General features: G+C 68.2%; 106 protein-coding genes and 1 pseudogene (2 of these 107 cut by a window edge). 54 read left to right on the top strand and 53 right to left on the bottom strand.

Translation table 11 applies throughout. From position 1 onward, the window contains the following. Positions 1-887: the 5' portion of an acyltransferase family protein gene (locus AC4HOU_RS08960; protein ID WP_195020257.1), read on the bottom strand. Its footprint begins 298 nt before the window's first position; only the first 887 of its 1,185 coding nucleotides appear in the window; its start codon is at positions 885-887; the stop codon falls past the left edge of the window. Positions 888-1,088: 201 nt separating this feature from the next. Between AC4HOU_RS08960 and pgfA the strand changes: the two genes are divergently transcribed. The 3 genes from pgfA (at position 1,089) to AC4HOU_RS08945 (ending at position 5,729) form a co-directional block, all read left to right on the top strand. After that, positions 1,089-2,243 (top strand): cell envelope lipid trafficking protein PgfA, encoded by a 1,155-nt coding sequence (pgfA, locus tag AC4HOU_RS08955; protein WP_163814491.1) that lies wholly within the window; start codon positions 1,089-1,091, stop codon positions 2,241-2,243. 205 nt (positions 2,244-2,448) lie between these two features. After that, positions 2,449-3,732, top strand: coding sequence for a polysaccharide biosynthesis protein (locus AC4HOU_RS08950; RefSeq protein WP_195020258.1), 1,284 nt, complete (start codon positions 2,449-2,451; stop codon positions 3,730-3,732). Next, entirely contained in the window at positions 3,729-5,729 is a 2,001-nt protein-coding gene (locus tag AC4HOU_RS08945) for a hypothetical protein (RefSeq protein ID WP_195020259.1), read from the top strand. The genes AC4HOU_RS08950 and AC4HOU_RS08945 overlap by 4 nt, the downstream gene beginning before the upstream one ends. A 130-nt stretch (positions 5,730-5,859) precedes the next feature. Here the strand turns inward: AC4HOU_RS08945 and AC4HOU_RS08940 are convergent, their stop codons facing one another. Further along, positions 5,860-7,023, bottom strand: a complete 1,164-nt coding sequence (locus AC4HOU_RS08940; RefSeq protein ID WP_163814489.1) for a glycosyltransferase family 4 protein — start codon at positions 7,021-7,023, stop codon at positions 5,860-5,862. A 202-nt stretch (positions 7,024-7,225) separates the two neighbouring features. Between AC4HOU_RS08940 and AC4HOU_RS08935 the strand changes: the two genes are divergently transcribed. Then, positions 7,226-8,029 (top strand): class I SAM-dependent methyltransferase, encoded by an 804-nt coding sequence (locus tag AC4HOU_RS08935; protein WP_195020260.1) that lies wholly within the window; start codon positions 7,226-7,228, stop codon positions 8,027-8,029. Positions 8,030-8,065: 36 nt separating this feature from the next. Here AC4HOU_RS08935 and AC4HOU_RS08930 read toward each other — a convergent pair whose 3' ends face one another. After that, entirely contained in the window at positions 8,066-8,359 is a 294-nt protein-coding gene (locus AC4HOU_RS08930; protein ID WP_163814488.1) for a hypothetical protein, read from the bottom strand. Between the two features lie 210 nt (positions 8,360-8,569). Here AC4HOU_RS08930 and AC4HOU_RS08925 point away from each other — a divergent pair, with 210 nt between their 5' ends. After that, positions 8,570-10,015 carry an aldehyde dehydrogenase gene (locus AC4HOU_RS08925; protein WP_163814487.1) on the top strand — a complete coding sequence of 482 codons (1,446 nt, stop codon included), beginning with the start codon at positions 8,570-8,572 and terminating at the stop codon, positions 10,013-10,015. Positions 10,016-10,679: 664 nt separating this feature from the next. Here AC4HOU_RS08925 and AC4HOU_RS08920 read toward each other — a convergent pair. The 4 genes from AC4HOU_RS08920 to AC4HOU_RS08905 form a co-directional block, all read right to left on the bottom strand. Next, positions 10,680-12,512: a phosphoenolpyruvate carboxykinase (GTP) gene (locus AC4HOU_RS08920; RefSeq protein ID WP_163814486.1), complete on the bottom strand. Its 1,833-nt coding sequence runs from the start codon at positions 12,510-12,512 to the stop codon at positions 10,680-10,682. A gap of 234 nt (positions 12,513-12,746) precedes the next feature. Further along, complete coding sequence (locus tag AC4HOU_RS08915) at positions 12,747-14,303, bottom strand: hypothetical protein (protein ID WP_195020261.1); 1,557 nt, start codon at positions 14,301-14,303, stop codon at positions 12,747-12,749. Continuing rightward, a complete protein-coding gene (locus tag AC4HOU_RS08910) occupies positions 14,290-15,399 on the bottom strand; it encodes a hypothetical protein (protein WP_195020262.1) in 1,110 nt (369 codons plus the stop codon). Before AC4HOU_RS08910 ends, AC4HOU_RS08915 begins: the two co-directional genes overlap by 14 nt. Before the next feature lie 102 nt (positions 15,400-15,501). After that, positions 15,502-16,284, bottom strand: coding sequence for an SDR family oxidoreductase (locus AC4HOU_RS08905; protein WP_195020263.1), 783 nt, complete (start codon positions 16,282-16,284; stop codon positions 15,502-15,504). A gap of 232 nt (positions 16,285-16,516) precedes the next feature. On the opposite strand from AC4HOU_RS08905, the gene AC4HOU_RS08900 reads away from it, so the two are divergent. The 4 genes from AC4HOU_RS08900 to AC4HOU_RS08885 all read left to right on the top strand — a co-directional run bounded on the left by AC4HOU_RS08900 (position 16,517) and on the right by AC4HOU_RS08885 (position 22,856). Next, the gene (locus AC4HOU_RS08900) at positions 16,517-17,872 is read left to right on the top strand and encodes a lipase family protein (protein WP_163814482.1); all 1,356 of its coding nucleotides are present in this window, start codon (positions 16,517-16,519) and stop codon (positions 17,870-17,872) included. A 132-nt stretch (positions 17,873-18,004) separates the two neighbouring features. Further along, positions 18,005-18,823: a tRNA (guanosine(46)-N7)-methyltransferase TrmB gene (gene trmB / locus AC4HOU_RS08895; protein WP_163814481.1), complete on the top strand. Its 819-nt coding sequence runs from the start codon at positions 18,005-18,007 to the stop codon at positions 18,821-18,823. Beyond that, complete coding sequence (locus AC4HOU_RS08890; RefSeq protein ID WP_036541350.1) at positions 18,823-19,530, top strand: NYN domain-containing protein; 708 nt, start codon at positions 18,823-18,825, stop codon at positions 19,528-19,530. Before trmB ends, AC4HOU_RS08890 begins: the two co-directional genes overlap by 1 nt. Beyond that, a complete protein-coding gene (locus AC4HOU_RS08885) occupies positions 19,530-22,856 on the top strand; it encodes an MMPL family transporter (RefSeq protein ID WP_195020264.1) in 3,327 nt (1,108 codons plus the stop codon). The genes AC4HOU_RS08890 and AC4HOU_RS08885 overlap by 1 nt, the downstream gene beginning before the upstream one ends. A 46-nt stretch (positions 22,857-22,902) precedes the next feature. On the opposite strand, the gene AC4HOU_RS08880 is transcribed toward AC4HOU_RS08885, so the two are convergent. The 5 genes and pseudogenes from AC4HOU_RS08880 to AC4HOU_RS08860 all read right to left on the bottom strand — a co-directional run bounded on the left by AC4HOU_RS08880 (position 22,903) and on the right by AC4HOU_RS08860 (position 29,695). After that, entirely contained in the window at positions 22,903-25,419 is a 2,517-nt protein-coding gene (locus tag AC4HOU_RS08880) for a DUF2339 domain-containing protein (protein ID WP_490724362.1), read from the bottom strand. Between the two features lie 309 nt (positions 25,420-25,728). Continuing rightward, positions 25,729-26,427 (bottom strand): DUF1707 SHOCT-like domain-containing protein, encoded by a 699-nt coding sequence (locus AC4HOU_RS08875; RefSeq protein ID WP_163814479.1) that lies wholly within the window; start codon positions 26,425-26,427, stop codon positions 25,729-25,731. Between the two features lie 215 nt (positions 26,428-26,642). Beyond that, on the bottom strand, positions 26,643-27,299 hold the full coding sequence (locus tag AC4HOU_RS08870; protein WP_163814478.1) for a response regulator: 657 nt from the start codon (positions 27,297-27,299) through the stop codon (positions 26,643-26,645). 3 nt (positions 27,300-27,302) lie between these two features. After that, positions 27,303-28,488 (bottom strand): annotated as a pseudogene (gene macS, locus AC4HOU_RS08865) (MacS family sensor histidine kinase). Beyond that, complete coding sequence (locus tag AC4HOU_RS08860) at positions 28,466-29,695, bottom strand: AI-2E family transporter (RefSeq protein WP_490724469.1); 1,230 nt, start codon at positions 29,693-29,695, stop codon at positions 28,466-28,468. Before AC4HOU_RS08860 ends, macS begins: the two are co-directional and overlap by 23 nt. Positions 29,696-29,883: 188 nt before the next feature. Here AC4HOU_RS08860 and AC4HOU_RS08855 point away from each other — a divergent pair, with 188 nt between their 5' ends. From AC4HOU_RS08855 to AC4HOU_RS08845, 3 genes are read left to right on the top strand one after another with little or no spacing between them, the layout of a single operon-like run. After that, the gene (locus AC4HOU_RS08855) at positions 29,884-31,404 is read left to right on the top strand and encodes an adenylate/guanylate cyclase domain-containing protein (protein WP_175585936.1); all 1,521 of its coding nucleotides are present in this window, start codon (positions 29,884-29,886) and stop codon (positions 31,402-31,404) included. Between the two features lie 4 nt (positions 31,405-31,408). Then, the gene (locus AC4HOU_RS08850) at positions 31,409-32,503 is read left to right on the top strand and encodes a lysylphosphatidylglycerol synthase transmembrane domain-containing protein (protein WP_163814477.1); all 1,095 of its coding nucleotides are present in this window, start codon (positions 31,409-31,411) and stop codon (positions 32,501-32,503) included. 47 nt (positions 32,504-32,550) lie between these two features. Beyond that, the gene (locus AC4HOU_RS08845; RefSeq protein ID WP_163814476.1) at positions 32,551-32,922 is read left to right on the top strand and encodes a DUF3054 domain-containing protein; all 372 of its coding nucleotides are present in this window, start codon (positions 32,551-32,553) and stop codon (positions 32,920-32,922) included. A gap of 38 nt (positions 32,923-32,960) precedes the next feature. Here the strand turns inward: AC4HOU_RS08845 and AC4HOU_RS08840 are convergent, their stop codons facing one another. Further along, positions 32,961-34,640: an NTF2-like N-terminal transpeptidase domain-containing protein gene (locus AC4HOU_RS08840; protein WP_228815189.1), complete on the bottom strand. Its 1,680-nt coding sequence runs from the start codon at positions 34,638-34,640 to the stop codon at positions 32,961-32,963. 310 nt (positions 34,641-34,950) lie between these two features. Between AC4HOU_RS08840 and aroQ the strand changes: the two genes are divergently transcribed. Then, positions 34,951-35,415, top strand: coding sequence for a type II 3-dehydroquinate dehydratase (aroQ, locus tag AC4HOU_RS08835; protein WP_163814474.1), 465 nt, complete (start codon positions 34,951-34,953; stop codon positions 35,413-35,415). Between the two features lie 28 nt (positions 35,416-35,443). Here aroQ and AC4HOU_RS08830 read toward each other — a convergent pair whose 3' ends face one another. Continuing rightward, positions 35,444-35,896, bottom strand: coding sequence for a nitroreductase family deazaflavin-dependent oxidoreductase (locus tag AC4HOU_RS08830; protein WP_163814473.1), 453 nt, complete (start codon positions 35,894-35,896; stop codon positions 35,444-35,446). Positions 35,897-36,012: 116 nt separating this feature from the next. Here AC4HOU_RS08830 and AC4HOU_RS08825 point away from each other — a divergent pair, with 116 nt between their 5' ends. Next, positions 36,013-36,663, top strand: coding sequence for a trimeric intracellular cation channel family protein (locus tag AC4HOU_RS08825; protein ID WP_178128074.1), 651 nt, complete (start codon positions 36,013-36,015; stop codon positions 36,661-36,663). 5 nt (positions 36,664-36,668) lie between these two features. On the opposite strand, the gene AC4HOU_RS08820 is transcribed toward AC4HOU_RS08825, so the two are convergent. Beyond that, the gene (locus AC4HOU_RS08820) at positions 36,669-37,142 is read right to left on the bottom strand and encodes a peroxiredoxin family protein (protein ID WP_490724361.1); all 474 of its coding nucleotides are present in this window, start codon (positions 37,140-37,142) and stop codon (positions 36,669-36,671) included. Between the two features lie 54 nt (positions 37,143-37,196). Further along, positions 37,197-37,730 carry an RNA polymerase sigma factor gene (locus tag AC4HOU_RS08815; RefSeq protein ID WP_490724360.1) on the bottom strand — a complete coding sequence of 178 codons (534 nt, stop codon included), beginning with the start codon at positions 37,728-37,730 and terminating at the stop codon, positions 37,197-37,199. A gap of 289 nt (positions 37,731-38,019) precedes the next feature. Between AC4HOU_RS08815 and AC4HOU_RS08810 the strand changes: the two genes are divergently transcribed. After that, the gene (locus AC4HOU_RS08810) at positions 38,020-39,114 is read left to right on the top strand and encodes a DUF6236 family protein (protein WP_490724359.1); all 1,095 of its coding nucleotides are present in this window, start codon (positions 38,020-38,022) and stop codon (positions 39,112-39,114) included. 49 nt (positions 39,115-39,163) lie between these two features. On the opposite strand, the gene AC4HOU_RS08805 is transcribed toward AC4HOU_RS08810, so the two are convergent. Beyond that, positions 39,164-39,961, bottom strand: coding sequence for an ArsR/SmtB family transcription factor (locus AC4HOU_RS08805; protein ID WP_195020269.1), 798 nt, complete (start codon positions 39,959-39,961; stop codon positions 39,164-39,166). A gap of 154 nt (positions 39,962-40,115) precedes the next feature. Here AC4HOU_RS08805 and AC4HOU_RS08800 point away from each other — a divergent pair, with 154 nt between their 5' ends. From AC4HOU_RS08800 to AC4HOU_RS08790, 3 genes are read left to right on the top strand one after another with little or no spacing between them, the layout of a single operon-like run. Beyond that, the gene (locus AC4HOU_RS08800; RefSeq protein WP_490724358.1) at positions 40,116-41,045 is read left to right on the top strand and encodes an ABC transporter ATP-binding protein; all 930 of its coding nucleotides are present in this window, start codon (positions 40,116-40,118) and stop codon (positions 41,043-41,045) included. Further along, positions 41,042-41,893, top strand: coding sequence for an ABC transporter permease (locus tag AC4HOU_RS08795; RefSeq protein WP_163814464.1), 852 nt, complete (start codon positions 41,042-41,044; stop codon positions 41,891-41,893). Before AC4HOU_RS08800 ends, AC4HOU_RS08795 begins: the two co-directional genes overlap by 4 nt. Beyond that, positions 41,883-42,125 carry a helix-turn-helix transcriptional regulator gene (locus tag AC4HOU_RS08790; protein ID WP_163814463.1) on the top strand — a complete coding sequence of 81 codons (243 nt, stop codon included), beginning with the start codon at positions 41,883-41,885 and terminating at the stop codon, positions 42,123-42,125. The genes AC4HOU_RS08795 and AC4HOU_RS08790 overlap by 11 nt, the downstream gene beginning before the upstream one ends. Before the next feature lie 13 nt (positions 42,126-42,138). On the opposite strand, the gene AC4HOU_RS08785 is transcribed toward AC4HOU_RS08790, so the two are convergent. From AC4HOU_RS08785 to AC4HOU_RS08775, 3 genes are read right to left on the bottom strand one after another with little or no spacing between them, the layout of a single operon-like run. After that, complete coding sequence (locus tag AC4HOU_RS08785) at positions 42,139-42,546, bottom strand: type II toxin-antitoxin system VapC family toxin (RefSeq protein WP_178128073.1); 408 nt, start codon at positions 42,544-42,546, stop codon at positions 42,139-42,141. 5 nt (positions 42,547-42,551) lie between these two features. Further along, a complete protein-coding gene (locus AC4HOU_RS08780) occupies positions 42,552-42,782 on the bottom strand; it encodes a ribbon-helix-helix domain-containing protein (protein ID WP_490724357.1) in 231 nt (76 codons plus the stop codon). A 58-nt stretch (positions 42,783-42,840) separates the two neighbouring features. After that, positions 42,841-43,779, bottom strand: coding sequence for an NAD(P)-dependent oxidoreductase (locus AC4HOU_RS08775; protein WP_194990617.1), 939 nt, complete (start codon positions 43,777-43,779; stop codon positions 42,841-42,843). A 120-nt stretch (positions 43,780-43,899) separates the two neighbouring features. On the opposite strand from AC4HOU_RS08775, the gene AC4HOU_RS08770 reads away from it, so the two are divergent. Next, positions 43,900-44,214: a winged helix-turn-helix transcriptional regulator gene (locus AC4HOU_RS08770; RefSeq protein ID WP_163814519.1), complete on the top strand. Its 315-nt coding sequence runs from the start codon at positions 43,900-43,902 to the stop codon at positions 44,212-44,214. A gap of 118 nt (positions 44,215-44,332) precedes the next feature. Continuing rightward, positions 44,333-44,689 (top strand): hypothetical protein, encoded by a 357-nt coding sequence (locus tag AC4HOU_RS08765; RefSeq protein ID WP_194990618.1) that lies wholly within the window; start codon positions 44,333-44,335, stop codon positions 44,687-44,689. 33 nt (positions 44,690-44,722) lie between these two features. Here AC4HOU_RS08765 and AC4HOU_RS08760 read toward each other — a convergent pair whose 3' ends face one another. Next, positions 44,723-45,856: a glycerate kinase gene (locus AC4HOU_RS08760; protein ID WP_490724356.1), complete on the bottom strand. Its 1,134-nt coding sequence runs from the start codon at positions 45,854-45,856 to the stop codon at positions 44,723-44,725. A 121-nt stretch (positions 45,857-45,977) separates the two neighbouring features. On the opposite strand from AC4HOU_RS08760, the gene AC4HOU_RS08755 reads away from it, so the two are divergent. Next, positions 45,978-46,289 carry a GNAT family N-acetyltransferase gene (locus tag AC4HOU_RS08755; protein ID WP_130918239.1) on the top strand — a complete coding sequence of 104 codons (312 nt, stop codon included), beginning with the start codon at positions 45,978-45,980 and terminating at the stop codon, positions 46,287-46,289. A gap of 125 nt (positions 46,290-46,414) precedes the next feature. Here AC4HOU_RS08755 and AC4HOU_RS08750 read toward each other — a convergent pair whose 3' ends face one another. Further along, positions 46,415-47,176 carry a lysophospholipid acyltransferase family protein gene (locus AC4HOU_RS08750; protein ID WP_163814458.1) on the bottom strand — a complete coding sequence of 254 codons (762 nt, stop codon included), beginning with the start codon at positions 47,174-47,176 and terminating at the stop codon, positions 46,415-46,417. 134 nt (positions 47,177-47,310) lie between these two features. Between AC4HOU_RS08750 and AC4HOU_RS08745 the strand changes: the two genes are divergently transcribed. Beyond that, positions 47,311-47,955 (top strand): YqgE/AlgH family protein, encoded by a 645-nt coding sequence (locus AC4HOU_RS08745; protein ID WP_163814457.1) that lies wholly within the window; start codon positions 47,311-47,313, stop codon positions 47,953-47,955. 52 nt (positions 47,956-48,007) lie between these two features. Here AC4HOU_RS08745 and AC4HOU_RS08740 read toward each other — a convergent pair whose 3' ends face one another. The 3 genes from AC4HOU_RS08740 to AC4HOU_RS08730 all read right to left on the bottom strand — a co-directional run bounded on the left by AC4HOU_RS08740 (position 48,008) and on the right by AC4HOU_RS08730 (position 50,432). Continuing rightward, complete coding sequence (locus tag AC4HOU_RS08740) at positions 48,008-48,802, bottom strand: ABC transporter permease (RefSeq protein ID WP_490724355.1); 795 nt, start codon at positions 48,800-48,802, stop codon at positions 48,008-48,010. After that, on the bottom strand, positions 48,799-49,764 hold the full coding sequence (locus AC4HOU_RS08735; protein WP_490724354.1) for an ATP-binding cassette domain-containing protein: 966 nt from the start codon (positions 49,762-49,764) through the stop codon (positions 48,799-48,801). Before AC4HOU_RS08735 ends, AC4HOU_RS08740 begins: the two co-directional genes overlap by 4 nt. 146 nt (positions 49,765-49,910) lie before the next feature. Continuing rightward, positions 49,911-50,432 carry an EXLDI protein gene (locus AC4HOU_RS08730; protein WP_163814454.1) on the bottom strand — a complete coding sequence of 174 codons (522 nt, stop codon included), beginning with the start codon at positions 50,430-50,432 and terminating at the stop codon, positions 49,911-49,913. A gap of 145 nt (positions 50,433-50,577) precedes the next feature. On the opposite strand from AC4HOU_RS08730, the gene AC4HOU_RS08725 reads away from it, so the two are divergent. From AC4HOU_RS08725 to AC4HOU_RS08710, 4 genes are read left to right on the top strand one after another with little or no spacing between them, the layout of a single operon-like run. Beyond that, positions 50,578-52,317: a thiamine pyrophosphate-binding protein gene (locus AC4HOU_RS08725; RefSeq protein ID WP_490724353.1), complete on the top strand. Its 1,740-nt coding sequence runs from the start codon at positions 50,578-50,580 to the stop codon at positions 52,315-52,317. Further along, positions 52,314-52,976, top strand: coding sequence for an SRPBCC family protein (locus AC4HOU_RS08720; protein WP_194990624.1), 663 nt, complete (start codon positions 52,314-52,316; stop codon positions 52,974-52,976). Before AC4HOU_RS08725 ends, AC4HOU_RS08720 begins: the two co-directional genes overlap by 4 nt. Continuing rightward, positions 52,973-54,004, top strand: a complete 1,032-nt coding sequence (locus tag AC4HOU_RS08715) for a 3-oxoacyl-ACP synthase III family protein (protein ID WP_490724352.1) — start codon at positions 52,973-52,975, stop codon at positions 54,002-54,004. Before AC4HOU_RS08720 ends, AC4HOU_RS08715 begins: the two co-directional genes overlap by 4 nt. Further along, a complete protein-coding gene (locus AC4HOU_RS08710; protein WP_490724351.1) occupies positions 54,001-55,050 on the top strand; it encodes a pyridoxal phosphate-dependent aminotransferase in 1,050 nt (349 codons plus the stop codon). The genes AC4HOU_RS08715 and AC4HOU_RS08710 overlap by 4 nt, the downstream gene beginning before the upstream one ends. Before the next feature lie 52 nt (positions 55,051-55,102). Here AC4HOU_RS08710 and AC4HOU_RS08705 read toward each other — a convergent pair whose 3' ends face one another. Then, complete coding sequence (locus AC4HOU_RS08705; RefSeq protein WP_490724350.1) at positions 55,103-55,687, bottom strand: ankyrin repeat domain-containing protein; 585 nt, start codon at positions 55,685-55,687, stop codon at positions 55,103-55,105. 200 nt (positions 55,688-55,887) lie between these two features. Here AC4HOU_RS08705 and AC4HOU_RS08700 point away from each other — a divergent pair, with 200 nt between their 5' ends. Next, on the top strand, positions 55,888-56,715 hold the full coding sequence (locus AC4HOU_RS08700; RefSeq protein WP_490724349.1) for an SDR family oxidoreductase: 828 nt from the start codon (positions 55,888-55,890) through the stop codon (positions 56,713-56,715). A gap of 55 nt (positions 56,716-56,770) precedes the next feature. Here the strand turns inward: AC4HOU_RS08700 and AC4HOU_RS08695 are convergent, their stop codons facing one another. The 6 genes from AC4HOU_RS08695 to AC4HOU_RS08670 form a co-directional block, all read right to left on the bottom strand. After that, positions 56,771-57,187 (bottom strand): SCO6045 C-terminal-like domain-containing protein, encoded by a 417-nt coding sequence (locus AC4HOU_RS08695; protein WP_175585933.1) that lies wholly within the window; start codon positions 57,185-57,187, stop codon positions 56,771-56,773. A 5-nt stretch (positions 57,188-57,192) separates the two neighbouring features. Continuing rightward, a complete protein-coding gene (locus tag AC4HOU_RS08690) occupies positions 57,193-58,056 on the bottom strand; it encodes an MbnB/TglH/ChrH family RiPP precursor modification enzyme (RefSeq protein WP_490724468.1) in 864 nt (287 codons plus the stop codon). Positions 58,057-58,060: 4 nt separating this feature from the next. After that, positions 58,061-59,035 (bottom strand): TIGR04222 domain-containing membrane protein, encoded by a 975-nt coding sequence (locus tag AC4HOU_RS08685; protein ID WP_490724348.1) that lies wholly within the window; start codon positions 59,033-59,035, stop codon positions 58,061-58,063. After that, a complete protein-coding gene (locus AC4HOU_RS08680) occupies positions 58,953-59,849 on the bottom strand; it encodes a TIGR04222 domain-containing membrane protein (RefSeq protein ID WP_490724347.1) in 897 nt (298 codons plus the stop codon). Before AC4HOU_RS08680 ends, AC4HOU_RS08685 begins: the two co-directional genes overlap by 83 nt. 111 nt (positions 59,850-59,960) lie before the next feature. Next, entirely contained in the window at positions 59,961-61,298 is a 1,338-nt protein-coding gene (gene ggh / locus AC4HOU_RS08675) for a glucosylglycerate hydrolase (RefSeq protein WP_163816379.1), read from the bottom strand. A 313-nt stretch (positions 61,299-61,611) separates the two neighbouring features. Further along, entirely contained in the window at positions 61,612-62,178 is a 567-nt protein-coding gene (locus tag AC4HOU_RS08670; protein WP_163816381.1) for a DUF6069 family protein, read from the bottom strand. 201 nt (positions 62,179-62,379) lie between these two features. On the opposite strand from AC4HOU_RS08670, the gene AC4HOU_RS08665 reads away from it, so the two are divergent. Then, entirely contained in the window at positions 62,380-63,096 is a 717-nt protein-coding gene (locus AC4HOU_RS08665; RefSeq protein ID WP_490724346.1) for an SDR family oxidoreductase, read from the top strand. 38 nt (positions 63,097-63,134) lie between these two features. Here AC4HOU_RS08665 and AC4HOU_RS08660 read toward each other — a convergent pair whose 3' ends face one another. Continuing rightward, positions 63,135-63,368: a DUF2510 domain-containing protein gene (locus tag AC4HOU_RS08660; RefSeq protein WP_218586464.1), complete on the bottom strand. Its 234-nt coding sequence runs from the start codon at positions 63,366-63,368 to the stop codon at positions 63,135-63,137. A 222-nt stretch (positions 63,369-63,590) separates the two neighbouring features. Between AC4HOU_RS08660 and AC4HOU_RS08655 the strand changes: the two genes are divergently transcribed. Beyond that, a complete protein-coding gene (locus tag AC4HOU_RS08655; RefSeq protein ID WP_228815192.1) occupies positions 63,591-64,382 on the top strand; it encodes a polysaccharide deacetylase family protein in 792 nt (263 codons plus the stop codon). Positions 64,383-64,410: 28 nt separating this feature from the next. Here the strand turns inward: AC4HOU_RS08655 and leuS are convergent, their stop codons facing one another. Continuing rightward, the gene (gene leuS / locus AC4HOU_RS08650) at positions 64,411-67,281 is read right to left on the bottom strand and encodes a leucine--tRNA ligase (protein WP_195020287.1); all 2,871 of its coding nucleotides are present in this window, start codon (positions 67,279-67,281) and stop codon (positions 64,411-64,413) included. 305 nt (positions 67,282-67,586) lie between these two features. Between leuS and AC4HOU_RS08645 the strand changes: the two genes are divergently transcribed. Next, positions 67,587-67,994, top strand: coding sequence for an SdpI family protein (locus tag AC4HOU_RS08645; RefSeq protein WP_163816386.1), 408 nt, complete (start codon positions 67,587-67,589; stop codon positions 67,992-67,994). Positions 67,995-68,188: 194 nt separating this feature from the next. Then, positions 68,189-68,932: a glycoside hydrolase family 25 protein gene (locus tag AC4HOU_RS08640; RefSeq protein ID WP_195020288.1), complete on the top strand. Its 744-nt coding sequence runs from the start codon at positions 68,189-68,191 to the stop codon at positions 68,930-68,932. On the opposite strand, the gene AC4HOU_RS08635 is transcribed toward AC4HOU_RS08640, so the two are convergent. From AC4HOU_RS08635 to AC4HOU_RS08625, 3 genes are all read right to left on the bottom strand, one after another. After that, the gene (locus AC4HOU_RS08635) at positions 68,933-70,978 is read right to left on the bottom strand and encodes a PhoX family protein (RefSeq protein WP_195020289.1); all 2,046 of its coding nucleotides are present in this window, start codon (positions 70,976-70,978) and stop codon (positions 68,933-68,935) included. A gap of 140 nt (positions 70,979-71,118) precedes the next feature. Further along, a complete protein-coding gene (locus tag AC4HOU_RS08630; protein WP_163816397.1) occupies positions 71,119-71,259 on the bottom strand; it encodes a hypothetical protein in 141 nt (46 codons plus the stop codon). After that, positions 71,256-71,528 (bottom strand): hypothetical protein, encoded by a 273-nt coding sequence (locus tag AC4HOU_RS08625; RefSeq protein WP_195020290.1) that lies wholly within the window; start codon positions 71,526-71,528, stop codon positions 71,256-71,258. The genes AC4HOU_RS08630 and AC4HOU_RS08625 overlap by 4 nt, the downstream gene beginning before the upstream one ends. Positions 71,529-71,814: 286 nt before the next feature. On the opposite strand from AC4HOU_RS08625, the gene AC4HOU_RS08620 reads away from it, so the two are divergent. Further along, positions 71,815-73,038 carry a helix-turn-helix domain-containing protein gene (locus AC4HOU_RS08620; RefSeq protein WP_195020291.1) on the top strand — a complete coding sequence of 408 codons (1,224 nt, stop codon included), beginning with the start codon at positions 71,815-71,817 and terminating at the stop codon, positions 73,036-73,038. Positions 73,039-73,423: 385 nt separating this feature from the next. Next, a complete protein-coding gene (locus tag AC4HOU_RS08615; RefSeq protein WP_490724345.1) occupies positions 73,424-74,932 on the top strand; it encodes a P-loop ATPase, Sll1717 family in 1,509 nt (502 codons plus the stop codon). A gap of 76 nt (positions 74,933-75,008) precedes the next feature. Here the strand turns inward: AC4HOU_RS08615 and AC4HOU_RS08610 are convergent, their stop codons facing one another. Next, the gene (locus AC4HOU_RS08610; RefSeq protein WP_163816399.1) at positions 75,009-75,281 is read right to left on the bottom strand and encodes a hypothetical protein; all 273 of its coding nucleotides are present in this window, start codon (positions 75,279-75,281) and stop codon (positions 75,009-75,011) included. Positions 75,282-75,469: 188 nt separating this feature from the next. Between AC4HOU_RS08610 and AC4HOU_RS08605 the strand changes: the two genes are divergently transcribed. From AC4HOU_RS08605 to AC4HOU_RS08595, 3 genes are all read left to right on the top strand, one after another. Then, positions 75,470-76,699, top strand: coding sequence for a helix-turn-helix domain-containing protein (locus AC4HOU_RS08605; protein WP_490724344.1), 1,230 nt, complete (start codon positions 75,470-75,472; stop codon positions 76,697-76,699). Positions 76,700-76,887: 188 nt separating this feature from the next. Next, a complete protein-coding gene (locus AC4HOU_RS08600) occupies positions 76,888-78,111 on the top strand; it encodes an MFS transporter (protein WP_490724343.1) in 1,224 nt (407 codons plus the stop codon). A 361-nt stretch (positions 78,112-78,472) separates the two neighbouring features. After that, positions 78,473-78,853 carry a hypothetical protein gene (locus tag AC4HOU_RS08595; protein WP_490724342.1) on the top strand — a complete coding sequence of 127 codons (381 nt, stop codon included), beginning with the start codon at positions 78,473-78,475 and terminating at the stop codon, positions 78,851-78,853. Here the strand turns inward: AC4HOU_RS08595 and AC4HOU_RS08590 are convergent. Continuing rightward, positions 78,837-79,244 carry a nitroreductase family deazaflavin-dependent oxidoreductase gene (locus AC4HOU_RS08590; RefSeq protein ID WP_490724341.1) on the bottom strand — a complete coding sequence of 136 codons (408 nt, stop codon included), beginning with the start codon at positions 79,242-79,244 and terminating at the stop codon, positions 78,837-78,839. The genes AC4HOU_RS08595 and AC4HOU_RS08590 overlap by 17 nt on opposite strands. Before the next feature lie 87 nt (positions 79,245-79,331). Here AC4HOU_RS08590 and AC4HOU_RS08585 point away from each other — a divergent pair, with 87 nt between their 5' ends. Together AC4HOU_RS08585 and AC4HOU_RS08580 are read left to right on the top strand one after the other, a co-directional pair. Next, entirely contained in the window at positions 79,332-79,676 is a 345-nt protein-coding gene (locus AC4HOU_RS08585; protein WP_490724340.1) for a type II toxin-antitoxin system RelE/ParE family toxin, read from the top strand. Positions 79,677-79,681: 5 nt separating this feature from the next. After that, on the top strand, positions 79,682-79,981 hold the full coding sequence (locus AC4HOU_RS08580) for a helix-turn-helix domain-containing protein (RefSeq protein ID WP_194992952.1): 300 nt from the start codon (positions 79,682-79,684) through the stop codon (positions 79,979-79,981). A 14-nt stretch (positions 79,982-79,995) separates the two neighbouring features. On the opposite strand, the gene AC4HOU_RS08575 is transcribed toward AC4HOU_RS08580, so the two are convergent. The 4 genes from AC4HOU_RS08575 to AC4HOU_RS08560 form a co-directional block, all read right to left on the bottom strand. Next, positions 79,996-80,292, bottom strand: coding sequence for a hypothetical protein (locus AC4HOU_RS08575; protein WP_490724339.1), 297 nt, complete (start codon positions 80,290-80,292; stop codon positions 79,996-79,998). A 171-nt stretch (positions 80,293-80,463) separates the two neighbouring features. After that, positions 80,464-81,189 carry an amino acid ABC transporter ATP-binding protein gene (locus AC4HOU_RS08570; protein ID WP_490724338.1) on the bottom strand — a complete coding sequence of 242 codons (726 nt, stop codon included), beginning with the start codon at positions 81,187-81,189 and terminating at the stop codon, positions 80,464-80,466. Then, positions 81,190-82,980: an ABC transporter substrate-binding protein/permease gene (locus AC4HOU_RS08565; RefSeq protein WP_490724337.1), complete on the bottom strand. Its 1,791-nt coding sequence runs from the start codon at positions 82,978-82,980 to the stop codon at positions 81,190-81,192. A gap of 259 nt (positions 82,981-83,239) precedes the next feature. Beyond that, positions 83,240-84,034 carry an LLM class F420-dependent oxidoreductase gene (locus tag AC4HOU_RS08560; RefSeq protein WP_195020294.1) on the bottom strand — a complete coding sequence of 265 codons (795 nt, stop codon included), beginning with the start codon at positions 84,032-84,034 and terminating at the stop codon, positions 83,240-83,242. Positions 84,035-84,206: 172 nt separating this feature from the next. Here AC4HOU_RS08560 and AC4HOU_RS08555 point away from each other — a divergent pair, with 172 nt between their 5' ends. Both AC4HOU_RS08555 and AC4HOU_RS08550 read left to right on the top strand, forming a co-directional pair. Continuing rightward, on the top strand, positions 84,207-84,950 hold the full coding sequence (locus tag AC4HOU_RS08555) for an oxygenase MpaB family protein (protein ID WP_490724336.1): 744 nt from the start codon (positions 84,207-84,209) through the stop codon (positions 84,948-84,950). Positions 84,951-85,101: 151 nt separating this feature from the next. Then, the gene (locus tag AC4HOU_RS08550) at positions 85,102-86,199 is read left to right on the top strand and encodes an ABC transporter ATP-binding protein (protein ID WP_163816417.1); all 1,098 of its coding nucleotides are present in this window, start codon (positions 85,102-85,104) and stop codon (positions 86,197-86,199) included. A gap of 57 nt (positions 86,200-86,256) precedes the next feature. Here AC4HOU_RS08550 and AC4HOU_RS08545 read toward each other — a convergent pair whose 3' ends face one another. Further along, a complete protein-coding gene (locus AC4HOU_RS08545; RefSeq protein ID WP_163816419.1) occupies positions 86,257-86,781 on the bottom strand; it encodes a winged helix-turn-helix transcriptional regulator in 525 nt (174 codons plus the stop codon). Between the two features lie 88 nt (positions 86,782-86,869). Here AC4HOU_RS08545 and AC4HOU_RS08540 point away from each other — a divergent pair, with 88 nt between their 5' ends. Further along, a complete protein-coding gene (locus tag AC4HOU_RS08540) occupies positions 86,870-88,039 on the top strand; it encodes a thiolase family protein (protein WP_490724335.1) in 1,170 nt (389 codons plus the stop codon). A 109-nt stretch (positions 88,040-88,148) separates the two neighbouring features. Here AC4HOU_RS08540 and AC4HOU_RS08535 read toward each other — a convergent pair whose 3' ends face one another. Continuing rightward, positions 88,149-88,466, bottom strand: coding sequence for a hypothetical protein (locus tag AC4HOU_RS08535; protein ID WP_163816423.1), 318 nt, complete (start codon positions 88,464-88,466; stop codon positions 88,149-88,151). A gap of 83 nt (positions 88,467-88,549) precedes the next feature. On the opposite strand from AC4HOU_RS08535, the gene AC4HOU_RS08530 reads away from it, so the two are divergent. Beyond that, on the top strand, positions 88,550-89,521 hold the full coding sequence (locus AC4HOU_RS08530; protein ID WP_490724334.1) for an o-succinylbenzoate synthase: 972 nt from the start codon (positions 88,550-88,552) through the stop codon (positions 89,519-89,521). Positions 89,522-89,823: 302 nt separating this feature from the next. Here the strand turns inward: AC4HOU_RS08530 and AC4HOU_RS08525 are convergent, their stop codons facing one another. Together AC4HOU_RS08525 and AC4HOU_RS08520 are read right to left on the bottom strand one after the other, a co-directional pair. Beyond that, positions 89,824-90,336 (bottom strand): TIGR04338 family metallohydrolase, encoded by a 513-nt coding sequence (locus AC4HOU_RS08525; protein ID WP_228806631.1) that lies wholly within the window; start codon positions 90,334-90,336, stop codon positions 89,824-89,826. A gap of 271 nt (positions 90,337-90,607) precedes the next feature. Then, positions 90,608-91,456: a DUF2786 domain-containing protein gene (locus tag AC4HOU_RS08520; RefSeq protein WP_490724333.1), complete on the bottom strand. Its 849-nt coding sequence runs from the start codon at positions 91,454-91,456 to the stop codon at positions 90,608-90,610. A gap of 120 nt (positions 91,457-91,576) precedes the next feature. On the opposite strand from AC4HOU_RS08520, the gene AC4HOU_RS08515 reads away from it, so the two are divergent. From AC4HOU_RS08515 to AC4HOU_RS08490, 6 genes are all read left to right on the top strand, one after another. Then, on the top strand, positions 91,577-92,872 hold the full coding sequence (locus AC4HOU_RS08515; RefSeq protein WP_490724332.1) for an ABC transporter substrate-binding protein: 1,296 nt from the start codon (positions 91,577-91,579) through the stop codon (positions 92,870-92,872). A 45-nt stretch (positions 92,873-92,917) separates the two neighbouring features. Then, a complete protein-coding gene (locus tag AC4HOU_RS08510; RefSeq protein ID WP_490724331.1) occupies positions 92,918-93,958 on the top strand; it encodes a carbohydrate ABC transporter permease in 1,041 nt (346 codons plus the stop codon). Beyond that, positions 93,955-94,851, top strand: a complete 897-nt coding sequence (locus AC4HOU_RS08505; protein WP_416382041.1) for a carbohydrate ABC transporter permease — start codon at positions 93,955-93,957, stop codon at positions 94,849-94,851. Before AC4HOU_RS08510 ends, AC4HOU_RS08505 begins: the two co-directional genes overlap by 4 nt. A 265-nt stretch (positions 94,852-95,116) precedes the next feature. Continuing rightward, positions 95,117-97,432, top strand: coding sequence for a transglycosylase domain-containing protein (locus tag AC4HOU_RS08500; protein WP_490724330.1), 2,316 nt, complete (start codon positions 95,117-95,119; stop codon positions 97,430-97,432). 272 nt (positions 97,433-97,704) lie between these two features. Continuing rightward, positions 97,705-98,163, top strand: coding sequence for a GyrI-like domain-containing protein (locus AC4HOU_RS08495; protein WP_036541500.1), 459 nt, complete (start codon positions 97,705-97,707; stop codon positions 98,161-98,163). A 10-nt stretch (positions 98,164-98,173) separates the two neighbouring features. Then, positions 98,174-98,599: a GyrI-like domain-containing protein gene (locus tag AC4HOU_RS08490; protein WP_195020295.1), complete on the top strand. Its 426-nt coding sequence runs from the start codon at positions 98,174-98,176 to the stop codon at positions 98,597-98,599. Between the two features lie 70 nt (positions 98,600-98,669). On the opposite strand, the gene AC4HOU_RS08485 is transcribed toward AC4HOU_RS08490, so the two are convergent. The 4 genes from AC4HOU_RS08485 to AC4HOU_RS08470 all read right to left on the bottom strand — a co-directional run bounded on the left by AC4HOU_RS08485 (position 98,670) and on the right by AC4HOU_RS08470 (position 102,621). Further along, the gene (locus AC4HOU_RS08485) at positions 98,670-99,767 is read right to left on the bottom strand and encodes an inositol-3-phosphate synthase (RefSeq protein ID WP_163816438.1); all 1,098 of its coding nucleotides are present in this window, start codon (positions 99,765-99,767) and stop codon (positions 98,670-98,672) included. Next, a complete protein-coding gene (locus AC4HOU_RS08480; protein WP_014353629.1) occupies positions 99,760-100,317 on the bottom strand; it encodes a PadR family transcriptional regulator in 558 nt (185 codons plus the stop codon). The genes AC4HOU_RS08485 and AC4HOU_RS08480 overlap by 8 nt, the downstream gene beginning before the upstream one ends. Positions 100,318-100,676: 359 nt before the next feature. Continuing rightward, on the bottom strand, positions 100,677-101,492 hold the full coding sequence (locus tag AC4HOU_RS08475) for a DUF1707 SHOCT-like domain-containing protein (protein WP_163816440.1): 816 nt from the start codon (positions 101,490-101,492) through the stop codon (positions 100,677-100,679). Between the two features lie 7 nt (positions 101,493-101,499). Beyond that, on the bottom strand, positions 101,500-102,621 hold the full coding sequence (locus AC4HOU_RS08470; RefSeq protein WP_490724329.1) for a DUF1707 SHOCT-like domain-containing protein: 1,122 nt from the start codon (positions 102,619-102,621) through the stop codon (positions 101,500-101,502). Positions 102,622-102,966: 345 nt separating this feature from the next. Between AC4HOU_RS08470 and AC4HOU_RS08465 the strand changes: the two genes are divergently transcribed. The 3 genes from AC4HOU_RS08465 (at position 102,967) to AC4HOU_RS08455 (ending at position 108,237) form a co-directional block, all read left to right on the top strand. Continuing rightward, positions 102,967-103,386, top strand: coding sequence for a DUF5318 domain-containing protein (locus AC4HOU_RS08465; protein WP_158430226.1), 420 nt, complete (start codon positions 102,967-102,969; stop codon positions 103,384-103,386). 295 nt (positions 103,387-103,681) lie between these two features. Then, a complete protein-coding gene (locus AC4HOU_RS08460; protein ID WP_163816461.1) occupies positions 103,682-106,486 on the top strand; it encodes a transglycosylase domain-containing protein in 2,805 nt (934 codons plus the stop codon). Positions 106,487-106,497: 11 nt separating this feature from the next. Next, a complete protein-coding gene (locus AC4HOU_RS08455; RefSeq protein ID WP_163816444.1) occupies positions 106,498-108,237 on the top strand; it encodes a glycosyltransferase family 87 protein in 1,740 nt (579 codons plus the stop codon). 17 nt (positions 108,238-108,254) lie between these two features. On the opposite strand, the gene AC4HOU_RS08450 is transcribed toward AC4HOU_RS08455, so the two are convergent. Together AC4HOU_RS08450 and AC4HOU_RS08445 are read right to left on the bottom strand one after the other, a co-directional pair. Next, positions 108,255-109,784, bottom strand: a complete 1,530-nt coding sequence (locus tag AC4HOU_RS08450) for a TerD family protein (protein ID WP_195020298.1) — start codon at positions 109,782-109,784, stop codon at positions 108,255-108,257. Positions 109,785-109,805: 21 nt separating this feature from the next. After that, on the bottom strand, positions 109,806-111,155 hold the full coding sequence (locus tag AC4HOU_RS08445; RefSeq protein ID WP_195006869.1) for a TerD family protein: 1,350 nt from the start codon (positions 111,153-111,155) through the stop codon (positions 109,806-109,808). 200 nt (positions 111,156-111,355) lie between these two features. On the opposite strand from AC4HOU_RS08445, the gene AC4HOU_RS08440 reads away from it, so the two are divergent. The 3 genes in view from AC4HOU_RS08440 to AC4HOU_RS08430 are tightly spaced (at most 5 nt apart) and all read left to right on the top strand, a layout consistent with a single transcriptional unit that may run on beyond the window. Further along, on the top strand, positions 111,356-111,979 hold the full coding sequence (locus AC4HOU_RS08440; protein WP_195020299.1) for an AIM24 family protein: 624 nt from the start codon (positions 111,356-111,358) through the stop codon (positions 111,977-111,979). 5 nt (positions 111,980-111,984) lie between these two features. Further along, positions 111,985-112,680 carry an AIM24 family protein gene (locus AC4HOU_RS08435; RefSeq protein ID WP_490724328.1) on the top strand — a complete coding sequence of 232 codons (696 nt, stop codon included), beginning with the start codon at positions 111,985-111,987 and terminating at the stop codon, positions 112,678-112,680. A 2-nt stretch (positions 112,681-112,682) separates the two neighbouring features. Beyond that, positions 112,683-112,847: the 5' end (the start) of an AIM24 family protein gene (locus AC4HOU_RS08430; protein WP_163813440.1), read on the top strand. 597 nt of this gene lie beyond the right edge of the window; 165 of the gene's 762 nt are visible here — the first part of the coding sequence; it begins with the start codon at positions 112,683-112,685; its stop codon lies beyond the right edge, outside the window.

Below are 112,847 nucleotides of genomic sequence, written 5' to 3'. Positions count from 1 at the left end.
AGGATCAGCGGCGCGAGCAGGGTGAATCCGATCAGCGCGCCCAGACCCATCTTCGCCGCGTACTGCCAGGGCTCGGCGCGGGTGAGCCCGGCGGGGCCGCCGAAGTTCGTCGCCGAGATCAGGAAGACGACCAGCGCCACGCTCCACATGAGGGGCTGATTTCCCGCGACCCGGCGAAAGCGCGATAGCGGCCGACTATCGAATATCACTTCGGCCAACAGCATGCCCGCGGCGAACCATGGCAGATATCCCGGCAGCCAATTGTCGGCGTGAATGGCATCCGGAGTCGGCACCGGAAGGAAATTCCAGCCGAGACTGATCAGCGCCAGCCCGAGCACCGCCGGAATGCGCGCCAGCGCCGCCGAACCGCGCAGACCCGACAGCGCGAAAGCCAGCAGCGGCAGCACCAGATAGAAGGCCACCTCCACCGACAGACTCCACATCTGGGTCAAGCCGTCGGTCAGCGTCAGGGGGATGAACACCTGCAACAGCAGCAGATTCGACAACCACACCCGGAAACCCGCGGTATCGGCCGCACTCGGCAGCAAGATCAGCACCACGCACACCACCACCCAGTAGGCGGGCAGGATGCGGGCCGCGCGGTGGCGCAGGTAGCGGCCCACTCCGGGGGCGGTGCCGAGCCCGCGCGCGGCCGCCGCATGCGGGCGCCACAGCAGGAACCCCGACAGCGCGAAGAACACCGCCACCGCCATATCGAAGCGCTCGAGCACCCGGCCGAGCACCGGAATCCCGGTCGCCGCGGTCTGGAAGGCGACATGGGTGAGCAGGACACCCAGTGCCGCCATACCGCGCATGCCCTCCAATGCGGGCAGGAAGGCGCGCGGACGAGCCGGGGCGTCCGTGGTGGTGGGTGCGGTGGCGATCATCGGGTCCAGTCTGCCCTGCGGATTTCGACATGAGAATCCGACATTTCACTTTTCGCGCTAGACTCGGGCGATTTTAGGTCCGATTCCGGCCTCGGCACGGCGTGGTTCATCACCGGGCTGTTAGTGTCGGGGCTCACGAGTGCTGTGGCATGCCCACAGTACCGACGGAGCGACCCGTGTTCTACAACGAGGAGACTTTGCATGGCACAGAGTGCCGGAACCAAAAGGACGGTTGCCTGCCTGCTCGTAGGCCTCGGCGCGCTGCTCATCGTGGCCGCGCTGATGATCCCGACCTATACCTTGAGCAAGATGGCGAAGACTCCCCTCGACCTCGAGATCACCACCATCGCCACCAATGTGCCAGGCCAGGAAAGCCTCGTGCTCGACGCCAAATCGCTGACGGCCCCCGAGGGCTCGGCAAAGGTCGACCAGAACGTTCCCCTGGTCTTCCAGCGATTCGTGACCGTCGAGGAACCCTCGGACGCGGAGAAGATGACCGTCCAGGCGGGTACCACGCTCCGGCGTACCGATAAGCAGGGCGACACCGGCCTGCTCACCGCCGAGATCGACCGGGTCACCATCGACCGCAAGACCGGCGAGCCGGTGGACGAGGACCCCAACGGGTCCATCGCCGCCACGGTGAACAAGGAAGGCGAGAGCGTCGCCGAGCCGTTCAAGCGGGAAGGCCTGCAGTACCGCTTCCCGATCGGCACCGAGAAGAAGGACTACCCGTACTTCGACCGGACCGCCCGCGTCACCTCCGATGCCAAGTTCATCGAGGAGACCGAGATCAACGGCACCACCGTGTACCACTTCCGTCAGGTCGTCGAGCCGGCCAACCTGTACGACGCCACCAAGAACCCGTCGTACCGGCTCAGCCTGCCCGCCGCCAAGTGGGGCGTGGAGGGTGAAGGCGACATCACCATGTTCCGCTGGTACACCAACACCCGTGACCTGTACGTCGAGCCGGAGACCGGCACCGTGGTCGACGGCCAAGAGGCCATCCACATGTACTACGGCCGCACCGGCGACAAGCCCGAGGTCACCGCGCTGAAGGCGACGCTGACCTTCGACGAGCCGACCATCGAGTCGCAGCTGTCGGTCGCCAAGGAGAACATCGACAAGCTGTCGCTGTTCGGTCGCGTCGTGCCGATCATCCTCGGTGTCGTCGGCCTGATCGCGCTGATCGCCGGCATCGTGCTCGGTGTGCGCGGTGGTGGCGCCGGCGCTCCGGCCGGCCGTGGCGGTGTGCCGCCGCGTCGCCCGGCTCCCGCGGCACCGACCGCACCGTCGAGCCCGCGCCGTGGTGACGCGGACGCGCCGACCGAGACGATCAAGCTTCCCGAGAAGCCCTGATCGCTCGCGGTAACACGCACTGATCGACTCGGCTCCCCCGGCATCACGCCAGGGGAGCCGAGTTTTTTTGTGTGCGGAGCGGTCCCCGCCGCTTCTGCCCGGAGGACGCAGAGTGCCTCCGATCCGTGCGCGCGGTGGGCGTTCTCGGGAGACCTCGGCGCGGCATCGGGGGCGGAAGGGCGCGGCCGGGGCCAGGGGTGCGACGATGGCGGGCGTGCCTGCTGTTCGTCGCCTACCCGTCGTGGCGGATCTGAGCTTGGTGACGGCGGGCGCGATGACGGCCAATGTGGCCGGGTATCTGCTCCAGCTGCTGGCCGGGCGCTGGCTCGGCGTTGCCGGGTACAGCGAATTCGCCAGCCTGCTCGCGGTGCAGCTGCTGTGCGCGGTGCCCGCGCTCGCCTTGCAGAACGTGGTCGCCAGGGAACTGGTGCGCGGGGCGAGCGTGACAGCGCTGCGCGGGTTGCAGTGGCGGTGCGCGGTGATCGTCGCGGCGGTGGCAGCGGCATTGATCCCGGTGGTGACCGTGGTGCTCGAGGTGAGCCCGGTGGCCTGTGCGGCGGCGCTGATGGCCGCGCCCGCGCTGGTGATGCTGTCCGGTGAGCAGGGCGTTCTCCAGGGCGGCAGGCGGTTTCGCGGACTGGCCGTGGTGCTCGGCGCGGCCGGAGTGGCGCGGGTGCTGCCCGCGATCGTGGTCCTCGCGCTGGGAATGGGTGCCGGGCCCGCATTGTGGGCGGCGGCGCTCGGCATCGCGGGTGCGGCGTTCTTCGCGCGGTATGTGGCCGGGCCTGCGGCGGAGCCGGCGGTCGCGCCGGAACACGGTGAGCCGCCCGCCGCACTCGACGGCGCGGCGCTGGATCTCGACGCCCCGGTCCCGAACGCCGGGTTCGCGGGCGTGATCGCGGTGGTGCGGGCCGCGCAGGTGCAGGCGGCGTTGATGGCGTTGTCGTCGGCGGATCTGATCGTGGTGCGCATCGTGCTGAACGAAGACGACGCCAGCCGGTACGCGCTGGCCACCATGGCCACCAAGATCGCCTTCTGGCTGCCCGCCGCCGTCGGCATGGTGCTGTATCCACGGATGGCCCAGCCCGGGCACTCGGCGAGCGCGATCCGCTCAGCGCTGGCGGTGCTGTCGGGCATCGGCGTCCTCGCGGTGCTCGGCGCGGCGGTGGCAGCCCCGCTCGCGCCGTTGTTCGCCGGTGAGGACTATGCGCCGATTCAGGGGTTGCTGTGGTTGTTCGCCCTGCACGGCGCCGTTCTCGCGGTGCTGCAAGGTGCGCTGCTGTCGGCCATCGCGGTCGACCGCACCGCCCTGGCCGGCCTCACCTGGCTCGGCCTCGCCCTCGAGGTCGTCCTCATGCTTGCCTTCGCCCGCACCGTCCCCGCGCTCATCATCACCGCCGCGGGCGTGGCCGGCACCACCACCGTCATCGTCGCGGTGCTGGTGCTCTCTACCGCCGCCCGTCAACCGGCCGAGGACCCTCGATCGTGAGTGCGCGTGCTCGGAGCCGTGGCGGCCGATGGGCGGCGGTCGTTCCCGCGGTGTACAGCGCGCTGCTGACGCTGGTCGTCGCCGGGCCATTGCTCGCGCCCGGCTATCTGCTGTTGCGGGATGCGGTGAGCACGCCGCGGTCCTATCTCACCGATGCCGCACTCGGATTGGGTGATGCGGCACCGCGTGCCGTCCCGCAGGATGCGCTGCTGGCAGCCCTGTCGACGGTGGCGGACGGCGGACTTGTCGTGAAGGCGATCCTGCTGGCCGCGCTGTGGGCAGCGGGGTACGGCGCGGCCGTGCTGGCGCGTGAGTTGCTGCGGGTTCCGCTCGCGGCGCAGCTGGTGGCCGTCACCGTAGCGATCTGGAATCCCTTTGTCGCCGAACGGCTCCTGCAGGGCCATTGGAGCCTGCTCACGGGATACGCGGCACTGCCGTGGACGGCGCTCGCGGCCCATCGGCTGCGCTGTCGGGCCGGCAGGCGAAACGACGGCCGATCCACGGACCGCGCCCACACGGACCGTTCGACCGATCCCACGGCCGCCGCGCCGACCCGCGGCTCCGGGTTCCGCGACTGGGCCGCGTTGGCCGCATGTTTCGCGGCCGCCGGGCTGACGCCGACGGGCGCCCTGCTCGCCGGCATCGTCGGCCTGCTCATCGCCGGACGCCGCAATTTCCCCGGCGTCCTGCTACTGCTCGCGGCCGCCTCCGCGCCCTGGCTCGTCGCCACGGTCGCCTCCGGTGCCGGCACCGAACCCTCGGACCCCGCCGGTATCGCCGCCTTCGCCGCCCGCGCCGAACCGGGCCTCGGCACGCTCGGCAGCCTCGCCGGGCTCGGCGGCATCTGGAACGCCGACGCGGTCCCCTGGTCGCGCACCACACCGCTCGCCGTCCTCGGCACCGCGATCCTGCTGGTTCTGGTGGCCTTCGGGGTGCGGGCTGTGGCCGGCGGTTCGCTTCGCCGCACCGGATCGCCGCCCACCCCGAGCGCACGCACCGGCCGCAGGCTGCTCGGTCTGGCGGTCGCGGCGGTGCTGCTGCCCGCCCTGGCCGCCACCGCGTGGGGGATGGATGTTCTCGAATGGCTGGTCGTCGAGGTGCCCGGCGCGGGACTCCTGCGCGACACCCAGAAATACGTCGCCCTCGCGATGCCCGCCTACGCCCTGTGCGCCGCGGCCGGCTGCGTGGCCCTCGCACCCCGACTGGGTGGCGCGAAGGCCACCGGCCCGGAACCGGCGTCCACTGTCGGCGATACGGACGGCGAACCAGGTTCGGCCGATTCGGCTTCCGCCGCACCGGCGCACACGCGAGGCGGCCCAGACCCGGTCCCCGGGCCGGCAGCACCAGCAGAGCCGAACGATGCCGCTGCGAACCCTGCACCGTCCGAGACCCGCCCCGCGCTCACCGCGATCGCTGCCCTGTTCATCGCGGCCCTGATCCTCCCGCTCATAGACCTGGCCTGGGGTGTCGGCGGCGAGCTGCGGGCGGTGAGGTATCCGGCGGCCTGGCAGGAGGCCGCGGAACGAGTCGATGGCCCGGGGGACGTGGCCGTCTTGCCTGGCGGCATGTTCCGCCGGTTCCCGTACAGCGGCACCGCGCCGGTGCTCGACCCGGCGCCGCGCATGCTGCCAAACGATGTGTTGCAGACCGGCGAACTGCCGGTGCGCGGGCAGACGGTCTCCGGCGAGGGCGCACGCGCTCGGCAGGTGGAGAACTTGCTGCTGGAAGGTGGCTCACCCGAGGAACTCGCGGCGCTCGGCGTCGGCTGGGTGCTGGTCGAACACCGCACACCCGGCCCGACAGGCGAGGCGAAAACGACGCTGGCGCACCTGGAACCCGTGCTGAGCACGCCTGACCTCGCGCTCTATCGCGTACCCGGCGTCATCGCCGACCGCACGTCCGAACACCGCGAGTTGGTGATCGGCGCACACATACTCTGGGCAACGCTGCTGTTCGCGCCCCTGCTCACGATCCGCCTACGGGCGCCGCGCCGTTGAATATCTGACGGCCGGCCAACTCACCGCCCGGCCCGCGCGCTGCAGCCGTATCGACGACGCGCACGGCGCCGAACCGAACGTGCCGACGTCCGTTCGGATCACCGCTGCGTCCGCGGGCACCGGTCTCGCATCAGACGGGCGGAATCAGCCCGGAGACCTTGCGCCCGTCTGCCACCGCGGACAGCACTTGATACACCCCGGAAGCCGTGCTCTCCCAAGAGAACTCCCGCGCCCGCGCCCGCGCCTTCTCACCCATGATGGTGCGGGCGGCGGCATCGTCGAGAAGTTCGGCGACCGATGCCGCGAGCTGGTCGACGTCGTCGACGAGGACACCGGTGACGCCGTCGACGATGGAATCGGTGAGCCCGCGCGAGGATCGGTAACCGACGGTCGGCACGCCGTGCTGGGCGGCCTCGATCACCGCGAGGCCCCAGCCTTCCTTGCGCGAGGGCATTACGTGCACCCATGACCTGGCGAGCAGTTCGTGTTTGCGGCGTTCGTCGACGTGCCCGTGGAAGGTGACCGCGTCGGCGATGCCCAGCTGTGCCGCGACCGATTTCAGGTTGTCGGCCCACCAGCCGTCACCGATGACGTCGAGCTGTACGCCCGGGATCCGGCCGCGCAGTTGCGCGACGGCGGCGAGTGCGTCCTCGATCTGCTTGTGCGGCACCAGCCGTGACAGCACCACCACTCTGGGCTCGGCGGTGCGGGTTTCGGCGGCGCCGGTGGGGGCGTCGACTGGAACAGGTTCAGCGCCGTTGCGCACCACCGCAATGCGCGATCCGTCGACGCCGAGAGTTGTCAATTCCTCTGCCGACGGCAGCGAAACCGTCAGGTATTGATTGTCGCGGTGCACTCGGGGCGAGAGCCGCGATTCGATCCACCAGCCGATCCGGCCGACCAGCCGGCCCGCGACGGGCCACTGCTCGCGATGCCCGTGATGCACCAGCACCACCGAGGGCGCCTTGCTCGCGGCGCGGGCGAAGAAGGGAATCCCATTCTGGGTGTCGATCACCGCGTCGGGCCGGATGCCACGCAACGGCCCGAGGCCGAGGCGCCCGAGGGCGATGGCGGCGAGCGCGCGCGGATACACCGAGTAGCGCCCGCCCGCCCGGCTGATGTCGATGCCGTCGACGGTTTCCCTGCGGGCCGCGCCGGGGTAGCGGGCGGTGCGCAGGGTGACCTTGACGCCGCGGGCGGCGAGGTGGGCGCCGACCTGCTCGAGGTAGCGTTCGCTGCCGCCGCCCTGCGGATGCCCCGTGTCGCGCCAGCAGAGCAGTAGGACTTCGCGCACGGTCGAGCTTCTCCGGTCGTCGGGTCCCCGTCGGGAACGTCGGATATCGTCGTACACCCTAGTGGACGGCTTCCGGGTGTGGTCCGATCCCGGTCCTGACCGGCTGCCGACCCGGCCGCGACCGGGCGACGCGGCCGATTGTGCGAGACTCGGCGCCGTGCTCAGAGCCGAAAGAACGACTCGGTGGTCCCCGCAGGCCCGGATGCGCCCGGGACGCCCGACCGTGCCCACAGCCGCGCGGGCCGACCGGCGCCGCCCGCGGTTCGCCGAGCGCGCCACCTTGCGCCGTTCGATCCGGCTGCTGAGCAGTTTCCGCTTCGAGCAGACCGAGCCCGCGGTCTTCTACGGCGGGCTCGCCACCGACAGCGCCGCCATGATCGGCGATTTCTATGCCGATGTGACCGGAAGGGAGCTGGCGGGCGCAACCATTATCGATGTGGGTGGCGGTCCCGGCTATTTCGCCGACGAGTTCGCCCGCACCGGTGCCAGGTACATCCCGGTGGAGCCGGACCCCTCGGAGCTGCACGCGGCCGGGCTGACGGTGCCGGGCGCGGTGCGCGGTTCCGGGATGGCGCTGCCGTTCCGCGACGGCGCGGTCGATATCTGCTTTTCCTCGAATGTCGCCGAGCACGTGCCGGATCCGTGGCTGATGGCCGACGAGATGGTGCGGGTGACCAGGCCGGGCGGGGTGATCGTGCTGTCCTACACGGTGTGGCACGGCCCGTTCGGCGGGCACGAGACCGGTCCGTGGCACTACCTGGGCGGGGAGTACGCCGCGCGCCGGTATGTGCGCAAGCACGGCCGCGAACCCAAGAACAGGTTCGGCCGGTCGATGTTCGCCGTGCGCGCCGCCGACGGTTTGCGGTGGGCGCAGCGGACGCCCGCGCAGGTGTTCGCGGTGTTTCCGCGCTATCACCCGCGGTGGGCCTGGTGGCTGGTTCGTGTTCCGTGGTTGCGCGAGTTACTGGTCAGCAACCTTGTCGTCGTCGCGGTCAAACCGGACTGAACATCGCCCTCGAACGGCGGAACGAACGATCGCTTGTCAGCGCGCCCACAGCGCCGGGCGCCGGGCCCTGGTGCCGTGCCGAGCTTCCTGCCAGGGAGATTCCCGCATGGCGAGGCCGACGGTCTCCAGCGTGGTCAACCCGACCAGATCGGCCAGTGTGCCGACCATGGCGACCGCCTCCGCGGCCTGCATGGCGGCGGTTGCCTGCTCCATGGTCAAGGTGCGGCCGGGTAGGAACGACACTACCCAGCCGCCGCTGCCAACGCTCTTAGCTTGATGCTCGGTCTGGTCGCTGGTCATCAACGACCGGCCGATCACTTGCACCGCCATGAATCGGACTCCCCAATTGCGGTATCGGTTCGATGGGTCGAGCGAGCTGATCAGTAGCTACAGCATCCACTGTCCAGCAACAGAACGCAATAGTGCGTTCTGACGAAAAGCGAACCGACAGGTCGGAATTCGCGCAGCTCATGGCAGTGCGCCAAGATCGAACTGAAACCTGTTACAGACAATGGGGCGACAAAACTGTAACGTGTTCTCATGGATTACGACAGCCTGTTCATCGGCGGCCGCTGGACCGCGCCCGCCACCACCGAGCGCATCCAGGTCATCTCCCCGGCCACCGAGGAGCCGGTCGGCAGCGTTCCCGCCGTCGACCGGGCCGACGTCGACGCCGCGGTCGCCGCGGCCCGCGCCGCCTTCGATTCGGGTCCGTGGCCGTCGACGCCGCCGGAGGAACGGGCCCAGGTGCTCAGCCGCGCGGCCCGCCTGATCGAGGAACGCGGCGCCGACCTGGCCGCCACCCTCACCGCCGAGATGGGCGCCCCGCTGATGGCGGCGACCACGCTCAACCAGATCCCGGCCGTGGCCGCCCTGGACTACTACGCGGGCCTGGCCAAATCGTTCCCCTGGAACGAGACGCGCACCGGCGTCTTCGGCACCACCCGGGTCTCCAGGGAACCGCGCGGCGTGGTCGCGGCCATCACCGCCTGGAACGTGCCGCTGTTCCTCGCGGTCAACAAGCTGGGCCCGGCGCTGCTCGCCGGCTGCACCGTTGTGCTCAAGCCCTCCCCGCTGACGCCGCTGACCACCAACAAGGTGGCCGAGATCTTCGCCGAGGCCGGCCTGCCCGAAGGTGTGCTGTCGGTGCTCCCGGCCGAGGCCGAGGCCTCGGAATACCTGGTGTCGCATCCGGGTGTGGACAAGCTGACCTTCACCGGCAGTACCGCCGTCGGCCGCAAGATCGGTGCCATCGCCACCGGGCAGCTGAAGACGGTCTCGCTGGAACTCGGCGGCAAATCGGCGGCAATCCTGTTGCCGGACATGGACATTGCCGCGAGCATCCCCTCGCTCGCGTTCTCCGGGCTGATGAACACCGGCCAGGGTTGTGTCGCGCAGACCCGAATCCTGGCCCCGCGCAGCCACTATGACGAGATCATCGACGCACTGGTCGCGCATGTGCGCACCATGACCGTCGGCGATCCGACCGATCCGGCCACCCAGCTCGGCCCGCTGATCTCGCAGCGCCAGCGCGAACGCGTCGAGGGCTATATCGCCAAGGGCAAGGCCGAGGGTGCGCGTCTGGTGCTCGGCGGCGGCAGGCCCGAGGGGCTGGACAAGGGCTGGTTCGTGGAGCCGACCATCTTCGCCGACGTCGACAACACGTCGACGATCGCGCGGGAAGAGATTTTCGGGCCGGTACTTTCGGTGATTCCGTACGGCACCGAAGACGAGGCCGTCGCGCTGGCCAACGATTCCGATTACGGCCTGGCCGGCTCGGTGTGGACCAGCGATGTGGAGCACGGCGCCGAGATCGCGGCGCGGGTGCGTACCGGCACGTACGCGATCAACTGGTACGCGTTCGATCCCACCGCGCCGTTCGGCGGTTACAAGAATTCCGGCCTCGGCCGGGAGAACGGCCCCGAGGGGGTCGACGCGTACTGCGAGCAGAAGTCGGTGCTGATGCCGCTCGGCTGGACCGGCTAGCAGCGCAACCGAGTCCGGCCGCGGCCGGCAACGAACGCTATACGGATCAGCCTCCGGAGCCCGGGCGAATGCCCATCACTCCGGAGGCTGGATCACGCGCAGAATCGATTGCGGATCATCCGTGGATGCGGGCGGGTCGACAACCTCGACGCACCACCCTGGCGGCAGGACCGATTGCAGCCGGCGCGCCGCCCGGTGCAACGGTGTGCTCGCGTGCGGCAATGCCGCTGTCGGTAGTTCGGCTACCGGAGTTCCGGTGTACCCATCGGCCATGCTCCACACCCTCTCGCGCGGCGATCGCGTCGTCGGCGGCGGTTCTCCCGCGCCACGAGCGGATCGGGGAAGCAGTTCAGTCGATCAGTTGACTAGTCGAACTGTGCTGTCGTGAGACGGAAGAACACGCAAAGCATAAGCCACACAACAGGCTCAACTCGGCACAACGGACAGGTACCCATCGCGCGTCGCGCCAAACAACAACGGCATGCGTCGAAACCTATGGCCGGTCACACCCCCATTTTCGAGCGAAGCGAGACCGAGCCCAAGAGTTCGCGGCCCGTCTCGCGCCTGCGCCGCCGCTGCGTACGCCGAAGGCAAGCAGCGGTGGCGCGGACGCGAGACATCCGGGGGCCGTGAACACGCGACGCCGCAGGCGGCGCCGCAAGTTTCAGCCCAGGCGCTGCTTGAGGGCCTCGAACTCGTCGCGGACACCGGACGGCAGCTTGTCGCCGATGAATTCGAACCACTCTTCGATGAGCGGGATCTCCTTCTTCCACTCCTCGGCGTCGACCTTCAGCGCCTCGTCGACGTCGGCGGGATCGACGTCGAGGCCCTCCAGATCCATCTGGGCGGCGGTCGGGACGTTGCCGATCGCGGTGCCCTCGGCCTCGGCCTTGCCCTCGATCCGGTTGACGATCCACTCCAGCACACGGGAGTTCTCGCCGAATCCGGGCCACAGGAAGCGGCCGTCGTCGCCGCGACGGAACCAGTTGACGTAGAAGATCTTCGGCAGCTTGGCCGCGTCGGCGTTCTTGCCGACGTTGATCCAGTGGTTCAGGTAGTCACCGACGTGGTAGCCCATGAACGGCAGCATGGCCATCGGGTCGCGGCGCACGGTGCCGACCTTGCCCTCGGCGGCGGCGGTCTGCTCCGAGGACAGGGTGGCGCCCATGAAAACGCCGTGCTGCCAGTCGAAGGACTCGGTCACCAGCGGGACGGTGGTCTTGCGGCGGCCGCCGAACAGGATCGCCGAGATCGGCACACCCTGCGGGTCGTCCCATTCCGGCGCCAGAATCGGGCACTGCGACATCGGGGTGCAGTAGCGCGAGTTCGGGTGGGCGGCGAGGGTTTCGGTCTCCCGCAGGTACCAGTCGTTGCCCTTCCAGTCGATCAGGTGATCGGGCTCGCCCTCCAGGCCTTCCCACCACACGTCGTTGTCGTCGGTCAGCGCGACGTTGGTGTAGACGGTGTTGCCCGCGTCCATGGTGGCCATGGCGTTGGGGTTGGAGCTGTGGTTGGTGCCGGGCGCGACGCCGAAGAAACCGAACTCCGGGTTCACCGCGTAGAGGCGGCCGTCCTTGCCGAAACGCATCCAGGCGATGTCGTCGCCGAGGGTCTCCGCGCGCCAGCCGGGGATGGTCGGCTGGATCATCGCGAGGTTGGTCTTACCGCAGGCGCTGGGGAACGCGGCGGCGATGTAGTAGGCCTTGTTCTCCGGGGAGATCAGCTTGAGGATCAGCATGTGCTCGGCCAGCCAGCCCTCGTCGTGCGCCATCGCCGAGGCGATGCGCAGCGAGTAGCACTTCTTGCCGAGCAGCGCGTTGCCGCCGTAGCCGGAGCCGTAGGACCAGATCTCGCGGTCCTCGGGGAAGTGGGTGATGTATTTGGTGTCGTTGCACGGCCACGGCACGTCTTGCTGGCCCTCGGCCAGCGGCGCGCCGACGCTGTGCAGCGCCTTCACGAACGGGCGGTCGGTGCCCAGCTTCTCGAGCGCGGCGGCACCCATCCGGGTCATCACCCGCATGGAGACGACCACGTACTCCGAGTCGGTGATCTCCACACCCAGCTTGGGGTCCTCGGCACCGAGCGGGCCCATGCAGAACGGCACCACGTACATGGTGCGGCCCTTCATCGAGCCGCGGTACAGCTCGGTCATGGTGGCGCGCATCTCGGTGGGGTCGACCCAGTTGTTGGTCGGGCCCGCGTCGGCCTCGGTCTTGGAACAGATGTAGGTGCGCGATTCCACGCGCGCGACGTCGGAGGGGTCGGACAGCGCGAGGAAGGAGTTGGGCTTCTTCTTCTCGTCGAGCTTCTTGAACGTGCCCGCCTCGACCAGCTGGGTGGTCAGACGGTCCCATTCGGCGTCGGAACCGTCGGCCCAGACCACCCGATCAGGCTGAGTCAGCTCGGCGACTTCCTGTACCCAGGTGAGCAGTTCGCTGTGTTCGGTCGGCGCTTTGCCGTCGGATCCACGAAGACCAGGAATGGTCGCTGAGGTCATGAAAACTCTCCTGAGATGGGCGGTTCTGCGGTGTTTCGATCCTGGCCCAATCGGCGCGTGACCAGCCCCGAACCACCGAGCGCCACCATTGGCTGGATGGCACCCGCTACAGCCCGTCGATCGCGCCGGCCGGCTGGACAGCGCACAGGGCGAAGCGGACGCCCAGGTTCCTGTCTAGAGGTTAACGCGATATGACGAACCGTACGGAATCGGGTTCCTCATAGGTACCCCCGATCATTGCCGATCATTCGTCCCACGTCCGGCCGACGCCATCCAGTGATCGATGCTCTCGATATCGCGTTCACAGGCCGCGAGCTGACCGGGTTGTTCGGCGATATAGCGGCGCAGCCGGGCCTCCAGCTCGGCGGCCTTACGGTCCACCTCCACCATGCGTTCGGTGCTCGCCCGCACCACCCGCTCCGACAACTGCGATTCGGCCTCCACCATTGCCGTGCCGACCCGCTGCTCGAGCTGGGCTTTTACATTCACGAGGGCATCGGCGACCCACTGCCGGAGGTGATTGCGATCGGCGAGCTGGCCGCGCGCTCGCACCACCCAGGCGGCCACGCCTGCGCCGAGCAGCAGCGTCACCGGAACGCTCGCCACATCCAGCGCGGGCACCAGACTGAACGGCGAGACCACCAGTCGGCCGAGGCCGACACCGGCCGACGCGCCGAGCGCGATCATGAGGTGATCTTCGACACCCCGCTGCCGCGGCTCGGGATCCGGGCCCACTCGCGGCGGCGGATCGCGACGCGCCGGGCCCGGATCGGGGCCGCCGACGCGTGAGGCCAGTTCCGCGAGCCGGTGCTCGATATCGACGTCGACGGCGGCGGCCAGTTCGGTCACCGCTTGTTGCAGCCGGTCCGGATAGTCGCCGATATCGGAGCGGCCGAGCCGGTCGAGTTCGGCCCGCGCCGCGGTGTGCAGGGCCCGCACCCTGGCGCCCACCTCGGTCATCAGATCCAGCCGGGCCAGGTGCAGCTGGCTGCGCAGGTTGGACATGGCCGCGGCCCTGCCGCCGTCGCGGCCGGCGAGCAAGGTGGCACGTTCTTCCCGCAACCGCATCGCCGCGGTACCCGCGCGCAGCGCGGCGACCTGTTCGACGATGCGGGCCCTGGTGTCGGTGAGCACCCTGGTGCGCACGGCGGCCAGCCGGTCCGCGCCGTCACCGGCGGCGCCGAGGGTGGCCGCGGTGAGCTCCGCGTGCAGCGCGGCCAGCCCGGAACGATCCAGCAGGGCGGTATCGCCGGAGGAGCGCGCGGCCACCGCGAGGCGGGCCGAGACCGGGACGATATCGATATCGGTGATGCCCTCGCCCGCCAGCAGCGCCAGATCGCGTTCGCGCACCGCGCGCCAATCCTGATGAGCGTGGATGCCGTTCATGGCCAGCAGCACCCTGGTGCCGCCGGCGCGGAGCCCGCGCACCATGTCGAGGACACCGGCGCCGAGGGTGGTGCCCGCGTCGAGCAGGATCAGCGCCACCGCGGCGGGCGCGTCACCCGACGGTGAGGTGGTCTCGACGGCGGCGCGGGCGTCGGCGACCGGATCGGTCAGATCGACATGCGGTTCGAAGCGGGCCAGTTCGGTCCTGAGCAGTGTGGTGTTGGCGTCATCGGGCCCGATCAGCACCACACCGGAGGCGTTGCCGTTGCCGCTGACGGCACGCAGCAACGCCATCCCCTGCGGATTCCATCGCTGCACCACCGCTTCCAGCGCCGCGGGCAACGCGGCGATCGACGCGGCGGAATCGGTGCGCGAGGGGTGTTCCGGGGGATCAGAGACCGGCACTGCTCATTCGCTCCCATAGCCGGACGTAGCCGTTGTGCACCCGCACCGCGGCGCGGCGAGCCGCCGGCGGCATATCGCTGGAGACCAGCGAACGCCAGCGCGCGGCCCGGTCGAGGGCGTCGTCGGCGTCGGCGGGCGCGGGCGAGGGATAGCCGGCGGCCAGATGCGCGACCGACGGATGGGCAAGGCCCGCACACAGACCGGTCCACAGGGCATCGTCGCCGTAGAGGTAGTCCTCGAGGACGTCACGTGCGCGGCCGCCGTCACCGGGGACGGCGCGCGCGGCCAGCCGGGTGAGTTCGTCGAGCAGCTCGCCGCCGCGCTGGGCCGAGACCTGCTCGTAGCGGCGGTGCAGCAGCTTGTGCAGTGGATCGACGGCGCTGGCGGCGTGCAAGATCTGCAACAGCGCCTGGCCGGTGATCTCCGGCTGATGCCGGACCACGGTGAGCGCGCAGTTGACCCCGTACAGATCCCAGCGCTGCAACAGCTGGGTCCGCTCGGCGACGTCGGGGCCGGCACTGGGCGCGGTGAACAGGTCCGGCGAGAGCGTGAAGGCCGGATCGGTATTGCCCGCATGCCTGCGCAGCGTCGCCAGATCGGCCTCGGTGACGGCGCCGGCCCTGGTGCGCACCGCGAGCGAGGCGACAACGGGCAACACCTGGCGGCCGAGCTCGCGGCCGTACTGTTCGGCGGCGAGGACGGCATCGGCCCATCGGGCGCCGACCGCGTCGGCCTTGTTGAGCACGACGATGGTCCGGTCCGGCGGCAGCGAGCCGATGATGCGCGCATCGGCCGGGCCTGGCGCGGCGGCGAGCACGTAGACGATGATGTCGCCGTCGAGCACCGGATCCGGCAGGCCGGGTTCATCCACCGGGCCGGTCTCCACTGCCGACATCAGCGCCAGCGCGTGCAGCACGGTAGTGCGGCCGGTGTGCGCCCGGCCGGTGACCTGGATGCGCGGCGGCATCCGCCAGCGCTCCACCGCGAGCCCGGCGTGGTAGCCGATCTGCGGGTCGTTGCCCTGGCCCTGGCGCAGGACGTCGAGCAGTTCGTCGAGTTGATCGCGCTCACGCGTGTGCTCACGTCGGTCGAGCATGGTTCCATCCGGTCCGGCGGCGTTCGGCATCGGTGCGCACCCCCCTGTCGAGTTCTGCGGGCATTGTCTCAGAAGTCGGGGCCAGGGCCGGTGCGGGCCGGTTCACGAACCGCTGACGTATTTGTTCACCGTGCGCACCGCCCAATTGGGTGCGTATTTCGCCGCGGTGGCGAGCAGTTTCGCCTGCGCGCCGATCTCGTAGTGCACCCGCGGCAGCCTGCCCTGCTTCCTGGTGGCCGACCAGATGCCTGCGGCGACGTCGTCGGCGGTCAGCCGCACGCCGAGGGAGCGAGTGGATTTGGTGTTGACGCCCTCGACCATCGCGGTGGCCACGAACAGCGGCCAGATCGCGATCACCCGGATGTCGTGGTGTGCCCATTCCAGATCCAGCGCCTCGGTCAGGCTTTTGACCGCGGATTTGGTGGCGCCGTAGCTGGCGAGTTCGGGCTGGCCGTAGATCGCCGAAGCCGAGCAGAGGTTCACCACCTGGGCGCCCGGAGTGTCGCGCAGATAGCGGAACGCCAGGTGGGTGCCGTTGATGACGCCGCCGAGATTCACATCGACGATGGTCTGATGCTGGGCGAGGTCGATCGATTCGAACGGCCCGGCGCGCAGAATGCCTGCGTTGTTGATCAGGATGTCCAGTCGTCCGGCGTCGTCCCAGAACTCGGCGAGCCGCTCGGACCATGCTGTGGTGTCTGTCACATCGAGTAGTCCGGTGCGCACGCTGCCGCCCGCTTGGCCGATATCGGCCGCGAGCCGCGTCAGCCCGACCTCGTCGACGTCGTAGGCGCCGACGCGATAGCCCTGGGCAGCGAAAAGCAGCGCCGTGGCGCGGCCGATGCCCGCGGCAGCGCCAGTGATGAAAACGGTCGGACCACCCATGGCAGGAAGCGTAATGGGCTCGGCCACACTGTGCCGTACGATCCGCCGGGGGCTGGCCCGGCGAATGCCGGGTAACTTACCCTGACCGGACGGTCGGCACCACAGTCGGTGCGTAGCTTGACTTTTCGTTCACGACGAGCGGGCGGCACACGCGCGGCGCCGGACCGCGCGGCGGCGAGACGCCGCTGGAAGCGCCCGAGATCGTGCATCGGGCCTCGACGAGGAGGTTGCGATGACTCGCGACAGGGCGAAGCGGCCGCAGGCCGCCCCCACGACGACCATCGGTGCCGCGGACAAGCCGGCGCTGCTGCCGAGCCGTGACCCGTTCCACCGCCCGCCGCCCGGATTCGCCGACCAGCCCGCGGGCACCATTCTGCGCAGCCGCGAGGTCGAGGTGGCGCTGTTCGGCGTGGTGCCGCAAAAGGTTTCGGCCTGGCAGCTGCTCTACCGCAGCTGCGATCTGCACGGCACTCCCGAGGCCGCGGTCACCACCGTGCTGTTGCCACACGGCGCCGAACCGGCCGAATCCCGCCCGTTGCTGGCCTTTCAGTCCGCGATGGACGCGGTCTCGGAACGGTGTTCGCCGTCCTATGCCCTGCGCCGTGGCGCACATGCGCTCGGATCGATCACCCAGCTGGAATGGCTGCTGGTGGCGAACGCGCTGCGGCGCGGCTGGGCGGTCAGCATCGCCGACCACGAGGGGCCGCGCGGCAATTTCGGCGCGCCCCGCGAACCCGGCTACCGCGCCCTCGACGGCATCCGCGCCGCCCTCGCCTTCGCGCCGCTCGGCCTCGGCCCGGACACCCGAATCGCGGCGTGGGGCTATTCCGGCGGCGGTATGGCCAGTTCCTGGCTGGTGGAGATGGCGCCGACCTACGCACCCGAACTCGATATCGCCGGTGCGGTGCTCGGCGCCCCGGTGGGCGATCCCGGTCAGGTTTTCCAACGGCTCAACGGCGGCTACTTCGCGGGCCTGCCCGCCATCGTGATCGCGGCATTGCGCCGGATATATCCGGCGCTCGGCGCGATCATCCAGAACGAACTCACCCCGGACGGCCACAAGCTGGTCGCCCGCGCCGAACGCTCGACCACGCTCGCGGCCGTGCTCGGCCTCGCCAACAAGAAGATGGACGACTACCTGCCGCGTCCGCTCGACGAGATCCTGGCCGCGCCGGAGATGCAGGCCATGCTCGACGATCTGCGGCTGGGCAACACGGCGCCGAAATGCCCGGTGCTGGTGGTGCAGCCGGTGCACGACCAGGTGATCCACATGGACGGCATCGACGGCCAGGTGCACCGCTACCGCAAGGGCGGCGCCGACGTCACCTATGTGCGCGACCGGCTCAGCGAGCATTTCTCGCTGCTGCCGCTGGCCACCCCGATCACCCTGGACTGGCTCGACGCGCGGCTGGCGGGCAAGCCCGTCACCGAGGCGCGCGACGCCACGGTCTGGTCGGTGCTGGCCTCGCCGGTGGGTGTGCGCGGGCTGCTGGAAATGGCGCGCACAGCGGTGCTGGTCGCGTTCGGGCGTCCGCTGCGCGCGCCGCAGCCGCCGGTGACCGAGGTCGCACAGGCGAAAGCGGCCTGAATCCGGGCCGATGGCCGCAGGCGGTTGAGCCGGGCCCGGCCGATTCGGCCCGGCCCGCCCGAGCCGGTCAACGCGGGTTTACCGGGCGCGCGACCCGATAACCACGCGGTCGCCTGCGCCGTAGAACACCCGATGCTGGACAATGGAGGTGTGAACGACGCCGCGAACCATACAGACGAGTCAGTTCCGGTCCCACCGTCCACAGCATCGGCTCCGGCTGAGGCAGGCCGGCGGTCGAAGACCGGGTCCCGCCTGTATCCACGGGTGACCAGTTTCCGGTCCCGCCGCGGTGCTCTCACTCCCAACCAGCAGAAATCCTGGGATCGCACCTGGCCGCTGATCGGTCGCGACGTGGCCGACGAACCGCTGGATGCCGACGCCTGGTTCGGCCGCTCGGCCCCGCTGGTCATCGAGATCGGCTGTGGCACCGGCACCGCGACCGCCGCCATGGCACAGGCCGAACCGCACCTGAATCTGATCGGCATCGAGGTCTACCAGCCGGGCCTGGCCCAGCTGGTGCAGGCCATCGAACGCGAGCAGATCGGAAACATCCGGCTGCTGCGCGGCGATGCCGTTGATGTGCTGGAGAACATGATTGCCGAAGAGTCGCTGACCGGCGTGCGCGTGTTCTTCCCCGATCCATGGCCCAAGGCCCGCCATCACAAGCGCAGGCTGTTGCAGCCCGCCACGCTCGCGCTCATCGCCAATCGGTTGAAGCCGGGCGGTGTGCTGCACGTCGCGACCGATCACGCGGGTTACGCCGAGCACATCGCCGAGGTCGGCGCCGCCGAACCCCTGCTGACCGGCTTGAACGAGACCACCGGCGGGGTCAGCGCCGAGCATCGCGACAGCGCGCCGATCGGTTTCGAACGCCCGGTCACCAAGTTCGAGGGCAAGGCCCATCGCGCCGGTAGCGCCATCACCGAGTTCATATGGGGGAAGATCGAATGATGAGCGTCAGTGAGATGGCAGCGGCCGCGGACGAGGTTGCCGGCGAGGTGCGCGGCGCCGACACCGCCGATATCCGCCGAGTGCTGTTGGTCTGGGACGCCCCCAATCTGGACATGGGTCTCGGCGCCATCCTCGGCGGCAGGCCCACCGCCGCCTACCGTCCGCGTTTCGACGCCCTCGGCCGCTGGCTGCTCTCGCGCACCGCGGAACTGTCGGTCGGCGCCGGACAGCGGGTGGAACCCGAGGCGACGGTGTTCACCAATATCGCGCCGGGCACCGCGGATGTGGTGCGGCCGTGGGTGGAGGCGCTGCGCAACGTCGGTTACGCCGTCTTCGCCAAACCCAAGATCGACGAAGATTCCGATGTCGACGCCGATATGCTCGCCCATATCGCGATGCGCCGCCGCGGCGCAGGGCTGGCCGGCATCATGGTCGCCTCGGCCGACGGGCAGGCCTTCCGTGAGCCGCTCGAACAGATCGCCGCCGACGGCGTGCCCGTTCAGGTACTCGGCTTCCGCGAGCACGCGAGCTGGGCGGTCACATCCGATACCCTCGAGTTCGTCGATCTCGAGGACATTCCCGGCGTGTTCCGTGAACCGCTGCCACGGGTTAGCCTCGACTCGCTGCCCGACGAGGGTGCCTGGCTGCAGCCGTTCCGGCCGCTGTCGGCGCTGCTCACCTCTCGCCCCGCACAAGGAGTCGCTTAGTGTTCACCCGCTGGGGCGATCTGGTCTACCGACTACGTTTCGCCGTCATCGGCGTCGTCGTGGCCGCATTGCTGGCTCTCGGCGGCTACGGTCTCGGGCTCGGCGACCATTTGAGCAACAGCGGATGGGACGACCCCACCTCGGAATCGGCCGAGGCGGCGCGGATTTCCGACTCGGCCTACGGCCGCGATCACACCAGCGACGTGATCGTGCTGTACACCGCGCCCGAGGGCAAAACCATCCAGGACCCGGAGTTCAGCAGCAAGATCATCGACAGCCTGAACCGGCTGCCGCGCGAACATCCCGAGCAGATCGCCAAGGTCAACGGCGCCTACTGGGCCACCGAAACCGGTCCGGCGCAACCGAGTCTGTTCGGCTCCAAAGACGGTAAACACACCTTCGCCTCCATCGCCATCGTCGGCGACAACGACACCGATATGGTGCGCAACTTCCGTGCGGTGAAGGACGCCTTCTATATCGACGGCGTCGACGTGCAGGTCGCCGGCCTGCAGGCGGTGGCGGGCACCCTCAACGACACCATCGCCAGCGACTCCAAACGCATGGAGGTCCTGGCCATTCCGGCCGTGGCGATCCTGCTGTTCTTCATCTTCGGCGGCGTGGTGGCCGCCTCGCTGCCGTTGATCGTCGGCGGTCTGACGGTGATCGGCGCCAACGGCATCGTGATGGCGTTGACGAACTTCACCGACGTCAACTCCTTCGTCTCCAACGTCGTGTCGATGATCGGCCTCGGTCTCGCGATCGACTACGGCCTGTTCATCGTCAGCCGGTTCCGGGAAGAACTCGCCGAGGGTTACGACACCCCGGCCGCGGTCCGGCGTTCGGTGATGACGGCCGGGCGCACCGTGGTGTTCTCCGCGACCATGATCATCGCCAGCCTCGGCGGCATGCTGCTGTTCCCGCAGGGCTTCCTGAAATCGGTGGCCTACGGCACCATCGCCACGGTTTCGCTGGCCGCACTCACCTCGATCACGCTGTTGCCCGCCATGCTCGGCATTCTGGGTCCGCGGGTGGACAAGTTCGGGCTCAAGTGGTTCCGCAAGACCAAGACCGCCGAGGAAGTCGAGAACGGTTTCTGGGGTCGCTCCACCCGCTGGGTGATGAAGCATCCGCTCAAGATCGCCATCCCGATCACCATCCTGTTGCTGCTGCTGATCATCCCGGTGAAGAACCTGCAGTTCGGCGGCATCAACGAGCGATATCTGCCGCCGGACAACCCCACCCGGATGGCGCAGCAGAACTTCGACGAGATCTTCCCGCTGCGCAAATCCGATCCGGTGCAGCTGATCATGGTCTCCGACAACAGCACTTCGGTCGGCAAGGTCTGGAAGCAGGCCAGCGAGGCGCCGGGCCTGGCGGGCAAGTTCGAGGTGCCGTCGCGCTCCACCGAGCGCACCGACGTCTACCGGACCACGGCGACGCTGATCGACTCCGAGGACTACCGGCCGACCATCGAATACCTGCGGGCGATGGAGGTTCCCGACGACGTCCGGCTGCTGGTCGGCGGGCAACCCGCGTTCACCATGGACAGTATCGATGCGCTGATCGATCGCATGCCGCTGATGATCGCGCTGGTGCTGTTCGTGACCACGGTGCTGATGTTCTTGACCTTCGGCTCACTGGTGCTGCCGATCAAGGCGGCATTGATGAGCGCGCTCGGCCTCGGCTCCACGCTCGGCATCCTGACCTGGATCTTCGTCGACGGCCACGGCGCCGATCTGCTGAATTTCACGCCGCAGCCGATCATGTCGCCGGTGCTGGTGCTGATCATCGCCGTGGTCTACGGCTTGTCCACCGACTACGAGGTGTTCCTGATATCTCGCATGGTGGAAGCGCGCGCACAGGGCGCCTCCACCACCGAGGCGGTGCGCATCGGTACCGCGCACACCGGCCGCATCATCACCGCGGCCGCGTTGATCCTGCTGGTGGTGACCGGCGCGTTCGCGTTCTCCGATCTGGTGATGATGCAGTACATCGCCTACGGCATGATCGCGGCGCTGTTCATCGACGCCACCATCCTGCGCATGCTGCTGGTGCCTGCCACCATGAAGCTGCTCGGCGACGACTGCTGGTGGGCACCGGCCTGGATGAAGCGCATTCAGCAGAAGATCGGGCTCGGTGAACCGATCCTCGACGACGAACGGCCCACCCGCGGCGAGGTCGTCGACCTGGTGAAGACCACGCCGATCACCGACCCGGTGACCATGCAGATGCCCGCCATGCCGGAAAGCCAGCAGCGTAAGACGCCGCGGCGTCCGCGCACGGTGGAGGAGATCGAGGCCGAGGCGCCGACGCAGCGCCTGGATGCCCTTCCGCCGGAACCGAACCGGCCGCGGGGCGCGTCGTCGACCCAGCACATTCCGATGCCGGTGCCGCCGGATCCGACCAGGCCGCGGGCGGCGCACGCGACGCCGCCGGAGCCGGAGTCCGATGCGGGCGAGGCCGGCGGTTCGACCTTGCGGTTGGCGCCGGATTCCCCGCAGCCGCGCGGGTCCGAGCGCGTCCGGCCGCCGCGCGGGGTCGCCCCCGGGGCAGCCGGTGACGTCGCTTCGGGGTCGGAATCCGGTGTCATCGGAGGTTCGGGCACGCCGAGCTCCCCGGAATCGGCGCCGGGCCGGTCCGCCGATGCGGGCCCGAACCATTCGCCCGAATCCGCTGCGGGCCCATCCGCTTTCGGCGGGCACTTCGGCCCCGCCGATCCGACCCGGCCGCGTCCACATCCGCCCGAGCAGCCGTTCGCGCCATTCGGCGAGACTCCCGCCGCGACGGAATCCGCTCGGCCGCACCACGATCCGTTCGGTGCCGAACAGGGTCGCGCCACGTCCAACGGAACTGCCGAACCGACCGGCAGGCAGGCCGACCCCGCGCCCTCCCATCGCGCGGAGCAGGCGCCGGGGGACGCGACGGCAACCGCGTTCTACCGGGTGCCGGCACCCGGACAGCCCGCACCCGACCGGCTGCCTCCGCTGCCCGGTTCCGCGCCGGAGGGCGAATCCGCGCCCGCACCGCAACCGCATGCGACACCGCGTCCGCTGCTGCCCCGTGTCTCCACGCCGGGTGCTTCCGCGGGTCCGGCACCGGCGCCCGATGAGTCCGAGACGACGGAAGTGCCTGCGCAGCCATCGGATTCGACGCAGGCGGCCGAAGCCGAACCCGGCGACGACAGCCGTAGCAGCATCGAGAACTGGATGGCGGAACTCCGCTCCTCCCGTCGCCGCACTCCGCCGCCGGACCAGGGGCGGCACCATTCCGGTGATGGGCGCACGGTCAGCGTGAACGAGCTGCTGCGGCGGCGCGAGAGCGAGTAGTCGCAGACCCGCGGCCGTGCGGCTGCCGGGCTCCCGTCTACCTGCCCTACGACGTCGGCGGGTTCTCGCTGCTCGCGTCGGCGAAGGCGCGAGCGTAGCGGGTGCCTGCCAGCAGGAGCAGCACCCCGACGATGAGGAAGGCGGCCACCCGCACCAGGCCGTCGAGCGTGGCAAGGTCGAACAGGAACAGTTTGGCCAGGGCGGCAGCGGTGACCAGCAGGCCGGAGCCGAGGGCCAGCTTGGCCACCGCAGGCGAGCCCGCCAGTTTGCGCAGGCCGTACAGCAGCGCGGCGGTGGCGGCGACCATCCAGGCGATGGTGGCGGCGCTGTGGCCGATGAGGAAGCCGTCGGACGCGCCGGAGGCCACACCGATGGACACCGTCGCCACCGTCACCGCGTACAGCCCGCACAGGCTCGCGGCGACCCAGAGGACCACGTCGGCGATATCACCGCCGATACCGGGCAGCCTGCGCACCGCCCACACGCCCGCCGGCACGACGGCGAGGGCGAGCAGGGCCGCCAGTAGCGTCGCGATGTCCAGCTGCTGTTCGGCGAAACGCTGCACGGCAAGGGTTTCCGGGGAGGCGCTGTCCAGGAAGACCAGCGCACCGAGCGCCGCGAACATCACACCGATACCGGCGGCCACCGGGTTCCGCAGTTGCCCGGCCACGGCGAGGAAGCCGAGCGCGACCAGCAACAGCGCGACCGGCAGGGTCTGCACATCGGTCACCCCCAGGCACGCCTCGAGCAGAGCGAACGATCCGGCGACGGCCGCAGCGATCGCGGTATGCGGCGGAATGAACCGGCGCAGCCGCTGATTCGGCGCAATCGCGGTCGCCGCCAGACCGAGCAGTACCGCGGCGAACACCGCGGCAGCGAACACCGAGGTGCGGCGTTCGAACATCACCGGCGCTGCCAGCAGCGGAATCGCCGCGATGGCGAGGGTGACCGTCGCGGTGATGTCGCCGGAGCGCTCGCGCACCGCGAGTACGGTGCCGACCAACCCGACGGCGGCGATCGCGACCGCCGCCGTGAGCAGCCAGTACAGCCGGGCCCGCTCCGGGTTGTCGAAGGTGGCGACGGCGATCGCGGCCAGCGTGGCCAGCACCGCGGGCGCGGTCCGGATGACGTGCAGAATCGGCCAGTTGCGCGCCAATTGCACCGGCACACACGCGGCTTGCAACACGATCAGGAATCCGAGCAAGGCCAGTTCCACGGTCAGCACTGGCGACAACACCGCCGCGCCGGCCACCACAAGCACCGCGAGAGTCTGCGAATTCCACCGCACCGCCAGCCACACCCCGCCCGCCGCGACAGCCGACGCCAGTGCCAGCCCCACCACCGGCGGCAACCACTCGTACACCGTGGTCACCCCGACCACATTCAGATAGCCGCCCGCAATACCGGTGGCCGCCAAGGCGATTCCGCCGACCTGCCCGCCACTGCGCGCGTACACCCGCACCCCAGCCCCCACCAGCGCCGCGGAGAACGCCACTCCGGCCGCCACCCGGGGCACCGGCCCGAAGAACCCGGCCTGCGCCGCCAGCACCAGCAGCATCACCACCCCGATGAGGGTCACCCCGACCCCGGCCACCGCAAGCACCCGGCTGATCACGCCCTCCTGCTGCCACCACGGCGTCCGCTTCGGCGCCTGCGGAGGACGCCACGCCTGCCCCGCCGGCACACCCCAGCCCCGCCCTCCCGGCGGAACCCCATACGGAATCCCGGTGCCACGCGGCGCCCAACCACCCGGCTGCGCGAAACGTCCGGCCGGGTACGGATACCCACCCGCCTGCGGCCCATAAGGGCCGGGAGTCGCAAAGGTGCCGCGCCCCGGCACCGCACCCTGGTGCGCCGCGGAGCCCGCCTGCGGCTGGGAGGCGCCCGGCCCGGGGAACGCGGGCGCGTCCGGGGGTACGGGCGCACCCGGCGACCCGGGCGCGCGCGATGGCTCGGTCGCACCCGGTTGTGAAGTACCCGCAGCAGTAGGCGTCCGGTCGGCGCCCGGCTGAGCGTGGTCGCGGCCAGATGACGGCCGGTCGGCATTCGACCGTTCCCGGCCAGCGCCCGCCTCCGCCTCCTCGACGCCCGCCCGCGCCTCGTCTACGCCGGACTGTGTCTCGGCAACGCCCGACTGTGTCTCGGCAACGCCCGGCCTAGCGCCCTCGACGCCCGCCGACGGCTCGACGTCACCCGATCGCGCCTGGTCAACGCCCGGCCTGGCATGTTCGACGGCGTCCGATCCTGCCTCATCGGCGGTCGATCGTGCGCGCCCGACGCCCGCCGACGGCTCAACGACACCCGGCGACACCTGACCGGCACCCGACTGCCGCCGGCCGACACCCGGCTGTGGCGTGCCGGCCACCGGGTGCTTTGCGGAGAGCCCGGCGTCAGGCACGGATGAGCCGGTGGCGGGCTCCCCGGCCGCACTGTCCGCCCGCTCCGACGCGACCTGACACCGCAGCAGTTCCAGGTCACGCCCCAACGCCCACATCTGATCGCCGAGCGTCTCGAACTCTCCCGACAACCGCGAGATCAGCACCGGATCAATAGCTGTACTCATGCTTCCAATGCTGAGTTCGACGGGTATGGAACACATGAGTAGAAACACCCGGCAACAGACGAATATCTACGCGAATCCGCTGGTAAAGGCGCTGCGGGCGTTCGATGGCCGACCCACCGGGGCTACGGACCGGCCAGCTGTCGCGTTCGACTGTCCCAGGCGTCCCGCAGCATCAGCCGCGTGGCCCCGGCCGGCGGTAGGTCTACGTCATCGGACGCTGTCTCCGCCCGCCTCGTTCGCAGGGCCGAGCACCGCGCCGGCAATCGCATTCAGGCCGTGCGCGGGGCTGTTCAGGAGCGCGGCGGGCCCTCAGAACCCCATGAGCTTGCGCCAGTTCGACATGAACGGGTGCTTGGCGGTGACGGAGCCGAAGCGGGTGCGGCCGTGCACGATCAGGTGCAGGCGGCCGATGGGTGGGCCGGTGCGGACCTTGTTGTTGGCGCTGGAACCCACCAGATCGAGGCCGTTGAGGTCGACGGTGGCCTCGCTGGGCACGATCAGGGTCAGGCCGGTGGCGTAGTCGTCGACGTGCAGTTCCACCACCTGGGTGGACATGATCGCCTCGGTGAAATCCAGAGTGACCGAGGAGAGCACGTTATTGGTGTGCAGCACGGGCGCCACCTGCCAGGGGCCGCGCCGGCTGAGTGTGGCGAGCCTGCCGCGGATGACGTTGCCAGGATGCTGCGGCATGGGCGCGAGGTGCGGCGTCGACGGCCCTGTCAGCGGCCGTGGCGCGTTCACAAAGGCGGTGGACGGTGCTGCGGGCTGCCCGACCAGTCGGACGCCGGGCAGATCGATGAGCACGGAGTTCAGCTCGCCGCGGGTCTTGGCGGCCAGCGCCGTATCCATCCGCTCGGTGAACTCCCCCAGCGACAGCATTCCCAGCCCGACGGCACGTTGCAGCAGCTCGCCGACGTGTTCTCGTTCGGCATCGGAGACCCGCAGGTCACGATCGCCTACCGGCCCGCCGGAGCCGATACCTGATGAAACCGAATCGGGGCCGCCCATGGGTCCGAGGTTACCGAGAAACCGCCCGTTCCGGCATCGGGGCGATCCCCGATTCCGGCGCCCCCGGCATCCTCCGGAAGTCGTACGATCGCCGCCCACAGCGTTGGCGACCCGCCGCACGACACAGCACCGAACTGCCGACCGGCAACGATACGACCGCAACGATCAGCTGCGCGAACTCCCGACACCGACCCCGATAGGCCGAGCGCGACGCCCTACTCGAGCCCTTGCTCGATGGCATACCTGGTCAACTCGACCCTGTTCGCCAACTGCAGCTTCCGCAGGGTCGCCTGCACATGGTTCTCCACGGTGCGGTGCGACAATCCGAGCCTGGACGCGATCTGCTTGGCCGACAACCCTTTCGCCACCATCCGCAGCACCTCGGTTTCGCGTTCGGTGAGCGCGGGCCGCGGCGGCGTGGCCGGGTCGGCGGGCGCGGTGGCGATGCGGCGGTACTCACCGAGCACCAGCCCGGCGAGTCCGGGTGTGAACACCGCTTGACCGGCGGCGGTGGCGCGCACGGCATCGCGCAGCTCCGCCGACGACGCGCTCTTGACCAGATAGCCGGTGGCGCCCGCCTTGATCGCGTCCAGCACATCGTCGCGTTCGGCCGACGCCGACAGCACCAGCACCCGGCTGTCCGGCGAGACCCGCAGCACCTCGGCGGTGGCCTGCGCGCCGTTGCCGTCGGGTAGTTGCATATCCATCAGCACCACATCGGGTCGCACGGCGGCGGCGCGTCTGGTCGCCGCGCCCACACCGTCCGCGGTGGCCACGACCTGGAACCCGGATTCGGTCAGGTCACGGGAGACGCCGTCGCGCCACATCGGGTGGTCGTCCACCACCATCACGGTGATCGCGTCCTCGCTCATCGGCTACCTCCCTCTCGATCGGCCACGTGGCACCCGGAATTCCCATTCGGTGCCGAAGCCGACGCCGCCGGTCTCTTCGGTCAGCAGTTCCGCCGTCCCGCCGAGTGCTCCGATCCGGCCGACGATAGAGCGTGACACGCCCATCCGCCCCTCCTGTTCGGCCTCGGCCAGCCGGCCGGGTGCGATCCCGACGCCGTCGTCGCGGACGCTGACGATCACCTCGTCGCCGGTGTCTTCCAGCAGCACATAGGCTTTCGCGTCCGGCCCGGCGTGCAGACCGACATTCGACAGCGCGGTCGCGACCGCGGCCGCGATCTCGGTGGCGACCCAGCGCCGCACCGGTACCGGATCACCTGGCGTGGACACGAAGACGTCCGGCGTGGCGTGTTCGGTGAGCAGCGGCCGCAGATCGACCTCCGCCCCGCCCTCGTCGGCACGTGCACCCTGCTCGGAGATCAGCACCCGCAGCGCCACTTCCTGTTCACCGGCCCGCTGCGCGAGTTCCGCGGTGGGTCCGCCGATTTCGGTGCCGCGACGTGTGATGTAGCTGAGCACCTGCAGCACGCCGTCGTGTACCTGACGGGCGAGCCGTTCGCGTTCTTCGGTCGCCGCGTTCAGCCGCACCGCCCGCTCGAGCTGACGTTGCGCGGTACGCGCGGTGTTGGCGGCAAGCCCGAGCGCCAGCCCCACCGATACCAGTACCGGCGCGGTCGCATCGGTCCACACATCCTGACCCCACTGGTCGCGCACGGTGATGCTGGCGGCGGCGATGAGCATGCCCGAACACACGCCGAACACCGGCCCGCGCAGGATCGCCGCCGAGATCACGGCATTGGTCGCCCACAGCGTGGTCGGCAGGGTCTGGTGGCCGTGATACCAGTCGTAATCGGCGACCAGCCGGGTCGAGGCCATCAGCCACCACATGGTCGCCGAACACCACCCAGCCGCGCAGCCGGAGGGCGTCGGGGAAATGCCACTGCGACAACATGATCGCCGAGACGCCCGACCACACCGCCATGCTCGCGATCAGCACCCAGCTCAACCGCTGGTTCTGGTAGTAGGGCACCGAGGCGATCTGCTGGCCCACCGCGTACAGCAGCGTCACCAGCCGGAAGGCCTGCGCCGCCCGCCACAGCGGGGCGGTGGCGGTGTCTGCGGAGCTCGCTTCAGTCGTCCGTGGTGGCGTCATCGCGGGTCCCGGTGTCGTCGGTGCGGCCCGGTTTGTCCCCACCGGATTTCCCGCCGAGTTTGCGCTGCGCCTCGGCCAGGATGGCCCCGACATCGAAGCGCCCCGGCTCGGGCACATCCGGCTCCGCCGAATACAACCTGCCGTCCTCGTCGGTGCGCAGCTCCTCGAACAGCTCCTCCGGATCCTCGGCCAGCAACGATCGGATCGCGGTGTTCATCACCGCGACGAACGGCACCGCGAGCAGACCGCCGGCGATCCCGCCGAGCACCACGCCCGCGGTGATGGCCAGCACCACCGCCAGCGGATGGATGCTCACCGCCCGCCCCAGCAGCAGTGGCTGCAACACATGCCCCTCGAGCTGCATCACCGCGATGATGACGCCGAGCACGATCAGTGCCGTCACCAGGCCCTTGGTGACCAGGGCGATGAACACCGCCACGAACCCGGCCAGGAACGCGCCGATGATCGGGATGAAGGCGCCGACGAACACCAGTGAAGCCAACGGCAACGCCAGTGGCACCCCGAGGATGGCGAGCCCGGCACCGATACCGATGGCGTCGACAGCGGCCACCGCCACCGTCGCCCGCACGAACCCGACCAGCGATCCGAAGCCGAGCTCGCCGGCCGTTCGCACCCGCTGCCGATGCGGCGTCGGCACGATCCTGGTGATGAAATGCCAGATCTGATCGCCGCTGTAGAGGAAGAAGATGAGGATGAACAGGGTGAGGAAGGTGCCGGTAAGGATGTGGCCGATCACCGTCGCGGTGGTGAGCGCCCCGCTGGTGAGCTCGTCCTGATTGGACTGGATGGCCTTGACCGCGGTGTCGCCCGCGCTGCGGATCTGATCTTCACTGAGGTGGATCGGCCCGTTGATCAGCCAGTCCTGCACCTCTTTGATGCTGTTGGTGAACTGATCGGTCAGCTGGGGCACGCCCTCGACGAACTGCTCGACCACGAAGGTGAGAATCCCGGCGACCAGCCCGAGCGAACCGACCAGCACCACGAACACGCCGACCGAGCGCGCTATCCCCAGCCGTTGCATCCAGTCCACCAGCGGCGCCAGCAGCGCGGCCGCCAACAACGCGATGGCCAGCGGAATCACCACCGTCGCCAGCCGCTGCACGACCATGGCCAGCACGGCGACCAGCGCGAAGATGACGAGCAATCGCCACGCCCACTCCGCGCTCACCCGCACGATCGGATGCACCGCGTCGGCCGCCGCCGACGCTCTCCCCTCCCGCTGTGCCGCCGTCTTCGGCGTCGATCCCGCGGAACCTGACTTCGGCTCGGTCACCCTGGAGAGCTTATCGGCGCAACACCGCCACGCAGAGGATAGATGTTCGAAACGCTAGATTGGTGATCGTGTCAGCGCCCTTGGAAGCGGTCAAACAGACCATGCATACGCGCTGGCCGCTGTACCTGACGTCGATGCTGTTGGCCAATGCCTTCGGCGCGGTGCTGGTCTGGGCGTTCATCCAGTACGGACTGCCCATACCCGAAGGTGAGGCCGCCGGACCGCGCCAGGTGGGCCTGCTGATCCCGGCGCTGGTCTTCGTGATCGGCGGCCTGCTCAGCGTGGTCGCCTCGGCGTGGATGCTGCGGCCGGTGATGCGGTGGCAGGTGCGCGGAGGCCCGCCGAGCAGGCAAGAGCAGATGGCCGCGCTGCACGCGCCGCTGCGGCAGTCGATCCTGCACCTGGCGTTATGGATCGTCGGTGGCGCGGTGCTGGCCTCGCTGATCATCGTCGACACGCCCGAACTCGCCGGTGCGGTGATCGTCACCGAATGTATGGCCGCGACCATCGTCTTCGGCTTCACCTACATGCTCGGTGAGCGCATCCTGCGCCCGGTGGCCGCCGAAGCACTCACCGCCGGCACCTTCGACCACACCTTGACCCCCGGTGTCGGTACCCGCATGGCGATGACCTGGGGCATGGGCACCTTCGCGCCGACCATCGCGATTGTGCTGCTGTGCGTCACCCAGATCTCCTCCGACATCAAATTCTCGGCGCAGTCGCTGGCGGTGTCGATTCTGCTGCTGTGCGGTGTGGTGATCATGCAGGCGCTGGCGTTGTCGATGCTCACCGCCTCCAGCATCTCCGACCCGGTGCGCCAGCTCAGCCAGGCCATCGACCGGGTGCAGGCCGGCGCGCGGGATGTGCAGGTCGAGGTGTTCGACGGCAGTGAGATCGGGCTGTTGCAGGTGGGCTTCAACCGGATGATGGAGGAGGCCGCCAAACGTCAGCAGCTCCAGGAGCTGTTCGGCCAGCACGTCGGCGCCGAGGTGGCCCAGCGCGCGCTGGACTACGGCACCGAACTCGGCGGTGAGACCAGGTTCGTCGCGGTGCTGTTCGTGGACATGGTCGGCTCGACCGCCACCGCCGCCGAGCGCCCGCCCACCGAGGTGGTGAGCCTGCTCAACGAGTTCTTCCGGGTGGTGGTCGACGTCATCGATCGCCACCACGGCTTCGTCAACAAGTTCGTCGGTGACGCGGCCCTGGCGATCTTCGGCGCGCCATTGGACCGTCCGGACGCACCCGCCGCCGCCCTGGCCGCGGCCAGGGAATTGCGTGAGGCCCTGCGTGAGGTGCACGGCCTGGATATCGGTATCGGCGTTTCGGCCGGACTGGCCGTCGCGGGAAATATCGGTGCGGCCAATCGATTCGAATACACCGTCATCGGAGATCCGGTCAACGAGGCCTCGCGGCTGACCGAGCTGGCCAAAGACCAACCCGGGCGGGTGCTCGCATCCGGCTCCGCGCTGTATTTCGCCGATGAAAGCGAGCAAGAGTTTTGGGTGACCGGCGACGAGGTACAGCTGCGTGGACGGCGCAGAAAAACCAGATTGGCCTGGCCCAAGAACGGCGCCGAGGCCACCGACGATGCAGACGAAGAACAGGTGCGTTCGTTAGGCTGACCGCGTGACGGCCAACGGCGCTCCAGCAGGCGATTCTGTCTCGCCTGCGGCCGCTGCCGCGCCGGTTCGGCGCAATTTCCGGTGGCTGAAATGGGTCGCCGGTGTGGCGTTGCTCGCATTATTGATCGGCGAGGCCATCTATCTCTGGCCGCGTCTGCACGAGTCGTGGCGCACTCTCACCGAAATCCATTGGGGCTGGGTAGCGCTGTGCATCGCATTCCAGGCGATGTCGATGAGCGGATTCGGCCGCGTGCAGAAACAGTTGCTCGGCGCCGGTGGTGTGCGGGTCAGTCAACGCAAATCGGTAGCCGTCGTCTATGGCGCGACGGCGATGTCGGTGACGCTGCCCGCCGGCCAGGTTTTCTCCACCGCGTTCACCTACCGGCAGACCCGGCGCTGGGGTGCGAGTCCGGTGGTCGCCTCCTGGCAGCTGGTGTTCTCCGGTGTGGTCGCCGCGGCGGGCCTGGCGTTGCTCGGCGTCGGCGGTGCACTGCTGGTCGGCAATCGGGTGGGGCCGGTGAAACTGATCGTCACCGTGCTGGCCATTGTCGCCCTGGTGTGGGCGGGCAATTACATCTCCAGCAATCCCGGTGCGCTCGAAACCGTCGTGCGCCGAGTGCTCGCGCTGGTGAATCGGGTGCGCAAACAGCCGCCCGACCATGGAATGTCCAAAGTCACCGACATGCTGGCGCAGCTGGAATCGGTCGACCTCGGTACCCGTGACGGTGCCTGGGTGGCCGGATGGGCGGTGGTGCACCGCATCGCCGACGTCGCCTGTCTCGGCGCCGCCTGTTACGCCATCGGCGGCGACCCGAAATGGGCAGGCCTGCTGATCGCTTTCGCCGCGGGTAAAGCCGTCGGTTCGATTCCGTTCGCGCCCGGCGGCATCGTCTATGTGGACGCGACCTTGATCTACGGTCTCACCGCCGCCGCGGGATTGCCTGCCGCGCAGGCGGTGGCGGCGGCATTCGTCTACCGGCTGGTGAGTTTCATTCTGGTGGCGATCATCGGCTGGATCGTTTTCGCGTTCGGTTTCCGCACCAAACAGGCCGACGAGGTGGAATACGAAAAGGAATTCGAGCAGCGCCGCACCGTGTAGCCGTGGCGTGGCCGGGGATTGATTGAAACGAACACTAAGCTGGCCGGGTGAGGATTTTCCTGCCGTTGGTGGTCGATGCCCTGCTGGTGGTGCTGTTCTGCGCGATCGGACGGCAAAGTCACGACGAGGCGGTGCTCGCCGGATTGTTGCGGACGGTCTGGCCGTTCGCGATCGGGTTGGCGGTCGGCTGGGCGGTGGCGGTGATCGCGGCCGGCCGGATGTACGGCGAGGGCGCCCGTTTCGATGGCAGTTCGCTCTGGCCCACCGGGGTGCTGGTCTGGCTCGGCACCCTCGCCGGCGGCATGGTGCTGCGTTCGATCAGCGGCCAGGGCACCGCGTTCAGCTTCGTGCTGGTGGCCTCGGCCGTGCTGGCGTTGTTCCTGCTCGGCTGGCGAGCCGCCTGGAACGCGATCAACTGATCGGGTTCCAGGCTCCGGTGATCTGATACGAGAGCGGTTCAGGGCTCGGGCTTGGTGAACGAGCGGAACATCCGGGCCGCCATCCGCACCGCAGCGTCGCCGCCATCGATATTGTCGATGTGGACCGCGAAGGCCAGATCCCCCATCGTGGCGATCAACCAGCCGTCTTCGCCCGCTTCGGCGACGAAGCCGGTGACCCCGCCGTACATCCGAAGCTCTTCCATCCTCGGATCGTTCATGCCGTCGCGCATCATGGTGCGCAGCCGATCGGTGACCGGGGCAGGCAGCGGTTCCAGCTGAGCATCGGTTTCGCTGGGCCGTCCACGCTCGATCATGGGCGGCGGCACCGAGCCGCGCGCGATGGTCGCGGCGGCGATGGCCATACCGAAGGGGCTGGCCAGGACCGCATCGGCGCCCGCGCCCTGCCGGACCTGCTCGGCGCTGCGTCCGGAGATGGCCAGCCGTCCGGTGACCTCGTCCAGACCCGGTACCCGGAAGTCGACGCCGATGCCGAGTTTGGCGGCCGCCTCCGCGGCCTCCTGCACCGAGACGTCGGCCGGCGCCTTACCTTTTTCGACGCCCACGATATTGCGGAACAGCTCGATGTTCGCGCCGATCGGGTACAGGCCGGTGAACGCCACCGGCCCGTGCTCGCTGGCATAGCCGTTCTGGGCGACCGCGACCACCGCACCGGTGGAGGGCTGGATCGCCACCAGCGACGCCGGGCTCGCCACGCTGACCACGGCATCCAAGGCAGCACGCTGCAACTTCTGGTCCATGGTCGCGGCGATATCGGGCCCTGCGGGGCCCTGTTCACCGGCCAGCTGGGTGATGAATCGGCCGTCCTTCTCGAACAATTGGACGGCCCATCCGGAATGCGCCTGCTGGCTGTCCTCCCAGACCTCGGCCAGCCCGTCCAGCATCGGGGAACGCACCCGCCGGTCGACGGAGATCACCCGCGGCTGCTTCTCCATCACCACACCGGGAATGGGCGCCATCCGCGGTTCGAGGATGTTGAAATCGCCGTCGCGCAGGCTGACCGCGACGATCGGCTTGCCCCCGGAGGAGGCCAGCTGCTGCATCAGATACGGCCCGGTGATCAGCGAGGCGACCGGTTCGATGGCGTCGGCGAGCGCATTCGTCGAGGCGACCGGATCGGGCATGAGCGCAGGATCCAGTTTGATCACGTTGATGTTCTGCTCGGCCATCAGCGGTTCGCCGACGATATCGACCACGCGCGGTGGCGGTTTCGGAGTGGTGCGCACCAGCTTGACCTCGCGGGTGTGGCTCAGCTGCGGCATCACGATCGCGGGGTCCCAGGAGATGCGCCAGCCGATGGCGAGCTTACGGACCGAACCTTCGATGCTGTAGGACCAGTTCTTCTTTTCGCCGAAGCTCCAGTCGACGTCCATGCTGAACAGACCGGAGGCGGGGTCGAGCTCGATGAATTGGGTTTTCTCGTAATCGACTTCGCCGGATTCCAGGCCCTCGAACATTTGCTTCAAGGTTGCCGAGGCCGCGGTGGGGTAGGACGTCAGCTCCGCGGCGGCCGCGTAGTCGTGCTCGTCGAGCAGCTCGGTGAACCGTTCGACGACAGCCTCGGCTTCGTTCGGCTGCTCACCCAGACCACACGATCCCATCGCGAATACCAGAGCCGCCACCCCCGTGAGGGCCAGTGCGCCCCGGAAGCGAAAGCGGCGGGATCCCCACACATCCATGTCGCCCACTCTTCACTCTTGTCACTCCAGTAACAAGACCACCGTACCTGAAAAATCCCTGTTTGCGGCGCCCCCCGAGCCGGGAGAGCAACCCGTACACAACGGTGTCAATTGTGCCCGAACCCTCCCGTCTCCGAAGCCGATCACCAACGTCGTCCGATGGCCCGAAGACAACCGGCGCAGCTACCGTACCGACCGAGCCGACGCCGCGTGCAGATACCACCGAACTCGGCGTTTCACATTAGATACCCGATCCGATCCGCGACCAATCGCGCAGGTACGCACCGGGTGAATCGGTAAGGTTGCCGGCATGTCCGACACCGCCGCGCCGAGCCTGCCGATCCTGGTGCTCAACGGTCCCAATCTGAACATGCTCGGCGTACGCCAGCCGGAGATCTACGGCTCCGAGACCCTCGCCGACGTCGTGGAATTGTGCACGCGCACGGCGGCCGGGCTCGGCCGCGAGGTGAAGGCGTTCCAGTCGAATTCCGAGGGCGCCCTGATCGATCGGATCCACGAGGCCCGCGGGACGGTCTCGGGCATCGTCATCAATCCCGGCGGGCTCACCCATACCTCGGTCGCCCTACGCGACGCGCTCGTGATTCCGGAGGTGCCGATCGTTGAGGTGCACGTCAGCAATGTGCACGCCCGCGAGGAGTTCCGCCACCACTCCTTCATCTCGCCCATCGCCACCGCGGTGATCGCCGGGATGGGCGTGTTCGGATACGCGGCGGCGATCGAATTCCTGGTGCGGCGCCGACCGAGCGGCCACTGATCGACCGCCGATCGAGTGGCGGCGCCGATCATGCGATGCGGAATACCGGGAACCCCGGCGCGATCGCGGCCAGCTCCGCATCGGTCGCATCCTTGGTGACGCCCTCGAAGAACCGGCCCACCTCCCAGCCCCAGCGCTTCAGGTAGGCGCGCAGCAGCGGCACCTTGTCGGCGTCGTCGATCTCGTGCGCGGTGAACGCCTCCACCTTGCGACCGAGCCGCAGCTCGCCCTCTCCGGCGGCGCGCAGATTCCGCACCCACTGAGTGTGTCCGCGCGGCGCGACCAGGTAGCGCGCGCCGTCGATGTCCATGACGTTGACCAGCGTGGTGCGCCACTGCCCGCTCTTGCGGCCGCGCACGGCCAGCAGTCGCGAGCCCATGATGCTGATGCCCAGCTTGGGCAGGGTGTTCATGAACCGATTCATCGTCGCCTCGCCTCGTGCCGGGCCGATGTATCGGGTCGCCGCGTTCGTGCCGGTCATGTCCATCTCCTTTGTGAGCGCCGCTCTCTGTTGAGAACTACAGTCTCACGCGCGGCGGCACAAGTCAAGAGCAGTGCTCTCTATCTGTGGCGCTGCGGCCGCATTCCGCTGCGCTGATGGACGATGGTCGAGTGGCGGCGGCTGATCTCACCGATCTGTTTTTCGTGCTCGACCTGAGCGGCGTACTCGCGAACGCGGTGCTGGGCGGAGTACTGGCCAGAGCCGAACGGTTCGATCCGATCGGGTTCGTGACCCTGGCGATCCTGTCCGGGCTCGGCGGCGGCCTGATCCGCGACACCCTGCTCCAGCGCGGCACCCCCATCGCGCTCACCAACTACGCCTACCTGGTGACCGCACTCGCCGGGGCGTTGATCGCGTTCGTCCTGCTCATCGAGGGCAAAATCTGGGACCGCACTTTCCTCTTCGTCGACGCAGCCGCCCTCGGCTGCTGGGCCGCCACCGGCGCCCAGAAGACCCTGGCCGTCGGCCTGGGCTGGTTGCCAGCCATCCTGCTGGGCACCATCACCGCGGTCGGCGGCGGCATGGTCCGCGACATCGTGCTGCGCCGCACCCCGCGCATCTTCGGCGGCAACACCCTCTACGCCACCGCCGCGCTGGCGGCGAGCATCGTCATGGTCGCCCTCGCCGCAGCAGGCCAGACCACCGCGGGCATGATCTGCGCGACCACCGTCGGCGCGGGCCTGTGCCTGCTCGCGCACTGGCGCGGATGGACCCTCCCGGAGAGCCTGCCGCGCCGCGCGCAGTGAGCCGGCTAGATGCTGGTCCGGCCGAGCATCGCCTCGACGGCCGCGGCGATACCCCTCTTGTCGTAACCGCTGACGGGCAGGGTCGCGCCGTTGGCGTGGCGGACGATGCCGTCGGCGTCGACGAGCATGCTGCCCGACTGCTGCATCGTGCCGAATACCGTGCGGGTCAGGCCGATCGAGGCGTGCGGGGTCGCGGTCGCGCCGACGAGCACCGTGAAAGGGATGCCGTGCCGCGCTTTCCAAGCCAGCGCGCGATCGCGATCCTCCGGCACCGCGATGTGGATGCGAATGCCCGCGTTCTCGAATTCGCTTCGCCGCGTCTGCAGATCGCGGACGTGCCGGGTGCAGATCGGGCAGGACGTGGAACGCGTGAAGTACACCAGAGCACCGTTGGCGCCGAGATTCTCCGACAAGCGCCACGGGCGGCCATCGGTGTCCTCGAGTTCCAGGTCGGGCGCGGGGGATCCTGCAGTGAGCATGGGGAATTCCTTCGATGCGGGGATGGTGTGGGGCGAACGGATATCCGAGGCGGACTACAGCGGATCGGCGAGGCGTTCACGAACGGCGGCACGGGCGCGATGCAGCTGCGACTTCATCGCCGCGGTACTCAGGCCGAGCGCCTCGGCCGTGTCACGACCCGGGTGCCCGAGCACATCGCGCATGATCAGGACCCTGCGCTGCAGCGGCGGCAGCTCGGTGATGGCGCGGGTGAGCTGTTCGGCGTCGAGCCTGCGCAGTACTTCGTCCTCGGCGGAGACGACCGTGCCCGAGTCGGACCCCTCGTGCACGCGGTCGAGCACCCGCCGAGCCCGTCGCAGACATTCATTGCGGACGATCCGGAACATCCACGACGCGATCGCCGTGGCGGTGCGCAATGTCCCGATCTTGCGGTACAGGATGATCAGCGCCTCTTGCGCGGCGTCTTCCGCGTCGGCCGACGACGCGCACAGGTGCTGGGCGAAGCGGCGCACATGAGGATGGGCCCCGTCCACGATGGCCGAGAGCGCGTCCCGATCACCTTGCTGCGCCGCGGCGACGAGTTGTTCAGCGGCCCATCCGCGTTCCACTCGGGGCCTCCCCTCGGTACTCCGATGCGGCGCCCGGCAGCGGTGCGACCGCGGCGGCGTTCGGCGCGGTCATGGGTTTCATGTCGACTCTCACCACCATAAGAGCGCCTCCGACCGGAAAAGGATTCGGATCGGCGACAGTTTCCTCCGCGCCCGCTATCGTCGGTTCCGACTCGGCAGCTCGCCCACCGGCATCGCGAAAGCGCCTGCCCGAGTTCGCTCGACCGATACCGGCGATGCCCGGCATCGACGCACCCAGCCGACGAGAAGCCGAGGCCTCGAGGGAACCGTGCCGGATCTGTTCTACTACCCGAAGATCAACGCGCCGCGCTCGGTGATCTACCAGGCGGTGCTGTACTGGGATCGCTTGGTCACCGTTGCGCCGCCGGGACCGCTGGATGATTTTCTCGGTCCGCAGATGCGTCAGTTGAACGACGCGGGACTGTACCTGCGATTGTCTGCCGACGAGTGGCCGGGCGGCACCGGCGTGATCGAACGGACGCTGTGGACACTGACGCGGCTGCTCGATGAGATCCCCGCGGACGATCTGGTCCCGGACAGCGGTCCCGACAGCTACGTTCATCGCGGAAAGTTCTCGCCGGATCTCATCGAGGAATTGCGGCGACGGGGGCTGGCTCGCAGCAGCGGCCTCGCGGTCTACATGTCGGCCGCGACTCAACTGTGCCTGATCAGCGCCGCGGCCCGTGAGCTCGCCCTGCACTACAGGCATTCGAATTTCGGTGAACGTGATAGCGGCTACCACTACATCGACAGCCTCTACCCCTACACAGACAGTCCGGCCGCCCATCGGTTCGCACACTCACCGTTCGCATTCATCGACGATGGCCCCGGTCCCGAGGGCGCGATTCATCCTCGCCGGTACCGCGGGTTGTTCCCCGGCCGCCTCCCCGACCCGAGCCCCGCGCCCTGTCTGGATGTCGAAATCGGTGGGCTGTTACCGGTTCCCGGCCATGACGTCCTGATCGAGGATCTGATCGCGTTCCGGGAGAAGTACAGCGATGAACGACGACGCCTCATCACGGCGATCGACCGCCTGGTGCGCGGTCTGCAACGCGACTACGGCCGGCCCAGGGACGTGTTCCACGCCCTACAGGGTGAGCTGGAGCGGGCCCTGGCCGATCTCGAGCACGCGGGCCGCTGCGCGAATATCAATTGGGTACGCCGAGCGGTGACGGTCTCGATCGCCTTGGCATCCGGATACGCCGGGCAGCAGCTGTATCCCGAGCTTGGCTGGCTTCTCGGCGTCATCGGCGGAGCCGCGATCAATGTCGCTACCACGACCACCCGTGCACCCCGGCGCGAATTCGCCGATGACATCACCTACTTGCAGCGGACGCGTTCCGCCGTAGCAGGCCACTCGTAGGCCTCGCCGCAGCCGGAACGGCGCGACAGCGGAGTGCCGCGCCGGTTGATCAGCTCTGCGCGGGCTCGGGCAACACGTCCCCGGTTTCCAGTAGCGTCTTCAAGTTCGACAGGATCGAAGGCCATCCGCCTTGCACCCCGTCGAGCACCCGGCTGCCGGGCGCGAACCCATCGTGGACAACGGTCAGCTTCACGACCTCGCCCTGCGGTTCGATCTCGAAGGTCACCTTGGAGCGGGGTTCGGCGGACCATTCGGCGAGTTCATCGGCGTCCATCCCGAATTCGGCGGCGAACTCGGGGCCGATGGTGTGCCAGGTGAAGGACAGGCGGCGGGGCGGATCGGATTCGAGCACGATCTGCTCGGGATCTTTACCGACCCAATTGCCTTGCTTCCACACCATTTCCGAGCCCTGCCGCCAATCGGTGTCGAAGGTGGCGCCCCAGTAGCGGCTGGTGAATGCCGGATCGGTGAGGGCCTGCCAGAGCTTTTCCGGCGTGGTCTTGATGTAGGTGGTGTAAACGAATTCGGTGTCACTCATCGGACTGGTCTCCAATGCGGATTTCAGGTCGGCGAGGGCGGTGACCCGCGCGCGGTGGTAGCGGTTGATCCAGCGGTCGGCGATGGCGTTGATGGGTTCGGCGTTCAGGTAGTGCAGCTTTTCGCGGCCACTGCGCCGGGTGGTGACCAAGTTGGCGGCCTCGAGCACCGCCAGGTGTTTGCTCACCGATTGGCGAGCCATGTCCAGCCCGGCGCACAGCTCCCGCAGGCTCTGGCCATTGCGAGCCTGGAGGCTGTCGAGTAGTCGCCTGCGGCTGGGATCGGCCAGCGCTTTGAATACCTCGTCCATCGCCGTTCTCTCGTGATATGCAGCCGTTTGGCTGCCCAAGCCAGGATAGGCACCCAAACAGCTGCATGTCAACGATCGAGTAGCGAGCATTGCCACGTCGAAATGTAGTACGTATGCTACAAACCATCACCAACCCACGACAGGGAGGGAAACCATGACTGTGGGTGACGGCGTGGTGCTCGACGTGGAGCAGCTGCGCATGCGCTACGGATCCAAGGACGTCCTCGATGGCGTTTCATTCCGGGCGCGACACGGCGAAGTGCTGGTCATGCTCGGCCCCAACGGGGCGGGCAAGACCACCACCATCGAAATTCTCGAGGGATTCCGGGTGCCCTCGGCGGGCAGGGTCGACGTGCTCGGCGCGAATCCGGCGCACGGCGACGAGGCCTGGCGGGCCCGGATAGGGGTGGTGCTGCAATCGTGGCGCGACCACAAGAAATGGCGTCTCCGCGAACTGCTGTCCTATCTGGGCACGTTCTACGGCCCCTATAGCACCGATGGCGTCCGAAAGCCCTGGGACACCGATGAACTCATCGAGCTGGTCGGCCTCACCGAACATGCCGGCGCCAAGATCTCCACCCTGTCCGGCGGGCAACGCCGCAGGCTCGACGTCGCGATCGGCGTGGTCGGCAAGCCCGAGGTGCTGTTCCTCGACGAGCCGACCGCCGGATTCGATCCGGAAGCCAGGCGCGAATTCCACGATCTGATCCACCGTTTGGCCGACGAGCAGCAGACCACCATCCTGCTCACTACCCACGATCTGGACGAGGCCGAGAAATTGGCCGACCGCATCCTGATCCTGGCCGGTGGCCGGATCATCGCCGACGGCTCGGCCGACGAACTCTCGCGCCGGGTGTCGGTCGAGGCCGAGGTGCGCTGGACCAGAGACGGCCAGCGTTTCGTGCACACCACCACCGAGCCGACCAAGTTCGTCTACGAGCTCTTCCAGCAATTCGGTGCGGACATCGGCGAACTGGAGGTGCGCCGCGCCTCACTCGAGGAGACCTACATGTCGCTGGTCCGCCACTACGAGAGCGGCACCGGCGATGCCGAAATCCACGCCATCGAGGAGGTCGTGCGATGAACCCGACTACCGTCGCGATCCGGGCCGGATTCCGCCGGGCCGGCATCGAACTGCGGATGCTGTTCACCCATGGCGAGGATCTCGGCGGGATCCTGCTCACCCCGATCCTGCTGCTCACCGCGCTGTTCTTCATGCGCAACAGCACCTTCCAGGACACCGACCTGAGAATGGGCGCGTTGGCGTTGCCCGGGGTGATCGGCGCGGTGGTCGCCTTCAATGGCTTGTACGGCATCGCCCAGTACCTGGTGCTGGACCGGGAGGACGGCACGCTGTTGCGCGCCAAGGCCACGCCGAACGGCATGATCGGCTATCTCATCGGCAAGCTCGGCGCCAACGCCGGTTCGGTGCTCGCGCAGGTGGCTATCCTGCTGGGCGTGGGAACGGTGATCGTGGGAGGTGTGTCGCTCGACAGCGTCACGTCGTGGCTCACGTTGGCGTGGGTGCTGGCCCTCGGTCTGCTCGCGATATCCGCACTCGGCGCGATCCTCGGCTCGCTCTTCGACGATCCTCGTGGCCTGTTCTTCTTCACCATGCCGCTGATGGGCCTGGTCGCCATCTCCGGCATCTTCTATCCGATCACCGGGTTGCCCGGCTGGTTGCAAGTGGTGGGACAGGTATTCCCGATGTATTGGCTCGGTCTCGGTATGCGCTCGGCGATGCTGCCCGATAGTGCTCGGGTGGTCGAGCTCGACGGTTCCTGGCGCCATCTGGAAACCGCTGCGGTACTCGGCATCTGGTCGGTGGCCGCGCTGGTGATCGCGCCGGCGGTGATGCGCCGGATGGCCCGCCGGGAGTCCGGCGCGGCCATGGCCGAACGGCGGGAGAAGGCGTTGCAGCGTGCCTACTGAGGTCATCTACAACCGGATCGCGATGCTGCGCGCCGAGCGCGGCATCTCCCGGCGCGAGCTCGCGGAAGCGCTCGGCGTGCACTACCAGACCATCGGATATCTGGAGCGCGGCGAGTACAGCCCGAGCCTGCATCTGGCCTTGCGGATCGCACAGTATTTCGAGGTGGCGGTGGAGGTCGTCTTCTCCACCACCCCCTTCCCCAGACTCGGGTCGGACTCGGAATCGGCCTGATTCACGCCGCGGACTACGGAACCAGAGTGAACCCTGCGGCATGGCGAGGGCGTACGACGGTGAAATGCCGCCGATCCGTGGTGGCTATCTGCGTCAGATTCCGACGCTCCGCCGCGGCGATAACCGAGGCGTCGGCCGTACCAAGTGGAAGGTCGCGGTACTTGGCAACCAGTTCGGCGATCCGAAGCCAGTCGACGGCGTGGACGGGTTCGACCGCGAACAGGCCCTGTGCCAGATCTCCGAGGAAACGCACCTCGGCCTCAGTGCCGAGTCTGGTGCTGATCAGGTATACCGCCTCGGTGATGACCAGCGTCGGCACGACGAGCGGGCCGCGATGGGTTTGCAGCAGGTCCAAGGACGCTTCGTGGTGGGCGTCGTCGGCGTCGACGTAGGCATACAACGGGCCCGCGTCGACGACCAAGCCGCTTATCGGCCCCACTCCGCGCTCAGGATCTCATCGATCCGGCTCGATACATCCGACTGCCCGCTTCGTCCGGCGCCTGCTGCACCGAACTTTCGCCGGCCTTCGGGGGGCATGGAGAGAAACTGCGCGACTGCCGCACGAGTCAACTCGGAAACCGTGATTCCGCGTCGTTGCGCCTCGTGTCGCATACGCTCGTCGAGTTCGTCGGGCAGTTTCACCGTCGTCCGCTTCATGGTATGCCAGCATACCCTCGCCCGCCCGAACGCCACTGGCAACGGGCGGGCGACCTGCTCAGGACTTCGCCCCGCCGAACAGCTCGAACACCGACACCGGCTTCCCGGCTTCCTCCGTTGCCGCGATCGCCTTGCGCCAGATGCCCTGGGCGGTATGCGAGATGGTCGCGTCGACGCCGACCTCCTCGCTGGCATCGATGATGTGCTGCGCACCGGCGTCCATCATCTTGAACGCCGACAGATCGCCCCAGCCACCTTCCTTGGCCGCCTTGGCGTACTCCTCCATGAAGAAGGGGTAGGCGCCGGCGGCACGCTGGGCGAAGGGCAGGAACTGGTCGATGTCCTGGCCGGAGCGGGCGATCACGGCCAACGCCTGATCGTAGGCGAGCATCCAGGGATGGAAGACGATGAGCAGCGCCTGGTAGAAGACCTGCGCGAGACCGTCGTCGGTGCCGAGGTACTCCGGCGGGCTGAGCGGGCGCAGCAGCTCGGCGTGCGCGTCGAACACCTCGCGCGGGCCGCTGTAGAAGATGTACGAGGCCGGGTGCTCGATATTGTCGCCGGCCGACATGACACCGCCGGAGAGGAATTCGGCGCCGTGCGAACGCACCCACTGCGCACCCTTGCGCGCCTTCTCGGGCGAATCCGAGGACAGGTTCGCGATCACCTTGCCCGCGAGATGGTCGGTGGCCTGACCGAGCACGTCGTACATGGCGTCGTAGTGGGTCAAGCTCACCACGGTCACCTCGTTGGCCTCGAGTGCCTCGGCGACGGTGTTCGCGCGCTTGGCACCCAGCTCGACCATGGCGTCGACCTTGGCGCTGCTACGGTTCCACACCGTGACCTCGGTGCCCGCCTTCAAGAACGCCCGCACCATGGCCTGCCCCATCGGCCCGAGACCGATGACCGAAACCGAGGCGGTGCTGCTCTGCTGAGACATGTGCTGATCCTTCGAAAGTCGATACGGTTGCTGTCGGCGCCGGTCCTCATGGTTCATCTGCGCAGGTAGGCGCGACAAGACCGCACATGCAGGTACGGTTGCTTACGTCGAGGTCCGTATCGAGGTCAGGAGGATCCAGTGACGGTCGGCAGTGACGCGGATCACGATGCGTGCGGGATGAGCGTGGCGATCGACGTCGTCGGCGGGAAGTGGCGGCTGCACCTGATGTGGGTGCTCGGCGACGGTCCACGCCGTTTCGGCGAGATCCGGCGCCTGCTCGGCGGCGTCAGCGAAAAGGTGCTCACCGAGAACCTGCGCCATCTGGAGACCTCCGGCGTCGTGCACCGGGAGATCTACCCCGAGATCCCGCCCCGCGTCGAATACTCGCTCACCCCGCTCGGCGCCGAACTCGCGGCAGCGCTACGGCCGCTGGAGGAGTGGGGCGACCGGCATCGCGGTGAGCTGGTCACGAAGCTGATGTCGGCAAGCTGACGCTTCCGGCCCCGGCTTCGACCGCGACGGCGTACCGATGAGCGAGCACTTCGCGCCGATGCCGCCGGAACCGACCGGGTTCGCGGTACCCGTACCGCACGGCTACCGAGATCGCCGAGTGGTGGACGTGATCGCCTGCCTCGTCCTGTGGGCCGTCGTCTTCGCGCTGGCGCTGATCAGCGCGTTCTGGTTCTTCTGGCACGTCGCCATGGGCGGAACGTTCTCCTCGCCGTCCTGCACCGGGCAGCCCGATACGTGTGCCGAAGCGGAACGAGAAAGCGAGACCGCGAGCGGTGTGTTGTTGCTCGCGGTTGTGGTGATCCCGGGTGTCGCGCTGGTCGTGAACGTCGTCGTCGCGTTCGCGAATCGGGCATTCGCGCGGCGCGGGCCGGCGCCACGGAGGCTGCCGCTGTTCGTTTGGCCGTTGCTCGCGATCGCGTGCCAAGCGTTGTGTCTGATGGTCGCCCTGAGCTGATCGACGTGATGGCCGGCTGTCGGATCGACGCGGCTATGACGGCTTCGGCTCACCCAACCGCTCGTCGGCGATCCGGCCGCCGAGCTGTTCGAGCAGCACCGCGGCCTCGGCCATCGAGCGGCTCGCATCGGGTTCCATGTCGGCCAGGGCATAGCCGGCGTCGAAGCCGGCCGCGGCGAGCTCGTCCGGGCCGAGGTCGATCCGTCCGGCAACGGCGATGACGGGGACGTCCGCGGTTCGCGCGGCGGCGCACACACCCATCGGCGCCTTCCCGTGCAGGGTCTGCCGGTCGAGGCAGCCTTCGCCGGTGACGACCAGCGTCGCCGATTCCAGCACGGCCGCGAAATCGAGCAGTTCGAGCACCACCGCTATCCCACTGCGCATTTCCGCCCCGAGCACGGCCATGGCGCCGAAGCCGGTCCCGCCCGCCGCGCCCGCGCCCGGCCGGTCGGCATGTGCCGCGCCGACCAGCATGGCCCAATTCTGTAGTGCCGCTTCGAGAACCGCCTGCTCAGCTGGCCCGGCACCCTTCTGCGCGGCATACACCGCGACCGCGCCCGACGGCCCGAGCAGCGGATTGTTCACATCGCCGGCGACGATGAACTGCACGTCCGCCAGGCCCGGATGCAGACCCCGCAGATCCAACCGCTTCGCATCACGCAAAGCCCCACCGCCCCTTGGCACTTCGTGTCCGTCCGGCCCATAGACGCGCGCCCCCAGCGCCGTCAGCATGCCCGCTCCCCCGTCGGTGGACGCGCTGCCGCCGAGCCCGAGCACGATCCGCTCGGCGCCCACCGACAGCGCGTGCGCGATGACGACGCCGAGCCCGAAAGTGCTGGCGTTCAACGGGTCCGGTAGCCCAACGGGAAGCCGTGCCAGGCCGACCACCGCGGCGAGTTCGATCACCGCGGTATCGCCACGCACCGCGTAGGAGGCTTCCACCGTTTCGCCGGTCGGCCCCGGCGCAGGCATGGTGACTCGCGTCCACCCGGCCGAGACGAACGCGTCGACCGTCCCGTCCCCGCCGTCGGCCACCGGCGCGCGCACCACCCGCGCATCCGGCCGCGCCCGCGCGATGCCCGTGGCCAGCGCCGATGCCACCGCGGCAGCCGACAGCGACCCCTTGAACTTGTCCGGGGCGAGTACGACGGTCGGCACCGGCTCCATCCTGCGATTGTCCACCGTCGCGCCCCCCGCCGCACCCCGGCGCCGGACGACGGGTCCCGGCCACCGATACGGCGACGCGTTGCGATGTGTCCACGGCGCGCCGGTGGAGTAGCTTCGAGCCATGTCGACAGAGGTCCGCAACAACACCGCACTGGAACGCTTCGAGATCTACGTCGACGGCGCGATCGCCGGGTACGCGGAGTACCAGGACACCAATGCCGAACGGGCTTTCGTGCACACCGAGATCTACTCCCAGTACGAGGGCCAGGGCTACGGCCGCATGCTCGTCGAGACCGCGCTGAACCAGACCCGCGCCGATCATCTCGGCGCGCTGCCGATGTGCCCGATGGTGCGCCATTTCGTGGAGACCCGCCCGGAATACTTGCCGATGGTCCCGCACTGGGCGCGCGGACGGCTCGGGCTTCCGCAGTAGGAGTCGGCTCGCGCAGGCGAGCGGTTCGCCGCGCGCCCCGGTCGCCCCGGCGCGGTCGATGGCCGCCCCGCGGCCGGTGCCGCCCGGACGCGAACGCAGCCGCGGTGCAGCCGTCTCGATACGACTCAGTACGCCGAAACGGCCCCGTCCAGCGCCTGCTGAAGATCCGTCTTCACCAGCCGCGCGATCTCGGCGGGCCGGGCGGGCAGATCCACGATCGGCACACCGAAGTAGAAGCTGGCCGACTTCGCTTCCTCTTTGGTCGGCTCCACCGCCGGATCGGGGCGCGGACCGTAGCTGAGTCCGATGCTGAGCAGTGCGGGATCGGTGCCGAGTTTCATCGTGCGGAAGGCGATATGCCCGATACCGCTGCCGATGGGCTGCACCTTGGCCGGGTCGATGTCGTTGCAGGTGCCTTCCGGGAAGACCGCGAGACAATCGCCGTCGTGCATGCGTTCGGCGCAGACGTCCATCATTCGCTGCCCGGCCGCGTTCACCGCGCGCAGACCGTGATCGCGGCCGCGGAAGACCGGGATGCCGCCCATCATGTCGATCTTGCGGCGTTGCTCGCGTTCCAGGAACAGCTCGTCCTTGGCCAGCACCCGCACCCGGCCGATGATGGGCCGCAGCTCGCTGCGCCAGGCGGCCGCGGCGACGGTGTAGGGGTCGAGCTGGGACAGATGATTGATCGCGATCAGCAGCGGTTTGCGGGAACGGATCAGCTCCGCGATCCGCGCCCTGGCGCCGGCCGCATAGCTGATCCGCGGCCGGAAACGGCGCCCGAGCAGGGCGTATGCCGCACGCGCCTGGAACCGCCGCTGCTGATGGGCGCGGTAGTAGTCGTACACGGCATCGCTGTTTTCGAGGACGACCTCGGGCGGTTGCATGCCGCCGACTCTACGACGCCGTCCGGCCCGGTCAACGCCCATGTTGATCTTGTCACCGGACTCGCGCGCATCCGGCACGACACGGAACGCGAAGACAAGCGGCGCGACGGCGCGATAGCTGCGATGATGACGGTGTGGCACGCGCAGAAGACCCGGATGATCGGAAAACTCGCGGCGGTGGCGGTGAGCACGGCAGGCGAAGTTCTCATCGCGGCGAGCAGGTGGTTCGCGCGGGCACCCTGCTGGTGTCCTCCACGGAACTGGTGGAGCCCACCTTCCGGCGCACCGTCATCTACATCATCGAACACAACGACGCAGGCAGCCTCGGCGTGGTGATCAACCGTCCCAGCGATACCGCCGTGCACGATGTGCTGCCGCAGTGGGCCGAAGTGGCCGCCGCACCGCGCACCCTGTTCGTCGGCGGTCCGGTCAAGCGCGATGCCGCGCTGTGCCTCGGCACCCTGCGCGTGGGCGCGTCCATCGAGGGTGTCGCGGGTCTGCGTCGCATCGACGGCCGGGTGGTGTTGATCGATCTGGACAGCGATCCCACCCAGATCGCCCCGCTGGTGGAGGGTGTTCGCATCTTCGCCGGATACGCGGGCTGGACCTTCGGTCAACTCGAGGGCGAGCTGGAGCAGGACGACTGGATCGTGCTATCGGCGCTGCCGAGTGATCCCATCACCACCCGCCGCACCGACCTGTGGGCGCACGTCCTGCGCAGACAGCCGCTGCCGCTCTCGCTGCTGGCGACTCATCCCATCGAGCTGGAGCGCAACTGACCCGCACACGCCGACGATCCCCCGCCGCAGCAGGGGATCGAAGCGGCAGGGCTCAGCGGGCCTGCTTCTTGAACAGCGACATCGACCAGAGGTAGCCGACGCAGGCGATGCCCGCGCACCAGGCCAGCGATACGACGCCGTTGACGCCGATCTCGGTGCCCATCAGCAGGCCGCGGATGGTTTCGGTGATCGGGGTGAACGGCTGGTATTCGGCGAACCAGCGCAGCACCGTCGGCATGGTGTCGGTGGGGACGAGGCCGCTGCCGAGGAACGGCATCATCACGATCGGGAAGGGCATATTGCTCGCGCTTTCCGGGTTCGGCGCGGCGAGCCCGAACCCGACGGCCAGCCAGGTGAAGGCGAACACCACCAGCATCAGCAGGCCGATGACGGCCACCCACTCCACCGGCGTGGCGTCGGGCCGGAAGCCCATCAGCATCGCCACCCCGAGCATGCCGGCCATCGCGAGGGTGCCCTGGATCAACGTGCCGACCACGTGTCCGGTGAGCACGGCCGACTGCGCGATCGCCATCACCCGGAACCGGTTGACGATGCCCTTGGTGATGTCGGTGGCCAGCATGACCGCCACCGACACCGTCAGATATGCGGGCAGCAACAGCAACATGCCGGGCGCCAGATAGTTGATGTACTTCGTTCCGGGTTCGAGCCCGGCTTCCAGCGCCCCGCCGAAGACGTAGTTGAACACCAGCAGCAGCACGGTCGGCATGATCAGGATGCTGAACGCCATGCTCGGATAGCGCCGCACGTGCAGCAGGTTGCGCCGCAGCATGGTCAGCGAATCGGCGAAGACGGACGGGGACGGGTCCTGCATGATCGCGGTGGTCATCGCACGGGCTCCTTGTCTGCGACGGGGGTTCCGGTGAGGGTGAGGAAGACGTCGTCCAGGTTGGGGGTGTGGACCGACAGTCCCTCGGCGGGAATGTGGAACTCGTCGAGCCGGTCGAGCACCGCGCGCACCGAACCGATTCCGCCGTCGCTCGGCACCGCGAGGGTGAGTTCGTCCTCGATGGGGCGGGCGCTGGAACCGAAGGCCGTGATCGCCGCGTCCAGGGCGCCGCGTTCGGCGAATTGCAGCCGGATATGGCCGCCGGGCACGAGCCGCTTCAGCTCCGCCGCGGTGCCTTCGGCGACGATGGTGCCGCGGTCGAGTACCGCGATGCGATCGGCGAGCTGATCGGCTTCCTCGAGGTACTGGGTGGTGAGGAAGACGGTGACGCTGTAGCTGTCGACGAGTTCGCGGATGATCTCCCACATCGAGCGCCGGCTGCGCGGGTCGAGGCCGGTGGTCGGCTCGTCGAGGAAGATGATGCGCGGGTCGCCCACCAGCGTCATCGCCAGATCCAGGCGTCTGGTCATGCCGCCGGAGTAGGTGGCGGCCGGCTTGTCCGCGGCCTCGATGAGGTCGAAGCGTTCGAGCAGGTCGGCGGCGAGGGATCGGCCCACGCGCCGGGGCAGGTGATGCAGGTCGGCCATCAGCATCAGGTTCTCCCGGCCGGTGAGCAGTTCGTCGACGGCGGAGAACTGGCCGGTGACGCCGATCGCCGCCTTCACGGCGTCGCGTTCGGTGTCCAGATCGTGGCCGCCCACCTGGATTTCGCCGCCGTCGGAGCCGATCAGCGTGGTGAGGATCTGCACGGTCGTCGTCTTGCCCGCCCCGTTGGGGCCGAGCAGCGAGAAGATCGTGCCCTCGGGCACGTTCAGATCGATGCCATCGAGAACAACCTTGTCGCCGTATGACTTTCGGAGTCCGGAGACCCAGATCGCCGGTGCGCGTCCACCTGTGGACATGGCCTTTCCTTCCTGGAATTTTTCATAAAACAATGCGAATGACAGCATGAGTTCTCCGCACCGCTCCCCTGGGGAGCGGAGGTGTCGGATGTGAGTGTGTTCAGTTGGCCGGCCGACGCCGACGGCGCCGACCGGGCGGGATCACGTCAGATGTCCAGCTCTTCGATGGGCGGACGGTCGGCGATATCGGCGACCCGCTGGAAGAGCTTGTCGGGCATCTTGCCCTTCAATTCCGCGAGGGTGTCGACGATCTCCAGAGTGAAATCACCCCAATCCGTATCGCTGGGGCCGGCGAGCATGCGCCGCCAGCTCTTCCAACTCGTCCAGTCCTTCATGGCCACGTCGGGTAGTTCATCCCAGTTGGACAGCTGGGTATGCAGGACGAACTTGCCCTTGCGGCTACGGAAGACCCGAATGTGTTCGATGCGGGTGTCGTTCATATCCCGCAGCTCACCGAGCAGCGAGCCCTCGAATCGCACCTGCCGGACACCGTTGTGGCCGACTCGGAGCACGATTTCGTCGTACCCCTCCTGCCTGCCCTCCTCCAGTTCGATGAACCGGCGCAGCGCGGTGACCACGGCCCCCGACAGATTGCCGCCGACGAGCTCCTGGGCCCGCTGGAACAGGGGGAGATCGTCATCGGCAACGTAGATCGTCTTGTTGGGCATGACAGTGACTATACGTAGATGTATACGTACACGCAAGACCTTCCGGAAAACCCGCGCCGAGCAGGCTGAACCCGGACGTGAGCGGGTCCGTATCTCCTTCCAGGCGGCGCGCGGCACCGCCCACTCGGCGCTGGAAGGAGGTGCGATGCCCGACAGAGTTGTGGACTATCTGGTGCGCGCCATGCCGGACCTCGATGTGCGGCATATCTTCGGCGTCGACGGCGCCAATATCGAAGATCTCTACGACGCCATCTTCGATGCGGGCGGCGCGGTGACCGGCGTGGTCGCCAAGCACGAATTCTCCGCGGCGACCATGGCCGACGGATATGCCCGCTGCACCGGCGGGCTCGGCGTGGTGGCCGCGACCTCCGGCGGCGGCGCGATGAATCTCGTTGCCGGACTCGCCGAATCGTATGCCTCGCGGGTACCGGTGCTGGCGTTGATCGGGCAGCCGCCGACCACGCTGGAAGGTCACGGCGCCTTCCAGGATTCGAGCGGGCAGGCCGGCGCGATCGACGCGGTGCGGCTGTTCAGTTCGATCAGCCGCTACTGCGCACGCGTCACTCACGCCGCCGACCTGCCCGAACGGCTGGCGCGGGCGCTGCGGGCCGCCCGGCGCGGAGGGCCGTCGGTGTTGCTGCTGCCCAAGGATGTCCAGCAGGCCGATATGGGCGCCATCGCCCCGTTCCGTCCCGATCCGCGCGCGACCTGGCTCGACGACGACGAACTCGAGCGGGTGCTGACCACGCTGGAAACCGCACGCAGGCTCGGCAAGATCGTGGTGATCGCGGGCGACCAGGTGGCGCGCGACGATGCACGTACGGCACTGGCCGAGGTGGTGGACGAACTCGACGCGCTGATCGGCGTCGCGCCCGATGCCAAGGACACCTACGACAATTTCGCGCCGGCGTTCTGCGGTGTCGCGGGCGCCATGGGGCACCGTGAGCTGGCCGATGCCCTGGACGAGGCCACACTGTGCCTGCTGGTCGGCACCCCGATGCCGATCACCGCGCGCACCGGGCTCGACGAGCTGCTGGGCCGGACCGCCATCGCCAGCATCGGAATGGCCATGCCGCACCTGCCCGCGATCCACGCGACCTGCACCGACGTCGGGGTCGCGTTGCGGATGATCCTCGCGCGGCTACGCGGCGGACACGACGGGCACGCCGATACCGGGCTCGCCGATTCCACCGGCACCGCCGCGCCATCGCCGGTAGCCACCGCGGTCCGCACCACCGCGGTCACCCGCGTCGCCCCGGCCCGCACCCTGACGCCGATGCCGGTGCCCGAATCACACGGTCCGGGCCTGCACTACCGCCAGATCGTCGACGCCATCCAGGCCGCGCTGCCCGGTGGCGCGGACATCTTCGCCGACGCGGGCAATACCGGCGCGGCCGTGGTGCATCAACTGCGGGTGCCGCGTAGCGGCCGGTTCGTCGTCGCGCTCGGGATGGGCGGAATGGGGTATGCGTTCGGCGCGGGCATCGGATCGGCGTTCGCCCGCTCGCCCGACGGGCACCGCTCCGTGGTGATCGCCGGGGACGGCTCGTTCTACATGCACGGCTTGGAGCTGCACACCGCCGTCGAGTACGCGCTGCCGATCACCTTCATCGTGTTCAACAACAACGCCCACGCCATGTGCGTCACGCGCGAACAGCTGCTGTATCGGGACCGCTACAGCTTCAACCGTTTCCATCCCGCACTCCTGGGCGAGGGGGTGGCGGCCATGTTCCCGACGCTGAAGGTGCGCGCGGTGCACACGATGGACCAGTTGCCCGCCGCTCTCACCGAATGCCTCGGCTGCCCGGGCCCCTCCTTCGTCTCCATCGATTGCGACCCCGACGAAATCCCACCCTTCCTGCCATTCCTGAGGAGTACACCGTGACCACAAGTGCCCTGCCCGCCCTCAGTGACATCGGGGACGACGTGATTCCCGGAATTCTGCGGATCGAGAATTCCGATAAGGAGGCCACCACGCCGATCATCATGGACATGCTGCGGTCGGTGTATCCGCACGACCAGATCTACGGTGACTTCTGCCCCGTCCAGGCCTACATCGCGGCGCCGCCACGGGAGGTCTTCGAATACCTGTCCGACACCAGATCGCTGGAGGAATGGACCTACAGCCTGCGCGGATTCACCGAAACCGAAGAACCCGGCCTGTGGCTGGCCTACGACCGGCTCGGCGATGCGACCGAGATCTACACCCGCACCGTCACCGATCCGCATGCCATGACCGTCGATTATCACTGCGCCTGGGATCAGGGCGATCACCTGTGGATGGTGTACCTGATGCGGGTCGTGGACGCGCAGGTCGTGTTGAACAAGCCGGGATCGGTTGTGCTGTGGGTCAATTGCAAGCATCCGTTCTACGACGAGAATCCCTATCCGGACACCGCGCCGCCGAAACGTCCGGTGTGGGTGGGGGATTTCTGGGAGATGTTCTCCGCCGGGCACCAATTGGAGATGGACAACCTCAAGGCGATCTGCGAATACCGGGCGTCGAAGGGCCTGCCGATCAAGCCGGAGTGGATGAGCCGATGATCGAAGCGACGCGTGAACCGCAGGTCAGCCTGGTCGACGTAGCCAGCTATCTGCCCGGCGAACCGGTCGGCACGGAATATTTCACTCAGTTCTCCCGGTCGGATCGGATGGCGAAGAACGTCATGTTCCGTTCGCCGAAAACGCGCTACCACGTGGGACGAGACGAAACTGCCGTCGATATGGTCGAGCAGGCGGTGGCGCCGCTCATCGCCCGGCACGGCGCGGATTTCCTGGCCGGCATCGACGTGTTGATCACCCACACACAGCTGCCGGACAACCCCGTGATGGGTTGCGGTCCCGAAGTGGCACGGCGACTGAACGCCAAGCCCGGCTGGGTCTTCGACCTGCACAACGGCGGCTGCGCGGCGTTCGTGCACATGATGGCGCTGGCCCAGACCATTCTGCGCACCACCGACGCCAGAACCGCCCTCATCGCCGCCACCCAGAACTGCGCGGGCCCGGTATTCACCCAGCCCGATATCCGCAAACTCGCCCAGGCACCCGTTCCCGGCGACGGCTGCGGCGTCGGCCTGCTGGTCCGCGACGACAGCGCCCCGATCCTCGACATCGAATGCCGCACCTACCCCGAATTCGCCGGCGATATGGACTTCTCCACCAATGGCGACCGCAAATACTGGGAGCCGGGCGAGGGACAGGGCTGCGTGAGTTTCACCGAATCGAAGATCACCAAGGTGTTCGCGCGCGGTAATCGACTGGTGCCGGAGGTGGCGCTGGCGGTGTGCGATCGGATCGGGGTGCAGGGGCGCGATATCGACACCTTCGTCACCAATCAGCCGAACCGTTTGTTCCTGCGCAACTGGCACGATGCGCTGGAGCTGCCCGCCGAACGTCACCCGGATACGTTCGACACCTGCGGAAACCTCTTCGCCGCCGGCATTCCGGTGACCTTGGATGTGGAGAACCGAGCCGGGCGATTACGCAATGGCTCGGTGGTTCTGATGTCGGCGTTCGCGCACGCGGGTGATTTCGCGGCCGCTGCCGCGGTGCGGTGGGGTGCGGCGCGATGAGCGTTCACCTGGCCGATCGCAGCCGCCCGTCGCGTCGGTTCCCGGTCGCGCCCGCACCCATCCGTTTCGACCTGAGTTTGAGCGAAAACCCGTTCCCGCCGCTACCTTCGGTGCGCGGGGCGATCCAGCGCGAGATCGGGCAAGCCAACAGGTATCCCGAGTTCCTGCCGACGCGATTACCGGCCGTCATCGCCGGCCGTCTCGGTGTGCGCCCGGACCAGGTGGTGGTCGGCTCCGGCGCCACCGGCGTCGCCATGCAGATCCTGCAGACCCTCACCGAACCCGGCTCCGACATGGTGCTCGGCGTGCCGACCTTCGACGGCTATCCGATCATGGCCGGGATGGCCGGGGTGGAGGTCATCGGCCTACCCCTCGATCCCGCGGGCGAACAAGACCTGCCCGCCATCGCCCGCGCCGTCACTTCCCGGACGCGGCTGGTGGTGCTGTGCCGCCCGCACAATCCGACCGGAACCCTTGTCCCCCAACGCGATCTACGCCGCTTTCTCCGCACCATCCCCACCCACATCCCGATCATCCTCGACGAGGCGTACGCCGAATTCCTGCCCGTCGCCGAGCGCCTCGATCCACTTCCCCTCCTCTCCCGCCACCCGAATCTGCTGATCCTGCGCACCTTTTCCAAGGCCTACGGCCTGGCGGGCCTGCGCATCGGCTACGCCCTCGGCCACCCCGACCTGATCACCCGAGTCCGCCGCCTCCAACTCCCCTTCGGCACCCCCACCCTCACCCTCACCGCCGTCACCGCCTCCTACGCCGCCGAACCAGAACTCGCCGTCCGCGTCGCCCGCATCACCGAGGAACGCGATTCCCTCCGCGAAGCACTGCGCCGCACCGGCATACCCGTACCCCCCAGCTACGCCAACTTCCTCTACCTCCCCGGCCCCGGAGTCGCGACCGCCCTCCGCCGCGCGCGTATCGCCGCCAAGGCGTACCCGGATGGAAGCGCACGAATCGCCGTGGGCGATGCGGAAGCCGGCCGTGCCGTCCTGGAAGCAATTCGTGCCCTGTCACGGGCCGGATCTCGCTGAGCCAGATGCCCGCTGCGATGACGGTGACCAGCCGTACTCGGTCTCGAATCCGCTAGGCCGGTGGGTCGGACCGGGTGAGTAGCCGGAAAATTTCCGTGGTGCCATCCGTTCGATGGACCTCGGCGAGTTCCCGGGGTGTCTTGCCGGCCAAGTCGCCCGCTCGCGGCCCCATACGGGCATCGACCCGCGCGCCGGCGCGTAGGAGGGCTTGGACGCACTCGGACGAGCCACAGTACGCCGCCGCGCACAACGGTGGCCACTCGGTCGGCAGATCCGGGTTCAGGCCATGCTCGAGTAGCAGGCGCACTGCCTCGACGTGCCCCTTGTACGCGGCCATCGACAGAGCCATCGGCTCGGCCTCGATACCCTGCGCCAGCAGGTAGGCGATGATCTCGATCCGGCCCCACTCGGCGGCCCAATTGAGCAGCGCGCCAGCGGGAGTCGTAACCCTCGCCAGATCGACGCCGGCTTCGCGCGCGCGCCGCACTTCCTCGACGTCACAGCGCACCACCGCCATGACGAGTTCGAAATCCCGCGTACCCGGCACCGGATCAGTATGCCCGCGCGGGCTTCCGGCGAGCCGCTCTGTGGCCCGGCTTGCGTTTTCGGCGCCCGCATCGCTCAGTAGGGCGAGCACAACCCTTCCGGAGACCGAGGCGGGTTCCGGCTCAGCGAGGAGACCGCAGTAGTGCGGTCCGGGTATTCACGGCGGCTGCGAGTTCGCGCGTAGCGCTGCCGGCCCGCATACCCGACAAGGCGCGTCGATCAGCTTGACCTCGATGGTTGTTGAGGTTTTAGCGTGGGTCCCAGTTGATCTGAGCGAGCAGGAGAACCCACATGATTCTCGTAACGGGAGCCACGGGCAATATCGGCAGTGCGTTGTTGACGCAGTTGGCGGGCACGGCGCAGGTGCGGGCGTTGACGCGCGATGCCGGCCGGGCTCGGGTTCCCGAGGGGGTGGAGGTCGTCGAGGGGGACCTGGGTGACGTCGACTCGTTGACGCCGGCGCTCGAGGGGGTGCGGTCGCTGTTCCTCCTGTCCCGGATGGGGCCGGATGCCGAGATCGCCGAGGCTGCTCGGCGGGCGGGGGTCGAGCATGTGGTGCTGGTTTCGTCGATCACTGTGATCACCCATCCGCATCTGGGGCCCGCGGCCGAGAATGCGGCGGTGGAGAAACTGGTCGAGGCCGGCGGGATGCAGTGGACATTTCTGCGGCCGACACAATTCGCCTCGAACACGGCGATGTGGGCGCCGGCGATCAACGCGAATCAGCCTGTCGAGGTGCCGTATGCCGATGTGGGGCTGCCGACGATTCATCCGGCTGATATCGCCGCGGTGGCGCGCGCGGCACTGCTCGATTCCCGGCATCGCGGCCGCAGGTATGAATTGACCGGTCCGGAGCTGATCAGCCCGCGTCGGCAAGTCGCGGAAATCGCCGCCGCGCTCGGCCGGGAAGTGCGTGTCGAGGAGATCAGCCGGGAGCAGGCGAGATCGGGGATGGTCGAGGTGTTCGGCGAGGACGCCGCCGACGCGGTGCTCGATGTGACCGGCGGCGATGTGAACGAGGAACTGCTCGCGGTGCGTGACACCGTCGAGCGCATCACCGGAACACCTGCGCGGCCGTTTCGTCAGTGGGTGGCGGAGAACATCGCGATATTCCGGTGAAGGAGAAGTACTTCGGGCCAGCAGACCGGAGGGCTGTGTTCGAAGGCCGCGATCGTCAGAACCGCAATCGCAGAAGGCCACGCAAACGCTCTCCGATCCGTCCTCTCCTCGAGGGCAATCGGAACCCGAGATGGGCGGCGAACCCTGCGATATCCGCTTCGGTGGAGACCTTTGGGCGTCCCCGCGCCCACTCGGCGAACGTCTGCTCGAAATCCGGGCCTGCGGCGTGGGCGAGCAGTGGATTATGACGGGCGAGGATGCCCGCACGTTTGCGCAGCAGGGCGGATTCGGCGGCACGCAGTGCGGTGTCGTCGAATCCGGGCGGCGCGGCCTCACCTGCCACCAGGGCACGGACCACCGCCGCTTGACGTTCGGCGAGGGCGCGGAGTTCCTCGGGCGACGCACCGCGCGTGGTTTCGCGTCCCGGTTCGGGCTGCTCACCCGAGCCGCGGCGGTAGCTCCCGGGAACCACGGCGGTCACACTCGCCCCCGAACGGACCGCGCGGCGCGGGCGCGGGCGGTGATCGGCGCGCGGGCAGCGGCATTGGCGATGGCGTCGAGTTCGTCCAGGAGCTCTTCGGCGGGCGGATAATTGCCGTCCCGTTCGAGCATCAGCGGGGCCGGACAGTCGATGGTGAACTCGGCAACCAGCGTGAGGACTTCGGCGGGAACCGGATGCTGGTGGGTGTCGTGGTAGTGGCCGCCGGATTCGGTGCCGCCCGCGATATGACAGTAGGCGAGCCGGTCCACCGGCAGGCGACGCAGCTCGGTGAGCGGATCGCGGCCGCGGTTGCGGGCGTTGGCGTAGACGTTGGCGATATCGATCAGCAGGTATGCGCCGGTGCGTTCGACCAGTTCGGTGAGGAACTCCGATTCGGTGAATTCGTCGTCGGGCCAATCGAACAGGGCGGCGATGTTCTCCACCGCGAGCGGTACGGGCAGCCCGTCCTGGGTCCGGATGATGTTGCGGGTCAGCACTCCAAGCGACGCGCGGGTTCGCGGAACGGGCAGCAGGTGCCCGGCCTCCAATCCGCCGGCCCGCACGAATGCCACATGCTCGCTCACCAGCGGTGCGCCGACCCGCTCGGCGCACAATGCCAGATGCGCGATCCGCCGGTCGTCCACCGGCTCAACACCACCAAGTGAGAGCGTGACACCGTGCGGCACAACGCGCGTCCCCCGCGCACGCAACGCCTCCAGCTCCGGCGGCACAGCAGCCGAGGCGGGCAGCGATTCCGCGATCACCTCACAGAAATCCAACCCGTCGAGCTGGTCGATCAGGCCGCAGATCTCCGACCGCCAGCCGATCCCGAGCGCGTGATCCGGCAGCACACCGTTCATGAACTCAGCCGCCGCAGCCACCGCAACCGCCACAGCCGCTACAGCCACCGCCACCGTCGCCCCCGCCGTCACCGCCACCATCGGCGCCACCCGAAGGCGGTTCGACGGCTTGGGCCAGCCCCGGATCGAGCGCCGTCAGGGCCGCGGCGCCGAATACCGCGACGGCCACAGCGGCCGCGCCGACGCCGTAGGTGGCATACGCGGGTGAGTTCGACGGACGCAGGTGCGAATTATCGTCCACCGCATGTGCTCTGGCCGCCTCGCCGCGTGGGGTCAGCCGCTCCGGCGTCATCACCCACCACCCGGCGAATGCCAGGACGAGCAGACAGGGCACCAGGAAGCCCGACGGGTTGCCCGCGAGCACACCGGCGACGAACCGCACGACGCCGAGCACCCCGACGATCAGGATCGGCATCCCGGCATCGCGTGCGTCGCGCTTGTCCTCCTCGCCGGTGAGGTAGCCGCGTTCGACCAGCGACGTTTCCAATTCCCGCACCGGCGTTTTCGCGGCGGCGGTGATGTCGTTGATCGTCTGCTTGTGCGGGCCGAGCACGGCATGGATCGCGCTGGTGAACCAGTCCAGCTGGGCCCGCTCGGCCGCGGTGGGTGGGCGGGTGGGTGTGGCATCGGAATCGATGAGTTCATGGCTGCGCAGCAGCGTGACGGCGGCGGTGACCGCGCGTTCCGCGCTGAACAGCATCGCCGTCTCGGGAGCGGTCAGCTTGTCGAGCGAGACGCCGGTCCATTCGGACGCATGCCGGTGGGTGTACTTGTGCTGCAGATATATCCCGGCCGCAATGGCCAGCAGCGCGACCGGAATGTAGACCATCAGGAAGTCGGCGCCGGAGATTCCCCAGGTCTCTCCCGCCGCGACGAGCTCGAGGTGCGTGGCGAACTCATCCACCGCAACCACCACCGCCGCAACCGCCACCACCGCCGCAACCACCGCCACCGTCCCCGCCGGCACCTCCGCCGCCATCGGCGCCACCGGTCGGGGCATCCACCGCATTGGCAAGTCCCGGATCGAGGACGGTCAGCGCGGACGTGCCGAAAACGGCCACCGCGATCGCGGCGGCACCGATGCCATAGGTGGCGTAGGCGGGCGAATTCTGCGGCCGCAGATAGGTGTGCTCGGACACCGCCCGCTTCTTGGCATCGGCGCCGCGCCCGGTGACCCGCCCGGGACGGACCACCATGCCCCACGCGATCGCCAACGCCGCCAGCGTGAAGAACAGGAACATCGTCGGATTGCCGTTGATCAACCCCGCGAAGAACCGGATGACGCCGAAGATCGCCACGATCGCGATGGGCATGCCCGCATCACGAGCGGCCCGCCGGAAAGCCGCGTCGGGCAGGTACCCGCGCTCGGTCAGCGACTCCCGCAGCTGCTCGATCTGGGCGCTCGCCGACGCCGCGATGCCGGCGACGGTCTGTTCCTGTGCCGTCAGCCGGTCGAAGATCGCCAGCGTGAACCAATCGAGCTCGGCGCGGTCGGCCGAGGTCATCGCGCGCGTCGGGGTGGCACGCGAATCGATGAGATCGTGGCTGCGCAGCAAGGCCAGTGCCGTCATCACCGGACGCTGATCGCCGTACAACATGGCGATCTCGGGCGCACTCAACTTCTCGGGCGGCGCGGCCGACCGGTCGATGTTGCGCCGCAACCACCATCCCGCCGCGACGGCGAGAATCCCCACCGGGAGGTACACCGACAGGAATGCCGAACCCGAAATACCCCAGGTCTCCCCCGCGAACACGTCGGGATGCGCTGCGGCGAACCGCTCCATCACACTCATTCTTCGCGCCTCCGACCTGCGTCACCGTTGCACCAAGTATCGGGGCGAAGAGTGTTCGGCGCCACGACAAACCGGTGGCGGAACAGTAAAACCCGCGTGACCAGTGAGTTTTCAGCCCAGCCAATCGAGAACCGAAGCCGCGGTCCAGGACTGCTGCATGCTGCCGAGCGGTTCGCCGGTGAACGGTTCGTAGTATTCGGCGAAGCTGCCGTCGCTGGCTTGGCGCAGGCCCTCGGCGCGCAGCATGTAGGAGCGTTCGGCCCAGCCGCGGCGGGCGAACGACCAGGAGAACAGCCAGGTCATCACCGGCCAGACCGGGCCGCGCCAGTATTCGCGCGGACGGAAATCCTTGGACACCGGGGAGGTCGACGGCGGCAGCGCGTAGCGCAGATCGGGGTGAGCGCACCAGCGCGGACCCTCGAACGCGCGGATCAGGGCGCGTTCGGCGTCGCGTTCGAGCCCGCCGCACAGCAGCGGCGCGAACATCGACAAGGTTTCGGTGGTGATCCAGCGCTGCAACCGGACGTCGAAATCGCGTGCCGCGCCGGTGCGTGGGTCGGCGGAGGCGACCACACCGGCGCGGAACCGTTTCGCCCATCCGTACAGCTCACGGACGTCGGCGTTGGGCTGATGGTATTCCTCGCCGATCTGGGCCAGCACCTCGCACGCCATGGCGAAGATCGCGGAGACGAACACGTCCTCGACGGCGAAACTCATCATCGAGGTGAGCTGGTAATCGTCGTAGCCCGCGCGGCGCATCTGCTCCACCAGCCACAGGTAGCGGTCGTATTCGCGGTCGCTCGGACGCTGGCTGGGGTCGTCGATGACCAGCACGTCCTCGCGGCGATAGGCGGGCAGATCCCCTGGCACCACATTCGCGTAAGCCCGATCCCAGCGCGGTGAATTGTCCATCCCGGATTCCCAGCCGTGATAGAGCGTGATCCGGCCGTTCTCCTTGGGGTCGCGGGCGGTGGCCAGCCAGCGATGCCAGCGCACCAGATCGGGCCAGCGCCGATTCAGGAACTCCTCGGCCACGGCTCGGGTACTGCGGCCGTGCCTGCGCGAATGGTCGAGGATGCGCTGCACCGCGATGGCGTGCACCGGAGGCTGGGTGATGCCGGAGGTGTCGGGACCGTCGGGCGCGTGCACGGCCAGCGTGCGGCACTCCCACCTGGCCGGACCGGGAAAATAGCCGTCGACGCCGTTGGCGAAGACGATGTGCGGGATCATCCCGTTCTTCCACTGCGCTGACAGCAGCGTGTCGAGCTCCACTACTGCCCGCTCCACGCTCAGCGGCGCCAGACCGACCGTGACGAACGCCGCGTCCCAGCTCCACATGTGCGGGTACAGCCGGGGCGCGGCGCTCGTCATCGTGCCCAGGTCGTTACCCCGCAGCAGATAGGCCGCGCGGGCGGAGAGCTGAGTGGGGGTGAAACCTGGGTGGACCATGCTCCTATTCTGCGGGCTGACCGGCGCAAACGCTCGTCGGGGCCGGGTTGTTACCGGCCGGTGAGCTCGGTGTTTCGGGTTCGTCACCGGAGGCTGCTGTGCGACACCGGAGTCGAGCACCGGGGGTCGCCCCGGCCGATCGCAGCACCCCAACGGCCGGCCGATCGCACCACCGCAACGGCCTGCCGATCGCACCACCCCTACGGCCGGCCGAATGTGCGACCGCGCCGACCCGCGCACGCGGCGATGGGCCGCAGCAGCGGCAACTGGACGCAGGCAGCGGCGTCGGCTCCGGGCGGAGCCGACGCACGACTCAGTACTGCTGCGGCTGACGCTGGATGGCGCTGGCACCGATCGAGCCGAGCAGGGTGATGATGCAGAGTCCGGCGATCAGGTTGATCACGGCGGTGGCGATCTTCGCGTCCAGATCGGCTACCAGCGTGAACGGCAGCAGCACCGCCAGGGCGGTGAGCAGGCCGGTGATCCAGTAGTAGAACTGCATCGGGCTCGGCATGAACGCGAGCAGCAGGTTCAGCAGGCCGGTGGCGGCGATCGCGGCGGCGGCGCCGGCCAGCGCGTACGAGGTGGTCGAGACCGTGCCGTAGGCGCCCGCACCCTCCGGCGAGAGGACCGAGATCTTCAGGATCCCGCGCACCAGCATGATCGCGACGACGATGACCAGCGCGACCACCACCGCCGTGCCGACGCCACCGGCCCACAATCTGCCCAGATTGATCTGCGGCATCTGCCGCTGCGGCTCCTGCCCGTACTGCTGCGGCTGCTCCGCGTAGTGCGAGCTGTACTGGCTCTGGGTGTAGGGCTGGGTGTAGGGCTGCTGGTGCGGGTCTTCCCGCCCGTAGTTGCGCGACGGATCCGTCATAGGGCGAAACTACCTCGCAGAGGCTGCTGTGCATATCGGAACCGACCTGGCCTGTCGCCGCGACCTGCCCACCGGCCGCCGGTTCCCCCGCGCATCCACCGGTACCTGCGCGGCGCGCGGAGATGTCGGCGCAGGTACAGGCACTGCGGTCGCCGATCCCGGGAGCGGAACGCGCGTTCGGCGCCCGATAGCGTGATCGTCATGGAATTCGCCGCTGACACCGATATCGCCGCCCACTCGTCTCGGCCGGCCGCGCTGATCACCGGCGCGAGTCGCGGTCTCGGCGCCGCCATCGCCCGGGCGCTCGCCCCCACCCACGATCTGCTGCTCGGGGCCCGGTCGAGGCAGTCGCTCGATGCCATCCTCGCCGAGCTGCCCGGCGCGACCGGGGTTCCGGTCGAACTCACCGACTACCCGGCTGTCGCGCAAGCCGTCGCCCCGATCGAACGGCTGGATGTCCTGGTACACAATGCCGGGATCGCCGATCTCGGCACCATCGCCGAATCGTCGGTGCGGCAGTGGCGTAACCAGCTGGAGGCCAATGTCATCGCGGTAGCCGAACTCACCCGCCTGCTCCTGCCCGCGCTGCGCGCCGCGAACGGGCATGTGGTGCTGATCAATTCCGGGGCCGGGCTGCGCGCCAACGCGGGCTGGGGTTCCTATGCCGCGAGCAAGTTCGCCCTGCGGGCCTTCGGTGACGCGCTGCGGCTCGAGGAGCCCGATTTGCGGGTGACCTCGATTCACCCCGGCCGCATCGATACCGATATGCAGCGCGACATCGTCGCCGGCGAGGGGCGCGAATACCGCCCGGAGGAATTCCTCACCGCCGAAACCGTCGCACTGGCCGTGCGCAATGCCATCGAGACACCGCGCGACGCCCACCCCACCGAAATCATCCTGCGCCCGATCGCGCGCTGAACCAAGAGCATCGCTTGGCCCGAAGCACTGTCCAGTGGTCAGGCACGTGGTCGGGTCTGAGCGGTCCACTGGTGCCCGTCGAACCAGCGGAGAAGGCTCGGATCGGCATGATCGGGATACCAGCCCGGCGCCATTGCGGTCAGCGGGCGGCTCGCGGGCCGCGAACCCGAAGTCGATGCCTTGACGATGGCGAAAACGAGGCCCGCCACTCCTGCGATCAGCACCAGAAAGACCAGCAGGACGAAAAAATGCCAGATGCTCAATGCTCCCATCCGCCCAGTATTTCGTTGACTGCCGCGCTGGTTGCAACGCTCTGCGTGCGGCCGGTGCCGGGAAGTGCGCGGTCGGTGTGGCCTCGAAGGCGCGCTGTGTGTCCAGCGCAGTTGTGGCGATCCCAGGGAAACCGGTTCGACGCCGGTAGAGTCCTCGCTGCATATCAGCACGTCAGTGAGGTCTTCGGTAGCACGGTTCGGTTCGGCGAGCGGGGTTGCGTGATGGACAGACGCCAGATGTTGTCGATGGTGGCCGCGGGAGCTGCGATGGCCTTGGCCGGATGCAGTGCGGCGCAGGGTGAGCCGGCCGCGGCGGGAATGCCGGAGGTGCCGGTTCCGGCGCCGGTGCCGCCGCCGCTGCTGCCGCCGCCACCGGGTGGCCCGAAGACGACGATCGCGGCCGAGACCATCACCGCTCTGCCGGGGCCCGGCAGCAGCATGGCGCTCACCGTGGACGACGGTGCGAGTCCCGAAGTGGTCGGCGCCTACATCCGGTTCGCCAAGGACACCGGCGCCCGGTTCACCTTCTTCGTCACCGCCTATTACGAATCCTGGAGCGCGCACCGCGACGAACTGCGTCCGCTGGTCGATTCCGGGCAGATCCAACTCGGCAACCACACCTGGGACCACGCCGATCTCACCGCGAGCTCCGCATCGGCGGCCGCCGCGCAACTCGAGCGCTGTAAGACGTTCCTGTGGAACACCTTCGGAGTCGACGGCACGCCCTACTATCGTCCACCGTTCGGACGGCACAACGCCGCCGTCGATGCCGTGGCCGCCGACCTCGGATATACCGTCCCGGTCATGTGGTACGGCTCGCTGTCGGACTCCGGGCTGATCACCGAGGCGTACCTGATGGAATGCGCGCGTAAGTATTTCAACCCGCAGACGATCGTCATCGGGCACGCCAACTTCCCGCCCGTCACCCGCTGCTACGGCCAGCTGGTCGACATCATTCGGGAACGCAACCTGTCGATGGTCACGCTCGACGATGTGTTGCAGGTGCGGGCCTGAACCCGGTGGCTCAGGCCCTACGCCCTACTCAGGGAACGATGTTCACCATGCGACCAGGAACCACGATGATCTTGCGCGGCGCATTGCCTTCGAGCAGCGCCGCGATCTTCTCATCGGCCAGCGCCGCCGCCTCGATCGACGCCTGATCGGCATCGGCGGGCACCTGGATGCGGCTGCGCACCTTGCCCTTCACCTGGATCGGGTACTCCACCGACTCGTCCACCAGCAACGCCGGATCGGCGACCGGGAACGGCCCGTGCGCCAATGCGGTGGTGTGGCCGAGGCGCTCCCACAGCTCCTCGGTGATGTGCGGGGCCAGCGGGGCGAGCATCAGCACCACCGGCTCCACCACCGAACGCGGCGCACCGTTGGGGTAGGCCTTGGTGAGGTGGTTGGTCAGCTCGATCAGCTTGGCGCCCGCGGTGTTGTCGCGCAGTGCGGCCAGATCCTCGTCGACGCCCGCGATGGTCTTGTGCAGCAGTCGCAGCGTCTCGTCCGTTGGCTGTTCGTCGGTGACGCGCAGCGCGCCGGACTCTTCGTCCACAACCAGCCGCCACACCCGCTGCAGGAAGCGGTGCGCGCCGACGACGTCCTTGGTCGCCCACGGACGCGAGGTGTCCAGCGGACCCATCGACATCTCGTAGAAGCGGAAGGTGTCGGCGCCGTACTGATCGCAGATCTCGTCCGGGGAGATGGCGTTCTTCAGCGATTTGCCGATCTTGCCGTACTCCTGGTTCACCTCGATCTCGGTGCCGGAGGCGTCGGTCCAGAAGAACTTGCCGTCGCGCTCGACCACCTCGGCCGCGGGCACGTACGCGCCACGGGAATCGGTGTAGGCGTAGGCCTGGATGTAGCCCTGGTTGAACAGCCTGCGGTACGGCTCGCAGCCGGAGACGTCACCCAGATCGAACAGCACCTTCTGCCAGAACCGCGCGTACAGCAGGTGCAGCACGGCGTGCTCGACACCGCCGACGTACAGGTCGACGCCGCCCGGATCGTCGGGGCCGTGCCCCTCGGTGCGCGGGCCGAGCCAGTACTGCTCGTTCTCCTTGGCGCAGAACGTCTCCGAGTTCGTCGGGTCGGCGTAGCGCAGCTGATACCAGGAACTGCCCGCCCAGTTCGGCATGACGTTGGTGTCGCGACGATATTTCTTCGGGCCGTCGCCCAGATCCAGCTCGACGTGCACCCAGTCGGTGGCCTTGGCCAGCGGCGGCGACGGTTCGGAATCGGCGTCGTCCGGGTCGAAGGTGACCGGCGCGAAATCGTCCAGCTCCGGAAGCTGCACGGGCAGCATGGATTCCGGCAATGCGTGCGGTGCGCCGTCCTCGTCGTAGACGATGGGGAACGGCTCGCCCCAGTACCGCTGACGGGCGAACAGCCAGTCGCGCAGCTTGTACTGGACGGTTCCGGTGCCGTGACCGTCGGCTTCCAGCCTGCCGATGACGGTGGCCTTGGCCTCCTCGACGCTCAGTCCGTTCAGGTAGTCGGAATTCACCAGGGTGCCGTCGCCGGAGTAGGCGGCCTCGGTGACGTCACCGCCGGAGATCACCTCGACGATCGGCAGTCCGAACGCGGTCGCGAACTCCCAGTCGCGTTGATCGTGGCCCGGGACGGCCATGATCGCGCCGGTGCCGTACCCGCTGAGCACGTAATCGGCGACGAAGATCGGCACCTGCGCGCCGTTGACCGGGTTGGTGGCGTAGCTGCCCAGGAAGACGCCGGTCTTCTCCTTGTTCTCCTGCCGCTCCAGATCCGACTTCGCGGCGATGGCCTTGCGGTATCCGGCCAGTGCGTCGGCGGGCGTGGCGCCGCCGTTGGTCCAGCGCGGGTCCACGCCGTCCGGCCAGGCGGGAGCGGTCAGCTGGTCGACCAGCTCATGCTCGGGCGCCAGCACCACGTAGGTCGCGCCGAACAGGGTGTCCGGGCGGGTGGTGAAGACCTCCAGCTCATGCCCGTCGGCGGCGAAACGCACCTGCGCACCACGGGATCGGCCGATCCAGTTGCGCTGCATGGCCTTGACGTTCTCCGGCCAATCCAGCCGATCCAGATCGTCGACAAGCCGATCGGCGTAGGAGGTGATCCGCATCATCCACTGCCACAGGCGCTTACGGAACACCGGGAAATTGCCGCGCTCACTGCGGCCCTCGGCGGTGACCTCCTCGTTGGACAGCACCGTGCCGAGGCCCGGGCACCAGTTGACCACCGAATCGGTTTGGTACACCAGGCGATAGGAGTCGATCAGGGCGCGGCGCTCGGCTACCGACAGGCTCGCCCAGTCCTTGTCGCCCGGCACCGCACGCGCACCGCTGGCGAACTGCTCTTCCAGCTCCGCGATCGGGCGGGCACGATCCAGTTCCTGGTCGTACCAGGCGTTGTAGATGCGCAGGAAGATCCACTGCGTCCACTTGTAGTACTCGGGATCGGTGGTCGCGAACGAGCGACGGCGATCGTGGCCGAGGCCGAGCCGATCCAGCTGGCGCTGCATGGTCGCGATATTGGATTCGGTGGTGTCGCGCGGATGCGCGCCGGTCTGCACCGCGTACTGCTCGGCGGGCAGGCCGAAGGCGTCGTAGCCCAGCGCGTGCAGCACATTGCGGCCGTGCATGCGGTGGTAGCGGGCGAACACGTCGGTGGCGATATAGCCGAGCGGGTGACCGACGTGCAGCCCCGCGCCGGACGGGTACGGGAACATGTCCTGCACGAACAGCTTGTCCGGCGGGGTCGGGCCGGCCAGCGGGCCGACCGGGTTCGGGGCGTGGAAGGTGCCGCGCTCGGCCCAGGTCTGCTGCCAGCGGCGCTCGATTCGGCCGGCGAGCTCGGCGGTGTAGCGGTGCGCAGGTGCGTCGTCGGATGCGGCTGTCTGCCCGGCCGCAGGGTCGGTTGCACGGGTGTCCTGCACGGTTCTGCCTTCTTTGCTCGCCGATCGGGAGAAATATCGTCGTCGAACAGGGTAAGTCTTGGCACTTGACAACCCCAAAAAGGGGCCGATCGGGTCGGCGGCGAACCGGTCTGTGCGTTCGTCCGGCCGACCAGCGGGTCTGGTGACCCTGGTACGGCGGCTCATCGCCGGATTTCCGCGAACCGGTGGTGACCGGATCCGGCGGTCCCGCGCGGTTCGGCGCACGGCCGTGACGCCCGCCACGATCGCGTCGCTTCGCCGGTAGCGGTCGGCCGCTGGTAGACGGCCTGCGGTAGCCTGCTCGGGTGGTTGTCGTCCCCATCATCCTGTTCCTGCTGGCCGCGGTAGCGCTGGCGATCGGCGTGCTGGGTCTGGCGGGCAAGCTGCCGCGCAACCGATTCGTCGGCGTGCACACCGATGAGGCGCTGAGCACCGACGAGGTCTTCCGCGTCGCCAACCGCGTCGCCGCCCCCACCTCCCTCGCCGCCGGTGCGCTGCTGTTCTGCGGCGGGCTCGTCACGCTCGCGGCCGGTGGATTCGCCGTCGTGCTGATCGCGCTCGGCGTCGCCGTGATCGCCCTGTTCACCCTCGGCGCCGGCGCCACCGCCGGAGCCCGCGCCGCCGCGGCCCTCGCCCCGCCCGCCGAAACCGGCGGCTGCGGCAATTCCTGCGGCGCCTGCTCGCTGCGCGACACCTGCCAACCCGCGGTCTGAGCACGCCTGCTCAGCCGGGCCTGGTCCCGTCACGCCGACCACTCACGGTCGGGGCCGATTCGCAGCACGTTCCGCGAGTCCTCGCTGCGTTATCCGTCGCCGAGCACCCTGTGACCGCTCACGAGTGAACATTCGGCAAAAGCATCAGATGTAACACTGGTCACACCAGCTCGCGGTGGCTATCGTCGGACGGCATGGAAAGTACCCGCTGGAGAGCGACCTGCAAGCTTGCGTTGTCCGCCTTCATCGCGGGCGGCGTCCTTACCGCGACCGTGCCTGCGGCGCAGGCCGAGCAGACCGGGCCGGATGTGTCGTCGTGGCAGCACATCGATGGGCGGATGATCGACTGGTTCGCGGTGAAGCGGTCGGGGCACGACTTCGCGATGGTGAAGGCGACCGAGGGGCTCAGCTACATCAACCCGTATTTCGTGCCGGACAGCGTGCTCATGCGGGCGGCGGGGGTGGCGCGCGGCACCTACCACTACGCGCGGCCGCAGTTGCCGCCGGAACCGCAGGCCGCGATGTACGCGGCGGTGGTGCTGGGACAGAACGGGCCGCTGGACCTGCCGCCGGTGCTCGATCTGGAGGATTCGGGCGGGCTCGCCCCGGCCGCGCTGATCGACTGGACGCACCGCTATCTCAACACCGTGCAGGCACTGACCGGGCGGGTGCCGATCATCTACACCTATCCGAACTTCTGGCGCACGGCGATGGCCGACAGCGACCAGTTCCACCGGTACCCGCTGTGGATCGCCGATTATCGCGGCAATCCACAGCCGGAGGTGCCGGGTGATTGGCCCGCGTGGACGTTCTGGCAGACCACCGACAGTGGATCGGTCCCCGGCATCGCCGGTGGTACCGACGTGAACGTCTACAGCGGAGCCCAGGGCAATTTCGCGCAGTTCGCGAACATGGCCGGGCTGTTCGGCAGCAGCTGATCACATGCCGATGCGCCCGCCGTCGGCCTTCCACACGGCGACCACCGACGGGCGCGGCTGGGTGTCGCCGCCATCGGGCCAATGCGAGACGGGCGCGTCGGCGGAGGCGCCGTCCGCTTCACCCGGATGCTGCACACACACCAGCACCCGCTGCTCGGTGACGACGGGCCCGCAGGTCTCGCCGCCGGCGGGCACGGTGAGGAACTGCTTGGTCTCACCGCGGCGCTCGCCCTCGAGCGTCACCGCGAACAGGCCGTCGTTGGATTTCAACGCGTTGCCGTCGGTGGAGATCCACAGGTTGCCGTACGGGTCGAAGGCCACATTGTCCGGGCAGGAGATCGGGCTGACCTTGGTCTTGTCGAATCCGCCGTAGTAGGTGTCGGCGGCGGCCGGATCGCCGCAGACCAGCAGCAGCGACCAGGTGAACTCGGTGCCCTTGTGGTCGTCGACGATCTCGAGGATCTGCCCGTTCTTGTTCTTGATCCGCGGGTTCGCCTCGTCGGGGCCGGCCTTGCCGTCTTCGCCGCGCTTGCTGTTGTTGGTCAGCGCCACGTAGACCTTGCCGGTCTTGGGGTTGGCCTCGAAATCCTCCGGGCGGTCCATCTTGGTGGCGCCGACCTTGTCGCCTGCCAGCCGGGTGAAGACCGCGACCTCTTGGGCGGACATGCCTTCCACCAGTGATTTCGCGCTGCCGTCCTCGCCGGCCTCGAGGATCGGGATCCATTGGCCCTTACCGGTGAAGCCCTGATCGGACGGCACATTGCCGGAGCCGTCGATGCGGTCGGGGTGATCGCCGGTGAGTTTGGCGACGTACAGCGTGCCTGCGTCCAGGATGGTCATGTTGTGGCGGCGGCTCGCCGCACCGGTGCCGGGCTGGATCTTGCGGGACGAGACGAACTTGTACATGTACTCGAACCGCTCGTCGTCGCCGCTGTAGGCGACCACGGTGCCGTCGTCGGTGACGTGGATATTGGCCGACTCGTGCTTGTTGCGGCCGAGCGCGGAATGCTTGACCGGGGTGGAGGTAGGATCCCACGGGTCGATTTCGACGACGTAGCCGAACCGGTTGGACTCGTTGGGTTCCTGCGCTACATCGAAACGCTTGTCGAACTTCTCCCAGAAGTGCGGGGAATCGACCTCTCCGACGCCGTAACGCTCGGCGCGTTCGGCGGCGACGGGATCGGCGGGCTTGCCGACGAAATAGCCGTTGAAGTTCTCTTCGCCGGAAAGCACTGTGCCCCAAGGGGTCACCCCGCCCGCGCAATTGGCGAAGGTGCCCGCGACCTTGGTGCCGGTGGGGTCGGCGGAGGTTTTCACGAAATCGCTGCCGGCGGCCGGGCCGGTGAGCAGGAATTCGGTGTCGGCGGTGATGCGGCGGTTGTACTTGCCGAAGGCCGGGGTGAGCTTGCCAGAACCGGACTCACCCGCCACCTCGACCACCGAGAGTCCGTGCGCGGCAATCGCGATACCGAACTGCTCGGGCGTCATGGTGTCGCCGTTGAAGCCTTTGAACATGAACGGCTCGGTGGTGTATTCGTGGTTGACGACGAGCAGGTAGCGGTTGGCCTGGCCTTCGATCGGCAGCAGCGCGGCGAAATCGTTGTTGTAGCCGAACTGCTTCGCCTGCGCGGCGGCGGTCTGGTTGTCGAAATCGAATTGCGGCGCGTCGGGGAAGATCGGATCACCCCAGCGGATCACCACGCCCTGCTGGTAGCCCTCGGGGACGACGACGGCGTCTTCTTTGTTGGGCGCCACCGGCGTGAACCCGAGGCCCGAACCGGCGTCGGTGTTCGAGGCCGCCTCGGCACCGTCGTCACCGCAAGCAGCGAGCAAACTGCCCGCCCCCACCGCCAGCACCGCGGCCGCGCCGCCCTTGAGCACCCCGCGCCGCGACATGGCGGAGACGATGTCGCCGAAATATTCGCCCGAGGACTTGTTGGAGACCTCGTGGAAGCACGCGTTACCGCACTTGTAAGCGCAGGTAACCGCGGAGCGCGACGAACTGCCGTCATGCTGCACGAAAAGGGCGAGTGGGGTGAAGCTCACGGTGCCTCCTGGATCAAGCCGACGGGCGCACGCTAAACCACCAGGGCGAGTCGAAGACTACGGCAAGATGAACGTCCATCGAATTAGGCAGCCCTCAGTTATCGCCCTGAACAGGACAAATCGGCGCCGATGGAAGCCGGTCAGCGCGTGTGGCCACGTTCCCATTCCTGGAGAACTTCCGCCAGCGTGCGCCGCTCACCCGGCATGCCGTATTCATCGAGGGTCGACCACGTGCCGTCATCCCACTGCACCCAGCCACGAATGTGGGCGTCCTCGGTCACCGCGTGAACCTCTCGGCGCGCTGATCCGGAACGATCGCCCCCACCGCCACCAGGGTGCGATAGGCGTCCCGCTTGTGCGGGCAGCTGTCGATACCGCACCGACGGTGCGCTTGCATCGTGGCGTGCGCCATCCGCGCCGACATTCGAGGTGCGCGCGCGGTGATCGGAGGTTCATCGTCATCGAAGGCGTAGGGCAGAACGTAGATCAGGCCGAGCAATAAGACGGCAACCGTGCCCGAAACTGCGAACGCGGTGATGTAGTCCGACATGGAACCCCCTGCGGTTGTTGGTTTTTGGGAGCAACCGGCGCCGGGGAATGTGGGGCACGCACCCGGCGCCGGAAGCTGGTAGAAGGTTGGGGCGAGAGATGCCGCCGCACGGGTACCGGCGCCCCACCATCCGAGGTGGGGGGAATTCCCCGCCCTGCCAGCGAATTCGATCCGCATCGGAGCCGATGCCACCCGGCTATCCTGGTATTCAATGCTTGGCGAAGGTGTGGCCGAGGCCTCGGCCGGCGTTCGTGCAGGCTCCGGTTCCGCGAAGAAGGACAGGCACATGCCGAACCCTGACGACCTCGCCGGACGTTCGATCGGTGAGCGAATCCAGTCCATACGCACCCGCACCGGAAAGTCGCGCGCCGTTGTCGCCGGACTCGTCGGCCGGTCCGAGGAATGGCTACGCGATGTCGAGCGCGGACGCCAAGGAGCTCCGGGGCTCGAGATGCTGCTGAAGCTCGGTCAAGCGCTCGGTGTCCGCGATCTCACCGAGTTGACCGGGGACCACGAGCTGCTGGTCGGCCTGTCTCGACGGGCGGGCCATGCCGTCGTCCCCGCAATTCGCGAAGCGATCGAATCGGTGGACCTCACACCGACTGAGCCCACGATCCGGCCGGACGAGCTTCGCGCCCGCGTGGATCGCGCGTGGCGGCTGTGGCACACGTCGACGACGCCGCGCGCTGACGCGGGTGCCATGCTGCCCGAGCTCATCCGGGAGGGCAGGCGCGCGCTGCGCACCCTCGATGGAGGCGACCGCCGCACGGCCGCAGCGGCATTGTCGGGTGCTTACGCGCTGTCGGAGCAGGTTCTCGCATGGGTGGCCGACGCGCCGCTGCTGTGGCTGGCTGCCGATCGTTGCATGGCCGCAGCCGAAATCGCCGACGACCCCGTCACCCTGGCCTCCGCCTCGTGGGTGCTCGGCAATGTCTGGCGTTCGACGAGCCGCGAAGAAGACGCCTACCGCTTGGCTCAGAACGCCGTAGCTCTGCTCGAGCCACGGTTGGACGACAGCAAGGAGGCGAAGGCCCTGTGGGGCGCCTGCCACCTGCACGGCGCGATCACGGCGGCTCGCCTGGGTCGTGAGGGTGACGCGCTGCGCGGTATCGACTCCGCCATGGCGATGGCCCGCGCGCTACCCGAGGGCTCCGCGCACCCGTGGACCCTGTTTGGGGTCGTCAACACCGAGGTCACAGCCGTTTCGGTGATGGTGGACATGCGCAGATCCGGAGGCGCACTCGAAGCGGCCTCGGTGGTCGACCCGGACGCCATGCCGAGCATCGACCGCCGCGCCCGGCTCTGGCTGGAGCTGTCACGCGCCTACGGGCAGCAGAAGGACTGGCTCGGCGCTCTCGGCGCCCTCCGGACGGCGACCGCCATCTCCGAGGAGTCGATGAGCTGCCACCCGATGTCCCGCAACCTCGCGGCAGAACTGGTCACGCACGGCGGCAAGATCATCGAACGCGACGCCCGCTCGCTCGCACAGCGGCTCGGCGTCACGGCGTAGCTCACCCGGTCCGGCGAGAGCTCCATCGCTGAGGCAAACGTCGAAAGGATCACTCGACCATAAGATTCTCGCTACAAGCTCGCTCGCTTGGCATTCCATATCCTCGATCCGGCACACGATCAGATCACCCCGGACGCCGATGCAGCGTATGATGATCGATTCAATGCGGAGTCATTAAGACTTGCCTCGGTCCAACCGCAGACCCCCTGCCTGGCCACCCGGGCCGGACTTACGGTTATGCGTCCGACCACCATAGACCTAACGACCCGAGTCCTGGGCAAACAACTCCGATCGATCTCCTGCAGACGGCGTCCTTGACGCAGAACTATCACCGAACTACAGCGAACGCCATTGGGGCAGACTGTTTTTGGTTAGAGTTGTTGGCATGACGCAGTCCTACCGTCACGCCAACCCGTCAGTAACGACCGTCCTGCGCGCCCTGGACTTAGGGTCATCCGTCGCGGAGCACGACCAGTTGCTACAACAACATTTCGTTGAGACGCAGACATTCAAGATGCTCCTGGAGTCGAAAGTCGATATTGTCGCTGGCGACAAGGGGACCGGAAAGACAGCGATATTCCGAATATTGAAAGAACGTTACGCGTCATACGAACAACTAAACGATGTCGAGGTGGTGGCCGCTTTCAACCCCGCTGGCACGCCCGTATTTCAGCGGCTTATCGAAACCGAAGTACTCGCCGAGGAACAGTACATTGGCGTATGGAAGGCATACTTCCTCTCCCTCGCCGGTAATTGGGTTCTAAATCTCGGCGACGGAGACTTCTCGGACAGTATGCGGGAGCTCGACAAGCTGCTCGTCAGCGTTGGACTACGCTCGGCAGACGAGACCCCACAGACGATCTTTTCTCAAGTTGTCAATAGGCTAAAGCGGCTATTTCGGGTGACCAGTGTGGAAAATACACTGTCCTTATCGGCGGACGGGATGCCGGTCCTTGGTGCCAAAGTCGATTTTTCCGAAAGTGGAGGTGACGACACGGTTGTTACCGATCTAGTGCGACAAGATGACGCACTTCAACTCCTCCAGAAGGTGCTTGGGGAATTGGATTTCAAACTATGGCTAGTGGTCGATCGCTTGGACGAGGCATTTCAAGCTAGACCCGCACTTGAACGGCCCGCCCTTAGGGCACTCTTGCGCACCTATCTCGACATGCTCGACCTGTCGAATGTTCGGATTAAGTTGTTTGTCCGCCGTGACCTATTTTCCAGAATAATTGAAGGCGGGTTCGTCAATCTGACTCACATAAACGCTAGACGTGTTGACATTACCTGGGATGACGACGACCTGTTTACACTGCTCGACCGACGCTTCCGAGGTTCCACAGAGTTTGTCAACTATCTTGACGCAGAAGACCTTGAACCCGCAGACGTTTTCAATCGAGTATTCCCATCTCAGGTCGATCCGGGGGACAGGAAACCCGTAACGTGGACTTGGATACTAGGCAGAATCCGGGACGGAAACGGAGTGAAGCCTCCTAGAAATCTCATCGACCTAGTACTGAAAGCCCAACAAGCTCAGATACGCCAAGAGGATAGGTCCCCGCGTAGAATGTCAACGAAAGAAAGCCTGATAACCTCCGACGCGTTGAAACGAGGATTGGAGGCACTTAGCGCGGAGCGGGTACAGGACACTCTACTTGCTGAGGCCGGCGATAATGCTGCACTAATTGAGCTATTCAGAGGAGGAAAAGCTGAACACAATGCATCCAGCCTTCGCCAAATTCTTGGCGAAGAATACGAGCCGAAGATCTCACTTCTGAAAACGATAGGATTTCTTGAACAAGTCGGCAGCAATTACAAGGTACCGATGCTCTATCGAGGCGGGCTTTCGATCACACAAGGAAAGGCCTTTGGTAATGAATTGGAAAGTGATTAGGAATGATAGTTCCGCCCGGTAATTTCGCATGTACCATTCAGGTTGTTGTCGCAGCCACGAATGTGGGCGTCCTCGGTCACCGCGTGAACCGCTCGGCGCGCTGATCCGGAACGATCGCCCCCACCGCCACCAGGGTCCGATAGGCGTCCCGCTTGTGCGGGCAGCTGTCGATACCGCACCGACGGTGCGCTTGCATCGTGGCGTGCGCCATCCGCGCCGACATTCGAGGTGCGCGCGCGGTGATCGGAGGTTCATCGTCATCGAAGGCGTAGGGCAGAACGTAGATCAGGCCGAGCAATAAGACGGCAACCGTGCCCGCGACTGCGAACGCGGTGATGTAGTCCGACATGGAACCCCCTGCGGTTGTTGGTTTTTGGTCCGCCCGGCGCCGGGGACGAAGGGGCACACACCCGGCGCCGCGCGATGCGGGAGACAGTAGAAATGCGCGGGGTCTGCGACGGGTACGTTTTGTACCTCGACCGCTTGTACCCGGCGTTACGCTGGGAAAAAGGGTTCAACAGCGGAAGGGATGCCGTGGTGATCAACCCTGTCGAGGACGCTACGGTCGGTGCGCGGATCAAGCGCCTGCGGGAGAGGGCCGGCATGTCGCGCGCGGTGCTCGCTGGCCTGGTCGGCCGGTCGACCGAATGGTTGAAAGCTGTCGAGAACGGCCGACTGCAACCACCGCGGTTGCCGATGCTGTTACGGATCGCGCACGCCCTGGAACTCGCGGATCTGGCCGAGCTCACCGGCAACGGCTACGCGGTTCCGGTCGCCGTGTTCGCCGGGGAGCGGCATGGCGCGCTCACCGAGGTGCAGGCCGCGCTCACCGAGTACCGGCTGTCGGCACCGGCACGGCCCGCCGATATCCGCCATCTCGAGGGAAGGCTGCGTCAGGCCTGGAAGGTTCGCCATGCCAGCCCGGACCATCGGACCCAGCTCGGGAGGCTGCTGCCCGGGTTGATCAGGGATGCGCAGGGCGCGGTGCGGGCAGGTGGTGAGAATCGCCGCGCGGCGCGGCGGGTCCTGGCCGGGGTCTATCAGCTGGCCGACTTCTACGTGGCCTACCAACCCGCCCCCGAACTCGTATGGCTCGTGGCCGATCGCGCGTTGTCCGAAGGCTACGAGGCGGACGATCCGTATGTGATCGCCTGCGGCGCATGGGCGATGACACAGGCGCTGCGGGATTCGGGCCGGTGGGAGGAGGCCGACGCACTCGCGCGCACGGCCGTCGAACGTCTGGCGCCCTATCTCGACCGCGACACCACACCCGATGATTGGCATGGCATTGCCGGCGCGCTGAACGCCGAGATCGCGTATGTGCACGCCCGGCGCGGCCGGCACGGCGACGCCTGGTCATATTGGGAGAAGGCCGAGGCCACCGCCCGGCAATTGGGCGTGGGCTACCGGCACGTCCAGACCTCCTTCTCGGTTCCGGTGATGGCGGCCCACGCGACAACTCTGGGCGTCGAGCTGCGCCGCCCCGGCGAAGCACTTCGCGCGGCCAGCGGCTTCGACGCCGACCAGATCGCATCGGTCCCCCGTCGCAGCCGCCACTTCATCGAGGTCGCCCGCGCGCACGAGCAACGCGACGAACCGGTGGCGACGCTGGCTCTGCTGGACAAGGCGGTCCGCACCGCACCCGAGACGGCCAAATACAACGGACACGCCCGCGGTATGTTGCACGCGCTGATGCGTAAACCCCCTTCGGGCATGAGGAATGACGTTCACGAGTTGGGTCGGCAGATCGGCCTGGTGCCCGCTTAGTCGCCGATACCTCGCGAATAGCCACGCCCTGAGCGCACGACCAGCGCCCGGCGTCGCGGCCCAGCGCAGCTGTCCGGCGAGAGCTCCATCGCTGAGGCAGCGCGACCGCGCGTGAGGGGCCATCTCGACCACGGTGATGTCGAGATCCCGCCAGCCATCGATCTCGGCGATTCTTACCGTCGGTCGATGTGAATGCTCATCTCGCCGACGACCTCCGTGATGATCTGCGGCTGCGCGGTTCGGTCGTATTGTTCATGTCGCTCGCGGCTGCGCTCGGGACGTCAACCATCTACCCGCTGCAACCGGCGATCGCCGAAGTGGCGGGCTCCTTGCATACGTCGATCGCCGTGGCCGGATTCGCGCTTGCGGGTGGCCCGATCGGGTATCTGGTGGGTCTCGGGCTGATCGTCCCGATGATCGACCGATTCTCGCCCGGCCGGACGCTCGCGATGCAGTTCGGCGCCTTGGCCGTCGCGTTGGCGGTGAGCGCCGTCGCGGATCGTGCGTGGCAGGTGGGTCTGCTGATCGGCGTTATCGGCGCGTGCTCGTCGGTCGGGGCGAGCCTCAGCTCGCTCGCGGGGCGGCTGGCTCCCGCACACCGGCGGGCCACGGTCCTCGGCATCGTCACCGCGGGCATCGCGGCCGGGATCCTCGCGGGCCGGATCGCGGGAGGATGGCTGGCCGAGGAAATCGGCTGGCGCGGAATGCTTCTGGTATTCGCCGTGGCTTGCCTGTGCGCCGCCGGGCTGTGCCTGGTGCTGCTGCCTGCGACCCGAGGCGCCGCCGAACTCGATTACCTCGCGATGCTGCGCTCACTGCCCGGTCTGTTCGTACGGCACCCCACGCTGAGGGTGGCCGCGGTGTGCGGCGCGCTGTGGTTCTTCGCGTTCTGCGCGGTATGGGCCGGGCTCGCCGTCGCGCTCTCGGCGCCGCCGTTCTCCTACTCCGCAGAACAGATCGGCCTGTACGCACTGGCCGGGCTCGCAGGCATCCCCGCTACGCAGCTGGCCGGCATCTGGACCGATCGGGCGGGCGCGCGGCGGGTCATCCTGCTGGGTCTCGCGCTTGCCGGTACCGCCCTCTTCATCACCGGCCCGACCCTCGCGAACACGATCGCCGTCCTGATCTGCCTCGCCCTGTTCGACGCCGGCCTCTTCGCCGCTCAGGTGGCGAATCAGAGCACCGTACTGGCCATCGATCCCGACGCTCCCGCCCGATTCAACAGCGCGTACATGCTGGTGTACTTCATCGGCGGCAGCCTCGGAACCGCTTGCGGCGCAGCATCCGTCGAGTGGTTCGGCTGGACGGCTACAGCATTGTCGGCCGTCGGCGCCATCGGAATCGCCGCCGCTATCGCCGCGCTCAGCGCGCGGGGCGAGGTGCGGGCCGGGGCGCGTGGACCGAGCCTCTAGGCATGCGCTGTCGACGATCTTTCCCAGCGATGACGGCTCGATCCGGCTCCATTACGGTGATCACGCCGGACGGAACGCTTCGACATTCGCGGCCATGGGGTGGCTCAGACAGTTGTCCTGCACTGTAGCGAACCGGATCATCGATCATCCGGGGGGCAGCGTATGGGCCTGCAAGGGATACGTTGCCAATGCCACCCCTTCCGCGTCCTGGCCGCCGACAGCTCGCGTTGCGCTCGGGGTGCTATGGCACCGGGCCCAGGCATCGAACGGGTCGGACGATGTCGGTCGGGGTCCGCTGCCACGAGTCTGGCGCCTGGGACCTCTTGACCTCGAGTATGGTTGATGTTCCAACCTGGTCGGTATGAGCATCCTTTTCCACAACACGATGCGGATCACCGAAGGGCATCTGGAGGAGTTCTCGGCGGCGGTGAAACGCGCCGTGGCGTTTGTCGAGGAGCACGGTCCGCAGCTGATGGTTCACGTCTTTCTGGACGAGGAGCGCGGCCTGGCGCACAGCTTCCAGCTCTACCCGGATTCCGAAGCGGTGCTGGCACATTGGCAGCTGTCCGACCCTTATATCCAGGACGTGATGGCACACTGCACCGTGCAATCGTTCGAGACCTACGGCGAGATGTCCGATGAGGTCATCGCGGGGCTGCGGTCCGGGCCGGCGGGCGAGCCGACGATCCGGCCCGCGCTGACCGGCTTCACTCGCTTCGGGGCGGCTATGCGGCCCGAGTGAGAGCCACCACCGGGATCACCCGCTCGGTCTTCCGCTCGTGGTCGGCGAACCACGGGTAGGCCTGTTTCAGCATGGCCCAGATCCGCTCGCGTTCCTCGCCGTCGAGCGTCGTCGCGAAGGCGTCGTAGGTCTCGTCACCTACCTCGACGACCACCTTCGGGTCGCCGACCAGATTCAGGTACCAGTCCGGATGACGGGGCGCGCCCATGTTGGAGGCGATCACCAGTACCCGGTCGCCGTCGCGGTGGAACATCATCGGCGCGGTGTACGGGCGTCCGCTGCGGCGGCCGGTCGTGGTCAGCAGGAGCAGCCGATCCCGGTGCATGCCTTCCGGGTCCTCACCCGCACGGAACTTCGCGATCGTCTCCCGATTGATCCGCGCTAGATCCACCGCACCTCCCGCAACATCGGGCCGCCCGTCGGCGCTTCGATACCCATTCGAAACCTTATCCGATTGCCTCGATATACCATCCATGTTATGAATTGGGGAGAGGTCGAGACGGAACCCGAGGTAGACCGATGGTTCGACTCGCTCACACTGGAGGATCGAACAACTGTCATCTTCTATGTCGATCTACTCGCCGAGAAGGGCGTGCTACTCGGCGAGCCGTACACCAGGCAGCTGCGTGGCAAGCTACGGGAGCTCCGCTTCTACCTCACCCGAGATGCTGTACGGATCACCTACTGGATCGCGCCCGGTCGGCGAATAATCCTGTTGACTGTGTTTCGTAAACAGAGGATGCGCGAGGTCGCCGAGATCGAAGGAGCCATGCGAGCGATGAACCGGTGTATTGCGGAGGCTCACACCGTGGAGGAGGACTGACATCCATGGGCGAACACACAAGCTGGGCCGCGCGGCGGGCCGAGGTTCTCGCGCAGCCGGGCGCGGCAGCAGCCTACGACGCCGCGCGTATCCGGTTCGAACTCGGAGCGGCTGTCAGAGCGCGCCGGGAGGAACTCGGCATCACTCAATCCGAATTGGCACAACGAGCCGGTTTGCGCCAGCCGGCGGTCGCTCGGTTCGAGGCGGGCGGAACCATGCCGACGATCCCATTGCTCGAGCGGTTGGCGCAGGCCCTGGAACTGCGGCTTCGGGTCCATTTCGAACCGGATAGAGCTGCGGGCTAGGAAACTTCAACAACTCAGTGGTCGTCGTAATGCCCGTCGTGCGAAGCATGGCGGTGACCGTCGTGGATGTAATCGACGTGATCGCCGTGCGGCACCGCGACATGCCCGCAGCCCGCGCCGTGGACGTGGTCGTGCGGGGAGCATTCGGTGTGGCCGCCGGCCTCACATTCGTCGTAGTGGCCTTCGTGTTCGCGGTGCAGGTGGCCGTCGTGCACGTAGTCGACGTGGTCGCCGTGCGGGACGGAGACGTGCCCGCAGGCCGGGCCGTGCTTGTGCTCGTGTTCGGTGTGCTGAGCGTGTGCTGTCGTCATCAGAATCCTTCTTCCCGTGTGGGGCGGGCGGAACCGAAGAGCACCTCACACATTATCAAGTGCGCATGAATGCGTGGTAGCGACGAAATCGCCACGCCGGACGACCGGCGTGGATTCGCCGAGGCGACCAGCGCCGGTTGTGAGGCCGGGACCGACCGATGAAGCAGGCCCCTACAGCACCTGGTCGAGGAATCGGCGCAGTCGTGGCGTCTCCGCATTGTCGAACAGTGCGTCGGGGCTGCCCGCCTCCACCACCTGACCGGCGTCCATGAACACCACGCTGTCGGAGACGCTGCGGGCGAAGCCCATCTCGTGGGTCACCACGATCATCGACATACCGCCCGCGGCCAGATCCGACATCAGCGCCAGCACGCCCTTGACCAGCTCCGGGTCGAGCGCGGAGGTGGCCTCGTCGAAGAACATGATGTCCGGTTTCATGGCCAGCGCCCGCGCGATCGCCACCCGCTGCTGCTGGCCGCCGGACAGGTTGGCCGGGCGGGAATCGGCCTTACCGGCCAGCCCGACCACCTCGAGCTGCTCGAGCGCCAGCGCCCGCGCCTGCTCCTTGGACAATCCGCGCAGCTTGCGCGGGCCGAGCGCCACATTCTCGGCCACGGTCTTGTGCGGGAACAGGTTGAAATGCTGGAACACCATGCCGATGCGCTGGCGCAGCTTATCCGGGTCCTCGGTGAGCACCGACGTGCCGTCGAGCAGGATGTCGCCGGCGTCGGGTTCGTGCAGGCGGTTGAGCACCCGCAGCAGCGTGGATTTACCGGAACCGGACGGCCCGATGACGGTGGTGGTCTTGCCGGCGTCGACGTGGATGTCCACACCGCGCAGGATCTCGTTGTTCCCGAGCTTCAGCCGCAAGCCGGTGCCGGTGAGTGAGGCGCTCATCTACCCACGCCCTTCCGTGATCGCGGCCTGTTCGACCGGGTCGATGGGTTGATCGGGGCGGCCGGTACGCATGCGCCGGTCGATGTAGTTCACCAGGTGGGTGAGCGGAATCGTCAGCAGCAGATACACCAGACCGGCCGCGACCAGCGGGGACAGGTTGCCGGTCTGCGCGTTGAGGTCACGGCCGACGGCGAACAGCTCACGCTGGGCGGCGAGCAGCCCGAGGAAATAGATCAGCGACGAATCCTTGATCAGCGCGATGAACTGATTCATCAGTGCGGGCAGCACCCGGCGCACGCCCTGCGGGATCACCACCAGCGTCATCGCCTGCCGGTATCCGAAGCCGATGGCGCGGGCGGCCTCGAGCTGGCCCGGCTCCACCGACTGGATGCCGGAGCGGAAGATCTCGCCGATATAGGCCGAGGCCAGCAGCGCCAATGCCACCGCACCCAGCCAGTACGGGTTGTTTCCGGTCAGATCGCGCACCACCGGGCCGACACCGAGGCCGATCAGCAGAATGATCACCACGGCGGGCAGGCCACGGAAAATGTCGGTGTAGATCCGGGCCGGCCAGCGCAGCCACCGACTGCGCGAGATACCCGCCACCGCGAGCAACATGCCGATCGCGGTGCCGAGCACACCGGAGACGACCGCGAGGATCAATGTGTTCGGCAGGCCGGTTTTGAACAGATCCGGGAAGGCCTGCCGGTACAGCGACCAATCGAAGAAGGTGTCGCGCAATTGCTCCAGCGTCGACTTCGGTTCGGTCTGCGTCTGCTCGGCCGGTGCGCGTTCGGCGGCGATGGCGGCGAAATCCGGAAGCTCCGGCACCGGGGCGGATTTCGAGCCCGGCTTCCAGCCCGGCGGCAATTCGCGCGGCACCCACTTGCTGTAGAGCTCGGCGTAGGTGCCGTCGGCGATCACCGCGTCCAGACCGGCGTTGAGCGCGTCGACCAGCGGCTGCTTGTTCTTGCCGACCGCCCAGGCCGCGAAATTCTCCAGACTGAAGGAGTTCTCGGCGATCTTCGTGCCGTCACCGGGCGAGATCGCGCCCTCGGCCTGCGCCGACGGCGCCACCCAGGCATCGACCTGCCCGGATTTCAGGTTGGAATAGGCGGTGTTGTAATCCGGGAACTTCACCGGATCCAAACCCAGTGTGTTGACGACGTATTCGTCCTGCACCGTGCCCTGCACCACCGCGACCCGGCTGCTCGGGCCGAGATCGTCGAAACTGCCGATCGGGCTGCCGTCGGCGACGACGAGCGAGAAATAGCCGAAGTCGTAGCCGTTGGTGAAGTCCACCATCCGCCTGCGCTCTTCGGTGGTGGTGATATTGGACGAGCCGACATCGAAACGCCCACCGGCTACCTGCGCGAGCAGGCCCGCGAATTCGGTGCCGGAGAATTCCACCTGCAGACCCAGTTTCGCGCCGACCGCGCGCAGCAGTTCATTGTCGAAACCGGTGAAAGCGCCCGCGGAGTTCACGCAGATGCTCGGCGGCGCGTCCGACAGGGTGCCGACGCTCAGCTTGCCCGGGGTGATCAGCCCCAGCTTGGAGATGTCGATGGACTCCAGCGGCACCGTGGCCGGCGTGGTGTAGCGGTCCTCGCCCGCCTTGGCCGGTGAGGCCAGGTTCTTCGGCGCGGCCGCGGCCGCCTCGACCCCGGGTGGGGCGCACAGATCGCGGGCCGACGAGCCGTCACCGGAACCGCAGGCCGTCGCCAAGCCGACGACGGCGAGCAATATCACGGCGATCAACACACGAGACCGCACAGCGAGCAGACCAGCCATGGGAGAACACCCTAGCCGCCCAGCTCAGGCTATCCGGCGGCTACCGGCGCGAGCCGGGGGGCACGAGGTCGGTGACCACTGGATCGGCCCGCTCCGGCGGATTCGACCACGGTGCGAGAAATCCCGCCGCAACCGCCGGACAACGCGCTGCTAATCGGAGGACGCCGGTCGCGGGTTCCGACTCGATCGAGTGAGAAGCGTCGGCTCGCGCCGCCCCCGATCGTCGCGGGAACCTTCCGCGCGACCGCCGCGACAGGTATCAGGCGATCCCACTGATCGGCTCCGGGTTGATCTCGTCGCGCCAGTTGATCGCCTCCACGACGCGGCTCAGGTCATAATCCGGGCCACTGACGCCGACGGTGAACAGTGTCGCGCCCGCCTCGAGGAATGCGGGCGCCAGGCTGCGGCCCGGCCAGCTCACCGAGCGCTCGATCCGCCCGGGGTCGGTGCCCGCGGCGGCGCAATGGCCCCCGAGGATGCCGCTCTTGCGGGTGAAGACCTCGAGATCGCCGAAGCTGTGCCAGATATCGGCGTGTTCGGCGACCAGGCGCAGCGTCTTGCGTTCACCGCCACCGCCGATGAGCATCGGGATATCGCGTACCGGCTGCGGATTCAGCTTCTTCATCCGCGCGTCGATCCGGGCCAGGGACGATTTCAGCAGGTCCAGCCGGGTGCCAGGGGTGCCGAATTCATAGCCGTACTCGGCGTAATCCCGTTCGAACCAGCCGCCGCCGATCCCGAGGATCAGCCTGCCGCCGCTGATGTGGTCGACGGTGCGCGCCATATCGGCGAGCAGATCCGGATTGCGATAACCACCGCCGGTGACCAGCGCGCCGATCTCGACCCGCTCGGTCTGCTCGGCGAACGCGCCGAGCATGGTCCAGCATTCGAAATGCGCGCCGTCGGGATCGCCGGTGAGCGGGAAGAAGTGGTCCCAGTTGAAGACGATGTCAACGCCCGCGTCCTCTGCCCGCCGCACCGCGTCCCGGATCAGGCCGTATTCGGACGCGTGTTGCGGTTGCAGCTGAACTCCCACACGAACCGGTCGGCTCATCGCGTTGACTCCTCGTCGCTCGGGGCGCTTGCCCGACCGAGGCTACCGCCGTGCGCGTATTCCGGCCGGGCGAACCGCGCGCAGCCATGGCCCGGCTGATAGAGTGAGAGATATCTTGCCTCACAATCTCATCGACTGATCGGCGGGTTCCGCGTCGGAAATGGTGGTGCACATGGCTGGTCACCGGAAGGACGGCGAATCCGGTTCGCTACTACGACGACATCTGGGTGACCGGCGCTTCCTGCTGGCGCTGCCGCGTGCGGTGACCTTGCAGATCCTGCATCCGGCGATCGCGACCGCGTTCGTGGACCACGTCCCGTATCGGCTCTGGTGGCACAAGCGGCGCACGGTTCTGCAGATGATTCGCCTGGCCTATGACGAACGCGACGGGCGCCCGATCATCCGGTACGGGCACGAGCACGTGAAGGGGCGCGATCAGCTCGGGCGCCGCTATCACGCGCTGCACCCCGAGCTGTTCCATTTCCAGCACGCGACCTACGTCGACACCCTGTTCACCGCGGTGAACACCTTCGACGTCCCACTCTCGGCCGCTGAGCACGAACAGCTGTACGCCGAATGTTGTGACTGGTACCGGCTTTACGGCGTGTCGGCGCGGTACATGCCCGAAACGTGGGCCGAATTCCAGCACTACTTCGCCGAGGTCTGCGCCACCCGGCTGCGCCTCACACCCCACGGTGCGCAGTTGGCCCCGCAGGCACTGCGACCCGACGCGTGGGTGCCGCGACTGACACCCGGCTATGCGATCCGCGGGCTGCTGCACGAACGCGCCGCCGAACTACTCGGCGTCACCGTGAGCGCGCGCGACCGGGCGGCGCTGCGTGCATATGCGGCCACCCTCCGGTCCGGCGCGCAGCTCGCTCCCCGAGCGCTGCGGTACGTCCCGACCGCCCGGTGAGATAGGTGCCCGGCGCCCCGGATCGGCCCTCGCGGCGGCGCGGCCCACACCGACCGGCGCTGCGGGGCGAGCGCACCGCACGTAAGATCCGCCGGAACCCTCTACTCGGATCGTCCGGCACGTTCCTGCCGGTGAAGGGAAGTGATCTGCCGTGGCTACGGTGACCTTCGACCAGGCCACCCGGTTGTACCCGGGCGCTGGTAAACCGGCTGTCGACCAGTTGAACCTGGAGATCGCCGACGGTGAATTCCTGGTCCTGGTCGGGCCGTCCGGCTGCGGGAAATCCACCTCGCTGCGGATGCTGGCCGGTCTGGAGGAGGTCAACGGCGGCCGGATCCTGATCGGCGAGCGGGACGTGACGCACGCCGAGCCGAAGGAACGCGATATCGCGATGGTGTTCCAGAACTACGCGCTCTACCCGCATATGACCGTCGCGGAGAACATGGGCTTCGCGCTCAAGCTCGCCAAGGTGAACAAGGCTGAGACCAAGCAGCGGGTGCTGGAGGCGGCGAAACTGCTGGACCTCGAGCCCTACCTGGACCGCAAGCCCAAGGCGCTGTCCGGTGGTCAGCGGCAGCGCGTCGCCATGGGTCGCGCCATCGTGCGGCAGCCGCAAGTGTTCCTGATGGACGAGCCGCTGTCGAACCTCGACGCCAAGCTCCGGGTGCAGACCCGCACCCAGATCGCGCAATTGCAGCGCAGACTCGGCACCACCACGGTGTATGTCACCCACGACCAGGTCGAGGCCATGACCATGGGCGATCGGGTCGCCGTGCTGCGCGACGGACTGCTGCAGCAGTGCGCCTCGCCGCGCGATCTGTACCGCGATCCGGCCAACGTGTTCGTCGCGGGGTTCATGGGCTCGCCCGCGATGAATCTGTTCACCCTGCCCGTCTCCGACGGCACCGTCTCCCTCGGCGGACACCGGTTGACGCTGCCGCGCTCGGTGGCCGACGCGAGCAATGGCTCGGTGACCGTCGGCGTGCGGCCGGAGCATCTGGAGATCGGCGGGGACGGTTCCGCGCTCACCAAGGGCGGCGCCGGGATCGAGATGGAGGTGGACGTGGTCGAGGAACTCGGCTCCGACGCCTACATCTACGGACGCACCATCGCCGACGATGCCGGCGAAACGATTGTGGCCCGCGCGGATTGGCGTAACCCGCCGGCCAAGGGCGAGCGGGTGCTGCTCACCGCCGACCCGGAACACACCTACTTCTTCGCCGCCGACGACGGACGCCGGCTGAACTGAGACCGCACGTCCGCCCGGCTCGTACCGGGCGGACGAATCTCGCAGCGGTTAGACACGCTAGGTGCGGTCGGCGCCCGGCCCACCTCTGGACCGCACCCACTCCTCGTTCAGCCGCACACCGAGCTGCTCGAGCGCGATCTCTCGTCCGGATTCGCTGCGCACCTGCACGCGCACCGGCGCCCCGGTGGATTCCTCGACCAGTTGCAACGGCGCGGGGCCGGGCTGCAAGTAGGTGTCGCCCCACTGCATCAACGCCAGCACCACGGGCAGCAGATCGCGACCCTTGCCGGTGAGCACGTACTCATGGCGGGTTCGTTTGCCTTCGTCCTGGTAGGGGCGTTTCTCCAGCAGCCCTGCCGCGGTGAGCTTGCGCAATTGGCTCGCGGCCGCGGCATCGGTGATGCCGACTCGTGCCGCGAAGCCGTCGAATCTGGTGGTGCCGTAATAGGCCTCGCGCAATATCAGGATGGCCGAGCGAGTGCCGACCACGTCGAGCGCCTTCGCGATCGAGCAGTGCTCGGGTTTCCATGAGCTGAGGTCGGCGAGAGGCCCTTCCATCACGGCTGCCATGACCAGCATCATACCGACCCTGACTTGCCTCCACTATTGCCAGACGTACCCTGGCTATATAGCGTCATAGTCAGATGTGACGCGATCGGAAGGAAGAACCATGAGAGACGCGGTCATCGTCGAGGCAGTCCGCACGCCGATCGGCAAGGGCAAGCCGAATGGAGCCCTGCACGACGTCCACCCGGTCGACCTGCTCGCCCACAGCCTGCGCGCGGTGGTGGAGCGCAGCGGCATCGATCCCGAGCTCATCGACGACGTCATCGGCGGCATCGTCACCCAGGTCGGTGAGCAGGGCGTGAATATGACCCGCCGCGCCGCCCTGGCCGCAGGCTTTCCCGAGTCGGTGCCTGCCACCACGGTGGACCGCCAGTGCGGCAGCAGTCAGCAGGCCATTCACTTCGCGGCACAGGGCGTCATCTCGGGCGCCTACGACATCGTGGTCGCCGCGGGCGTGGAATCGATGGGGCGGGTGCCGATGGGCGCGAGCCTGATCGGCACCGAGGATCCGTCCGGCGCCGGATTCGCCGAGCGCTATCCGGAGGGATGGGTGCCGCAGGGCATCAGCGCCGAACTGATCGCCGCCACTTGGGGATTGACTCGGACCCAGCTCGACGAATTCGCACTGACCAGCCACGACAAGGCGGCCACCGCCACCAAGGACGGACGATTCGACGCCGAGCTCGCACCCATCGCCGGACTGAGCACCGATGAGGGCATCCGGGTGGGCAGCACCATGGACACCCTCGCGAGCCTGCGCCCGGCCTACTACGACCCCGCCATGGCCGAACGGTTTCCGCAGATCGGCTGGCAGATCACCGCGGCGACGGCCAGCCAGGTCAGCGACGGCAGCGCGGCCGTACTGATCATGACCAGTGAGAAGGCCGCTCAGCTCGGTCTGCGACCGCTCGCCCGGCTGCACAGCTTCGCCGTCGCCGGTGACGATCCGCTGCTGATGCTCACCGCGGTGATCCCGGCCACCCGAAAGGTCTTGCGGCGGGCCGGGCTACAGCTGTCCGATATCGACCTGATCGAGATCAACGAGGCATTCTCACCGGTGGTGCTGGCCTGGGCACACGACACGGGTGCGGATATGAGCCGAGTGAACGTCAATGGCGGAGCGATCGCGATCGGGCATCCCCTCGGCGCATCGGGGGCCCGGCTGATGACGACTCTGGTGCACGCCATGCAGGAACGTGGCGCGCGATTCGGTCTGCAAACGATGTGCGAGGCAGGAGGTTTGGCGAACGCGACGATCGTCGAACGACTCTGAACCGAACGTGCGGCGAGCGAGCGCGGATGGGCGGGTCGGGTGTACAGCCGAGGGCACATCGGCGCCCGGCCCGCCCGTTCGAGCTCACACGCCCCGATCCCGGACCGCCTCAGCCAGGCGCGGTGAAGATGGCGACCAGGAATCCGCACACCCAGGCTCCGGCGAACAGTGGCGCGCCGATCAAGGGCGCCCAGCCGATCGGGCGTCTGCTCCGGACGGCATCGAGCACGGACACGACGACAGTGCCGATCGTCAGCGCGAAGCCGACGACGGCGATCGCGTACGCGGCCGTCAGGTCGTGTGGGCGTGCCGACTCGCGGCCGGTCAGCTCGTACCACTCCAGCAATTGGATTGTCACCCAGCCGGTTCCGGCCGTGATCAGGGTCGCGGGGATCGCGCGTGCGAGATCCGGGATTCGCCGTCGCACAGTTCGAGTGTGCGGGCGCCGCGGCGGCGCGGCAATACCGAGGGCGAATCCACGACCGGACCGAGCCGACTACCCTGCTGACGATGAGCGAGGTCGAAGCCGTCGGCGTGTACGCGGTACCCATGCGCACCCGGTTCCGTGGCATCACCGTGCGCGAGGGGATGCTGGTGCGCGGACCGCTCGGCTGGGGTGAGTTCTGCGCGTTTCCCGAGTACGACGACCGGGAGGCCGCGCAGTGGCTGGCCACCGCCGTCGAGCAGGTGACGGTCGGCTGGCCCGCGCCGGTGCGGGATCGGATACCGGTGAACTGCACGGTGCCCGCGGTCGGGCCGGAACGGGCGCATGCCATCGTCGCGGGGTCGGGGTGCCGCACCGCCAAGGTGAAGGTGGCCGATCATCCCGGCTCGCTATCGGAGGATGTGGCGCGGGTCGAGGCGGTGCGTGATGCGCTCGGCCCGGACGGTGCGGTGCGGGTGGACGCCAACGCGCTCTGGGATGTGGAGACCGCGGTACGGAATATCCGCGAGATCGACCGGGCGGCAGGCGGTCTCGAATACGTCGAGCAGCCCTGCCGCACGATCGACGAACTGGCCGCGGTGCGCGGGCGAGTGGAGGTGCGGATCGCCGCGGACGAATCCATTCGGCGGGCCGAGGATCCGCTGCGTGTGGCGGTCGCGGGCGCCGCCGATATCGCGGTGCTGAAGTGCACACCGCTGGGCGGAGTGCGCCGCGCGCTCGAGGTCGCCGATGCCGCCGGACTCCCGTGCGTGGTGTCCTCGGCACTGGAGACCAGCGTCGGGCTGTCGGCGCAGGTCGCGCTCGCCGCGACGCTGCCCGGGCTCGACTTCGCTTGCGGGCTCGGCACCGTCGCGCTGTTCGAGGGCGATGTGGTGGCCGAACCACTGCTACCGGTGGACGGGTACCTCCCCGTCCCGCGCACACCACCGGTGCCCGACCCGGACCTGCTGGAGCGTTACCGGCATCCCGACCCGGACCGGACCGCCTGGTGGTACGACCGCTTCGACCGAGTACACGCCCTCCTCGGCCGCCGCTAGCCCGGCGGCCGGATCACCGCGTCAGCGGACGTGCGTGGTGCCGGAGCAGCGCACCGGCGGAACGGGCACGAAGCCGGTGTTGGTCACCGAAACGTCGAGGCGAACCGGCCCCGGGCCGGTGTGGATGGTGAACCCACATGTCGTGGACAGCCTTTCGCCGGAACGAAACGAGATCGGCAGCCCTTCTCGACCAACGATATTCGGTGCGCGGCGGATACACCCTTCGGTCCAGCCCCCTTGACGGTTACGCGGAGCGGGCGGCTGTGAGCACTACGACATTTCCGTTCGAGTGCGTGGCCGGATCAACCGAAACGCACGCCGCAACCGGTCATGGTGCCGCGCAGCAGCAGCGCCGCTTCCGGGCCTATCACGCCGTCTACCAATTCGACGTATCTGGTACAGAATTCGGGGCCGTGCGGGGCCTGCTCACCCGGACGCGGTTCGAGATGATGGGTCAGCTCGTGCAGCACCACCAATTCCCGCAGCGCCCAGGCGGTTCCGCCGGTATGCAGCGGGACGGCGAGCACCGCGCCGTCGGCCTCGTAATGGGCCGCGGTGGTACCCACTCGGGAACGCACCCGCACCGGCGTACCGGCCCGGGCCCATTGCCGCGCGACCCAGTTCAATGCCAGCACCCGATCGCAATAGGTCTGCACCGACTCGACGGAGGCGAACCGGCGCTCCACCGGCAAGGTGATCTGCGAACCGAACACCTCCACGGTGCGGTTGCCGAACTCGTCGGCCCGATCGAACGCACCGCGCACCAACTGCTCGGCGTCGTAGACCCGGGCCCGCTGACTGTCTCGCACGCTCATCACGGCACCACCCGCGCTGCGCTGGGGGTCGGCCGGCTCATCCACGCCGGATGGACCACGGTGGAACGTGGACGACACGTCGGCCGGGATGCGGGCACGGTGACGTGGCGCCGGTCGAGGTACCGCGGTCGGCGGGCACTTGTGCTCCAGGCCCAGCTCGACCCGAGGCATCCGCGACGCCGACCGCAGACGCTGAATCTGTCGCGGTGGTGCGCGGGCGCGATCGTGGTTGGCTCGTTCGAGCTGGGCCGGGCAGGAGGCCGGGACACGGTCAGTCCGCGCGGCGTGCGGTGAGGCGGCCGCGCGGGGCGGGGAGTTCAGGGGAGGTGCCGAGGCGGGCGGCGCGACCCGCGCGGTCGCCCGCGGTGCGAGCGGCGGGCGCGTACCCGGTGGACGCCTGCGGGCCGCGCCAGGTGCCGCGAGCTTCGGAGGTGCGGGTGTAGAAATCGACCAGCTCGATCTCCTTGTTGCGCAGGGCGAGCGCGGTTGCGGTGGACGCGGCGGCGGGTTCGGCGCGGGCCTCGGTCTCCACTTCCGATTTCACCTCGGCCAGCCGTTTGCCGATACGAGCCGCGAACGCCATCTGGAAGTTCAGCCGGGCCGTCACCGCGGCGACCGGCGCCTGCACCCGGCGGCGCACCCGGCGGCCGCCGCGCACCTCGACGACGATCTTCTCCACCGTCGCCGACCGGTAGGCGCCGGACTTGATGTACTGGTCGGAGGCTCGCACCATCTGCACCAGCAGGCTGGTGTAGAGCGCCTCGCAGGTGTCGATATCGGAGTCGAAGCCGTAGGCGTAGACCTGGGTGGAGGTCCTGGCCACATCGCAGCGCACATCGTTTGCCGAGGCGATAGCCACGAACAGCTGGACGTAGGTGCGCAGGCCCTTACGCCCGGGCTCGCCGATCGGGATGATCCGCTGGATCGGGGTGGGTCTGCGCTCGCGGCCGGCCACATGGGCGCGCGCCACGGCCAGATCGATCGAGGAGCGGGTGGCCAGCCGTTGCGCGGCGGCGAGGAAGGCTTCGGCCTCGTGCTCGTTGTCGGTCGACTCGGCCTTGCGCAGCAGCCCGCCGATGCGGGTCAGCATCTTGTCCGGGGCGGGATCTGCGACAGTCATCGCGAACCAGCCTAGGCATACCGACCGACATGCCCGGGCGCGTCGGGTGATCAACATGTATGTTGCGTTGTGCACCGCCGGGTGTGCTGCCGCTCACGTCTCGACCTTGGAGTTTCCGCGATGGCTTTGAAGAAGGTGTCCCTACGTGCTGCTCTCGTGTCCCGTGCCGCGCTCACGGTGGCCTCGGCGGCGGTGCTGACCACGGCCTTCGCCACCGCGTGCACCAGCGACAGCGGCGGCAACCCGACCAGTGAGAACCTCACCGGACGCGGGCCCATCACCTACGTCGAGGGCAAGGACACCACCGAGACGGGTGTCGTCAAGCAGCTCATCGACCGGTGGAACGCGGCCCACCCGGACGAGCAGGTCACCTACAAGGAGCAGTCCAACGACGCCTCCCAGCAGTACGACGACCTGGTCGAGCACATGCGCTCCAAGTCCTCGGACTACGACGTGTTCGCCATGGACGTGCCGTGGACCGCTGAGTTCGCCGCCAAGGGCTGGATCCAGCCGCTGAAGGACTCCTTCGCCATCGACACCTCGGCCCTGCTGCCGCCGACGGTGGCCAGCGCCACCTACAACAACACCCTCTACGCGGCCCCGCGCAACACCAACGGCGGCCTGCTGTTCTACCGCACCGACCTGGTGCCGAACCCGCCCAAGACCTGGGACGAGATGCTCGGCATGTGCAATATCGCGCGGGAGAACAACATCGGCTGCTACGCCGGCCAGCTCAAGAACTACGAGGGCCTGACCGTGAACACCGCCGAGGTGATCAACGCCTACGGCGGCACCTTCGTCGGATCCGACGGCAAGACCCCAACCGTGGACAGCCCGCAGGCCCGCGCCGGCCTCGGCAGGCTGGTCGAGGCCTACAAGCGCGGCGACATCCCGCCGGAGGCGGTCACCTTCACCGAGACCGAGAGCGGCGCCGCCTTCACCCAGGGCAAGCTGATGTTCCTGCGCTCGTGGCCGTCCACCTTCGGTGACGCAGGCTCGGAATCGTCGGTGGTGCGCGACAAGTTCGCCGTCGCCCCGCTGCCGGGCGAGTCCGGCATCGGCGCCTCGACCCTCGGCGGCTACAACGCCGCGATCAGCGCGTTCTCCAAGAACAAGGCCACCGCCCTCGACTTCCTTCGCTTCCTGATCAGCGAAGACGCCCAGCACATCGTCGCCTCCGGCGCGCTGCCCTCGGTGCGCGAATCGATGTACGACGATCCGGCCCTCATCGCCAAGATGCCCTACCTGCCCGCCCTCAAGGACTCGATCTCCAACGCCGTGCCGCGCCCGGTGACGCCGTTCTACCCGGCGGTGTCGAAGGCCATCCGCGACAATGCCTTCGCCGCCCTGAAGGGCGAGAAGTCGGTGGACGATGCGATCATCGGCATGCAGAAGGGCATCGAGGCGGCCGGTTAGCGGGAAGTTCGGACGGACCCGACCTGCCGGATGAGGAGAGAACGGGTGTCGGATCCTTCGGGAACGGATACGGCCGTGCGGAAGGTGCGCGCGGGCGAAGCGGATGAACCACCGCGGAACAAGCGCGGCTGGGGCGCGGTGATCGCCGACGAGCTGCGGCGCTCCGGTAAGGCGTGGATGTTCGTCGCGCCGGTGCTGGTCGCGCTCGCCGTGGTCATCGGCTACCCGGTGTTCCGGGCGCTGTGGATGTCGTTCCAGCAGGATTCGGGCGGCATCGACCCCGAGACCGGCATGTTCATCGAGGGCGGCAGCGCCGGGTTCTCCAACTACACGCACTGGCTGCTGCAGCAGTGCGAGACCGCGGCGGGCACCGTCGACTGCCCGACCGGCAACCTTGGCTCGCAATTCTGGCTGGCCATCGGCGTCACGCTGTTCCTGACCGTGGTCACGGTGTCGCTCGAGGTGGTCCTCGGCCTCGCCATGGCCGTGGTGATGGGCAAGACCTTCAAGGGCCGGGCGCTGCTGCGCGCCGCCGTGCTCATCCCGTGGGCGATCCCGACCGCGGTGACGGCGCGGCTGTGGGAATTCATGTTCCAGTACGACGGCGTGGTCAACCGGGTGCTCGGCACCGGGATCCTGTGGACCTCCGACGAATGGCCCGCCCGGTTCGCGGTGATCGCGGCCGACGTATGGAAGACGACGCCCTTCATGGCCTTGCTGCTGCTGGCCGGTTTGCAGGTGATCCCGAACGACGTCTACGAGGCCGCGAAGGTCGACGGCGCCTCGGCCTGGCAGCGCTTCGTGCACATCACCTTGCCGCTGCTCAAGCCCGCCCTGCTGGTCGCGATCCTGTTCCGCACCATGGACGCGCTGCGCATGTACGACCTGCCCGCCATCATGACCGCCGACAACCCCGCCACCCGCACGGTGTCGATGCTGGTGGTCGAACAGGTCCGGCAAGGTCCCAACAGTGCCGCCGCGCTGTCGACGATCACCTTCCTGATGATCTTCGCGGTGGCGTTCGTGTTGGTGAAGGTGCTGGGCGCGAACGCGGTCCGCACCCAGGAAGAGCAGCGGAAGGCATGATGGCCGCGACCACGATGACGAAAGAGAAGCCCGCCGCGCCCGTCACCAGGAACGTGCCGTGGACCCGCAGGCTCGGCTCGGCGCGGCTCTACATCGGCGCGTTGATCGTGCTGGTGTGGGGGCTCGGCCCGTTCTACTGGATGGCGGTCACCGCGTTCCGCGACCCGCGCTACACCTTCGACAACACGCCGTGGCCCACGCATCTGACACTGGAGAACTTCCGCGACGTCTTCGACACCAGCCGCGGCAACGACTTCGGTCAGGCGATGGTGAACAGCGTCATCATCGGCTCCATCACCACCGTCATCGCGTTGCTGCTCGGCGTGCTGGCCGCCTACGCGCTGGCGCGGCTGACCTTCCGCGGCAAGTACCTGGTGTCGGGGCTGATCCTGAGCGCGTCGATGTTCCCGGTGGTCGTGCTGGTCACCCCGCTGTTCCAGCTGTTCACCGATCTGGGCTGGATCGGCAAGTACCAGGCGATGATCATCCCGAACATCTCCTTCGTGCTGCCGATGACGGTCTACATCCTCGCCGCCTTCTTCGCCGAACTGCCGTGGGAGCTCGAGGAGGCCGCCCGCATCGACGGCGCCACCAAACTGCAGGCGTTCCGGCTGGTGATGCTGCCACTGGCGGCGCCGGCGGTGTTCACCACCGCGATCCTGGCGTTCATCGCCGCGGTCAACGAGTACCTGCTCGCGCGGCTGCTCTCCAGTGAGTCGACCAAGCCGGTGACGGTCGCGATCGCCGGTTTCTCCGGCAACAACCCGCTGGTCCAGCCGTACGCCTCGATCATGGCGGCGGGCACGCTGGTGACGATTCCGCTGGTGATCATGGTGCTGCTGTTCCAGCGGCGGATCATCTCCGGTCTGACCGCTGGTGGCGTCAAGAGCTGAGGGCGGCGGTGCCTGGCTCTCCGCTCGGCACCCGGCCCGCTCGGCCGTTCATCGCGAGCTCTGGCGCGGGAACCGGTCGTCATCAAGCACCGTCCGTCGCGGCGCGCGTCCCGCTCCGGGCCGGCAAACAGTGGGCTAGCTATCGTCCAGCTATGATCGGCGGGGTAAGTCTGTGCCCGTTTCCGGTACCCAGGCGGGTGTGGATCGGTGACGATGTGTGATCAGACGGTGGGGTAGCCGAGTTTTACCGACGCTCCGGGAGGAGATGATCGTGAGCTCGTTTCGTGACCGGCTCCGCGGTGGCCGATCTCCGGAGCCGGAGTACGCCTCGATCAGCGGATTCGACCCGCGCGCCGGAAAATCGGAGGACGGTGGTTCCACCGGCAGGAGGTCCGGACGCGAGCCGGAGGGCCCGGATCGAAGACCGCGCACCCGTGGTAGCCGGATCCGCAGGCTGATCCTCGCGCTGTTCGTCATCTTCATCGCCGTGCCCGCGCTACTGATGGCGCTGTTCTACTGGAGTGCCGAGATCCCCTCGCCGTCGGCGATGCGCACCAACCAGATCGCCACCATCACCGCCGCCGACGGCAGCACGGTGATCGCGAAGGTCGTCCCGCCCGAGGGCAATCGCACACCGGTCCCGCTCGCCGAGGTCCCGGTGCACGTGCGCAATGCGATGCTCTCGGCCGAGGACCGCAATTTCTACACCAACCCCGGCTACTCGATCCCCGCCTTCCTCCGCGCCGCCAGGGACAACCTGCTCGGCAAGGAGAACGCCGGCGGTGGTTCGACCATCACCCAGCAGTATGTGAAGAACGCCTTCCTCGACTCCGAGCGCACCGTCACCCGGAAGATGCGCGAGCTGGTGATCGCGGCCAAGATGGCCCGCGAATGGAGCAAAGACGACATCCTCGCCGCCTACCTCAACACCATCTACTACGGGCGCGGCGCCTACGGCATCGCGGCCGCGGCGAAGGCGTACTTCAACAAGCCGGTCCCGGAGCTCACCCTGGCCGAGGGCGCGGTGCTGGCCGCGCTGGTCCGCTCACCGTCGATCCTGGATCCGGAAACCCATCTCGAGGATCTGAAGGCGCGCTGGCGGTATGTGCTCGACGGCATGGTCGAGATGGGCGTGCTGAACCGAGCCGACCGCGAGACCGCGACCTTCCCGCCGATCATCCCGATCACCGACGTCGCCGACGACGGTGCCGCGCGCGGGCCCGAGGGCCTGATCCGCACCCAGGTGCTGCGCGAACTGCGCGCGGCGGGCATCTCCGAACACGAACTCAATACCGGTGCCCTGCAGATCACCACCACCATCGACCCCAAGGCGCAGCAGGCGGCGGTGGCCGCGGCGCAGAGCGCGATGGAAGGCCAGCCGCCCGAACTGCGCACCGCGGTGGTGTCGATCGATCCGCGCACGGGCGCGGTGCGGGCCTATTACGGCGGCGCCGACGGTGTCGGATTCGATTTCGCGCAGGCCCCGGTGCAGACCGGTTCGGCGTTCAAGACCTTCGCGGTACTGGCGGCCCAGCGTCAGGGCATCTCCATGGCCAAGCAGTTCGACAGTTCACCGGTGCAGGTCAACGACGTGCTCGTGCGCAACGTGGACAACGAGTCATGCGGCACCTGCTCGCTGGCCGAGGCGTTCAAACGGTCCCTCAACACCAGCTTCTACCGGCTCACCCAGTCGATGTTCAACGGTCCGCAGGCCACCGCCGACGCCGCGCATCAGGCCGGGATCCCGGAGGAGATTCCCGGGGTGCCCGGCCGCTCGCTGAGTGAGAACGGCGGGCCGCCCGCGCCGTCCATCGTGCTCGGCGTGTACCAGGTGCGCCCGATCGATATGGCCTCGGCGTACGCGACCATCGCCGCCTCCGGCAGGTATCACCAGCCGTATTTCGTGCAGCGGGTGGTGACCGGCACCGGCCGGGTGCTGCTCGATCGCGGCGCCCCGGAACATCAGGTGGGCCAGCAGCTGCCACCCGGTGAACAGCGCTTCCCCGCGGCCATCGCCGACCGCACCACCCAGGCCATGCTGCCGATCGCCGCCTACTCCAACGGGCACGCCCTCGACGGCAGGCCATCGGCGGCCAAAACCGGCACCACCCAGCTGGGCGACACCGGCGAGAACAAGGACGCCTGGATGGTCGGTTTCACGCCGTCGCTGTCGACGGCGGTGTGGGTGGGAACCGAACACTCGCAGGCGATCCGCACCGCGGGCGGCGCCCGCATCTACGGTTCCGGCCTGCCCGCCGACATCTGGAAGCAGACCATGGACGGCGCGCTGGAAGGCACACCGGCAGAGAACTTCCCGGTTCCCGAAGGCGGGTCCGGGCAGCCGATCATTCCGGCCGGTCCACCCCAGCCCTCCGGCGGGCCCTACGACATCCTGAACCCGCCACCCGGCGAGCAGCCGCGCGGACCGGAGATCATCTTCCCGCCCGCCCCGCAGGCCCCACAGCCCGAACCGCAGGAACCCATCGTCATCTTCCCGCCGGCACCCCCGCCACCACCGCCGCCGCCCCCGCCGCGGCAGGTGGAGATCCTGCCGGGAATCGTGATTCCGGTGCCGGGATGACGCCGGGGGAACGCAACCCATGTCAGCATCGTTTGCCAGGGTGAGAGCGTGACCGTGCGGCAGCGGCACCGGGCCGACGCCGACGCCGCCGGATCGATGCGGAAGGATAAGCGACGAGCGACACGACAGCGGCGCGAGCAGCGGCCCGCAGGCGGTAGCCCGCGTGCCACGCAGCAGCCGGGGAGCGCCGCCGAAACGAACACCGCGGCACGAGCGGAGGGCCCGGCGCGTGCCGCCAACTGAACGACAGACGAGAAATAGGGGCTACGCCGGTGGATTTCAATGTCGTTGACCGCCAAGAGACATTGGTGGCGGGAACCGTGCTCCGCAGCCCGGCACTGGCTGTGGAGGGGCCGCGGCGCACCAAGGTGGAAGAAGCGTGGAAGCGCAATCTGGCGCGTGCGCTACCCGGTCCGCCGGCGAGCGCGTTCGTCGACCACGCGCCCGAGATCAACTCGTATCTGACCCATATCGTCGGCTACCGCTGCCGCAGTCTCGATGACCTGCTACCCGGTGACGTACTCGCCCGGATCCCGGCAGGCAAGTTCGCCCGGTTCACCCTCAGCGGTGACGATCTCGGCGACACCGTGGTGACGGTATGGCGCGCGATCTGGGACGCCGAGGCCGCGGGCCGGCTGGAGCGTTCCTACACAGGCGATTTCGAGCGCTACCCCGACAACCGGACGGTCGAGGTCTTCGTGGCGCTGGCAGACGATTCGGTGGACGGGTAGGAACAACGCTGTGGACTTCGAGATAGTCACCCTGGACGAAAGCCTGGTCGCCGGACTCACCGTGCCGCTGGCCGGCCGCGAGGTCGCCGCCCGCGACCTGGACCTGGTGAACTTCACCTGGGACCGGTACCTGGCCAGGGAGAAGAACGTGCCACGGGTCGCGGCCTACATCGGCCAGAACGATCACGCGGTGGCGGTGCTCGGCTACGAGGTGTCGTCGATGGACGAGATGGACGCGGGCGATGTGGTCACCCGCGTGCCGAGCGGCCGGTACGCCAAGTTCGTCGTCTCCGACAAGCCCTACGACCTGCTGCGCACGGCCTGGGCGCAGGTGCGCAAGGCCGAAAGCGCCGGCACCATCACCCGCTCACACGCGGCCGAGATCGAGCGCTACACCGGGCCCACCTCGGTGGAGGTGTACGTCTCGCTCGACTGAGCACGAATACGAGGAAGCCGGTCGAAGCATTCGCTTCGACCGGCTTTCCGCCGTTTCGACCCGGGGTGGATCAGGCGTTGATGATGAACGCTTCCAGCTGCTCGCGGGCGACGTCGTCGGCCAGCTGCTGCGGCGGGGACTTCATCAGGTACGCCGACGCCGGGATGACCGGGCCGCCGATGCCGCGGTCCTTGGCGATCTTGGCCGCGCGCACCGCGTCGATGATGATGCCCGCCGAGTTCGGCGAGTCCCACACCTCGAGCTTGTACTCCAGGTTCAGCGGCACGTCACCGAAGGCGCGGCCTTCCAGGCGCACGTAGGCCCACTTGCGGTCGTCGAGCCAGCCGACGTGATCGGACGGGCCGATGTGCACGTCGTTGGCGCCGAGCTCCTTCTTCAGGTTGCTGGTGACGGCCTGGGTCTTGGAGATCTTCTTCGACTCCAGGCGCTCGCGCTCGAGCATGTTCTTGAAGTCCATGTTGCCGCCGACGTTGAGCTGCATGGTGCGGTCGAGCTGCACGCCGCGGTCCTCGAACAGCTTGGCCATCACGCGGTGGGTGATGGTGGCGCCGACCTGGCTCTTGATGTCGTCGCCGACGATCGGGACGCCGGCCTTGGTGAACTTCTCGGCCCATTCCGGGTCGGAGGCGATGAACACCGGCAGCGCGTTGACGAAGGCCACGCCCGCGTCGATGGCGCACTGCGCGTAGAACTTGTCGGCCTCTTCCGAACCCACCGGCAGGTAGGAGACCAGGACGTCGACCTTGGCGTCCTTGAGCGCCTTGACCACGTCGACCGGCTCGGCCTCGGACAGCTCGATGGTCTGCGCGTAGTACTTGCCGATGCCGTCGAGGGTCGGGCCGCGCTGCACGACGACGTCGCTGGGCGGCACGTCGGAGATCTTGATGGTGTTGTTCTCGGAAGCGAAGATCGCCTCGGACAGGTCGAAGCCGACCTTCTTCGCGTCGACGTCGAACGCGGCGACGAACTTCACGTCGCGCACGTGGTACTGACCGAACTTGACGTGCATCAGACCGGGAACGGTCGCGGTCTCGTCCGCGTCCTTGTAGTACTGAACGCCCTGGACCAGCGAGGATGCGCAGTTGCCCACACCTACGATGGCGACGCGAACCTCTGGGGCGCTCTCAGCAGCTTTGACATCACTCATGGCCGGTATTTCCCTCTTTCTGTGGTGCCGCCTTCGTCGATTGCTCCGCCGCAATCAACTCGTTGAGCCAGCGCACTTCGCGCTCGCTTGATTCGAGTCCGAGTTGATGGAGCTGGCGGGTGTAGCGATCCAGCGAGCCACTCGCCTTCTTGATCGCCTCCCGTAGCCCCTCTCGGCGCTCCTCGACCTGACGCCGCCTGCCCTCGAGGATCCGCATCCGCGCTTCCGCGGGGGTGCGGCTGAAAAAGGCCAGATGAACGCCGAAGCCGTCGTCGGTGTAGTTCTGCGGTCCGGTGTCGGCAAGGAGCTCGTTGAAGCGCTCCCGTCCGGCCGGAGTCAGCTGGTAGACCCGCCGGGCGCGACGTGTGGTCGCACCGGCCGGGATCTCCTCCGCGAGCAGCCCGTCCGCCTGCATTCGGCGCAGTGTCGGATAGAGCGACCCGTAGGAGAAGGCCCGAAACGCGCCGAGCAGGCCCGTCAGCCGCTTGCGCAGCTCGTAACCGTGCATGGGCGATTCGAGGAGCAGCCCGAGGATTGCGAGTTCGAGCATCGGGCTTCACCCCCTGACTGTGTGCAGACCTAACCGATGGATGCGATTACCAACTATATCGGAGCGATATAACCACGCATAGTTGTTAGTGATGTATTACGCATTTGCGCAGGTGGGGGCGGTGTTGGACCAGCTCGGTTCACCACGCTCGCCGCGCTGGGCAGCCAAAAGGCGTTCGCATCGGCGCCGAAACACGTCACCGTTCATTGGCGGCTCGGATCACCGGCCGGGCGGCAGCGCCCCCGCCGGCCATTGGCAGCTCGGGGCTGCGACCCGCGACAGCTCAGATCACCGGCCGGCAGCTGCTCAGGTCACCGACGAGCGGCAGTCCGGACCGGCGGCTGCCCGGCCGTGACAGCTCAATCCGCCGGGAAGATCTCCAGCGGCTTACCGGCGAGATCGACGGTCATGTGTCCGGTCCGGTCGTCATCGTCCTCGACGAAGATGTCGATGACCGGCCCCGCATCGGCCGGGGCACTCAGTTCGTAGCCGATACCGAGATGCTGCACCGCGCCGCCGGGCAGGCGCACCGACTCCGGCGCACCGCGCAGAATCCCGGCCAGCGCGGTCAGGTCGATGGCCCCCAGATCGATGGGACGGCCGTTCGCCCAGCTCACCGTCGAGGAACCGCTCGTCTGAAAACCTTCGGCATCGAACCGGTACATCACCGGACGGCCCGCCTCCAGCCGCTGGACCACCACGAACTCGGGCATGACCGTGACGGTGTCGACGATGGCGTCGCCGAACTCGCGTCGATAGCTGTCCACGAACAGAGCGAACCCGGAACCGGTGACCAGACTGGGCAGCGCCGCGGGCTCGCCCTCCTCGACCTGCTCCGCATCGACGACGGCCAGTGGGCCCCCGCCCTCCTCCGGGCGCAGGATGCCGGCCGTCGCGCCGATCACCGCGGCCACCGCGAGCACCGCGACCGGAATCCACCAGCGGCGTTTCGGGCGGTCGTGCTGCAACACCGCCGAACCGGCGAGATCGCCCGGCACCTGCAGATCGCGGACCAGGCCGTTGAGCTCGCCGAAGGATGTGGCGCGCATTGCCGCGCGGGTCCGCTCGGCGTGCTCGTCCGCGGTGAGCTGCCCGTCCTGCAAGGCCGCGTCGATCAGCGCGCACGCCTCGACACGGTCGGCGTCACGGGCCCTGAGCCGGTCGTTTCTCGTCATCACGGGCCTACCCCTCGAACGGCCATACGCGCAGGACCTCGCCGGTCGGGCCGAGGATGAAATGGCCGGACTCGCGGAATTCGTTGCCGACATAGACGGCCACGACCATGCGGCCCTCGTTCGGCGGGAAGCTGTGGATTTCGACCGAGAGGTGCGAGACCTTGCCGTCGGGCACCTGCGCGATCGTCGCGGCGTTCGCCAGCGCGGCGCCGATCGCGGCGGTATCGAGGACGCCGAGATCGACCGTCGGGGTGTCGACCTTGCGGGTGGTCGGATCGCTCGGCCGCTGGAAGCCGCCCCGGTAGTCGTAGGACACCTGACGGTTGGGCTGTCCCGGCACGGCGCGGTCGACGTCGCCGTGGTCGGGGTACAGGGAGATCTCGTCGGCGATGGTGTCGCCGAATTCGGCGCGGTAGTCGGCGAGGAAGTGGGCCAGGCCCTCGCCGGTGAGCAGATTCGGAGTCTTGATGACGATGGGGTCGACGTCATCGAGGTCGGCGCGCGGTACCGGAAGCTCGGCCTCGGGTGCTCCGTCGCCCGGGGCGGCGGCCACCGGCGTTTCGGCCGGTGCGGGGTCGTCCGCGCGGCCGGTCAGCGCGAAGGCACCGAAGGCGACGAGCAGTGCGGCCGCGGTGAGTGCGGCCAGGTAGCCGCCCTGACGGGTGGGCTGCGCCCGCCGCGGTGGCGCCGGGGTGCGGCGCGGGCCTTGCAGGTCGGCGGTGAGTTCGGCCAGATCACCGAGGGTTTTCGCCTCGGCGAGCAGATCGGAGTGGGCGCGGTGCTCGTCTTCGGTGAGCTGGCCTTCGGTGCGGGCCAGGTCGAGCAGTTCGGCGGCGGCGGCGCGATCGGCGGTGCGAGCTCTGGTGGACGTCGGGTAGGCCGTTACCGGACGCGCGGTTCTCGGGGCGGGGGACCGTGGGCCGGGTGCCGGCACCGCTGACGGCGTTTGCAGATCATCCACCAGCGCGGACAGTTCGCCCATCGTTGTCGCGGCCCTGGCCTGCGCGACCCGGTCGTGATATTCGTCGGCGCCGAGCTGGCCCTCCGCATAGGCGGCGTCGAGCACACTCGCGGTGTGGGATCGGTCGAGATCACGTGCGCGCATCCGACCGGGAACTGGCGTCGACACGAACGCAGTCTAATCGGACATGTGCCCATTTCGCTGTCCGGTTTCACCGTGCGACGTGCGGTTTCGTCATCGCCGGTCCGGCCGATCGGCGGCCGCGGGCCGCCCGCCGAACCTCCGCGTCGTTCGGTCGGATAGTATGCGCTGGAGTCGCGGCGATTCGTCCATCACGTCGACCCGGGCGTGTCAGCACGCGATTCGCCCGGACGACGGCGGGTCCGGCGCTGATCAGCGGGCAGACCAGCAGATATCGGTGTCGCAGATGCGCCAGTGCGGACGTATCCGTCCCCGGCCACCGAACACGCCGGGCGCCAGCGCAACGAATTGGACACGGCTACTCTGGGGAGCGTGCGAATTCAGCGGCAAGTGGTCGACTATGCGCTACGGCGCCGGTCGCTGCTGGCTGACGTCTATGCGGGCCGTGTCGATGTCGCCGAGGTGTGTGATGCGAATCCATATCTGCTGCGTGCGGCGAAATTCCACGGTCGGGGGAGCGAGGTCACATGCCCTATCTGCCGGAAAGAACAGCTCACCCTCGTATCCTGGGTCTACGGCGACGGCCTCGGCCCGGTAGCGGGCTCGGCCCGCACCCCGGAGGAACTGCTCCGTCTCGCCGAGACGCGCGAGGAGTTCTCGGTCCATGTGGTCGAGGTGTGCCGGACCTGCAGCTGGAATCATCTGGTGCAGTCCTATGTGCTCGGCACCACACCGGTTCCGCCGCGACGACGCTCCGGAACCCGAGCCAACCGGCGGACCGCTGCCGAATGAAACACCTGGTCATCTGCCCGTCGGGTGACTTAGAGGGCCGAGCCCGGTCCATCGCGACCTGCCCGGCCCCGAGCCACCCAGACCGATACGAGCTTTGGAGATCTTGTCAGTGAATTCGCCCTACGAGAGCCCTCACGGCGATGACCCGAACGCCCGCACGCAGCGCAGCCCACAACCAGGCCCGAACCCACGTCCGATGGGGCCGCCGCCCGGGCGGCCCGGCGCTCCGGGTGGTCCGCGTCCGCAGGTGAGCGGGCCCCGCCCGGGTATGGGCGGACCGCGCCCCGGTGCGCCGATGCCAGGCCCGAACGGCCCACGGCCGGGCCCGAACGGTCCGCGTCCCGGCCCGAACGGACGGCCGGCTCCGCAGGGTGGCCGTGGACCGCAGGGTGGTCCACCGCCCGGTAATCCGCGCGGCCCGCAGCCGCCGCATCGTCCTGGCCCGCCGCCGGGCCGGGGGCCGCAGGGTGCTCCGCCCCCCGGTCGCGCGCCGCAGGGCAGGCCCGGCCCGAATCCGGCGCCCAACTCTTCGCAGTCGACCCAGAAGATCGCCCGGCCGGGCGAGGGCGCCAAGCCGCCGTCGGCCCAGTCGACGCAGAAGATCAGCCGCCCGGCCTCGCTGTCGGAGGCGGTGTCCCAGCGCGACCGCAAGGCCTCGAGCACGGGCCCGCGTCCGGCCGCGCGCAGGCCCGTCGCCGGCGCTGCCGCGGGCGCTTCGACTACCGGTGAACGCCGGGCACAATCGCGTTCCGGCCCGCCGTCGGGCCCACCGCCGCGGCGTGGTGGTGGCGACGGCGACGGCCCCGATGGTCCCGGCGGACGCAGGCCCCGCGCCAAGAAGAAATCGCCGTGGCGAATCGTGCGCCGCACCATCTATGTTCTGATCGCCTTGGCGATCGTGGTGCCGAGCACCGTGTTCTTGATCGCCTACTCCACGGTTTCCGTTCCCCAGCCGGGCGATCTCAAAACCAATCAGGTGGCGACGATCTACGCCGCCGACGGCACCACCGAGATCAGCAAGGTGGTTCCGCCGGAGGGCAACCGCACCGAGGTCACCATCGACCAGGTGCCGCCGCATGTCCGCAACGCGGTCACCGCGGCCGAGGACCGGGATTTCTACACCAACCCCGGCTTCTCGGTGTCCGGTTTCGCCCGCGCCGCGCGCGACAACCTGCTCGGCAAGGAGAGCGCGGGCGGTGGCTCGACCATCACCCAGCAGTACGTGAAGAACGCGCTGGTCGGTGACGAACGCTCACTCAACCGCAAGCTCAAAGAGCTGGTGATCTCGGCGAAGATGGCGCGGCAGTGGAGCAAGGACGAGATCCTCGCCGCCTACCTCAACACCATCTACTTCGGCCGCGGCGCCTACGGCATCGACGCCGCCGCCAAGGCCTACTTCGACAAGCCGGTGCAGGATCTGACCGTGGCCGAGGGCGCGGTGCTCGCGGCCACCATCCAGCTGCCCTCCTCGCTGGATCCGGAGCAGAACCCCGAGGGCGCGAAGGCGCGCTGGAACTACGTGCTCGACGGCATGGTCTCGGAGGGCAATCTGCCCGCCGCCGAACGCAAGTCGATGCAGTACCCGGCGGTGCGGCCGCTGTCCTCGCTCGGCGACAAGGCCAACGACGACGGCCCCGAGGGCCTGATCAAACAGCAGGTGCTGCGTGAGCTGTCGGCCGCGGGCATCAGTGAGCAGCAGCTCAACACCGCGGGTCTGCAGATCACCACGACCATCGACCCCAAGGCACAGCAGGCCGCGCTCGACGCGGTCGCCGAGAACCTGCAGGGCGAGCCGGAGAAGCTGCGCACCGCCGTGGTGTCGATCGATCCGAAATCCGGTGCGGTGCGGGCCTACTACGGCGGCAAGGACGGCCAGGGCTACGACTTCGCCAACGCGGGTCTGCAGACCGGTTCGTCGTTCAAGGTGTTCGGCCTGGCACAGAACCTGGAGATGGGCATCCCGCTGTCGCAGATGTACGACAGCTCGCCGCTCACCGTGCACGGCATCAAGATCAGCAACGTCGAGGGCGAATCCTGCGGCATGTGCACCATCGCCGAGGCGCTCAAGCGTTCGCTGAACACCAGCTTCTACCGCATGCAGCTGGATATGCAGAACGGCCCGCAGAAGATCGCCGATATGGCGCACAAGCTGGGCATCCCTGAGGAGATCCCCGGCGTCGGCAAGACGCTGACCGAGCCGGATGGTTCGGGTCCGAACAACGGCATCGTGCTCGGCCAGTACCAGGCCAGGGTGCTCGATATGGCCTCCGCCTACGCCACTCTCGCGGCCTCGGGCAAGTACCACGCCCCGCACTTCATCCAGCGGGTGGTGACCGCCGACGGTGAGGTGCTGCTCGACCGTGGCGAGGTCGCGGGCGAACAGCGCGTCTCGGAGGCCGTGGCCGATAACGTCACCGCGGCGATGAAGCCGATCGCCGCCTACTCCCGCAACCACGGCCTGGCCGGCGGCCGGGAATCGGCCGCCAAGACCGGCACCGCCCAGCTCGGCGATACCGGCGAGAACAAGGACGCCTGGATGGTCGGCTACACGCCGTCGCTGTCCACCGCGGTCTGGGTCGGCACCGAACAGGGTGAGCCGCTGCGCAATTACGGCGGCGCGATGATCTACGGCTCCAGCCTGCCCTCCGACATCTGGAAGGACACCATGGACGGCGCGCTCGAGGGCACGCCGAAGGAGACCTTCCCCAAGCCCGCGCCGATCAAGGGCCAGGCGGGTGTGCCGGAGTGGACCGCGCCGTATACCGCGCCGTCCACCACGGAGGCGCCGCCGTTCCAGCCGCCGGTGGTGATCACCCCGAGCCAGGTGGAGATTCTGCCCGGCATCACCATCCCGGTTCCGGGCGTACAACCGAATCCGCAGGCGCAGGTGCGGCCACAGCCGCAGCAGCCGTCGAACTCCGGGCCGCTGCCGGGGCAGCCGACCGCACCGGCCGATGGATCACCGTCCACCGGCCAGGGGCAATCCGGCGAGGACAGTTCCGATAGCGGCGAGGACTCCGGCGGCGGTGGCACCGGCGGCGGCCAGGGTGCCGAGGATTCCGGGGGGACGAGCGGAGCTCCGCCCGGCCGCTCCCGGTAGCCTCGGGTGCCGTGACCGATCAGCGACTGGTGGGCGAGCCGACCAACGGGAACGCGCACACCGGCCCGTCGGCCGAGCAGCCCAGCAGCCCGCGATACGAGTCCCCGGCTCCGCTCGCTCCCGATCTCCGGTCGGCCGACGCCCGAGACCGGCCGAGCCGCAACGACTCCCTGACGGCGCAGCTGTGCACGGTGATCGGCGGCCCGGTCGGTGATCACGCCCTGATCGGCCGCACCCGGTTCTGGACGCCGATGCGGGTGCTGTTCCTGTTCACGGTGCTGTTCCTCGCGCTCGGCTGGGGCACCAAGGCCGCGTGCATCCAGCAGACCGAAGCCGCGGGCGGCGGCCTCACCCTGGACTGGAACGACGGCCGCCAGTACACGGCCATGTGCTATTCGGACACCGTCCCGCTCTACGGCGCGGAACGGCTCAACGAGGGCGCGTTCCCGTACAAGAAGTCCTGGACCGAGGAGACGCCGGACGGCGGTACCGAAACCCGGTACATGGAGTATCCGGTGCTGTCGGGGCTCTATCAGTACGTGTCGATGCAGATCGCCAAGAGCTGGGACGCCGGTCCGCTGCCGGGCGCGCTGCAGGTGGTCATCTACTTCAATGTCATCGCGGTCGGTCTCGCGCTGGCCTGGCTGGTCACCGTGTGGGCGACGGCGCTGCTGGCGGGCCGGCGGATCTGGGACGCCGCCCTCGTCGCCTGCTCACCGCTGGTGATCGTGCACGGTTTCACCAATTTCGACGCCCTGGCGACGGCTTTCGCCGCGACCGGCCTGCTGGCCTGGGCGCGCAAGAAACCGGTGCTGGCCGGGGTGCTGCTCGGCTTGGGCGGTGCGGCGAAACTGTATCCGCTGCTGCTGCTCGGCCCGATCCTGGTGCTGTGCCTGCGCGCCGACCCGATGCACCGCACGCCGAGCGCGCACATCAAGATCCGATTGAACGAGATCGACGGCCTGCCCGCGGCGCGAGAGTGGATCCGCGAGATCCCCCATCGGGTGCGGATTCTGGGTACTCGCCCGCTCGGTGCGGCGTGGCTCACCGCCGGCGCCGCCGCGGGCACCTGGGTGATCGTGAATCTCCCGATCGCGGTGCTGTATCCGACCGGCTGGCGGGAGTTCTTCCGGCTCAACACCACCCGGCACGCGGATCCGGATTCGATCTACAACGTCATCACCTCGTTCACCGGCTGGCCCGGCTTCGACGGTGTGCTCGAGCACGGCGAGCAGCCCGCCATCCTCAATCTGGTGTCGCTGACGCTGTTCGTCATCGCCTGCCTGCTCATCGCCTATATCGGCCTGACTGCCCCACGCAGGCCGCGCCTGGCGCAGCTGTGCTTCCTGGTGATCGCCGCCTTCCTGCTGACGAACAAGGTGTGGAGCCCGCAGTATTCGCTGTGGCTGGTACCGCTCGCGGTGCTCGCGCTGCCGCATCGCCGGATCCTGCTGGCCTGGATGACGATCGACGCGCTGGTCTGGGTGCCGCGCATGTTCTACTACCTCGGCCTGGATCGTAAAGGCCTGCCGGAGCAGTGGTTCACCGGCACCGTGCTGCTGCGCGATATCGCGGTGATCATCGTGTGCGCGCTGATCGTGCGCCAGATCTACCGGCCCGAGGAGGATCTGGTGCGCCGCGATTTCGTCGACGATCCGGTCGGCGGCCCACTCGACCACGCCACCGATCCGCTGCTGCCGTGGCTACCGGAACGGTTGCGGCCACGGGAAGGCCGGGTACCCACGCGCTGACATCGCGTGGGCGGTCCTCAGCGAGCGCGCAGAATACGGGCCTGCCGTTCGGGTTCCTGCGGCAGCAGATCCAGATCGAGTTCCCAGGCGCTGCCGGTCCACGGATCGAACAGTGGGGTGCCCGGGATCGTCGGCAGGTGACGGCAGGCCTGCGATAACGTCGCGACCAGGGTGTCGTCGGAATCGGATTCATTGCTGCCGATGATCACGGTGGACAGCCCGATCAGGTCGCCGCGCATGAGCAGCGAACCGAGCCGCTGCACGTCGGTGGCCTGATAGCCGTGCGGGAAATCGGCCGCCACCAGCACCCGATGCTCGGTGGGCGGGGTGCCCGCACCGCTGTTGTAGGCCATTTCGGCGAGCTCGGCGGCGTCGGCGAGAGTCTTCAGCCGGGCCGAGATATCGGTGTGGTGGGTGACCGGCGGGCCGCCGAGCACGGGCCCGAGCAGGCCGGTGAGGCCGGTGAACGCGCTGGTGAGGTCGATGACGTCGACGACGGTGGTGCGCTGCGGGGCCGCCGCGACGAGCCGGGCCAGCAGTGCGCCGACGATCGGCGCGACCGCCGCGGAGGATTCGGCATCGATCCACAGCGGACGGTTCAGCGGGACCGGCACACAGTACGGAATGCGCAGCGGCCCACGGTCGATGGCGTAGAGCTCGCCGAGCCGGATGCCGTCGGCGGGTGCGGGGGCGCGATCCCACGCCTGCGATTCCCACGACGCCAGCGCGGGCGGCAGCGCCTGATCGGCCTCGGCCAGTTCCCGCACCAGCTGCTCGCTGTCGCGGCGATGGTTCGCCTCGGCGGTGGCGTTGAGTTCGTCGTGGCGGCGCTGGGCGGCGGTGCGGGCGGCGTCGGCGGCGGGGGTGTTCCTGGTTGCCGGATCCGAGACCGCTTCGGACAGCTCCTGATCGAGCCGTTTGGCCGCGTAGTCGCGGGCCGAGATCAGGGCCGCCGCCGATCGCGCGGCATCCTCGAAGATCATCCACAGCCGTTCCAGACCGTGGCCCACCTCGAGCGGGCTGCCGCCGGATTGCGCGGGTGCGGACATCGCGTACGTGTCCGCCCGCGGGGCGGCGGCGGGCGCCATCCCGGCCGCACCGTGCGCCTGCAACAGTTCCGGCAGACCGCCCGCATAGCCTTGGCCGAGCGCGCGCACCTTCCACGCGCCTTGACGCCGGTACACCTCCAGGCAGATCAGCGCGCGCTCACCGGCGGCCGGCGCGATCGCGAATTCGACCGTGACGGAGCCATTTTCGGACAGCTCGGCAACGACCTTGCCCAGTTCCGCCGACCGGCCCGCCACGACCAGCAGGACCGCCTGCGCGTCGGCCCGGACCTCGGCGAGGGAGACGGTGACGCCGTCCTCGCCGAGGTGCACTCCCGCCGTCGTCGTCCGGTCACCGGTGACGACATCGGCGGCGGCGCGCACCCGCAGATCGTCGTTCACCACCAGCGCCGAAATATCCAGTGCCGCATCGGCGTGCACGCCGAACCGCACCGTCTGGGCGGTCAGGGGAACGTTCTGCCCCGCCGTCAGTTGCCGCACGTCCACTTCCCCCGTCGTCCCTCAGCCGGCGGCGAGGAAACGGCCGAGCTGCGGTACTGCCTCCCCGGGGTGTTTGGCCTGGAAACCTTCGCCGAGCGCCTGCATCTTCCAATCCCCGCCGGCCCGATAGACCTTCGCCATCGCCATCGCGGTGAACGGCATGCCGCCGGCCAGGGTGTAGCGGGCCAGTTCGGCGTTGTTGCCGCCGTCGATCAACCGGCAGAAGGCGTTCTGCACCTGCTCGAAGGTGTGACCCTTGTAGGAGGTGACGATGAAGAACAGCGTGCTGATGTGGGCGGGGATGCGGGTCAGATCCACCAGGATCATCTCGTCGTCGCCCTCGCCCTCACCGGTGAGGTTGTCGCCCTGATGGCGCACCGAGCCGTCCTTGGAGCTGAGCTGGCCGTAATAGGCGACATCGGCGGGCTGATGGTCGGCGAACATGACCACCGAGGCGTCGAGGTCGATATCGACCGTGCGGTTGCCGAACATGCCGCGGCTGCGCACCGGATCCCAGCCGAGACCCATCTTGACGAAGGTGAGCGCGGACCCGCCCTCTTTGCGCAGGGTGACCCGCTGGCCCTTCTGCAAGCTGACCGGACGGTCCTTGCTCAGGCTGATCTCGCCCTGGGGCTGCGTAGGCGGGGGCGGGACCGGGGCACCGGGCGGCGGGTAGCCGGCACCCGGGCCCGGCGGGGGCGGATAACCGCCACCCTGCGGCGGGTAGGGCGCGGTCGGCGGCGGGGGCGCCGGGTAACCGCCCTGCGGGGGCGCGGCCGGCGGCGGCTGGGTCGGGTACGCGGGCTGCGCGGGCGGCGGCGGGGCCGGGGCGGGCTGCGGCGCGGCGGCGGGCGGCGGAGGCGGCGAATCGTCGACGGTCACCCCGTGGTCGGTGACCAGCGCCGCGAAGCCACCGGCGTAACCCTGGCCGACCGCGCGCACCTTCCACGCACCCTGACGGCGGTAGAGCTCGAGCGCGATGACGATCGACTCGGTGTCGAGACCCTCGATGCGGTACTCGTAGAGCGGGGTGCCGGAGGCGTCCGACACGATCGCCGTCGGCGCCGGATAGCGGCCGAAATTGCTGGTGGCGTCGTCGAGGGTGATGACGGCGCGGATCTGGTCGATATCGGCGGGCACCGCGTTCAGCGACACCGCGAGCGAGGCCGGCTGCCCCGGCGGGCCGGGTACCAGGTTCACCCCAGGACCGCTGGGCTGATTGAAGAACACGAAGTCGGCGTCGGAGCGCACCTTGCCCTGCTCGGTGACCAGGAGCGCGGACAGATCCGCCTGCGCCGTCAGCTGAATGGAGATCACCACATCGTTGCCGGACAGCGGGCCGTTCTGACCCTTGGCGAGTGTTGCGGACAAGTTCGACCCTTCGCTTGTCGGTGCGTACGGAAGCCACTCTACGAGAAAGGTGGATACCACGGCTCGGATGCGTTCGCAGCGCTTACGCCCGGGCTGACATCTGCCGCGGGCGCCATCGTCGATTAGTGTGACGGCGACGCATATGGAGCATGGGGGGATGCCCGTGTTCCCGACTCCACACGACAGGCACAACTCCCCTTATGGCGCAACTGTTCGAACAGTCGAAGAAGGTGATCGAGGCTCATCTCGCGGGCACGAGTCTGCGCGCGATTTCCGGGTCGATGATCGCCTATGAAGGCAACGTCCAGTTCAAATCCGCCGGATTCGGTGGTGGCGATGGCGTGATCGCCGGCCTGAAGCGGCGGGCGACCGGCGAGAAGCTCTCGCTGATGGAATGCGGCGGTCACGGCCGGGTGTTCTTCGCCGTCAACGGCCAGAACGTCTCGGTGGTGAACCTGAACAACGAGACGCTGCAAGTGGAATCGCAGCAGCTGCTCGCCTTCTGCGGCAACCTGCGCACCGATGTGCGCTTCGCCGGACTGCACGGCGCTTCCGCCGGGCAGGGCCTGTTCACCACCACGGTGTCGGGCCAGGGCCAGGTGGCGTTGCTGTCGGCGGGCGGGCCGCTCATCCATCTCGAGGTGACACCGCAGTTCCCGCTGGTGGTGGATCCGGACGCGTTCGTCGCCGCGCGCGGCGACCTCAATCAGTCATTCGTCACCGATGTCTCCTGGCGCACCGTCGTCGGGCAGGATGCGGGCGAGGCGTTCTCGTTGCGCTGGGATGGCCAGGGCGTGGTGTCGATCCAGCCGGCGGAACGGTAGGCACGATGTTCGAGAAGGTCAACGGCAAGGTCGTCAAGGTCGACGTCGGGATGGCGGGCGGTGTGGTGGGCCGCCAGGGCGCGATGCTGTTCTACACCGGCGACGTCTCCTTCGCCCCGCACCAGATTCCCGGCGGCCAGGGCATGGGTGGCAGCGGCATCATGCGGATGGCGGGCCGGATGATGCAGGGCGAACACGAACGCACCATGCTCGCCCAGGGCAACGGCCAGGTGCACTACGGTTTCGCGGGGCTCGAAGTGCACGTGGTGCAGATGCAGCCAGGCGCGGCGCTCCGGGTGGAAGCCTCACGGCTGCTTGCTCATACGGCCGGGTTGCAGAGCTCGGTGGTGTCGGTGATGAGTTCCGGCGGCGGTGGCGGTGGCGGCGGTCTGATGGGCGCGCTGCGCGGCGCGGCCTCCGGCGCGATGACCGGCCAGGGCATGTTCACCACCCAACTGACCGGACAGGGCGCGGCGGTGCTGCTCGCGCACGGCGGTTTCCTGGAACTGCCGGTGGGCGGGCCGAACCCGATCGTGGTCGATCCACAGGCCTTCGTGGCCGCCTACGGCAATGTGCAGACCGAACTGAAAACGGCGATGAGCTGGCGCGACGCCGTCGGCCGCGGATCCGGTGAGGCGATGCAATTGCAGTGCGTCGGGCAGGGTGTCGTGTACGTGCAGGCCTCGGAAGAGAAGTTGTGACCATGAGCCAGATCCTGAACCCGATGAATCTCGGTGAGAGCGACAACATCCCGGGAAACAGCTACGCCTACTGCATCGACCTGAACAAGCCGTGGTTCATGCGCAAGGGCGCGATGATCGCCTACTACGGGCAGATCCAATTCCAGCTGCTGACCCACGGCCTCCAG

The organism is Nocardia sp. JCM 38205 (assembly GCF_058222935.1).
Note: the sequence above shows the minus strand (reverse complement) of the source record. Positions and strands in the feature narration are given on the sequence as shown.

Bases quoted from the DNA above. Each gene is read 5' to 3' on its own strand.
- AC4HOU_RS08740 (WP_490724355.1), bottom strand. From the start codon at position 48,802: ATGACCACCGCGATCATGCAGGACCCGTCCCCGTCCGTCTTCGCCGAT.
- AC4HOU_RS08760 (WP_490724356.1), bottom strand. From the start codon at position 45,856: ATGGAGCCGGTGCCGACCGTCGTACTCGCCCCGGACAAGTTCAAGGGG.
- AC4HOU_RS08820 (WP_490724361.1), bottom strand. From the start codon at position 37,142: ATGCTCACTGCAGGATCCCCCGCGCCCGACCTGGAACTCGAGGACACC.
- AC4HOU_RS08530 (WP_490724334.1), top strand. From the start codon at position 88,550: ATGAGCGAGGTCGAAGCCGTCGGCGTGTACGCGGTACCCATGCGCACC.
- AC4HOU_RS08660 (WP_218586464.1), bottom strand. From the start codon at position 63,368: ATGGGAGCATTGAGCATCTGGCATTTTTTCGTCCTGCTGGTCTTTCTG.
- AC4HOU_RS08545 (WP_163816419.1), bottom strand. From the start codon at position 86,781: ATGATGCTGGTCATGGCAGCCGTGATGGAAGGGCCTCTCGCCGACCTC.
- AC4HOU_RS08905 (WP_195020263.1), bottom strand. From the start codon at position 16,284: ATGGGTGGTCCGACCGTTTTCATCACTGGCGCTGCCGCGGGCATCGGC.
- AC4HOU_RS08890 (WP_036541350.1), top strand. From the start codon at position 18,823: ATGAGCGTCAGTGAGATGGCAGCGGCCGCGGACGAGGTTGCCGGCGAG.
- AC4HOU_RS08880 (WP_490724362.1), bottom strand. From the start codon at position 25,419: ATGAGTACAGCTATTGATCCGGTGCTGATCTCGCGGTTGTCGGGAGAG.
- AC4HOU_RS08710 (WP_490724351.1), top strand. From the start codon at position 54,001: ATGAGCGTTCACCTGGCCGATCGCAGCCGCCCGTCGCGTCGGTTCCCG.
- AC4HOU_RS08800 (WP_490724358.1), top strand. From the start codon at position 40,116: ATGACTGTGGGTGACGGCGTGGTGCTCGACGTGGAGCAGCTGCGCATG.
- AC4HOU_RS08680 (WP_490724347.1), bottom strand. From the start codon at position 59,849: ATGAGTGTGATGGAGCGGTTCGCCGCAGCGCATCCCGACGTGTTCGCG.
- AC4HOU_RS08580 (WP_194992952.1), top strand. From the start codon at position 79,682: ATGGGCGAACACACAAGCTGGGCCGCGCGGCGGGCCGAGGTTCTCGCG.
- AC4HOU_RS08525 (WP_228806631.1), bottom strand. From the start codon at position 90,336: ATGAGCGTGCGAGACAGTCAGCGGGCCCGGGTCTACGACGCCGAGCAG.
- AC4HOU_RS08570 (WP_490724338.1), bottom strand. From the start codon at position 81,189: ATGAGCGCCTCACTCACCGGCACCGGCTTGCGGCTGAAGCTCGGGAAC.
- AC4HOU_RS08735 (WP_490724354.1), bottom strand. From the start codon at position 49,764: ATGTCCACAGGTGGACGCGCACCGGCGATCTGGGTCTCCGGACTCCGA.
- AC4HOU_RS08595 (WP_490724342.1), top strand. From the start codon at position 78,473: ATGAGCATCCTTTTCCACAACACGATGCGGATCACCGAAGGGCATCTG.
- AC4HOU_RS08950 (WP_195020258.1), top strand. From the start codon at position 2,449: ATGGCGGGCGTGCCTGCTGTTCGTCGCCTACCCGTCGTGGCGGATCTG.
- AC4HOU_RS08900 (WP_163814482.1), top strand. From the start codon at position 16,517: ATGACTCGCGACAGGGCGAAGCGGCCGCAGGCCGCCCCCACGACGACC.
- AC4HOU_RS08825 (WP_178128074.1), top strand. From the start codon at position 36,013: ATGGACGATGGTCGAGTGGCGGCGGCTGATCTCACCGATCTGTTTTTC.
- AC4HOU_RS08780 (WP_490724357.1), bottom strand. From the start codon at position 42,782: ATGAAGCGGACGACGGTGAAACTGCCCGACGAACTCGACGAGCGTATG.
- AC4HOU_RS08920 (WP_163814486.1), bottom strand. From the start codon at position 12,512: ATGACCTCAGCGACCATTCCTGGTCTTCGTGGATCCGACGGCAAAGCG.
- AC4HOU_RS08585 (WP_490724340.1), top strand. From the start codon at position 79,332: ATGAATTGGGGAGAGGTCGAGACGGAACCCGAGGTAGACCGATGGTTC.
- AC4HOU_RS08565 (WP_490724337.1), bottom strand. From the start codon at position 82,980: ATGGCTGGTCTGCTCGCTGTGCGGTCTCGTGTGTTGATCGCCGTGATA.
- ggh (WP_163816379.1), bottom strand. From the start codon at position 61,298: ATGGTCCACCCAGGTTTCACCCCCACTCAGCTCTCCGCCCGCGCGGCC.
- AC4HOU_RS08665 (WP_490724346.1), top strand. From the start codon at position 62,380: ATGGAATTCGCCGCTGACACCGATATCGCCGCCCACTCGTCTCGGCCG.
- AC4HOU_RS08715 (WP_490724352.1), top strand. From the start codon at position 52,973: ATGATCGAAGCGACGCGTGAACCGCAGGTCAGCCTGGTCGACGTAGCC.
- AC4HOU_RS08540 (WP_490724335.1), top strand. From the start codon at position 86,870: ATGAGAGACGCGGTCATCGTCGAGGCAGTCCGCACGCCGATCGGCAAG.
- AC4HOU_RS08930 (WP_163814488.1), bottom strand. From the start codon at position 8,359: ATGGCGGTGCAAGTGATCGGCCGGTCGTTGATGACCAGCGACCAGACC.
- AC4HOU_RS08700 (WP_490724349.1), top strand. From the start codon at position 55,888: ATGATTCTCGTAACGGGAGCCACGGGCAATATCGGCAGTGCGTTGTTG.
- AC4HOU_RS08795 (WP_163814464.1), top strand. From the start codon at position 41,042: ATGAACCCGACTACCGTCGCGATCCGGGCCGGATTCCGCCGGGCCGGC.
- AC4HOU_RS08500 (WP_490724330.1), top strand. From the start codon at position 95,117: ATGATCGTGAGCTCGTTTCGTGACCGGCTCCGCGGTGGCCGATCTCCG.
- AC4HOU_RS08690 (WP_490724468.1), bottom strand. From the start codon at position 58,056: ATGAACGGTGTGCTGCCGGATCACGCGCTCGGGATCGGCTGGCGGTCG.
- AC4HOU_RS08460 (WP_163816461.1), top strand. From the start codon at position 103,682: ATGCCAGGCCCGAACGGCCCACGGCCGGGCCCGAACGGTCCGCGTCCC.
- AC4HOU_RS08620 (WP_195020291.1), top strand. From the start codon at position 71,815: ATGCCGAACCCTGACGACCTCGCCGGACGTTCGATCGGTGAGCGAATC.
- AC4HOU_RS08480 (WP_014353629.1), bottom strand. From the start codon at position 100,317: ATGCTCGAACTCGCAATCCTCGGGCTGCTCCTCGAATCGCCCATGCAC.
- AC4HOU_RS08640 (WP_195020288.1), top strand. From the start codon at position 68,189: ATGGAAAGTACCCGCTGGAGAGCGACCTGCAAGCTTGCGTTGTCCGCC.
- AC4HOU_RS08610 (WP_163816399.1), bottom strand. From the start codon at position 75,281: ATGTCGGACTACATCACCGCGTTCGCAGTCGCGGGCACGGTTGCCGTC.
- AC4HOU_RS08655 (WP_228815192.1), top strand. From the start codon at position 63,591: ATGGACAGACGCCAGATGTTGTCGATGGTGGCCGCGGGAGCTGCGATG.
- AC4HOU_RS08770 (WP_163814519.1), top strand. From the start codon at position 43,900: ATGAGCGTGGCGATCGACGTCGTCGGCGGGAAGTGGCGGCTGCACCTG.
- AC4HOU_RS08755 (WP_130918239.1), top strand. From the start codon at position 45,978: ATGTCGACAGAGGTCCGCAACAACACCGCACTGGAACGCTTCGAGATC.
- AC4HOU_RS08750 (WP_163814458.1), bottom strand. From the start codon at position 47,176: ATGCAACCGCCCGAGGTCGTCCTCGAAAACAGCGATGCCGTGTACGAC.
- AC4HOU_RS08935 (WP_195020260.1), top strand. From the start codon at position 7,226: ATGCGCCCGGGACGCCCGACCGTGCCCACAGCCGCGCGGGCCGACCGG.
- AC4HOU_RS08505 (WP_416382041.1), top strand. From the start codon at position 93,955: ATGATGGCCGCGACCACGATGACGAAAGAGAAGCCCGCCGCGCCCGTC.
- AC4HOU_RS08485 (WP_163816438.1), bottom strand. From the start codon at position 99,767: ATGAGTGATGTCAAAGCTGCTGAGAGCGCCCCAGAGGTTCGCGTCGCC.
- AC4HOU_RS08435 (WP_490724328.1), top strand. From the start codon at position 111,985: ATGTTCGAGAAGGTCAACGGCAAGGTCGTCAAGGTCGACGTCGGGATG.
- AC4HOU_RS08560 (WP_195020294.1), bottom strand. From the start codon at position 84,034: ATGAGCCGACCGGTTCGTGTGGGAGTTCAGCTGCAACCGCAACACGCG.
- AC4HOU_RS08615 (WP_490724345.1), top strand. From the start codon at position 73,424: ATGACGCAGTCCTACCGTCACGCCAACCCGTCAGTAACGACCGTCCTG.
- AC4HOU_RS08625 (WP_195020290.1), bottom strand. From the start codon at position 71,528: ATGTCGGACTACATCACCGCGTTCGCAGTTTCGGGCACGGTTGCCGTC.
- AC4HOU_RS08775 (WP_194990617.1), bottom strand. From the start codon at position 43,779: ATGAACCATGAGGACCGGCGCCGACAGCAACCGTATCGACTTTCGAAG.
- AC4HOU_RS08925 (WP_163814487.1), top strand. From the start codon at position 8,570: ATGGATTACGACAGCCTGTTCATCGGCGGCCGCTGGACCGCGCCCGCC.
- AC4HOU_RS08555 (WP_490724336.1), top strand. From the start codon at position 84,207: ATGGCTGGTCACCGGAAGGACGGCGAATCCGGTTCGCTACTACGACGA.
- AC4HOU_RS08730 (WP_163814454.1), bottom strand. From the start codon at position 50,432: ATGCCCAACAAGACGATCTACGTTGCCGATGACGATCTCCCCCTGTTC.
- AC4HOU_RS08725 (WP_490724353.1), top strand. From the start codon at position 50,578: ATGCCCGACAGAGTTGTGGACTATCTGGTGCGCGCCATGCCGGACCTC.
- aroQ (WP_163814474.1), top strand. From the start codon at position 34,951: ATGTCCGACACCGCCGCGCCGAGCCTGCCGATCCTGGTGCTCAACGGT.
- AC4HOU_RS08875 (WP_163814479.1), bottom strand. From the start codon at position 26,427: ATGGGCGGCCCCGATTCGGTTTCATCAGGTATCGGCTCCGGCGGGCCG.
- AC4HOU_RS08670 (WP_163816381.1), bottom strand. From the start codon at position 62,178: ATGACGGATCCGTCGCGCAACTACGGGCGGGAAGACCCGCACCAGCAG.
- AC4HOU_RS08805 (WP_195020269.1), bottom strand. From the start codon at position 39,961: ATGGACGAGGTATTCAAAGCGCTGGCCGATCCCAGCCGCAGGCGACTA.
- AC4HOU_RS08440 (WP_195020299.1), top strand. From the start codon at position 111,356: ATGGCGCAACTGTTCGAACAGTCGAAGAAGGTGATCGAGGCTCATCTC.
- AC4HOU_RS08685 (WP_490724348.1), bottom strand. From the start codon at position 59,035: ATGGCGGCGGAGGTGCCGGCGGGGACGGTGGCGGTGGTTGCGGCGGTG.
- AC4HOU_RS08870 (WP_163814478.1), bottom strand. From the start codon at position 27,299: ATGAGCGAGGACGCGATCACCGTGATGGTGGTGGACGACCACCCGATG.
- pgfA (WP_163814491.1), top strand. From the start codon at position 1,089: ATGGCACAGAGTGCCGGAACCAAAAGGACGGTTGCCTGCCTGCTCGTA.
- AC4HOU_RS08520 (WP_490724333.1), bottom strand. From the start codon at position 91,456: ATGACTGTCGCAGATCCCGCCCCGGACAAGATGCTGACCCGCATCGGC.
- AC4HOU_RS08910 (WP_195020262.1), bottom strand. From the start codon at position 15,399: ATGCTCGACCGACGTGAGCACACGCGTGAGCGCGATCAACTCGACGAA.
- AC4HOU_RS08840 (WP_228815189.1), bottom strand. From the start codon at position 34,640: ATGGATGTGTGGGGATCCCGCCGCTTTCGCTTCCGGGGCGCACTGGCC.
- AC4HOU_RS08575 (WP_490724339.1), bottom strand. From the start codon at position 80,292: ATGACGACAGCACACGCTCAGCACACCGAACACGAGCACAAGCACGGC.
- AC4HOU_RS08855 (WP_175585936.1), top strand. From the start codon at position 29,884: ATGCATACGCGCTGGCCGCTGTACCTGACGTCGATGCTGTTGGCCAAT.
- AC4HOU_RS08475 (WP_163816440.1), bottom strand. From the start codon at position 101,492: ATGACGAGAAACGACCGGCTCAGGGCCCGTGACGCCGACCGTGTCGAG.
- AC4HOU_RS08830 (WP_163814473.1), bottom strand. From the start codon at position 35,896: ATGACCGGCACGAACGCGGCGACCCGATACATCGGCCCGGCACGAGGC.
- trmB (WP_163814481.1), top strand. From the start codon at position 18,005: ATGCTGGACAATGGAGGTGTGAACGACGCCGCGAACCATACAGACGAG.
- AC4HOU_RS08515 (WP_490724332.1), top strand. From the start codon at position 91,577: ATGGCTTTGAAGAAGGTGTCCCTACGTGCTGCTCTCGTGTCCCGTGCC.